This window comes from Nocardiopsis sp. M1B1, from assembly GCF_052466615.1.
Map to the genome: position 1 here is coordinate 1431820 of NZ_CP196194.1, position 115343 is coordinate 1547162.

91 protein-coding genes (2 of these 91 only partly in view) are annotated in these 115343 nt (G+C 71.9%); 43 read left to right on the forward strand and 48 right to left on the reverse strand.

The features are described from left to right. The 5 genes from ACSTA4_RS06385 to ACSTA4_RS06405 all read left to right on the forward strand — a co-directional run. A protein-coding gene (locus tag ACSTA4_RS06385) for a type I polyketide synthase (RefSeq protein WP_444962753.1) crosses the window boundary here: on the forward strand, positions 1 to 5028 show its 3' portion. 1209 nt of this gene lie to the left of the window's left edge; 5028 of the gene's 6237 nt are visible here — the last part of the coding sequence; its start codon lies beyond the left edge, outside the window; its stop codon occupies positions 5026 to 5028. A 67-nt stretch (positions 5029 to 5095) separates the two neighbouring features. Continuing rightward, positions 5096 to 5983 (forward strand): 3-hydroxyacyl-CoA dehydrogenase family protein, encoded by an 888-nt coding sequence (locus ACSTA4_RS06390; RefSeq protein ID WP_444962754.1) that lies wholly within the window; start codon positions 5096 to 5098, stop codon positions 5981 to 5983. Beyond that, on the forward strand, positions 5980 to 6261 hold the full coding sequence (locus ACSTA4_RS06395) for an acyl carrier protein (protein WP_248773858.1): 282 nt from the start codon (positions 5980 to 5982) through the stop codon (positions 6259 to 6261). The genes ACSTA4_RS06390 and ACSTA4_RS06395 overlap by 4 nt, the downstream gene beginning before the upstream one ends. After that, a complete protein-coding gene (locus ACSTA4_RS06400) occupies positions 6254 to 7363 on the forward strand; it encodes an acyl-CoA dehydrogenase family protein (protein WP_444962755.1) in 1110 nt (369 codons plus the stop codon). Before ACSTA4_RS06395 ends, ACSTA4_RS06400 begins: the two co-directional genes overlap by 8 nt. Positions 7364 to 7394: 31 nt before the next feature. Continuing rightward, positions 7395 to 8480: an HAD-IIIC family phosphatase gene (locus tag ACSTA4_RS06405; RefSeq protein WP_444962756.1), complete on the forward strand. Its 1086-nt coding sequence runs from the start codon at positions 7395 to 7397 to the stop codon at positions 8478 to 8480. Between the two features lie 37 nt (positions 8481 to 8517). Here ACSTA4_RS06405 and ACSTA4_RS06410 read toward each other — a convergent pair whose 3' ends face one another. Continuing rightward, positions 8518 to 9180, reverse strand: coding sequence for an O-methyltransferase (locus ACSTA4_RS06410; RefSeq protein ID WP_444962757.1), 663 nt, complete (start codon positions 9178 to 9180; stop codon positions 8518 to 8520). Positions 9181 to 9450: 270 nt separating this feature from the next. Here ACSTA4_RS06410 and hrpA point away from each other — a divergent pair, with 270 nt between their 5' ends. Further along, on the forward strand, positions 9451 to 13401 hold the full coding sequence (gene hrpA, locus ACSTA4_RS06415) for an ATP-dependent RNA helicase HrpA (RefSeq protein ID WP_444962758.1): 3951 nt from the start codon (positions 9451 to 9453) through the stop codon (positions 13399 to 13401). A 52-nt stretch (positions 13402 to 13453) separates the two neighbouring features. Here the strand turns inward: hrpA and ACSTA4_RS06420 are convergent, their stop codons facing one another. From ACSTA4_RS06420 to ACSTA4_RS06430, 3 genes are read right to left on the reverse strand one after another with little or no spacing between them, the layout of a single operon-like run. Then, positions 13454 to 13645 carry a hypothetical protein gene (locus ACSTA4_RS06420; protein WP_444962759.1) on the reverse strand — a complete coding sequence of 64 codons (192 nt, stop codon included), beginning with the start codon at positions 13643 to 13645 and terminating at the stop codon, positions 13454 to 13456. Beyond that, positions 13635 to 13895: a type II toxin-antitoxin system RelE family toxin gene (locus ACSTA4_RS06425; protein ID WP_444962760.1), complete on the reverse strand. Its 261-nt coding sequence runs from the start codon at positions 13893 to 13895 to the stop codon at positions 13635 to 13637. The genes ACSTA4_RS06420 and ACSTA4_RS06425 overlap by 11 nt, the downstream gene beginning before the upstream one ends. Further along, complete coding sequence (locus tag ACSTA4_RS06430) at positions 13892 to 14077, reverse strand: hypothetical protein (RefSeq protein WP_248773865.1); 186 nt, start codon at positions 14075 to 14077, stop codon at positions 13892 to 13894. The genes ACSTA4_RS06425 and ACSTA4_RS06430 overlap by 4 nt, the downstream gene beginning before the upstream one ends. 231 nt (positions 14078 to 14308) lie before the next feature. Here ACSTA4_RS06430 and ACSTA4_RS06435 point away from each other — a divergent pair, with 231 nt between their 5' ends. Beyond that, the gene (locus ACSTA4_RS06435; protein WP_444962761.1) at positions 14309 to 15424 is read left to right on the forward strand and encodes a lactonase family protein; all 1116 of its coding nucleotides are present in this window, start codon (positions 14309 to 14311) and stop codon (positions 15422 to 15424) included. A 173-nt stretch (positions 15425 to 15597) separates the two neighbouring features. Here the strand turns inward: ACSTA4_RS06435 and ACSTA4_RS06440 are convergent, their stop codons facing one another. Both ACSTA4_RS06440 and ACSTA4_RS06445 read right to left on the reverse strand, forming a co-directional pair. Then, on the reverse strand, positions 15598 to 15951 hold the full coding sequence (locus tag ACSTA4_RS06440; RefSeq protein ID WP_444962762.1) for a hypothetical protein: 354 nt from the start codon (positions 15949 to 15951) through the stop codon (positions 15598 to 15600). 97 nt (positions 15952 to 16048) lie between these two features. Continuing rightward, the gene (locus tag ACSTA4_RS06445; RefSeq protein ID WP_444962763.1) at positions 16049 to 16510 is read right to left on the reverse strand and encodes a Panacea domain-containing protein; all 462 of its coding nucleotides are present in this window, start codon (positions 16508 to 16510) and stop codon (positions 16049 to 16051) included. Between the two features lie 431 nt (positions 16511 to 16941). On the opposite strand from ACSTA4_RS06445, the gene ACSTA4_RS06450 reads away from it, so the two are divergent. The 3 genes from ACSTA4_RS06450 (at position 16942) to ACSTA4_RS06460 (ending at position 21984) form a co-directional block, all read left to right on the forward strand. Beyond that, positions 16942 to 18168, forward strand: coding sequence for a Gfo/Idh/MocA family protein (locus ACSTA4_RS06450; RefSeq protein ID WP_444962764.1), 1227 nt, complete (start codon positions 16942 to 16944; stop codon positions 18166 to 18168). Between the two features lie 134 nt (positions 18169 to 18302). After that, complete coding sequence (locus tag ACSTA4_RS06455; RefSeq protein ID WP_444962765.1) at positions 18303 to 20768, forward strand: N-6 DNA methylase; 2466 nt, start codon at positions 18303 to 18305, stop codon at positions 20766 to 20768. Further along, entirely contained in the window at positions 20761 to 21984 is a 1224-nt protein-coding gene (locus ACSTA4_RS06460; protein ID WP_444962766.1) for a restriction endonuclease subunit S, read from the forward strand. The genes ACSTA4_RS06455 and ACSTA4_RS06460 overlap by 8 nt, the downstream gene beginning before the upstream one ends. Before the next feature lie 55 nt (positions 21985 to 22039). Here ACSTA4_RS06460 and ACSTA4_RS06465 read toward each other — a convergent pair whose 3' ends face one another. From ACSTA4_RS06465 to ACSTA4_RS06475, 3 genes are read right to left on the reverse strand one after another with little or no spacing between them, the layout of a single operon-like run. Beyond that, the gene (locus tag ACSTA4_RS06465; protein WP_444962767.1) at positions 22040 to 22333 is read right to left on the reverse strand and encodes a hypothetical protein; all 294 of its coding nucleotides are present in this window, start codon (positions 22331 to 22333) and stop codon (positions 22040 to 22042) included. After that, positions 22330 to 22557, reverse strand: a complete 228-nt coding sequence (locus ACSTA4_RS06470; RefSeq protein ID WP_444962768.1) for a hypothetical protein — start codon at positions 22555 to 22557, stop codon at positions 22330 to 22332. The genes ACSTA4_RS06465 and ACSTA4_RS06470 overlap by 4 nt, the downstream gene beginning before the upstream one ends. Beyond that, entirely contained in the window at positions 22554 to 23051 is a 498-nt protein-coding gene (locus ACSTA4_RS06475) for an ATP-binding protein (protein WP_444962769.1), read from the reverse strand. The genes ACSTA4_RS06470 and ACSTA4_RS06475 overlap by 4 nt, the downstream gene beginning before the upstream one ends. Before the next feature lie 251 nt (positions 23052 to 23302). Here ACSTA4_RS06475 and ACSTA4_RS06480 point away from each other — a divergent pair, with 251 nt between their 5' ends. The 3 genes from ACSTA4_RS06480 to ACSTA4_RS06490 all read left to right on the forward strand — a co-directional run bounded on the left by ACSTA4_RS06480 (position 23303) and on the right by ACSTA4_RS06490 (position 27948). Beyond that, positions 23303 to 24100, forward strand: a complete 798-nt coding sequence (locus tag ACSTA4_RS06480; RefSeq protein ID WP_444962770.1) for a helix-turn-helix domain-containing protein — start codon at positions 23303 to 23305, stop codon at positions 24098 to 24100. Further along, entirely contained in the window at positions 24081 to 24278 is a 198-nt protein-coding gene (locus ACSTA4_RS06485) for a DUF397 domain-containing protein (protein WP_444962771.1), read from the forward strand. Before ACSTA4_RS06480 ends, ACSTA4_RS06485 begins: the two co-directional genes overlap by 20 nt. Before the next feature lie 163 nt (positions 24279 to 24441). Next, on the forward strand, positions 24442 to 27948 hold the full coding sequence (locus ACSTA4_RS06490) for a type I restriction endonuclease subunit R (protein ID WP_444962772.1): 3507 nt from the start codon (positions 24442 to 24444) through the stop codon (positions 27946 to 27948). A gap of 3 nt (positions 27949 to 27951) precedes the next feature. Here the strand turns inward: ACSTA4_RS06490 and ACSTA4_RS06495 are convergent, their stop codons facing one another. After that, positions 27952 to 28677, reverse strand: a complete 726-nt coding sequence (locus tag ACSTA4_RS06495; RefSeq protein WP_444962773.1) for a M48 family metallopeptidase — start codon at positions 28675 to 28677, stop codon at positions 27952 to 27954. 202 nt (positions 28678 to 28879) lie between these two features. Here ACSTA4_RS06495 and ACSTA4_RS06500 point away from each other — a divergent pair, with 202 nt between their 5' ends. The 5 genes from ACSTA4_RS06500 to ACSTA4_RS06520 all read left to right on the forward strand — a co-directional run bounded on the left by ACSTA4_RS06500 (position 28880) and on the right by ACSTA4_RS06520 (position 33571). After that, on the forward strand, positions 28880 to 30310 hold the full coding sequence (locus tag ACSTA4_RS06500) for a collagen-binding domain-containing protein (RefSeq protein ID WP_444962774.1): 1431 nt from the start codon (positions 28880 to 28882) through the stop codon (positions 30308 to 30310). A gap of 223 nt (positions 30311 to 30533) precedes the next feature. Beyond that, complete coding sequence (locus ACSTA4_RS06505) at positions 30534 to 31166, forward strand: biotin transporter BioY (protein ID WP_444962775.1); 633 nt, start codon at positions 30534 to 30536, stop codon at positions 31164 to 31166. Further along, positions 31166 to 31846: an energy-coupling factor ABC transporter ATP-binding protein gene (locus ACSTA4_RS06510; protein WP_444962776.1), complete on the forward strand. Its 681-nt coding sequence runs from the start codon at positions 31166 to 31168 to the stop codon at positions 31844 to 31846. The genes ACSTA4_RS06505 and ACSTA4_RS06510 overlap by 1 nt, the downstream gene beginning before the upstream one ends. Next, complete coding sequence (locus tag ACSTA4_RS06515; RefSeq protein WP_444962777.1) at positions 31843 to 32457, forward strand: CbiQ family ECF transporter T component; 615 nt, start codon at positions 31843 to 31845, stop codon at positions 32455 to 32457. The genes ACSTA4_RS06510 and ACSTA4_RS06515 overlap by 4 nt, the downstream gene beginning before the upstream one ends. A gap of 133 nt (positions 32458 to 32590) precedes the next feature. Then, positions 32591 to 33571 carry a serine hydrolase gene (locus tag ACSTA4_RS06520; protein ID WP_444962778.1) on the forward strand — a complete coding sequence of 327 codons (981 nt, stop codon included), beginning with the start codon at positions 32591 to 32593 and terminating at the stop codon, positions 33569 to 33571. A 74-nt stretch (positions 33572 to 33645) separates the two neighbouring features. Here ACSTA4_RS06520 and fabG read toward each other — a convergent pair whose 3' ends face one another. Then, on the reverse strand, positions 33646 to 34386 hold the full coding sequence (gene fabG / locus ACSTA4_RS06525) for a 3-oxoacyl-ACP reductase FabG (RefSeq protein ID WP_444962779.1): 741 nt from the start codon (positions 34384 to 34386) through the stop codon (positions 33646 to 33648). A gap of 340 nt (positions 34387 to 34726) precedes the next feature. On the opposite strand from fabG, the gene ACSTA4_RS06530 reads away from it, so the two are divergent. Both ACSTA4_RS06530 and ACSTA4_RS06535 read left to right on the forward strand, forming a co-directional pair. Continuing rightward, positions 34727 to 35224 carry an ATP-binding protein gene (locus ACSTA4_RS06530; protein ID WP_013151573.1) on the forward strand — a complete coding sequence of 166 codons (498 nt, stop codon included), beginning with the start codon at positions 34727 to 34729 and terminating at the stop codon, positions 35222 to 35224. 249 nt (positions 35225 to 35473) lie between these two features. Further along, positions 35474 to 36322: a helix-turn-helix domain-containing protein gene (locus ACSTA4_RS06535; protein ID WP_444962780.1), complete on the forward strand. Its 849-nt coding sequence runs from the start codon at positions 35474 to 35476 to the stop codon at positions 36320 to 36322. A 233-nt stretch (positions 36323 to 36555) separates the two neighbouring features. On the opposite strand, the gene ACSTA4_RS06540 is transcribed toward ACSTA4_RS06535, so the two are convergent. From ACSTA4_RS06540 to ACSTA4_RS06560, 5 genes are all read right to left on the reverse strand, one after another. Further along, on the reverse strand, positions 36556 to 36789 hold the full coding sequence (locus tag ACSTA4_RS06540) for a DUF397 domain-containing protein (RefSeq protein WP_013151575.1): 234 nt from the start codon (positions 36787 to 36789) through the stop codon (positions 36556 to 36558). Positions 36790 to 37232: 443 nt separating this feature from the next. Beyond that, a complete protein-coding gene (locus ACSTA4_RS06545) occupies positions 37233 to 38321 on the reverse strand; it encodes a metal ABC transporter substrate-binding protein (RefSeq protein WP_444962781.1) in 1089 nt (362 codons plus the stop codon). Between the two features lie 209 nt (positions 38322 to 38530). Further along, a complete protein-coding gene (locus ACSTA4_RS06550; RefSeq protein ID WP_013151577.1) occupies positions 38531 to 39202 on the reverse strand; it encodes a potassium channel family protein in 672 nt (223 codons plus the stop codon). A gap of 28 nt (positions 39203 to 39230) precedes the next feature. Further along, a complete protein-coding gene (locus tag ACSTA4_RS06555) occupies positions 39231 to 40682 on the reverse strand; it encodes a TrkH family potassium uptake protein (protein ID WP_444962782.1) in 1452 nt (483 codons plus the stop codon). Between the two features lie 237 nt (positions 40683 to 40919). Then, entirely contained in the window at positions 40920 to 41840 is a 921-nt protein-coding gene (locus ACSTA4_RS06560) for a cation diffusion facilitator family transporter (RefSeq protein ID WP_444962783.1), read from the reverse strand. A gap of 117 nt (positions 41841 to 41957) precedes the next feature. Between ACSTA4_RS06560 and cmtR the strand changes: the two genes are divergently transcribed. From cmtR to ACSTA4_RS06590, 6 genes are all read left to right on the forward strand, one after another. Continuing rightward, a complete protein-coding gene (cmtR, locus tag ACSTA4_RS06565; protein WP_248773878.1) occupies positions 41958 to 42287 on the forward strand; it encodes a Cd(II)/Pb(II)-sensing metalloregulatory transcriptional regulator CmtR in 330 nt (109 codons plus the stop codon). Positions 42288 to 42949: 662 nt separating this feature from the next. Further along, the gene (locus ACSTA4_RS06570; protein ID WP_444962784.1) at positions 42950 to 46153 is read left to right on the forward strand and encodes an efflux RND transporter permease subunit; all 3204 of its coding nucleotides are present in this window, start codon (positions 42950 to 42952) and stop codon (positions 46151 to 46153) included. Positions 46154 to 46647: 494 nt separating this feature from the next. Beyond that, complete coding sequence (locus ACSTA4_RS06575; protein WP_444962785.1) at positions 46648 to 47505, forward strand: SigB/SigF/SigG family RNA polymerase sigma factor; 858 nt, start codon at positions 46648 to 46650, stop codon at positions 47503 to 47505. A 592-nt stretch (positions 47506 to 48097) separates the two neighbouring features. After that, positions 48098 to 48478: a hypothetical protein gene (locus ACSTA4_RS06580; RefSeq protein WP_444962786.1), complete on the forward strand. Its 381-nt coding sequence runs from the start codon at positions 48098 to 48100 to the stop codon at positions 48476 to 48478. A 222-nt stretch (positions 48479 to 48700) separates the two neighbouring features. Further along, complete coding sequence (locus tag ACSTA4_RS06585; protein ID WP_444962787.1) at positions 48701 to 49759, forward strand: serine/threonine-protein kinase; 1059 nt, start codon at positions 48701 to 48703, stop codon at positions 49757 to 49759. A 322-nt stretch (positions 49760 to 50081) separates the two neighbouring features. Then, complete coding sequence (locus tag ACSTA4_RS06590; protein ID WP_013151584.1) at positions 50082 to 50252, forward strand: hypothetical protein; 171 nt, start codon at positions 50082 to 50084, stop codon at positions 50250 to 50252. 132 nt (positions 50253 to 50384) lie between these two features. Here the strand turns inward: ACSTA4_RS06590 and ACSTA4_RS06595 are convergent, their stop codons facing one another. Then, complete coding sequence (locus tag ACSTA4_RS06595; RefSeq protein ID WP_444962788.1) at positions 50385 to 50867, reverse strand: ATP-binding protein; 483 nt, start codon at positions 50865 to 50867, stop codon at positions 50385 to 50387. A gap of 681 nt (positions 50868 to 51548) precedes the next feature. On the opposite strand from ACSTA4_RS06595, the gene ACSTA4_RS06600 reads away from it, so the two are divergent. The 6 genes from ACSTA4_RS06600 to ACSTA4_RS06625 all read left to right on the forward strand — a co-directional run bounded on the left by ACSTA4_RS06600 (position 51549) and on the right by ACSTA4_RS06625 (position 61157). After that, the gene (locus ACSTA4_RS06600; protein ID WP_444962789.1) at positions 51549 to 53195 is read left to right on the forward strand and encodes a family 2 glycosyl transferase; all 1647 of its coding nucleotides are present in this window, start codon (positions 51549 to 51551) and stop codon (positions 53193 to 53195) included. Between the two features lie 596 nt (positions 53196 to 53791). Then, positions 53792 to 54772 (forward strand): ABC transporter permease, encoded by a 981-nt coding sequence (locus ACSTA4_RS06605; protein ID WP_274976593.1) that lies wholly within the window; start codon positions 53792 to 53794, stop codon positions 54770 to 54772. Between the two features lie 70 nt (positions 54773 to 54842). Next, a complete protein-coding gene (locus tag ACSTA4_RS06610) occupies positions 54843 to 55754 on the forward strand; it encodes an ABC transporter permease (RefSeq protein WP_248773885.1) in 912 nt (303 codons plus the stop codon). Between the two features lie 13 nt (positions 55755 to 55767). Further along, positions 55768 to 57951, forward strand: a complete 2184-nt coding sequence (locus ACSTA4_RS06615; protein ID WP_444962790.1) for a dipeptide ABC transporter ATP-binding protein — start codon at positions 55768 to 55770, stop codon at positions 57949 to 57951. 85 nt (positions 57952 to 58036) lie between these two features. Next, a complete protein-coding gene (locus ACSTA4_RS06620; RefSeq protein ID WP_444962791.1) occupies positions 58037 to 59737 on the forward strand; it encodes an ABC transporter family substrate-binding protein in 1701 nt (566 codons plus the stop codon). 358 nt (positions 59738 to 60095) lie between these two features. Further along, positions 60096 to 61157 (forward strand): pectate lyase family protein, encoded by a 1062-nt coding sequence (locus ACSTA4_RS06625; protein ID WP_444962792.1) that lies wholly within the window; start codon positions 60096 to 60098, stop codon positions 61155 to 61157. On the opposite strand, the gene ACSTA4_RS06630 is transcribed toward ACSTA4_RS06625, so the two are convergent. The 3 genes from ACSTA4_RS06630 to ACSTA4_RS06640 form a co-directional block, all read right to left on the reverse strand. Then, complete coding sequence (locus tag ACSTA4_RS06630; protein ID WP_444962793.1) at positions 61150 to 62046, reverse strand: hypothetical protein; 897 nt, start codon at positions 62044 to 62046, stop codon at positions 61150 to 61152. The genes ACSTA4_RS06625 and ACSTA4_RS06630 overlap by 8 nt on opposite strands. A gap of 1045 nt (positions 62047 to 63091) precedes the next feature. Then, positions 63092 to 63967, reverse strand: coding sequence for a hypothetical protein (locus tag ACSTA4_RS06635; RefSeq protein WP_444962794.1), 876 nt, complete (start codon positions 63965 to 63967; stop codon positions 63092 to 63094). An 87-nt stretch (positions 63968 to 64054) separates the two neighbouring features. Next, positions 64055 to 65149, reverse strand: a complete 1095-nt coding sequence (locus ACSTA4_RS06640) for a pilus assembly protein TadG-related protein (RefSeq protein ID WP_444962795.1) — start codon at positions 65147 to 65149, stop codon at positions 64055 to 64057. Positions 65150 to 65569: 420 nt separating this feature from the next. Here ACSTA4_RS06640 and ACSTA4_RS06645 point away from each other — a divergent pair, with 420 nt between their 5' ends. Next, positions 65570 to 66541 carry a hypothetical protein gene (locus ACSTA4_RS06645; RefSeq protein ID WP_248773892.1) on the forward strand — a complete coding sequence of 324 codons (972 nt, stop codon included), beginning with the start codon at positions 65570 to 65572 and terminating at the stop codon, positions 66539 to 66541. Between the two features lie 13 nt (positions 66542 to 66554). Here the strand turns inward: ACSTA4_RS06645 and ACSTA4_RS06650 are convergent, their stop codons facing one another. The 5 genes from ACSTA4_RS06650 to ACSTA4_RS06670 all read right to left on the reverse strand — a co-directional run bounded on the left by ACSTA4_RS06650 (position 66555) and on the right by ACSTA4_RS06670 (position 71871). Beyond that, the gene (locus ACSTA4_RS06650) at positions 66555 to 68981 is read right to left on the reverse strand and encodes a glycosyltransferase family 4 protein (RefSeq protein ID WP_444962796.1); all 2427 of its coding nucleotides are present in this window, start codon (positions 68979 to 68981) and stop codon (positions 66555 to 66557) included. Between the two features lie 298 nt (positions 68982 to 69279). Beyond that, positions 69280 to 69951 (reverse strand): hypothetical protein, encoded by a 672-nt coding sequence (locus ACSTA4_RS06655; protein ID WP_444962797.1) that lies wholly within the window; start codon positions 69949 to 69951, stop codon positions 69280 to 69282. Between the two features lie 35 nt (positions 69952 to 69986). Further along, on the reverse strand, positions 69987 to 70565 hold the full coding sequence (locus ACSTA4_RS06660; RefSeq protein WP_444964316.1) for a hypothetical protein: 579 nt from the start codon (positions 70563 to 70565) through the stop codon (positions 69987 to 69989). Beyond that, positions 70525 to 71580, reverse strand: coding sequence for an OmpA family protein (locus ACSTA4_RS06665; RefSeq protein WP_444962798.1), 1056 nt, complete (start codon positions 71578 to 71580; stop codon positions 70525 to 70527). Before ACSTA4_RS06665 ends, ACSTA4_RS06660 begins: the two co-directional genes overlap by 41 nt. Positions 71581 to 71643: 63 nt before the next feature. Further along, a complete protein-coding gene (locus tag ACSTA4_RS06670; RefSeq protein ID WP_071621459.1) occupies positions 71644 to 71871 on the reverse strand; it encodes a hypothetical protein in 228 nt (75 codons plus the stop codon). A 734-nt stretch (positions 71872 to 72605) separates the two neighbouring features. Here ACSTA4_RS06670 and ACSTA4_RS06675 point away from each other — a divergent pair. Beyond that, positions 72606 to 73847: a TIGR04222 domain-containing membrane protein gene (locus tag ACSTA4_RS06675; RefSeq protein ID WP_444962799.1), complete on the forward strand. Its 1242-nt coding sequence runs from the start codon at positions 72606 to 72608 to the stop codon at positions 73845 to 73847. A 179-nt stretch (positions 73848 to 74026) separates the two neighbouring features. On the opposite strand, the gene ACSTA4_RS06680 is transcribed toward ACSTA4_RS06675, so the two are convergent. Continuing rightward, positions 74027 to 75034, reverse strand: coding sequence for an LLM class flavin-dependent oxidoreductase (locus ACSTA4_RS06680; protein ID WP_444962800.1), 1008 nt, complete (start codon positions 75032 to 75034; stop codon positions 74027 to 74029). Positions 75035 to 75220: 186 nt separating this feature from the next. Here ACSTA4_RS06680 and ACSTA4_RS06685 point away from each other — a divergent pair, with 186 nt between their 5' ends. From ACSTA4_RS06685 to ACSTA4_RS06695, 3 genes are all read left to right on the forward strand, one after another. Further along, the gene (locus tag ACSTA4_RS06685; protein ID WP_444962801.1) at positions 75221 to 75574 is read left to right on the forward strand and encodes an ArsR/SmtB family transcription factor; all 354 of its coding nucleotides are present in this window, start codon (positions 75221 to 75223) and stop codon (positions 75572 to 75574) included. A gap of 233 nt (positions 75575 to 75807) precedes the next feature. Next, a complete protein-coding gene (locus tag ACSTA4_RS06690; RefSeq protein ID WP_444962802.1) occupies positions 75808 to 77919 on the forward strand; it encodes a protein kinase domain-containing protein in 2112 nt (703 codons plus the stop codon). Positions 77920 to 78295: 376 nt separating this feature from the next. Continuing rightward, on the forward strand, positions 78296 to 79231 hold the full coding sequence (locus ACSTA4_RS06695; protein ID WP_444962803.1) for a nitroreductase/quinone reductase family protein: 936 nt from the start codon (positions 78296 to 78298) through the stop codon (positions 79229 to 79231). A 265-nt stretch (positions 79232 to 79496) separates the two neighbouring features. Here the strand turns inward: ACSTA4_RS06695 and ACSTA4_RS06700 are convergent, their stop codons facing one another. The 8 genes from ACSTA4_RS06700 to ACSTA4_RS06735 form a co-directional block, all read right to left on the reverse strand. Then, positions 79497 to 80411: a type II secretion system F family protein gene (locus ACSTA4_RS06700; protein ID WP_444962804.1), complete on the reverse strand. Its 915-nt coding sequence runs from the start codon at positions 80409 to 80411 to the stop codon at positions 79497 to 79499. A 13-nt stretch (positions 80412 to 80424) separates the two neighbouring features. Continuing rightward, positions 80425 to 81357, reverse strand: a complete 933-nt coding sequence (locus tag ACSTA4_RS06705) for a type II secretion system F family protein (RefSeq protein ID WP_212641132.1) — start codon at positions 81355 to 81357, stop codon at positions 80425 to 80427. A 52-nt stretch (positions 81358 to 81409) separates the two neighbouring features. Further along, positions 81410 to 82735, reverse strand: a complete 1326-nt coding sequence (locus ACSTA4_RS06710) for a CpaF family protein (protein WP_130396771.1) — start codon at positions 82733 to 82735, stop codon at positions 81410 to 81412. 135 nt (positions 82736 to 82870) lie between these two features. Next, entirely contained in the window at positions 82871 to 83329 is a 459-nt protein-coding gene (locus ACSTA4_RS06715; RefSeq protein WP_444964109.1) for a TadE/TadG family type IV pilus assembly protein, read from the reverse strand. 47 nt (positions 83330 to 83376) lie between these two features. Further along, positions 83377 to 83733 carry a pilus assembly protein gene (locus ACSTA4_RS06720; RefSeq protein ID WP_444962805.1) on the reverse strand — a complete coding sequence of 119 codons (357 nt, stop codon included), beginning with the start codon at positions 83731 to 83733 and terminating at the stop codon, positions 83377 to 83379. Between the two features lie 175 nt (positions 83734 to 83908). Next, complete coding sequence (locus ACSTA4_RS06725; RefSeq protein WP_444962806.1) at positions 83909 to 85324, reverse strand: AAA family ATPase; 1416 nt, start codon at positions 85322 to 85324, stop codon at positions 83909 to 83911. A gap of 3 nt (positions 85325 to 85327) precedes the next feature. Then, complete coding sequence (gene cpaB, locus ACSTA4_RS06730; RefSeq protein ID WP_248774868.1) at positions 85328 to 86119, reverse strand: Flp pilus assembly protein CpaB; 792 nt, start codon at positions 86117 to 86119, stop codon at positions 85328 to 85330. 69 nt (positions 86120 to 86188) lie between these two features. Beyond that, positions 86189 to 87325: a hypothetical protein gene (locus tag ACSTA4_RS06735; protein ID WP_444962807.1), complete on the reverse strand. Its 1137-nt coding sequence runs from the start codon at positions 87323 to 87325 to the stop codon at positions 86189 to 86191. Positions 87326 to 87975: 650 nt separating this feature from the next. Here ACSTA4_RS06735 and ACSTA4_RS06740 point away from each other — a divergent pair. Further along, the gene (locus ACSTA4_RS06740) at positions 87976 to 88443 is read left to right on the forward strand and encodes a YkvA family protein (RefSeq protein WP_444962808.1); all 468 of its coding nucleotides are present in this window, start codon (positions 87976 to 87978) and stop codon (positions 88441 to 88443) included. Positions 88444 to 88591: 148 nt separating this feature from the next. On the opposite strand, the gene rpsN is transcribed toward ACSTA4_RS06740, so the two are convergent. The 3 genes from rpsN to ACSTA4_RS06755 all read right to left on the reverse strand — a co-directional run bounded on the left by rpsN (position 88592) and on the right by ACSTA4_RS06755 (position 90319). Continuing rightward, positions 88592 to 88897 carry a 30S ribosomal protein S14 gene (gene rpsN / locus ACSTA4_RS06745; protein ID WP_444962809.1) on the reverse strand — a complete coding sequence of 102 codons (306 nt, stop codon included), beginning with the start codon at positions 88895 to 88897 and terminating at the stop codon, positions 88592 to 88594. Next, a complete protein-coding gene (gene rpmB / locus ACSTA4_RS06750) occupies positions 88897 to 89133 on the reverse strand; it encodes a 50S ribosomal protein L28 (protein ID WP_026337879.1) in 237 nt (78 codons plus the stop codon). Before rpmB ends, rpsN begins: the two co-directional genes overlap by 1 nt. A gap of 91 nt (positions 89134 to 89224) precedes the next feature. Then, positions 89225 to 90319, reverse strand: a complete 1095-nt coding sequence (locus ACSTA4_RS06755; protein WP_444964110.1) for a GTP-binding protein — start codon at positions 90317 to 90319, stop codon at positions 89225 to 89227. A gap of 162 nt (positions 90320 to 90481) precedes the next feature. Between ACSTA4_RS06755 and ACSTA4_RS06760 the strand changes: the two genes are divergently transcribed. Further along, a complete protein-coding gene (locus ACSTA4_RS06760; RefSeq protein ID WP_444962810.1) occupies positions 90482 to 90901 on the forward strand; it encodes a VOC family protein in 420 nt (139 codons plus the stop codon). Between the two features lie 66 nt (positions 90902 to 90967). On the opposite strand, the gene ACSTA4_RS06765 is transcribed toward ACSTA4_RS06760, so the two are convergent. The 8 genes from ACSTA4_RS06765 to ACSTA4_RS06800 form a co-directional block, all read right to left on the reverse strand. Next, complete coding sequence (locus ACSTA4_RS06765) at positions 90968 to 91255, reverse strand: YciI family protein (RefSeq protein ID WP_444962811.1); 288 nt, start codon at positions 91253 to 91255, stop codon at positions 90968 to 90970. A gap of 157 nt (positions 91256 to 91412) precedes the next feature. Then, positions 91413 to 91586 carry a hypothetical protein gene (locus ACSTA4_RS06770; RefSeq protein ID WP_444962812.1) on the reverse strand — a complete coding sequence of 58 codons (174 nt, stop codon included), beginning with the start codon at positions 91584 to 91586 and terminating at the stop codon, positions 91413 to 91415. Further along, positions 91583 to 93442, reverse strand: a complete 1860-nt coding sequence (locus ACSTA4_RS06775) for a TRAFAC clade GTPase domain-containing protein (protein ID WP_444962813.1) — start codon at positions 93440 to 93442, stop codon at positions 91583 to 91585. The genes ACSTA4_RS06770 and ACSTA4_RS06775 overlap by 4 nt, the downstream gene beginning before the upstream one ends. A 47-nt stretch (positions 93443 to 93489) precedes the next feature. Further along, the gene (locus ACSTA4_RS06780) at positions 93490 to 96264 is read right to left on the reverse strand and encodes a GTPase-associated protein 1-related protein (protein ID WP_444962814.1); all 2775 of its coding nucleotides are present in this window, start codon (positions 96262 to 96264) and stop codon (positions 93490 to 93492) included. Between the two features lie 104 nt (positions 96265 to 96368). Beyond that, on the reverse strand, positions 96369 to 97589 hold the full coding sequence (locus tag ACSTA4_RS06785) for a TRAFAC clade GTPase domain-containing protein (protein WP_444962815.1): 1221 nt from the start codon (positions 97587 to 97589) through the stop codon (positions 96369 to 96371). Next, complete coding sequence (locus ACSTA4_RS06790; RefSeq protein ID WP_444962816.1) at positions 97583 to 101908, reverse strand: hypothetical protein; 4326 nt, start codon at positions 101906 to 101908, stop codon at positions 97583 to 97585. The genes ACSTA4_RS06785 and ACSTA4_RS06790 overlap by 7 nt, the downstream gene beginning before the upstream one ends. Before the next feature lie 517 nt (positions 101909 to 102425). Further along, positions 102426 to 103433, reverse strand: coding sequence for a hypothetical protein (locus tag ACSTA4_RS06795; protein ID WP_444962817.1), 1008 nt, complete (start codon positions 103431 to 103433; stop codon positions 102426 to 102428). Positions 103434 to 103520: 87 nt separating this feature from the next. Then, complete coding sequence (locus ACSTA4_RS06800; protein ID WP_444962818.1) at positions 103521 to 105548, reverse strand: acyltransferase family protein; 2028 nt, start codon at positions 105546 to 105548, stop codon at positions 103521 to 103523. Between the two features lie 521 nt (positions 105549 to 106069). Here ACSTA4_RS06800 and ACSTA4_RS06805 point away from each other — a divergent pair. Next, positions 106070 to 107209: a hypothetical protein gene (locus ACSTA4_RS06805; RefSeq protein ID WP_444962819.1), complete on the forward strand. Its 1140-nt coding sequence runs from the start codon at positions 106070 to 106072 to the stop codon at positions 107207 to 107209. Between the two features lie 159 nt (positions 107210 to 107368). On the opposite strand, the gene ACSTA4_RS06810 is transcribed toward ACSTA4_RS06805, so the two are convergent. Then, complete coding sequence (locus tag ACSTA4_RS06810; RefSeq protein WP_444962820.1) at positions 107369 to 108745, reverse strand: collagen-binding domain-containing protein; 1377 nt, start codon at positions 108743 to 108745, stop codon at positions 107369 to 107371. Positions 108746 to 109088: 343 nt separating this feature from the next. Further along, complete coding sequence (locus ACSTA4_RS06815) at positions 109089 to 109850, reverse strand: TetR/AcrR family transcriptional regulator (protein WP_444962821.1); 762 nt, start codon at positions 109848 to 109850, stop codon at positions 109089 to 109091. 112 nt (positions 109851 to 109962) lie between these two features. On the opposite strand from ACSTA4_RS06815, the gene ACSTA4_RS06820 reads away from it, so the two are divergent. After that, complete coding sequence (locus ACSTA4_RS06820) at positions 109963 to 110700, forward strand: SDR family oxidoreductase (RefSeq protein ID WP_444962822.1); 738 nt, start codon at positions 109963 to 109965, stop codon at positions 110698 to 110700. A 98-nt stretch (positions 110701 to 110798) separates the two neighbouring features. After that, positions 110799 to 111464: a DUF6518 family protein gene (locus ACSTA4_RS06825; protein WP_444962823.1), complete on the forward strand. Its 666-nt coding sequence runs from the start codon at positions 110799 to 110801 to the stop codon at positions 111462 to 111464. A 154-nt stretch (positions 111465 to 111618) separates the two neighbouring features. Here the strand turns inward: ACSTA4_RS06825 and ACSTA4_RS06830 are convergent, their stop codons facing one another. Beyond that, on the reverse strand, positions 111619 to 114849 hold the full coding sequence (locus tag ACSTA4_RS06830) for a tetratricopeptide repeat protein (RefSeq protein WP_444962824.1): 3231 nt from the start codon (positions 114847 to 114849) through the stop codon (positions 111619 to 111621). Positions 114850 to 115323: 474 nt separating this feature from the next. On the opposite strand from ACSTA4_RS06830, the gene ACSTA4_RS06835 reads away from it, so the two are divergent. After that, positions 115324 to 115343, forward strand: the 5' portion of a protein-coding gene (locus ACSTA4_RS06835; protein WP_444962825.1) for a hypothetical protein. The gene runs 826 nt beyond the window's last position; the window shows 20 of its 846 coding nt (coding positions 1-20); it begins with the start codon at positions 115324 to 115326; its stop codon lies off the right edge, out of view.

Below are 115343 nucleotides of genomic sequence, written 5' to 3' on the forward strand. Positions count from 1 at the left end.
CCCCGCACCCTGCACGTGGACGAGCCCAGCGCCCACGTGGACTGGGGGTCCGGGGCGCTGGCGCTGCTGACCGAGGCCGCGCCGTGGCCGCGGACCGGCCGTCCGCGTCGCGCAGCCGTGTCCTCGTTCGGCGTGAGCGGGACCAACGCCCACGTGGTCCTCGAAGAGGCCCCGGAGGACTCCGAGCCCGGACCCGCGACCGGGAGCGGCCCGGCCTCCCTGGAAACGGACACGGTTCCTTGGCTGGTCAGCGCCCGGTCGGAGGCAGCGCTGCGCGCCCAGGCCGCCCGCCTGCACGACCACCTCGCGAGGCGTCCCGAACTCGACCCCGCCGACGTCGGATGGTCCCTGGCCGCCACCCGCTCGGAGTTCGAGCACAGGGCGGTGGTGACGGCGCGGGACCGGGAGGGCCTCCTCCGGGGCCTGGACGCCATCGGCAGGGCCGCCCCGGACGCCGCCGTCCACCGGGGCACCGCCGCCCGGGAGCGCGCCGTGTTCGTCTTCCCCGGCCAGGGCTCCCAGTGGAAGGGCATGGCCGTCGACCTGATGGCCGCCTCCCCCGTCTTCGCCCGGACGATGGCCGACTGCGAGCGCGCGCTGTCCCCGTTCGTGGACTGGTCGCTCGCGGCCGTGCTCAGACAGGAGGAGGGAGCCGCGCCCCTGGACCGCGACGACGTCGCGCAACCGGCGCTGTGGGCGGTGATGGTCTCGCTCGCCGCTCTGTGGCGATCCCTCGGCGTCGAGCCCTCCGCCGTGGTCGGCCACTCCCAGGGGGAGATCGCGGCGGCGTGCGTGGCCGGGGCGCTCTCGCTCGACGACGCGGCCAGGGTCGTGGCGCTGCGGAGCCAGGCGGTCCTGGAGCTCGCCGGCACCGGGGCGATGGCCTCGGTCGCGCTCGGCTCCGAGGAGTTGGGCGAGCGCGTGGCCGAGTTCGACGGCCGGGTGCACGTCGCCGTCGTCAACGGTCCCGCCTCCACCGTGGTCGCGGGAGAGCCGGAGGCGGTGCGGAGCCTGGTGAAGGAGTACGAGGCCCGGGGCGTGCACGCCCGTCTCGTCCCGGTCGAGTACGCCTCCCACACACCGCACGTGGAGCGGCTCCGGGACAGGGTCCTCACCTCCCTGGCCAGTGTCGTCCCCCGGCGGCCGGACGTCCCGGTCTACTCCTCCCTGACGGGCGGCCCCCTTGGCGACACGCCCATGGACGCCGACTACTGGTACCGGGGCCTGCGCCATCAGGTCCGCTTCGAGGAGACCGTCGGCGCGCTGCTCCGCGACGGACACGGCACGTTCCTGGAGGTGTCCCCGCACCCGGTGCTCGGCACGGCCGTCCAGGAGACCTGCCAGGAGGCGGGCGCCGACGGCGCCGTGGCCCTGGGCACTCTGCGCCGCGACGAGGGAGGGTCCGAGCGCTTCCTCGCCTCGCTGGCGCAGGCGCACGCGCACGGCGTCGCGGTGGACTGGTCCCGGCTGTTCGGCGGAGGCCGGAAGGTGGACCTGCCGACCTACGCCTTCCAGCACCGCCACCACTGGGCCGTCGACGGGGCCGAGGGCGCGGACGTTACCCGTGCGGGCCTCAGCGGCGCCGACCACCCCATGCTCGGCGCCGCGGTCTCCCTCGCGTCCGGCGACGAGTACCTGTTCACGGGCCGGATCGGCCTGGAAAGCCACCCCTGGCTGGCCGACCACGTCGTGCTGGACATGGTCCTGGTTCCCGGGACCGCCTTCCTCGAACTCGCCCTGCACGTCGGCGAACGCGTCGGGTGCCCGCGCGTGGAGGAACTGGTCCTGCACACCCCGCTGCGGCTCCCGACCCGAGGGGGCGTACAGCTCCAGCTCAGGGTCGGCCCACCTGACGCCAACGGCGCCAGACCGCTCACCGTGCACTCCCGGCCCGGAGGCGGCGACGACGGCCCCTGGACCCAGCACGCGAGCGGCCAGGTCACCCGGCCCCGGCCGGAGCACGGGGCGCCGAAGCAGGACGCGTCCTGGCCGCCGAAGGGCGCCGTCCCGGTACCGGTGGACGACTTCTACCCCCGCATCGCCGAGATGGGCAACGCCTTCGGGCCGGTCTTCAGCAGTATGCGGGCGGTGTGGCGGGACGGGGACGACCTGTACGCGGAGGTCCGGCTGCCGGAGGGGGCGCGGGCCGACGCCGCCCGGTTCGGCGTGCACCCGGCGCTGATGGACTCCTCGCAGCACCCCCTCGCCCTTCCGCACACCTCCGCCCCCTCCGGCGGCCCGAGCCTCGCCGAGGCGGCCGGCCTCCCCTTCGCCTGGTCCGACGTCACCCTCCACGCCACCGGGGCCGCACACGTCAGGGTCCGTCTGTCCCAGACGGAACAGGACTCGGTCTCCCTGGAGCTCACCGACCCCTCGGGCCGTCCCGTCGCCTCCGTCGGCTCCCTGGTCATACGTCCCATCAGCCCTCAGCAGCTGGCGGCGGCCACCCGCGGGGGAGGGGACGACCTGTTCCGCGTCACGTGGTCCGAACCCACCGGTGCGCCCGCGTCCGCCGACGGCCCCCGACCCCTCGCGGTCGTGGGGCCCGACCCCTTGGGCGTCGCGGACGTCCTCGCGGCGGCGGGCCACCCGGTCCGCTCCCACCAGGACGCCGAAGCGCTCCACGCGGCCCTGGCGGCCGGGGACCCCGTTCCGTCCGCCGTGGTCGTGCCGTGCGCGGCCACCGATCCCGAGGACACCGCCGAGGCCGCCTACACCGCCACCTACCGGGCGCTGGACCAGCTCCAGGGCTGGCTGCTCGACGAACGCTGCGAGGACCTCCCCCTGGTCCTGCTCACGCGGGGCGCCGTCAGCGCGGCGGAGGGCGACCACGTCCCGGACCTGGACCACGCGCCCCTGTGGGGGCTGGCCCGCACCGTGCAGATGGAGTTCCCCGGCAGATGCTCCATCGTCGACGTGGACGACACGGGGTCCGCGCCGACGGCCCTGGCGGCGGTACTGGACGGAGGGGAACCCCAGGCCGCCGTCCGCGGCGGTACGGTGCTCGTCCCGAGGCTGGACCGCGCCGCGCCGCGGGAGGGGCGGTCGCTGGACCTGGGATCGGACGGGACCGTGCTCGTCACCGGCGCCAACGGAACGGTCGGCAGCGTGATCGTCCGCCACCTGGCCGCCGAGTGCGGAGCACGCCACCTGCTCCTGGTCAGCCGCAGCGGGCGGGAGGGCACCAGCCCCGAACTCCAGGCCGACCTGGCCGGGCTCGGGGCCACCCTGTCCTTCGCCGCCTGCGACACCGCCGACCGCGACGCCCTGCGCGAGGTCATCGCCTCGGTCCCCCGGGACCGGCCGCTGAGGTCGGTCGTCCACATCGCCGGCACCGTCGGCGGAGCCGTCTTCACCGCGCTCACCAGGGAGCACGTCGACCACGTGATGCGGCCCAAGGTCGACGCCTCCTTGAACCTGCACGAGCTTACGCGCGACCTGGACCTGCGGGAGTTCGTCCTGTTCTCCTCGGCGGCCAGCACGCTGGGCAACCCCGGCCAGGCCAACTACGCCGCGGCCAACGTCTACCTCGACGCCCTGGCGCACCGGCGCCGCGCCCAGGGCCTGCCCGCCACCACCATCGGATGGGGCATGTGGGCCGAGCGCAGCCAGCTCACGGTGCGGTTGGACGACACCGACCTGCACAGGTACGCGCGGATGGGTATGAGCGAACAGATCGCCACCGAGCGGGGGAAGGCGCTCTTCGAGGAGGCCCTGGCCGCGGACGCGGCCCACCTCCTGGCGGTGCCGCTGGACGTCGCGGGGATGTCCCAGCGGAGCATGAGGGGCGCCGACGTCCCGACGATGCTGCGCGCGCTGGTGCGCCGGCCGCGCCGCAGGGCGGCGGGGCTGACGGCCGACTCCGGGGACCTTCGCCGCCGTCTGGCCGGGGCGGACACCGAACAGCGCGGACAGCTGGTCCTCGACCTCGTACGGGAGGCCACGGCCGAGGTGCTCGGACACTCCGCCCCGCAGGACGTGCCGGTCGACCGGGACTTCCTGGAGATCGGCTTCGACTCGCTCACCGCGGTCGAGCTCCGCAACCAGCTCCGCTCCCTGACCGGACTGCGCCTTCCCGCCGGGCTGGCGTTCAAGTATCCCACGCCCACGGCCGTGGCGGGTTTCCTCCTGGAGAGCCTGCCCGCCCCGGACGAGTCGTCCCCTCGGCCGCGCGAGGCGGCGGGGGCTCCCGAGGCGGACGGGCGGGGGACGCCGGACAGCCTGGTCGCGCTCTTCGAGGAGTTCTGCCGCCAGGGCAGGACCGCGGAGGGCATGCGGCTGCTGGACACGGCGGGGCTGGTGCGTCCCGCCTTCTCCGAGGCGGAGGGCTACGTCAGCGCCCGCGGTCCGGTCGTGCTGTCGAGCAAGGAGGCCGACTCCTCCGTCCTGGTGTGCCTGCCGTCCATCGTCCTGGCCTCCGGGCCCCAGGAGTTCGCCAGGTTCGCCGGCGGCGTGCGCGGGCTGCGGGAGGTCAAGGTCGTCCCCCACCCGGGTTTCCGGGACGGGGAACCGCTGCCGGACACGCTGGCGGCGGCCCTGTCGGCGCAGGCCGACGCCGTCGCCCGCTGCGCCGACGGGCGCCCCTTCGTCCTCGTCTCCCGCTCCTCCGGGGGGCCGGTCGCGCACGCCGTGGCCGAACTCCTGGAGGAGCGCGGTGTGCGCCCGGCGGCCCTGGCGCTGCTGGACCCGCCGCACCCGGACGATGAGGCGGTCCTGCCGACCACGGAGGCCCAGATGCTCCAGCGCGGCGGCGCACTGGGCATCGTCGACAGCGCCCGCCTCACCGCGATGGGACGTTACATGCGGCTGTTCGCCGACGTACACCTCGGGGCCGTCGCGGCGCCCTCGGTGATCCTGCGGCCGGAGGATCCCATCACCGATCGGGACGGAGCCCCCATCCCCCCGTTCAGCTGGGCGCCCCTGCACGAGCGGATCACCGTTCCCGGCGACCACTTCACGATGTTGGAGGACCACGCCGACATCGTCGCCCGGGTGCTGCACGACTGGTTGTCGGAGCGCGGTCTGTGAACGGCCCTCCCCGCACCCGCGTACCGTCTCCCCCGGCGGTATCCCGCACAGAAGACAGGAGGCCCTGATGCCCACGCAGGAGGCACCGCCGAGCCCGGGCGGGCACCGGATCACGGTGATCGGAGCCGGCACCATGGGCGCCGGGATCACCTCCCTCGCGCTCGGCCACGGCGTGCCCGTGACGCTGGTCGACGTCGACCCGGCCGCCCTCGACGGGGCGCGCGACAGGATCGCGTACCACGGGCGCATCGCCCAGCTGATGGGGGCCGCGCCGGAGGGGGTGCGGCCCGGCGCGCTCGACACCACCACCTCACTGGAGTCCGCGGCCGAGGCCACGGTCGTCATCGAGGCCGTCACCGAGGACGAGGACACCAAGGCCGCGCTCCTCACGGAGGTGGGCGCCAGGACCAAGCCGGGCACGGTCCTGATCACCAACACCTCGTCCATCCCCGTGGACCACCTCGCCGGACACCACCCCCGCCCCGACGAGGTGGTGGGCACCCACTTCATGAACCCGCCCTACCTGATCCGCACGGTGGAGGTCATCAGGGGCCCGCGGACCTCGCGGCACACGCTGGACGCCCTCGACGGCCTGCTGCGCACGCTGCGCCGGGAGTCCGTCACCGTGTCCGACGCGCCGGGGTTCGTCACCAGCCGCCTGCTGCACCCGATGATCAACGACGCCGCCCGGGTGGTCCAGGAGGGCACCGCCAGCGCGGAGGACGTCGACGCGCTCATGGTCGGCTGCCTCGGCCACCGGACGGGGCCGCTGCGGACCGCGGACATGATCGGCCTGGACAACCTCGTCGACTCCCTGCGGGTCCTGCACGAACGCACCGGCGACGAGCGCTGCCGCCCCTGCGACCTCCTCCTGGAGAAGGTCGGGGCGGGAGACCACGGCCGTAAGAGCGGCCGCGGTTTCTTCACCTACGAACGGACGGAGCAACTGTCATGACCACGCCCGCACAGACACCCCGGAGCCACGGGGAGATCGAGGCCGACCTCATCACCTTTCTGGAGGGCCGGACCCGGGCGTCGTGGGACGAGGACGTCGACCTGTTCGCCACCGGCGGCCTGTCGTCGATGTTCGCCATGGAACTCGTCGTGCACCTGGAGCAGGCCCACGGGGTCTCCATCCGCGGCGGCGACCTGAAACTCGACAACTTCCGCACGGTCCGGACCATGGCCGCCCTGGTCCGGCGCCTGAAGGCCGACGAGGACACCGATGGCTGACGACGTGACGGCCCTCGCGGCGCGGGTCAGCGAGGTCGTCGGGGACCGTGCCGACGCGTGGGACCGCTCCGGGGAGCTGCCCGGACCGGTGCTGCGCGAACTCGCCTCCGGCGGTCTGCTGTGCCCGCAGGTCCCCTCCCGGTACGGCGGCCTGGGGCTGGACAGCCGTGAGGGCGGGGAGCTCACCGCGCACGTGGGCAGCCTGTGCAGCTCCGTGCGCAGCGTCATGACCTCGCAGCAGATGGTGGCGGGCAGCGTCGAGCGGCTCGGGAACGAGGACCAGCGCGACCGCTACCTGCCGCTTCTGACGGGCGGGCGGATCGCCGCGGCCGCCTTCAGCGAGCCCGGCGCGGGCAGCGATCTCTCGGCCATGGCGACCACCATCCGGGCCGAGGGGGACACGGTGGTGGTCGACGGGCGCAAGTCGTGGATCACCACGTCCGCCTACGCCGACATGCTCCTGGTGTTCGGCCGGTTCGGGGACGCGGCGGCCGCGGTCGTCGTTCCCGCCGACGCCCCCGGCGTCACCGTCGAGAGGATCTCCGACCCCCTGGGCTGCCGGGCCGCCGGGCACGCCGACATCACCTTCGACGGTGTGCGCGTGTCGGCCGACGCCGTGCTCGGCGGCGGCGGGCTCCCCCTGCCGTTCCTGGTCACGGCCGCCCTAGCGCACGGCCGCATGTCGGTGGCCTGGGGGTGCGTGGGCATCCTGCGCGCCTGCCTGTCCGAGGCGACCCGGCACGCCCGTACCCGCGAACAGTTCGGCGTCCCGATCGCCCGGCACCAGCTGGTCGCGCGCCACCTGGCCGAGATCTACACCGCCGAACAGATCGCCACCCGCGCGTGCGAGCACGCCAGCGGCCGCTGGGAGGTCGGTTCGCCGGACATGGTCACCGCCACCGTGCTGGCCAAGCACGTCAGCGCCACCCACGCCGTCTCCGGCGCGAGTGCGGCGCTACAGGTCCTGGCGTCCGCGGGGGCCCGCGACGGCCACACCGTGGCGCGCGCCCACCGGGACGCCCGGATGATGGAGATTATCGAGGGCAGCAGCGAGATGTGCACACTCCTCCTGGCCGACCACGCCCTTGCCACCGCCGACTGAACCATTCCCGAAGCGAAGAGGAGGAGCAACGGTGAGCGCAGACACGGAGAGCCGCGATCCGGCGCTGGTGAAGTGCCTGGTGTGGGACCTCGACAACACGTTGTGGCGGGGGACCCTCCTGGAGGGGGACGAGCCGGTCCTGGCCGAGGAGCTCCGTGACGTGGTGGTCGAGCTGGACTCCCGCGGCATCCTCCAGGCGGTCGCGAGCAAGAACGACCACGACATGGCCTGGGCCTGGCTGGAGAAGCTGGGAGTGGCCGAGTACCTCGTGCTGCCCCGCATCGGCTGGGGCCCCAAGTCGCAGTCGGTACGGGCCATCGCGGACCGGCTGAACTTCGCCCACGGAGCGGTCGCCTTCGTCGACGACCAGCCCGCCGAACGCGCCGAGGTCGAGTTCTCCCTCCCCGAGGTCCGCTGCTACACGGCGGAGCAGGCCGCGTCCCTGCCGGAGCTGCCGGAGTTCAGCCCGCCCGTGGTCACCGTGGACGCGCGGCGCAGGCGCACGATGTACCAGGCGGGGTTCGCGCGCGAGGAGGCGCGGACGGACTTCACCGGACCCGACGAGGAGTTCCTGCGCTCCCTGGACCTGGTGATGGGCATCGGAAGGGCCGGCGGGGAGGACCTGTCCCGGGTCGAGGAACTGACCGTGCGGACCAGCCAGATGAACGCCACCGGCGTGCACTACTCCGACGCCGTCCTGCGCGGGCTGCTGGCGGACCCCGGGCACGAGGTGCTGGTCGTCACCCTCACGGACCGCTTCGGTCCCCACGGGGCCGTCGGAGTGGTGCTCCTGGAGAGGCACCCGGCGGTGTGGCACCTGAAACTGCTGGCGACCTCCTGCCGGGTGGTCTCCTTCGGTGCGGGCGCCGCGATCCTGAACTGGCTGGTCGACCAGGCCGCGCGCGGGGGGAGGCACCTCGTCGCGGACTTTCGGCCCACGGAGCGCAACCGGATGATGGAGATCGCCTACCGGTTCGCCGGCTTCACCGACGACCCCTGCCCGTGCTCTGAGGTGGTGGCCGGGGCCGCCGAGGAGGGCGTCCAGAGGCTGCACCTGGCGGCCGAGCGCCGCGAACCCCCCGCCACGCTCAGGATCGAGGCCGCGGACCTGGGGTGAGGACCCGCCGGGTGGAGGCCGCCCGGCGGCGCCCTCCCTACCGTTTGCGGGCCAGGGTGATCCCGTCGGCCATGGGGACGAGGGACAGGTCCACCCGCTCGTCGCGGTGCAGGGCCTCGTTCAGCTCACGGATCGCCTCCGTGTCCGGGTCCCGCGCGTCCCCGTCGGCCACGCGGCCGGAGAAGAGGGTGTTGTCCACGACGATGAGCCCGCCGGTGCGCACCAGCGGGAACGAGCGCTCGTAGTAGACCGGGTAGTTCTTCTTGTCGGCGTCGATGAAAACCATGTCGAAACTGCCCGGGCCCTGTTTCTCGGCCAAATCCGAGAGCGTTTCCGCGGCGTCCCCCACGCGCAGTTCGATGCGGTCCTCGACCCCGGCGCGTTTCCAGTGGGGGGCGCCTATTTCCGCCCAGCGGTCCGTGATGTCACAGGTGGTGACCTTTCCCCCGGGAGGGAGTGCGCGAGCCATGCACAGGGTGCTGTAGCCGGTGAAGGTGCCGATCTCCAGCACCGAACGGGCGCCGACGAGCCGGACGAGGAGGGCCAGCAGCTGTCCCTCCTCCGCCATAACCTGAAGCGACTCCCCTCCGGGAAGCCCGAACGTTTCCTCGCGCAGTTCGGACAGGACGTCGTCCTCGCGCAGGGAGGTGCCGCGCACGTAGTCCAGAAGGGCGGGGGTCATTTCGGTCTGATGAGCCATGCGGTGGATACTAGACGGAATGACCAGGCGGGACAAAGCTTGAGGAATGGCGGTTTATCCGCCCCGCGTGGAAACGGAGTCGTCCGGGTCCGGCCCCACCGGGCCGCCGTCCAGCGCGCGGCGCGGGCCGCACGCCCCGGAACAGAACGGACCCGCCGGGCGTTGGCCGGTACGTGCCCGCGGCGCCCCTTCGCCCGCCCGCGACCGCGCGCCCATCGCGCGGACCCGGCGGCGAAAACCGGTTGCCGTCCCTCCTACCCTTGACTACTGATGAGCACCACCACGCCCGCGCCCGCCGCGGACACGCTGCGCTCCCGGCTGCGCGACCTCATGCCCTCGGACCGCCACCGGCTCCGTCGGCGTATCGACGGCCTGGCCAAGATCGGCGACGAGCGCCGCCGCGCCTCCGTCGCCGCCCAGATCTCCGGGGACGTCGACGAGGCGCTCCTGCGCGTGAACCTGCGCCGCGAGTCCGTGCCCGAGCTGAGCTACCCCGAGTCCCTGCCGGTCAGCTCCCGGCGCGACGACATCGCCGAGGCCATCCGCGACCACCAGGTCGTCATCGTCGCCGGTGAGACCGGCTCGGGCAAGACCACCCAGCTGCCCAAGATCTGCCTGGAGCTGGGGCGCGGCGTCATGGGCACCATCGGCCACACCCAGCCCCGGCGGCTGGCCGCCCGCACCGTCGCCGAGCGCATCGCCGAGGAGATCGGCACCCCGCTGGGCGAGACGGTCGGCTACAAGGTCCGCTTCACCGACTCCTCCAGCGACAGCACCCTGGTCAAGCTGATGACCGACGGCATCCTGCTCGCCGAGATCCAGCACGACCGCATGCTGCGCCAGTACGACACGCTCATCATCGACGAGGCCCACGAGCGCAGCCTCAACGTCGACTTCCTGCTGGGCTACCTCAAGCAGCTGCTGCCCCGGCGCCCCGACCTCAAGGTCGTCATCACCTCGGCCACCATCGACCCCGAGCGCTTCTCCCGCCACTTCGACGACGCCCCCATCGTCGAGGTCTCCGGGCGCACCTACCCGGTCGAGGTCCGCTACCGGCCCATCTCCGAGGAGATCCTCGACCCCGAGGAGAGGAATCCCGGCGGCGGCACCGACCGCGACCAGACCCAGGCCATCCTGGACGCCGTGGACGAGCTCGGCCGCGAGGCCCCCGGCGACGTGCTGGTCTTCCTCAGCGGCGAGCGCGAGATCCGCGACACCGCCGAGGCCCTGGAGAAGAGGAAGCTCCCGGGCACCGAGGTCCTGCCGCTCTACGCGCGCCTGTCCACGAACGAGCAGAGACGCGTGTGGTCCTCGCACAGCGGACGGCGCATCGTCCTGGCCACCAACGTCGCCGAGACCTCCCTGACCGTCCCCGGCATCAAGTACGTCATCGACCCCGGCACCGCGCGCATCTCCCGGTACTCCCACCGCACCAAGGTGCAGCGCCTGCCCATCGAGGCGGTCTCCCAGGCCTCCGCCAACCAGCGCAAGGGCCGCTGCGGCCGCGTCTCGGAGGGCATCTGCATCCGGCTGTACTCGGAGGAGGACTTCCTCTCCCGTCCCGAGTACACCGACCCCGAGATCCTGCGCACCAACCTGGCCTCGGTCATCCTCCAGATGGCCGCCCTGGGGCTGGGCGACGTCGCGGCCTTCCCGTTCGTGGACGGCCCCGACCACCGCCAGATCAAGGACGGCGTCAACCTCCTCAACGAGCTGGGCGCCCTGCACCCCGACGAGTCCGGGGGCAAACGCAGGCTCACCCCGACGGGCCGCCGCCTGGCCCAGCTGCCCATCGACCCCCGCCTGGGCCGGATGGTCCTGGAGGCCGAGGAGCGCGACGTCCTGGGCGAGGTCCTGGTCATCACCGCGGCCCTGTCCATCCAGGACCCGCGCGAGCGGCCCACGGACAAGCAGCAGCAGGCCCAGCAGGCGCACGCCAGGTTCACCGACAAGGAGTCGGACTTCCTGGCCTACCTCAACCTGTGGAACCACCTGCGCGAGAAGCAGCGGGAGCTGTCGGGCAACCAGTTCCGCAAGCTGTGCCGCGAGGAGTACCTCAACTACCTGCGCGTACGCGAGTGGCAGGACATCCACGGCCAGCTCAGGCAGGTCCTGCGCTCCATGGGCGTGGAGGTGCCGCACCCGCGCGAGGAGGCCGCCGACCCCCGCGGCGTGCACATGTCCCTGCTGGCCGGACTCCTGTCGCACGTGGGCCTCAAGGACCCCGAGAAGCACGAGTACCTGGGGGGACGGGGCGCCCGCTTCGCCGTCTTCCCCGGTTCGGCGCTGTTCAAGAAGCAGCCCCGCTACGTGATGGTCGCCGAGCTGGTGGAGACCTCCAAGCTCTGGGGCCGCATGGTGGCCCGGATCGAACCCGAGTGGGCCGAGGAGCTGGCCGGGGACATCGTCAAGCGCAGCTACAGCGAGCCGCACTGGGAGCGCAAGCGCGGCGCCGTCATGGCCTTCGAGCGCGTCACCCTCTACGGCGTGCCCATCGTCGTGCAGCGCAAGGTCTCCTACGGGCGGATCGACCCCGAGCTGTCCCGGGAGCTGTTCATCCGCCGCGCCCTGGTCGAGGGCGACTGGGAGACCCGCCACCACTTCTTCCACGACAACCGCAAGCTCCTGGACGAGGTGGAGGACCTCGAACACCGCGTCCGGCGCCGCGACATCGTCGTGGACGACGAGACGCTGTTCCAGTTCTACGACGCCCGCCTGCCGGACTCGGTGGTCTCGGCCGCGCACTTCGACTCCTGGTGGAAGAAGGCCCGCCGCACCGAGCCCGAGCTGCTGGACTTCACCCGCGACGAGCTCATCAACGAGGGCGCGGGGGCGATCAGCGAGGACGACTACCCGGACGTGTGGCGCCAGGGCGAGTTCACCTTCCCGCTCAGCTACCAGTTCGAGCCGGGCAGCGACTCCGACGGCGTCACCGCGCGAGTCCCGGTGAAGTTCCTCAACCAGGTGGAGGACACCGGGTTCGACTGGCAGATCCCGGGTCTGCGCGACGAACTGGTGACCGCGCTCATCCGGTCGCTGCCCAAGCCGCTGCGCCGCAACTTCGTCCCCGTCCCGGACAACGCCGCCCGCGCCCTGGCCGGGCTGGTCCCCTACGAGGGGCCGCTCACCGCGGCGCTGGCCGCCGAGCTCACCCGGATGGCGGGGGAGCGGATCGCCCCCGGCGACTTCCAGCTGGACCGGGTACCCGACCACCTGCGCATCACCTTCCGGGCCGTGGACGACCGGGGCCGGACCCTGGCCGAGTCCAAGGACCTGGAGAAGCTGCGCGCCAAGCTCAAACCGCGCCTGCGCGAGGCGATCTCTGCCGAGGCCAAGGGCGTGGAGAAGAAGGGCCTGACCTCCTGGGACTTCGGTCCGTTGGAGCAGACCCTGGAGCGCAAGGCCCTGGGGCCCAAGGTCAAGGGCTACCCGGCGCTGGTGGACGAGGGCGACAGCGTCGCGATCCGCATCTTCGACACCCGCCCCGAGCAGCGCGCCGCGATGTGGGCGGGCACCCGCCGACTGCTGCTGCTCACCGTGCCGTCCGTGGCGAACGTGGTGAGCAAGGGGCTCAACAACCCCGACAAGCTGGCCCTGGCCGACAACCCGCACGGTTCGATCCGCAGGATGCTCGACGACGCCGAGGCGGCCGCCGTCGACCACCTGCTCGCCCGCGAGGGCGGACCGGTGTGGAACGGCGAGGACTTCGCCAAGCTCGCCGACCGGGTGCGCGCCGACCTCGGCGACACCCTGGCCGAGATCCTGGACAGGTCGGCGCGGGTCCTGGTGCTGTGGCGCAAGGTGTCCAAGAAGGTCAAGGGGACCACCTCCCTGGCCGTGCTGCCCTCGCTCAACGACGTGCAGGGCCAGCTCGGCGACCTGGTGGGCGAGGGGTTCGTGACCCGCACCGGCCTGGCCCGCCTGGACGACCTGCACCGCTACCTGCGCGGGGTGGAGTACCGGCTGAACAAGCTGCCGGAGAACCCGCGCCGCGACCAGGTGAACATGTCCAAGGTGGAGCAGATGCGCCAGGCCGTGGCCAAGCTGCGCGGGAGCCTGCCGCCCGGCCGCGCGGCCGACCCGGACGTGGCGGAGCTGCGCTGGATGCTGGAGGAGTACCGGGTGAGCCTGTTCGCGCAGGAGCTGCGCACGGCCTACCCGGTCTCGGACAAGCGCATCCTCAAGGCGGTCGAGGCCGTCAAGGCCGCCGATCGGAAGTAAGGAGGGGTCGCGCCCGCCGGGGCGCCGCCAGGGCCGAGCTCTGGCGGCGCCGTCAAACCGTTCTCACCACGGAGCGGTGCTCGCGTACCGCTGAAGCCAGTTCCCTGATCGGCCGGGCGGGCTCGCTGAGGGATGCCACCACGGCGTCGAAGCATGGGTTGGAGACCGTCACGGTCTGCCCGCGTTCCACGAGCTTCCCGATGGCTCCGAGGACGGCTCGGTGGTACGAACACTCATCGGTCATAGACATCACCTCGGGCATCGACTTTGACGACAACCACGGTGATCTGACCGTCATCGATGGTATAGACCACCCGGTAGCCGCCGACACGGATGCGGTAGCCGTCCCTGGCCTTGAGCTTCTTGCAGCCGTCTGGGCGCGGATCGTCAGCAAGGTCCGCTACGGCTTCGACGATGCGTTTACGCACCGATCCGTCGAGCTTGCGCAGCTCCTTGCGGGCCGAGGCCTTGATCTCGATCGCGTAGCGGCTCACGCGTAGTCCTCGACCCGGAAGGGGACGGTCTCTTCATCGGCGCGGGCATTGATCACCGCGCTGTCAGCGGTGTCCTCCAACTCTTCCAGATACGCGGCGCTCACCAGGACCAGGCCGCGGTCGGCCAACGCCTCGGCCAACTCAGCCGCCATCTGGCCCGGGTCGACCGGTTCAGCTGTCATTCGCTTCTCCTCGGGGCGCCCGACCGCCCGGCCACGAACGGTCGTGGACCGTGCGCTTGCACGCGGTCCATGAACTCAGGTCCTGACAAGCCTAGCCTCGGGTGCGGAAGGAAGGAGAGTTCGACAATCCGAGCCGGTACCAGGGCACCAGGGCACCAGGGCCAAGGCGGAACAGACACGCCGGGCGATAGCATGCCGCTGGTGGTGTAGACCACCTTCGGTACATGCGCGATGAGAACGGGGTTCCCGGTGGGCGAATCGGCGGACAGCTCGGTGGACGGCAAGCGGCTCCTGCTGGTGGGCACCTACACCCCCGACTCCGACCCTCCCGGGGAGGGCGAGGGGATCTACCGCGTCTGGTTCGACCCCATGACCGGCGAGATGACCGACGGCGGCACCGCCGCCCGCACCCCGGGCCCCTCCTTCCTCGCCTTCCGCGAGGACCCGCCCACGGTGTACGCGGTCAACGAGCGGGAGAAGGGCACCGTCACCGCCTTCCGGATCGACGGCGGCGCCGGGCTCAGCGAACTGGGCCAGTCCCCGACCGGCGGCGGGTCGCCCTGCCACGTGCTCGCGCGCGGCTCCGAACTGGCGGTGACCAACTACGCCAACGGAGTGGCCACGCTGTACGCCCTGGCTGAGGACGGCTCCCTCGACGGAACGGTGGCGGAGTTCGCGCACTCCGGAAGCGGCCCGGTCACCGACCGCCAGGAGGGGCCGCACGCGCACAGCACCGCCGCCCCCGACGACCGCCACCTGCTGGTGGCCGACCTGGGCACCGACGAGCTGCGCATCCTGCGCGGCGGCGAGGAGGTCGGCGCCGTCGCCCTGCCGCCGGGCACCGGTCCCCGGCACACGGCCGTCCGCGGCGAGTACCTCTACGTGGCGGGCGAGCTGGACTCGCGCGTGCACGTCCTGCGCTGGAACCCGGGCACCGGTACCGCCGAGCACCTGGGCTCCGTCGAGGCCACCGGCGAGGAGGCCGCGGGCGCGAACTTCCCCGCGGAGATCCTCACCAACGGCGACCACGTGTACGTGTCCAACCGGGGCGCGGACACGATCGCCACCTTCGCCGTCCGCGACGGCGGCGCCCGCCTGGAGCACGTCGCCGACACCCCGGCCGGAGGGCCGTGGCCGCGCAACTTCACCGTCGTGCGCGGACACCGCGACGAGCCCGACCACCTGGTCGTGGCCGCCCAGAACGGCGACTCGCTGGCCGCGCTGCTCCTGGACCCCGACACGGGCATCCCCGCCGACACCGGCCACCGGCTGCGCCTGCCCGTCCCCGTGTGCGTGCTCCCGGTCCCGATCACCCGGATCCGCCGTTCCGGGGCCGTGACTGCCTGACGGCTCACACGTAGTCCTCGAACCGGAAGGGGACGGTCTCCTCGTCGGCGCGGGCGTCGATGGCCGCGCTGTCAGCGGTGTCCTCCAGCCCTACCGGGCACACCGCCTCCGGCTCCGGGGCTCGGCCCCGGAGCCGCCGCTGGTCGCACCGGGGCCGAGGGCGTTCGCTCCGTTCAGGTGTGCTTCTTCGCGCTCGGCCAGATGGCGTGTTCGGGGTCCCAGAACACGACGTGGAAGACGTTCTCGTCGACGAATCCGTACAGTCTGCCGGGCCCGTTCATCCTCAACCGGGAGATCCTGGTCTGATCCGCCAGCCGCAGGTGCTCCAGGCGTTCCTTGGCCTGCTTGTTCGGCAGTCCTTCCAGGTCGTAGCTCTTCGCGAGACCGCCGCTCTGGTGGAAGAGCTCGCGGACACTCATCCGTTCGAAGTCCCACAGTTTCCTCAGTAGGTCGCAGAGGTCCTCACCCGCGACCTCCGAGAACCCCCACGGTCCCTCGTGGTCGACGTGCTCGAACCGCCAGCACATGCGCTCATGGGAGCTGTCGGCCTGGGGAAGCCGGTCGGGGTTGGGCGGGCTCTTGCCCGGAGGCGGGGCAGGCGCGGGGGCCTTCTTCCTCCCGCCCCTACCCTTGGGCGCTGTCGGCCGCCGTGAGCGCGTCGAAGTACTCGTGGAGGTCGTTCTCCGCCAGAGGCTCGGTGCTCCGTTCGAGTCCTTCGGCACCAGCCCGCTGGCGTGCGCGCAGCCAGGGCGGCTCGCGGTGGGTCATCGCGGACAGCTGGTGTGCACTGAAGCTCTGGAGCGAGCCCAGGACCAGGTCGACGGACTCCCGCTCACCGGGGTCCAGGGCTTCGGGATCGCCCTCGATGTCCTCGGGCGCCACGGAGAACAGGCCGCGGTGACGCGCGTACAGGGCGGGGGCGACCGGGCCGTTGGCCCAGGCCTCGAAGCGCTCGGGGAACAGCGGGCGCTCCTCCCAGGCCAGGTGGTAGCCGTAGGAGTAGTAGCACAGCTTCTGGAGCTTCATCGCGCTCATGGCGCCCAGGCGGTCGAGGATGTACCGGGCGACGTCGGTCACGTTGGCCATGCCACTCCCTCCCAGTCCTCGTGTGGGCCGGGAACGCGGTCTTCTCGCACGTCAACGGCTCTTTTCGATCATACGTGTGGTGTTTCGCGGGGGTCTATGAACCCGAGGTGCGATCAGCCTAACCTTTCGGTCCGACCCTGATCCGGGAAAGGCACCTACCGCCCGTGTTCCGTCCGGTGGCGGGGCGGCGGCCGCGCTCCTCAGCTCGCCTCCACCTGATGGAACACGGCCGCAGTCTGACAGGTCCGGTGTTCGGGGTCCGGGGTCCGGAGTCCGGGCGGAGGTTTTCGGCCGGAGCGGATCGGCGAACGCGGACGAACCGGAGCACAGGGGTCGCCGGAAGCGGCAGGGCCCCGATGCGGTTCCCTTGCTGGCAGGGCCCTGGGTGGAAAGCCGGGGGCCGGAGCGCCCGTCGCGAAGGAGGACGAACAGTGGACCAACGGGAGCAACGGGAGCAGGGGACCCGGCGCGGTGCCAGGACCGGGTACACGGTCGGGATCATCGGGTGCGGCAGCATGGGGGAGCGCCACGCCAGGGCGTTCATCGCGACCGGCCGCCTGGAACCGTGTCTACGCGTCACCTACCTCTGCGACCGGGACAGCGCGCGAGCGCACCGGGTCGCCGACCTGTTCACCCGGGCCGGTCTCCCGCGTCCCTTCGTCACCGGGCGGGTCGAGGACCTGCTGGCCGACGAGGGTCTCGACTCCGTCGACGTCGTACTGCCGACATCGGCGCACCACGACGTCTGCGTCCGGGCGTCGCGGGCCGGAAAGCACGTCCTGGTGGAGAAGCCCCTGGCGCTCGACGTGGAGCAGGCCGCGTCGATGGTCGGCGCGGCCGAGCGAGGCGGCCGCGTGCTGTCCGTGGCGGAGAACTACCGGCGCGTGGGCGCCAACCGCGCCCTGCGCGCCCTGCTGGACCGGTCGGACGGCGTCGTCTCCATGACCACCGACATCGTCTGCTCGCCGCTCCACGACGCCCGGCACAACGCCGCGGACTGGTACGCCGACCCCGACACCGCCGGGTCCTACCTCGCCCACGAGATGGGCGCGCACGAGATGAACCTCGTCCGCTTCCTCCTGGGGGAGGTCGAGTCCGTCCACTGCGTTGCCCGCTTCTCGTCGAGCGAGCCCTCGCGTGATCCGCGACGGGCCACGGGACTGTTCGCGACGCTGACGTGCGCGTCCGGCGCGGTCGCGCAGCTGAGCCTGCGCTCCTGCGACCACGAGCCGCCGGGCGGGTCCAGGCGGATCGTCCTGGCCGACGGCGGCCACGTCCTCAGCCGGGCGTGGGAGGTCTGGGACGGCTGGTACCGGGGCCGCGACGGTACGCGCACCACGACGGACGAGGTCCTCGCCGACCTCACTGCCCTCACCGCTCGCACGGGCGAAGCGGGAAACGGTAGGGGGTCGTCCGACCCCGCGCTCAGGCACGAACCGGTCCGGCCGCTCTTCGCCAGGGACGACGTGTCGCGCAGCGGGGTCGCGTCCGCCGTCCACGAGTTCGCGCGCGCCGTCGCGGGTGTACGCGAACCCGAGATCGACGGCGCGGACGGGATGCGCACCCTCGCCCTGTGCGAGTCCCTGATCCTCTCGGCGCGCACCGGAGTCCCGGTGGCGCCGATGGACCTCCTCGCGTCCGTGTCCCGCAGGGTGTGACCGCCGAGCCGCGAGGCGGAATGAGCCTGTGACCAGGGGCTCGGCAGGACCTGTTCGAGCCTCGCCAGTGCGCCTCTAGTCTGGTGTTCCGTGCCCGTACGTCTTGGGGGCGGAACACGTCAAGAGGGGACCCGGTGGCAACGCACTCCAAACTCACCCTGCCGCAGCTGGAGCGGCACCTGTTCTCGGCGGCCGATATCCTGCGCGGTCGGATGGACGCCTCCGAGTACAAGGAGTACATCTTCGGGATGCTGTTCCTGAAGCGTGCCTCCGACGAGTTCGCCGACCACCAGGCCCAGGTGGTGGCGGAGCTGGTGGAGGCGGGCCACGGCCGGGAGGAGGCCGAGGAGCTCGCCGAGGACTCCATGTTCTACACCGACGTGTTCTTCGTCCCCGCCGAGGCGCGCTGGGAGCGCCTGCGCGACGAGGTGCACACCAACGTCGGCAGTGAGCTCAACAAGGCCCTGTCCGCGTTGGAGGAGGAGAACCACGACCTTGAGGGCGTGGTCCAGCACATCGACTTCAACGCCACCATCGGCAAGACCCGCCTGTCGGACCGCTCGCTGCGAGACCTGATCAAGCACTTCAACCGCTACAGCCTGCGCGACGCCGACTTCGAGTTCCCCGACCTTCTCGGGGCGGCTTACGAGTACCTCATCGGCCGGTTCGCCGACTCGGCGGGCAAGCGCGGCGGCGAGTTCTACACCCCGCGCGCGGTGGTGCGGATGATGACCCGTCTCACCGATCCCCAGGAGAGGGAGAGCGTCTACGACCCCTGCGCGGGGTCGGGCGGAATGCTCATCATGGCCAAGCGGCACATGGAGGAGCGGGGACGCGACCCCCGCAATCTGCGCCTGGCCGGGCAGGAACTCAACGGCGGCTCCTGGTCGATCTCCAAGATGAACCTGCTGCTGCACGGCATCCCCGACGCCGAGCTGCACAACCAGGACACTCTCCTGCTTCCCCTACACCGCACCGAGGGCAGGCTGGACCGCTTCGACGTGGTGCTGTCCAACCCGCCCTTCTCCCAGGTCTTCCAGGGGGCCGAGGCCGAGTTCCCCGAGCGCTACCAGTGGGGGAGGGTCAAGGACGGCGCCAAGAAGGCCGACCTGATGTTCCTCCAGCACATGGTGTCGGTGCTGCGCAGCGGCAGCGGTCGCGGCGCCACCGTGATGCCGCACGGTGTGCTGTTCCGCGGTGGCGAGGAGCGGGTCATCCGCAGTGCCCTGTTGGAGGACGACTGCATCGAAGCCGTCATCGGTCTGGCGCCCAACCTGTTCTACGGCACCGGTATCCCCGCGTGCGTGATCGTCTTCCGGGCTCCCCACAGCAAGCCCGCCGAGCGTCGGGGCAAGGTGCTGTTCGTCAACGCCGACCGGGAGTTCAAGGCCGGGAAGGCGCAGAACCACCTGCTTCCCGAGCACACCGAGAAGATCCTCTACGCCTACACCAACTTCGCGGAGATCCCCGGTTACTCGCGTGTGGTCACCCGTGAGGAGCTGGGCGAGAACGACGACAACTTCAACATCCGCCGGTATGTGGACAACGCCCCGCCGCCGGAACCGCACGACGTGTACGCCCACCTGCACGGGGGTGTTCCGGAAGCCGAGATCACCGACCGGGCCGAGGTCTTCCAGCGGATCGGGTTCAGTTCCGACGCGGTACTCGTGTCGCGTGAGCCTGGTGCGGATGGTGACCACGGTCCCTACCGCGATTTCGCCGAAGGGCTGACGCGGGCTGATCTGGCCGACCGCGTCGCCGACGATCCCGGTGTGCACGCCCGGCGCGACGAGCTGTTCAAGGCGATGAGGAAGTGGTGGGAGGACCACGGGCATCTCCTTGTCGCTCTGCCGGAGACCAAGGGGCTCATGTCGGTGCGTCGGGAGCTGATCAACAGCTTCGTCGAGGCGCTGGAACCGGTGGGTTCGCTCGATCGGTTCGAGACCACAGGTGTCATCGTGCGCTGGTGGGAGGCCGTGCAGTACGACCTGCGGACTCTCTCGGAGAATGGTTTCGGTGGGGTTCTCGATGGGTGGATCACCACGATTGAGGACGGCCTAGAGGCCACGCCGCCGAAGGATCCGGCAGAGCATCCGTTGACAGTGGAGCTGATCCCTGAGCACCTGGAGAAGCTAGCCGATGCTGAGCAGAGGTTTTCGGAACTGGACGCCCGGGTGAAGGCCGCGACCCCTGAGTCACTTGAAGCCGAAAGTGAGGACGGCGACGAGGCGGACAGTGCCGGTGATGACGCGGAGCCGGACGCGAATGCGTTGAGCGAAGCCGAGCTCAAGAAGCTGAAGAAGGAACGCACCGACGCCAAGAAGAAGGTCAAGGGTCTTCGCGGAGATCTGATCGCGGCTTTGCAGATGGCTAGGCAGACGCTTGATGAGGATGCGGAAAAGCGGTATGTCATGCAGCTCGCGGAACGCCGGTTGAAGGGCGAACTGGAGGAGTACACGCTCCAGCAGCGGCGTGAGACCGTGGCCGCGCTGGAGAACTGGTGGGACAAGTACCAGACGTCGCTCGCACAGATTGAGACGCGCAGAGAAGAGGCAGAGCTGAAGCTGGATGGATTCCTGAAGGAGCTGGGCTATGCATGACGAATTGGAACTTGTTCCTTTCTCTGACCTGGTAGAGGTCAATCCCCATACGAAGCTTCCGTCAAGCGGGTCGTGCTCATTTCTAGGAATGTCGGATGTGACGGATGATGGTCGGATTGCTTCGTTGCATGTGAGGGATGTCAAGGGAGCTTCAGGGTACACTGCATTCCAGGATGGTGACGTCCTTTTTGCGAAGATCACTCCTTGCATGGAAAACGGCAAGGGTGCTCGTGTTGACGAGTTGGTATCTGGCTTCGGGTTTGGAAGTACGGAATTCCATGTCCTTCGTCCTAGAGGTTCAGTTGATGGGCGGTTTGTGGAGTACTGGACTCAGTCTCGAAAGCTCCGCGGGGCAGCGGAAGCTTTTATGATTGGGTCAGCTGGTCAGCGGCGAGTTCTGGGAGATTTCTTCTTCAGGTACAAAATTCCTCATCTTCCATTGGCTGAACAGTGCATGATTGCCGATGTGATAGATGGCATTGGTGATGCTATTTCTGTGAGCGAATCGACTGTTGGTAAGATAAAGGTAGCTAGATCTTCCATGGTTGGCTGGGAGCTGGATAAGGTTCGACAAGAGGGAGTCATTGGGGAAGGGTTGGCTAACCTGTCTTCGGAGGGTGGGATTTACCTGAAAACCGGCCCTTTTGGTTCTGCCTTGAAGGAAAGCGACTGGGTTGACCACGGTGTTCCAGTAATTACGATTGGCTCCCTTGGTGACGGGTGTTTCCTGAAGGATGACCTGCTATTTGTGAGTAGCAAGAAAGCTCACAAGCTTTCTGGGTATGCTGTCGATGTGGGGGATATTGTTTTCTCCAGAGTTGCTGATGTTGGTCGATCTGTCGTTGTTTCTAGCCAAGAGGCAGGATGGATTATTTCATCAAACCTCATGAGGATATCCTTGGATCCGAAGAAAGTCTTCCCGGGTTACTTCCACCTCCTTATCTCTAGAGATGACGAAGTTCGTAGTTCTCTTCGAAGGGAAGTAAACTCTGCGGGGCGGGATATTGTAAATGGACTTGCTTTGAAATCTGTTCTATTTCCCATTCCTCCTATGGGGAGACAGAAGGAGATTTTGTCGCTTGTCGCGTGCTATGACGAGCGGATTGCTGCGGAGCAGGCGCAGCTGGAGAAGTTGCGCAAGCTGAAGTCCGGGCTCATGGATGACCTGCTCACCGGGCGAGTCCGGGTGAACCAGCTCAAGGACCTTCCCGTCTGACTCCACCCCAGACACACGTGTGGCCCGGGAACACCAGCCCCCGGGCCACGGTCAGTTACCAGGTACTGCGCGGGCGCGGCCTGGGAGGCAGCAGCCACAGCGAGTGCCGCCGGGGCGGAGGAACCTTCGCCACCGGCCTGCTCGGCTGTACCTTCTCGATCTCCGCCGCCAATTCTCGGGCGCTGTCACCGCTCAGCATCACCATGCGGCCGGTGTGCGCCGCCCAGTACTGGCCGGTCGAGTTGCCGTGCCACACCGTCCACCCGCGCTTGCGGTAGGTGGCACGGAGACGGTTCAACTCCTGGGGGATGAGGGACCCCGGAAACTTCCGGGTCAGGACCGCGCTCATGCCGCACCGCCTTCCATGACCCTCAGGGCCTTCCGAAGCTCCTTGGCGCCTCCGCACACGACCAGTTCGGGCTGGCCGCTGGAGGTGGTTCGGGTACTCGTTGCCACGAGGCAGGGTCGGCCCTGACCTCCGCGCAGTTCGCAGATGAGGAAGTCGGGGAACTCCTCGCGCAACATCAGCACGACCGCGCTCGGCCTCACGTGGTAGCCCTCCACGGTGCTCACCGGCCCTTCCGGGGGAGGGGAACCACCGGGGCCAGCGGCTCAGGCACGTGCCATCGCAGTTCGAAGAACATCCCGGGTCCACGCAGGGACTGGAAGCGCCCCCAGCGCGAGGCGACGGCGTTCACCAGCAGCAGGCCGCGCCCGCTCTCGGCGTAGGCGTCGGGAGTGACGGCGCGGAGGCGTGGGGTCCGCCGGTAGGCGTCAAGGACTTCCACGCGCAGCCACCCATGGAAGAGGAACGCCCGGATGTAGAAGTCGCCGCGTCCCACGCTGTCGGTCGGGGCGTGCTGGACGTTGTTGGTGGCCAGCTCCGAGAGCAGGAGCAGAGCGTTCTCGGCGGTCTGCCCCGGGGCGTCTGAGAAGGCCAGCTTGCGCGCCAGCCAGTCCCGGGACTCCTTCACGCTCTCCGGACGCCCGACGAAGCGGAAGGAACAGCGCCGCAGCGGCAGGCGCCGTCGCGGTTCGGGGGTGTTGGGGGCGATACGGTTGGACATGGGTCCTCACCTGTCTGTCTCAGGTTGTGGGCCAAGGCCCTGGTTCGGTGTTTGCGCACCGTCCAGGGCCGCTTGTGTGAGTGCTGGGTTGTGTCCCGGCTTCACCTGGCCACAGTGACACGTCAGGTGCTCGAAAGTCCTGCATCGCCATCAGAAGTAGCTATTTGTAGAAAAGTGCAGCACGATGTGTCTTTCTGTGGTCAGCTGTAGTCATGCCTAGTGGTCGGAAGACAGTCGCGAAAGCGGCATTGGTGCAGTTTGGTAATGAGCTTCGGCGTCTACGGGGAGCGGCGGACCTGTCCCAGCGAGAGCTGGCCAAGGCAACGCTGGTCTCCTACCAGATGCTGGGCGCGATGGAGCGGGCGGAGCGTGCGCCGCGCAAGAGCTTCGCGGAGAAGGCGGATGAGGTGCTTGGTGCGCGTGGTGCTCTCATGCGTCTCTGGCCTGGTGGCCAGGAGGGATACCCGCAAGGGTTCAAGGAGTACGTGGAGCTGGAACAAGAGGCCAGGGCCATCCACGACTTTCAGACACAGGCCGTTCCTGGGTTCTTCCAGACTCGGGACTACGCGAGGGCCGTCCTGAGTGCAGGTTGGCCGCCTACTGATGGCGAGGAGGTTGAGCGCTTGCTCGACACTCGTGTCGCTCGCCAGCAGATGTTGGAGCGGGAACAGCCGCCATTGATGTGGTCGGTGCTCGATGAGAGTGTCCTGCGGCGCCCTGTGGGAACCCGTGATGTGATGATCGCTCAGCTTGGGCATCTGCTTGAGCTGGCAGCAAGGCCTCGTATCCGCCTTCAGGTCCTGCCCTTCGCCAAGGGGGCGCACTCGGCGATGGACGGCTCCTTTGCTGTTCTGGACATGAGCGGTGGCGAGCACCTGGCCTACGCCGAGATCCCTGGCAGCGGCCGTGTAACCGCTGATACCGACGAGGTGGAACAATACACGTTGCGCTTCGGGGTGCTGCGTTCGATGTCCCTCTCTCCGGACGAGTCCGTTGACTTCATCTCCCGCTACAAGGAGGCACACAGCCATGGAATCGACCCCTTCTAACTGGCACAAGTCCAGCTACAGCGGCAACCAGGGAGGTCACTGTGTTGAGGTGGCCGACACGAACAGGGCAGTCCACGTCCGCGACACCCAGAACCGCGCCCTCGGGCACTTGTCCTTCCCCAACTCCGACTGGGGCGCGCTCCTCTCCTCCCTGCGCGGAGGCGGCACAGGCGAGTAGCCACCGGGTTCCCGGTGACCCTGGCCGGTTGGCCGGTTCCGGTCGTGAGATGGTGGCCTTCGGGAGTGCCGAAAACACCGGCGTCTGACACTGGCTGATGGCAGAATCGGGACGACACAGACAAGTCGCCCGCTCTGACTGACACCAGCCATGAAAGGTGCCCATGAGCGCTCCCGAGGGCCGTTCCCCCCACCCCTCCGGTTCCCCCGCCGATGCCACCCCCCACGGCGCGAGTCCCGCGGCCCCCACCGGGCCCGAGTGGGAGCTGACCGAGAAGCCCCTTCTCGACCAGCTCACCGCCATGGGTTGGACCCCGCGCCAACTGGCGGACGGAGAGGAACGCACCTCACGCCGGGACGTGATCCTGGAGGACACCCTCAAGGCCGCTCTACGCCGCATCAATACCGACGACCAGGGCCGCGAGTGGCTCGACGAAAGCCGCCTTGACCAGGCCGTCAGCGCCCTCACCCGCCCCCGCAGCCGCACCCTCATCGAGATCAACGAGGAACTCACCGCCCTCCTGCTCACCGGCACCGAGGTGGACGGCGTCGAGGGCTGGCAGGGCGGGCGCCGCCAGAGCGTGCGCTACATCGACTTCGACAACCCCGAGCGCAACGACTTCCACGCCGTGCGCCAGTTCGTTGTCGACGGGCCCGGCGCCGACCGGCGCGGCCGGATCGTTCCCGACCTCGTCCTGTTCGTCAACGGCATCCCCCTCGTGGTCATCGAGGCCAAGAGCCCCGACGTCCACGAACCCATGGCCCAGGCCATCGACCAGCTGCGCCGCTACGCGGGCCAGCGCTCGGAAGTGAGCATCCCCGAGGGCAACGCGCGCCTGTTCCACACCAACCAGTTCGTCGTGGCCGCCTGCGGCACCAACGCCCGCGCCGCCGGGTTCACCGCCGGACCCGAGCACTTCGCCGAGTGGAAGACCACCGAGCCCCGCACCCCCGAGGAGGTCGCCGCCGAGCTGGGGTTGTCCGACCCCGACCAGGTCAACGGCCAGCAGCGGCTCGCCGCCGGGATGCTGCGCCCGTCGATCCTGCTGGACCTGGTCCGCCACTTCACCCTGTTCATGGACACCGGCGGCCGGATGGTCAAGGTCGTCGCCCGCTACCAGCAGTACCGGGCGGTGCGCCGCTCCGTCCACCGCATGCTCACCGAGCCCACCCGGCTCCAGGACGGCGAGTTCGACCGCCGGGGCGGCATCGTCTGGCACACGCAGGGGTCGGGCAAGAGCCTGACGATGGTCTTCCTGGTGCGCGCGATGCGCTCCGAGCCCGGCCTGGTCGGCTTCAAGGTCGTGGTCGTCACCGACCGCACCCAGCTCCAGACCCAGCTGTCCAGAACCATGGCCCTGACCGGCGAGAGCGGCGAGACCATCGCGAAGGTGGAGGAGCTCGCGCCCACCCTCGCCATCCGGGGTAAGGGCCTGTACTTCGCCATGATCCACAAGTACCGGGGTGAGTCGGACGCTCCCACCGGTTCTGCGGGTTCCACCAGCAAGGCCACCGAGCCTCCTGAGTCCACTGGGCCTACCGAGTCCATCGCGTCCGCTGAGACGGAGAAGACCGGCGAGACCAGTGATGCCGACCAGGCCGACCCGTGGGAGACCGAAGAGACCGAGGAGGCGGAGACCGGGAAGCGCAAGGAGGCACACGTGCCCACCCTCGGCGTCCTGGACGACTCCCCGGAGATCCTCATCCTCGTGGACGAGGCCCACCGCTCCCACACCTCGAAGCTGCACGCCAACCTCATGGCCGCGCTGCCCAACGCGGTGAGGGTCGGCTTCACCGGCACGCCCATCATCATGGGCGACAAGGAGCGCTTCACCGGCCGCATCTTCGGTCAGTTCATCGACTCCTACACCATCAGGCAGTCCGAGGAGGACGGCGCCACCGTCCCGATCGTCTACGAGGGCCGCACCGCGCGCGCCCACGTGCGCGACGGCGAGGGCCTGGACGGCCTGTTCACCGACATGGTCGACCTCACCCCCGAACAGCGCGAGGAGCTCAAGAAGCGCTACGGCACCAAGAACGCCGTCCTGGAGGCCGAGGAGCTGATCAGCGCCAAGGCCGCCGACATGTTCGCCCACTACGTGGACACCATCCTGCCCAACGGGTTCAAGGCCCAGGTCGTGGCCGTGTCCCGCCGGGCCGCCGTCCGCTACCAGGCCGCCCTGCTCAGCGCCCGCGACGCCTTCGTCGCCGAGCTCGACCGGCTCCCCGGGGACCTGCGCACGCCCGAGGCCGTCGAGGCCGCGCAGACCGACCTGGTCCGGGGCACGCGCGCCCCCCGCACCGCCCGCCTCGTGCGCGCCCGGCCCCACCGCGACCTCGTCGCCCGTCTGGACGCCGCCGCCGTCATCTCCGCCAGCCACAACGACAGCGCCGACTGGCGCGGGTGGACTCGCCCGTCCGCGCAGGACCAGCGCATCGAGGAGTTCAAGAAGCCCCTGCCCGTGGCGGAGGGCGCACCGGCCGACGAGACCAGCACGCTCGCCTTCCTCACGGTCAACGCGATGCTGCTCACCGGCTTCGACGCTCCCAACGAGCAGATCCTGTACCTGGACCGGCACCTGAAGCAGGCCGAGCTCCTCCAGGCCATCGCCCGCGTCAACCGCACCGCCTCCGGCAAGGGCGTGGGCTACGTCATCGACTACTACGGCGTCTCCCGACACCTGTCCGAGGCCCTCAAGGCCTACGCCGCCGAGGACATCGAGGGCGCCCTGTCCAGCATCCGCGACGAGGTGCCGCTGCTGCGCGACCGTCGCGAACGGGTCCGCCGGGTGTTCACCGGCCGGGGCCTGGACCGGTTCGACACCGACGAGGCCCGGGAGGAGTGCGTCCAGCTCCTGGCCGACGACGGCGTGCGCCACGAGTTCCGCACCGCGCTCAAGGCCTTCAACCGCAGCATGGAGACGGTGCTGCCCCGGCCCGAGGCACTGGAGTTCGTCCCCGACGCCAGGGACTTCGGCACCGTCGACGCCCTGGCCCGCGCCCGCTACCGGGAGGGCGGGGGCTTCGACCCCTCTCTCTACGGCGGCAAGGTCCGCGAGCTCATCGACCAGCACGTGCACGTCCACGACGTGCGCGGCCGGATCGCGCCCGTGGCCATCACCGACGTGGACTTCGACGCCAGGGTGGACGCCCTGACCAGCGACCGGGCCAGGGCCTCGGAGATGGAACACGCGCTGCGCCACCACATCAGCGAGAACCTCGACCTGGACCCCGAGCTCTACGGCGGCTTCGCCGAGCGCCTGGAGCACATCATCTCCGCCATGGACGGAAACTGGGACGAGATGGTGCGCGGCCTGAGCCAACTCAGGGCGGAGGTCCTCACCGGACGTCGGGGAGACGACGACACCGGGCTGACCCCCGACCAGAGGCCCTTCTACGAGCTGATCAAGGGACAGCTGGAAGGCGAGTCGGAGCTGGAGGAGGAGCTGCGCGTAATGCTGTGCGAGCTCACCGTCGAGATCATCGACCTGATGCGGACCGAGCTGCACCGGGAGGGCTACAACGCCTCGCGCTCCGAGAAGCTCGGCAAGGAGGTCGCGATGCGCCTCTTCCGCGCCAGGGGAGACGGTGGCCCGGTCTTCGGCCTGTCCGGGGCCAAGACACTGGCGCCGCAACTGGTCAGACTCGCCGAGTTCCGTATGGGGAGGTGACCCTCAGCCCAGCCACACCTGCCCGCCCAGGAACGCGAGCCGCTCCCGACGGCGTTCGTGGTCGGGCACGGCGGTACGCACCAGGTCCCAGAACCCGGGGGAGTGGTCCCGCACCGCCACGTGGGCGAGTTCGTGTGCCAGGACGTAGTCGACGACGGGGGGCGGCAGCTGCATGATCGCCCAGTGCAGGTTCAGTCTGCCGCCCGCACCGAGCGAACCCCAGCGGTGGCCGAGGTCGCGCACGTGTACTCCGGCCGGGTGCAGCGCCATCCGCGCCCGCCAGGGACGCAACCGGGACGGCAGCCACAGCTTCGCCCGCTCCCGGTACCAGGCGGCCATGGCCGCCGCCGGGTCCGGGCCGTAGGCCACGGCCGGGTGCATGCGGATGCGGCCGCCGTTGAAGTGGACGCGCTCGACCTCGTCGGTGACCTTGAGGCGATAACGCCGCCCCAGGTAGTCGAACCCCTCGCCGGAAACGAACTCGCGCGGCGGCTGGCGGGAGAGCAGCACGTCCTTGTCGGCGAGCTTGTCGCGCACCCAGCCGCGCTTGCGCCGAGCCCAGCTCTCGACCCGCTCCCAGGCGATGTCCTCAGGGACGTGCAGCAGCAGCGTTCCGTCCCGGTCCACGGTGATACCCACGGTCCTGCGCCGCGACGACGGGCGGACCCGGAAGGTCAGTTCGTCGAGGACGAGCTGGTCGGGGACTCGGTCGGTCAGGGTCGCGGGCACGCCCACCAGGCTAGACCCTTGCGTCGACTTCTCCGGGACGGCGAGCCGCACACCGCGCCGAGCCGAGCGGCTGCGGTTCTGCGTGGGTACGACTCTCGGAACGGACCGGCCCTGTACCCGCTGATGGGGAACCGCTGACGTTTTCCCCTCGCCCCCGTCGTGCCTTCCCATTTCCGGGTCATGGCATAGTCACAATGTGTGCATGATTGATAACGCACAGCATGCACGTCGGTCGGCCGTCAGGGGAGCGGGCCGGACCTTCCTGGTCACGGCCGCCACCCTGGCCCTGGCCGCGGGCACGATGTCGGCCGCGCCGGGGTTCCGGGGCTGGTGGGGCCCGGCCCCCGCCGCCGCGGCGGTCACGGTCAACCCCGTCGCCCCCGCGCTCGGCTTCAACGCCATCTCCGAGGGCGACACCTACCTGGCCGGAACCGAGTCCGAGGGCCCGATCGCGGTCGGCGGCGACCTGTCCTTCGGCCGCGACTACCGGGTGCGCATCCACAACGACGGCACCTTCACCGACACGGGGGAGAGCAACCCCGTGGCGCTGCTGGTCCAGGGTGAGGTGGACTTCGACGACAGCGATCCGCAGGGCGTGCTCAGCATCCCCACGGGCGCCTACGTCAAGATCGGCGACCTCGACGACGCCGAAGTCTTCACCACCGACCTCAACAACGCCTCGGCCAACACCCGGATCGTCCCCCAGGGCGCCGGTTACGAGGGCTATCCGCGGGTCCAGCTCAGCACCATGCAGCCCGCCGACTCGGTGGGACCGCACCCGGACCTGATCGACTTCGAGGAGGCCTTCTCCGCCTTCCGCTCCTACTCGTCCGGGTTCGCGCTCTGCTCCACCACGGCCACGCTGACCACCCCCAACGGCGACCCGATCGACCCGGACGCCATCCCCGAGGGGGCGGACCTGCACGTCAGCCTCACGCCCGGAGAGCAGAACGTCCTCAACATCACCGCCGAGGAACTGAACTCGCTCTCCCAGCTGACCTTCGACGACCAGCCCAGCCAGGACACCCCGCTGATCATCAACGTCGACACCTCGGGCGTCGGCGGCGACTTCACGTGGGAGGGCCCCACCGGTGCCGGGTTGAGCTCCTCCACGGCCCCCTACACCCTGTGGAACTTCTCCGACGCCCGGACGGTCACCATCCCCGTGGGCACCGACACCATCGAGGGCACCGTCTACGCCCCGAACGCCGCGGTCAACCACTACTCCTCGGCCAACATCGAGGGAACGGTGGTCGCCCGCGAGTTCACCCAGGACGTGGGCGGCCCGCGTGAGAGCCAGCGCGACACACGCGTCATCCGGCCCTTCGAACTGCACTACCACCCGTTCGACGCCGAGCTGACCACGTGTGACGCCGGTCCGTCGCCGGACCCCGATCCCACGCCCGACCCGGACCCGACGCCGGACCCGGACCCCACGCCTGACCCCGACCCGACGCCCGACCCGGATCCCACGCCTGGCCCCGACCCGGACCCGACGCCCGGTCCCGATCCCGACCCCGGTCCGGACCCCACGCCCGGTCCCGACCCCGACCCGGAGCCCGGACCTGACCCGGACCCGACGCCTGGCCCCGACCCGGAGCCCGGTCCCGACCCGGCCCCGGGCTACCGGTAGGGGACACCGGACGACCGGGGACACCGGTCGCCCGGGCCCGACCCCTCCGGGGAGGCCGCGCGGGTCCGCGGGGCGGGGGAGCCCCGCCCTGTGACACGCGTCTCAGGCGACCCCCTACAAGGCCGGGGCCCGCAGAACTGTGCGCCCCGGCCTTCGTCCTGGTCACCGCCATAACGGACAATGGGCAAAGATCCGCCTCCACGACCTCCCGAGGGAAACGCCCATGCCCACGACCAGGACCGACATCCGTCACAGGGGTCTGACCGCCCGCGACCTCGCGCTCATCGCCGTGTTCGCCGGGCTCATCGCCGCCCTCAGCGTCACGGTCGCCATCCCGCTGCCGTTCTCGCCGGTGCCCATCACCCTCCAGACCCTGGGCGTCATGCTCGCCCCCAGCCTCCTGGGCTGGAAGCGCGGCCCCCTCGCCGTGGCGGCCTTCATCGTGCTCGGTCTGGCCGGACTCCCGCTCTTCGCGGGCGGCATGGGCGGCGTCGGGGTCCTGGCCCGGCCCTCGGCCGGGTTCATCGTCAGCTGGGTCTTCGCCGCACTGGTCATCGGCCTGCTCACCGACCTCATGGTCCGCGGCACCCGGGGACGCTACCGGTTCTGGGCGGGCCTGGGGATCAACGTCGTCGGCGGCATCCTCGTCATCTACGCCATCGGCGTCCCCTGGATGGCCGTCGTCATGGGCGACGGGGTCCTGGCCGCCGCCTACTCCATGGTGGCCTTCCTGCCGGGTGACCTGGTCAAGGCCGTGGTCACCGCGCTCATCGCCAGCGCCGTCTACCGCGCCTACCCGATCCCGCCCGCCGGCCGCCCCGTCCTGGAGACCGCCACCGGCCGCGGGGAATCCTGATGCTGCGCCTGGAGGGCGTCTCCCACTCCTACGACGACCGCGCCGTGCTGCGCGACGTCACCCTCGACCTCGCCGAACACCGCATCGGCGTGATCGGGGCGAACGGATCGGGCAAGTCCACGCTCGCCCGCACCCTCAACGGCCTCGTCGTTCCCGACGAGGGCCGTGTGACGCTGGGGGAGTGGGACACCCGGCGCCACGCCAAGCGGATCCGGCGCCGGGTCGGCTTCGTCTTCTCCGACGCCGCCAACCAGATCATCATGCCCACCGTGGCCGAGGACGTGGAGATCGGCCTGCGCTCCCTGAAGCTGGGCCGCGAGGAGACCGCCCGCCGGGTGGAGTCGGCTCTGGTCCGCTACGGCCTCGACGGTCACCGCGACCACCCCGGCCACCTGCTCTCGGGAGGGCAGAAGCAGCTCCTGGCCCTGGCCTCGGTACTGGTCACCGAGCCCGAGGTGCTGGTCTGCGACGAGCCCACCACCCTGCTCGACCTGCGCAACACCCGCGCGGTGCACAGGACCCTGGACGGCCTGGAGCAGCAGGTCGTCCTGTTCACCCACGACCTCGACCTGCTCGACGGCTTCGACCGGGTGCTGGTCATGGACGCGGGGCGGGTGGTCTTCGACGGCGTTCCCGGCGACGCCGTGCGCCACTACACCAAGCTCATGGACGAGCGGTGAGCACGGTCGGCCTCTACGTCCCCGGTACCGGGTTCCTGTACCGGATCCCGGCCGGGGCCAAGCTCCTCGCACTGCTGCTGGCCGGTGTCGGCCTCGTCGTCTGGGCCGACCCCCGGGTCGCCGTCGGCGCCCTGGCCGCCGCGCTCGCGCTGCACCCGCTGGCCGGTCTCCCGCTGGGGCGGGCCTGGTCCGCGCTGCGCGCGCTGTCGCCGTTCCTGCTGGCCATCGGCCTGTTCCAGGTCCTGTTCGCGGACTGGCAGACGGCCCTGCGCCTGTGCGCGCAGCTGGCCGCGCTCGTCCTGCTCGCCAACCTCGTCACGCTCACCACCCGCGTGCGCGCGATGCTCGACCTCTTCGAGCGCATGGCCCGCCCGCTCAGGCACGTCGGCGCCAACCCCGACCGCGTCGCCCTCGTCCTGGCGCTCACCGTCCGCTCCATCCCGATGGCCGCCTCCGCCTGGCAGGCCGCGCGCGAGGCCTACCGCGCGCGGGGCCTGTCTGGCCGTCCCCACCTGCTCGTGGTCCCGGTCATCGTCCAGCTGCTGCGGATGGCCGACGCGACGGGGGAGGCCCTGGTGGCCCGCGGTATCGACGAGGACACCCGCCGCTGAGGATTCGCCCGCCGGGACGGACGAAAAGAGGGGACCGGGTACCGATTCGGTATCGAGATGTTCGTATTCGCGACATTTCACTGGATAATGGCGGTATCCCAGCCCACCCGCGTGTCAGCGAACCGGTGATAGCGTGCCCCGGCATCCCCCCGCCGACACCCGAGCCCGGTCCGTCGTCGTCGTGGCGGCCGTCCTCGCGGTGATCATGGCCTTCACCCTGCCCGGCGCCACCTCGGCCTCCGGGGCCGCGCCGCCCCGCCCGGACCCCGCGCTGTTCCGGTCCCCGGTCTCCGAGGACGCGTTCCCCCTGGTGCCCTTCGCGCCCGTCGGCGCGCCCGCCACCGGAGGGCAGGGGCTCACCCCCGCCCAGCGCGGGGAACTCACCGCGCGCGTTGAGGCGATCGGGGAGGAGCACCCGGCCGACTTCGCGGTCGCCGTGCAGGACCTGCGCACCGGGGCCACCTTCAGCCACGGCGCCAACCGGCAATTCCCCACCGCGAGCGTGGCCAAGCTGACCATCCTCACCATGCTGCTGCTGCGCGCCGAGGAGGAGGGCCGCGACCTCACCGGGGCCGAGCGCTCGCAGGTCTCGGCCATGATCCGCCACAGCGACAACGAGGTCACCGACGGCCTGTACTCGCGGATCGGGTTCACCGACGGCTTCGCCGAGGGCGCCGAGACCCTGGGCTTCACCAACACCGACCCCCACCCCGGCGGCAGGTGGGGCGCCACCATGACCACCGCCGCCGACCAGGTGCGGCTGCTGCGGGCCCTGTACTGCGACGGGAGCCCGCTGGCGGAGGAGGACCGGGCCTACGCGCGCGGGCTGATGGAGTCCGTCGCCGCCGAGCAGTCCTGGGGGGTCTCGGCCAGCGCCGGCCCCGACGACACCGTCGGCCTCAAGAACGGGTGGACCCCGCGCGAGGCCAACGGCGGCCTGTGGAACGTCAACAGCGTCGGCTACGTTGCCGGACCCGGCCGCGAGTACCTGATCGCGGTCCTGACCGACGGCAGCCCCGACTACACCACCGGCGTCGCCCTGGTGGAGGAACTGGCGACCACGGTCACGGCGGCGATGGAGGAGGCCCGCGCGGCCGGGGACCCGGACGGGTGACCGCCCCGGACCCTGGCCCGCGCACACGCGCGCCCCGCCCGGAGGGCTCCGGACGGGGCGCACGGGGTCGCGGGCTAGTCCAGCGGGCCGCCGGCGACGTAGAGGACCTGGCCCGACACGAACCCGGCCTCCTCACCGGTGAGGAAGGCGACGGCGTTGGCGATGTCCTCGGGCACGCCCACCCGGCGCACCGGGATCTCGGCCTCCTTGAAGGCCTTCATGTCCTCGTACTTGACGCCGATGCGCTCCGCGGTCGCCCTGGTCATGGCGGTCTCGATGAAGCCAGGCGCGACCGCGTTGCAGGTCACGCCGAACTTGCCCAGCTCGATCGCCAGGGTCTTGGTGAACCCCTGGAGTCCGGCCTTGGCCGCCGAGTAGTTGGCCTGGCCCCGGTTGCCCAGCGCGGAGGAGCTGGACAGGTTGACGATCCGGCCCCAGCCGCCGGAGGTCATGTGGGCCTGGGCGGCCCTGCTCATCAGGAACGAGCCCCGCAGGTGCACGTTCATCACGGTGTCCCAGTCCTCCACGGACATCTTGAACAGCAGGTTGTCGCGCAGGACGCCCGCGTTGTTCACCAGGATCGCGGGCGGACCCAGGCGCTCGGCCACGGTGTCGACGGCGGCGGTCACCTGGTCGGGGTCGGACACGTCGCAGCCCACGGCGAGGGCGGTGCCGCCCGCGGCGGTGACGCGGTCGACGACCTCCTGGGCGTCGGACTCCCTCAGGTCCAGCACGGCGACGGACCGGCCCTCGCGCGCCAGGCGCTCAGCGACGGCGGCACCGATCCCACGGGCCGCACCAGTCACGATGGCCACACGGGGCGTTGGTGACATGGGATTACCTCCAAGAGTTCGCGTGGTGGGCGCGAGGAGATCCTATCCACATGCCAACCGGTCGGTAGGTGGACGGGGTGCGTCCGGGACCGGTCCGCCCGCGGGTGGGCGGATTCGCGACGACCCGCGTCACGGGTCGGCCGAAGTCGTCTCCCCGTTTGCCTGCACATCGTCGGGGCTTGGCCTACGATTGCCTGCAAGACGAAGATGCACGTGCATTCGAGTCGTGCAGCAGCACGCGCCCGACCTGCACGCCGACACGGCCCGCCCCGGCCGTGTCACCGACGCCCACACAGCGGTGCGTCAGGGAGGAGTGGAAGGCATGGAGTGCGCTGAGGCGGTGGCCGACCCGGCCGGTGGCTGGTGGCTCAGGGTCCTGACGCACGGTTCCCGCCGCTGGAACACCCCCGTCTGCGGAGACCGGCACGACGCCGTCACGTGGAGCTTCGAGCCGCGCCCCCACTCGGTGGGGGCCGCGCGCGAGATTTCCGAGGCGCTTCTCCACGAATGGGAGATGCACTACTTGTCCAGCGATGTCGCGGTGGTCGTTTCGGAATTGGTCACCAATGCGCTCCGGCACGGTGGCCCTCTGCCCTTGACAGGGCAGAGCGAGGGCGGTATTCAGCTCTCGCTCATGCGCAGCGGCAGTGAATTCATCTGTGCGGTTCGTGACGGCGGAGACCGGCTGCCGGAGAGAAGGGAAACCGATCTCGACCTGGAGGGCGGTCGGGGGCTTGCCCTGGTGAGTGCTTTCGCGCGAGAGTGGGGTGTGATTCCCACGCCGCCCGGTGGAAAGTTCGTTTGGGCGCAATTCGTGTGAGTCCCGGGGTTCCCGCCGGGCGCCGCGCCGGATCACTCCCGGCGGCGGGGCCCTCCCCGGAGGTGCCGGGGGATCCGCCAGCGAGGCGAAGGCACCACTGCTCTATCGTTCTATCGTGTACCTGTAGTGTCTTGTCCGCACGGCAAAGGTGTCCCTTCACACGGATACCCTTGTGCGAGGAATGAGGGAGAGGCGGCGAACGTGGATATCGCTCGATTGCGCCAGGGGAGCGGCCCCACTGTGCGCCGCATGCTGATCGGGCACGAGCTGCGCCAGCTTCGCGAAGCGCGTGGTATCAGCCGAGAGGACGCCGGGAACAAGATTCGGGCATCGGCGTCGAAGATCAGCCGTATGGAACTCGGCCGGGTCGGTTTCAAGCTGCGCGATATCGAGGACCTCCTCAAGATGTACGGGGTCTCCGACCGCAAGAGGATCAAGGAAATCCTCGAAGTCGCGCGCGAATCCAACAAGCCCGGTTGGTGGAAGGAGTACGGGGAGTCACTGCACAAGTGGTTCATCCGCTACGTCGGCTTCGAGGAGGCCGCCGACCACATCCGCATCTACGAGTCCCAGTTCGTCCCTGGGCTGCTCCAGACCGAGGAGTACGCGCGGGCGGTCATCTCCGGCGGCGTGGAGACCGACGAGGTCACCGAGCAGCGCGTCGACGCCAGACTCAAGAGACAGCGGCGCCTGCGCACCGACACGAGCATGCGCATGTGGGTGATCCTCGACGAGGCGGCGGTCCGCAGACCCATCGGCGGCCCGGAGGCCGGGCCCGAGATCATGCGCGGTCAGCTGGAGTGGCTCATCCAGCTCAGCAAGGAGTACGACAACATCACGCTCCAGATCGTCCCCTTCGCGGTGGGCGCGCACGCGGCCGAGGCGGGGTCGTTCACGCTCCTGCGCTACTCGGAGTTCGAGCTCGCGGACATGGTCTACCTGGAGCAGCTCACCGACGGCGAGATCATCGACCGCAGGCCGGTGGTGGAGGCCTACACCAAGGCCATGACCCGGCTCAGCGTCGCCGCGGCCACGCCGGACGAGACGCTGGAACTGCTGGAGCAGATGTTGGAGGACCTGGACAAGGAAACCGGCTGAGCAGCGGCGTGGGACGGGAGGAGGGGACCCCGAACACGCTCCCAGGGATACGAGAGGCTCGCCGAGGCGGGCCTTTCCGGGTTTCGGGGCACGTGCGCGCACGCGGACGGCCCCGCGGTCGCGGAGCGGCCGGGGCACGGCGATCGGGCCGGTGCCCGAGGAAGGGGTCACCGCCGAGCGGTAACCCCTCCTGTGTGCGTCGGGGCGGAACGCGCCCGACGGGACGAAAGGCCCTAGCTGAGCAGGTTGTCGAAGTCCCCGTCCTTGGCGCCCAGGATGAGGCAGTCGATCTCCTCCTGGGTGTAGACCAGTGCCGGTCCGGATGGGAACCGCGAATTGCGTACGGCGATGGAGCCGTCGCCGAGGCGGGCCATCTCGACGCAGGCACCCTGCGAGTTGCTGCGCCGGGCCTTCTGCCAGGCCGCCTCGGTGAGCTGGGTCGCGGGGATGCCGTTGTGTGCGGTCATGCTGCTCCTTTTTTCCGTCGAGGGGAACGTCCGTGCTTATGCACTGCCACATGCACGTGCATTGGCACCGACACGTTCACAAGCATAGCGTGACCCCCGCCACTTGTCCGAGGGTTTGGTGGTATGTAAGCGCCATGTAACCCATGGCCTGCCCGTGTGTTGCGCCCACGTGTCCCGGGGGCTGTTTCGGTCGGGAGGCAAAGGCGGTCAGGACGCGCGGCTTCCTCTGACAGGGGAACAGGGGATCGAGAACACGCGGACATTCCGGGCCGCGGGGCGTGGGTGCGCGGGAGGCGCGGACACTCCTGTGCGCGGGTTCGCGAAGGCGCGGACACCCCGCCCGGTGGGAGAGCGGTGCGGGGAGGGAGCGGACACGCGTCGGCCCCGTCGGCCGGGGCGGGTGCCCGGGCCGACGGGGCCGGTGCGGTGGGACGCTGCGAGGGTCAGGAGCAGGACAGCGCGGTGGTCAGCGCCTCCAGGTTGCCCCGCATGATCGACGGGTAGTCGTCGCCGGGGGAGTCCTCGGTGACGCCCTCCAGCGGGTCGAGCACCTCCACCTGGGCGCCGGTCTCGGCGGCGATGGTCTCGGCGGTCGCCGCGGGCATCAGCGGCTCGGTGAAGATCGTCTCGATGCCGCGCTCGTTGACGACGTCGGTGATGGCCGCGATCTGCGAGGGGGAGGGCTCGGTCTCGGGGTCCACCCCGCTGACCCCGATCTGCTCCAGGCCGTAGGCCTCGGTCAGGTAGGTGAAGGCGGTGTGCCCCACGACCACCTCGTCGTGCTCGCAGGAGGACAGCCCCTCCTCGTACTCCTGGCCGATCGCCTCCAGTTCGGCGGTCACGGCCTCCACGCCCTGGGCGTAGCCGTCGGCGCCCTCGGGGTTGACCTCGGCCATCCGGTCGCCGAGCGCCTGGGCGGTCTGGGCCATCAGGTCCACGTCCAGCCAGAAGTGGGGGTCGTACTCGCCGTGGTCGTGCCCCTCCTCGGCGGCGGCCTCCTCCTCCGCGTGCGCTTCGTCCTCGCCGTGGCCGTGCTCGTCCTCGGCGTGGTCGTGGCCCTCCTCGCCGTGGCCGTGCCCCTCCTCGCCGTGCTCGTGCCCCTCCTCGGCGTGCCCGTCGCCTTCGGCGTGGTCGTGGCCGCCCTCCCCCGCCGGGTGCAGCTCCACGACGTCGGCGACGTTGAACGCGCTCTCGGCGGCCTCCTGCGTGATCGCCTCGTCCACGGCGGGCTGGAGGCCCTCCACGTAGAAGGCGATGTCGGACTCGCTGACCTCGGCGACCTGTCGGCCCGTCAGCTCCAGGTCGTGGGGCTCGGTGCCGGGCTCGGTGAGCTGGACGACCGCCACCCGGTCACCGCCGATCCGCTCGGCCAGCCACTCCAGGGGGTAGACGCCGGTGACCACGGTCAGGTCCGCGTCGGCGGGTGAGACACCCGAGTCGTCCGCCCCCTCGCCGCCGCTTCCGCAGGCGGTGATCGTCAGAAGTGTCGCGGCGCCGAGGGCGGCGGCCCGCACGGTTGTCCCAGTTCGCATGGGTCAATTGTCGGAAGAATGAAAACGGTTGTCAATTTGTCTGTTCGGAGCGGACCGCTCACGCGCCCCCGGAACCGCCGTCCGCGGGCACGGGGAGGGGGCGGTCGGACGCGGAACCCGGGGCGCAGCGCGGCGTCCCCGGTTCCGCGTCCGGCCGGTCTCCACCGCGCCCCGACGGCCGCGGCCGCCCGCCGCCGTGCGGGTCCGGCTCAGGTGGACTCGGAGAAGCGCTCCACGTCGTCGGTGCGCCCCGCGACCACGATCACGTCGCCCTTGTTCAGCACCGTCTCCTGGGTGGCATAGGTGAACTCCTCACCCATCCGCTTCACCGACACCACCGTGATCCCGTAGTGCTGGCGCACCCGCGTCTCGCGCAGCGTCTTGCCGATGAGCTCCTTGGGCGCCTTGGTCTTGCCCAGCGAGAAGCCCTCCTCCAGCTCCACGTAGTCGAGCATCCTGCCCGACAGCAGGTGCGCCACCCGCTCACCCATGTCGTGCTCGGGCAGCACCACGTGGGTGGCGCCGACCTGTTCCAGGATGCGGCCGTGGCGACGGCTCGTCGCCTTCGCCCAGATGTTGGACACTCCCATGTCCACCAGCAGGGAGGTGGCCAGGATGCTCTCCTCCAGGTGGGTGCCGATGGCCACCACCGCGCTGTGGAACTGGCCCGCGCCCACTTGGCGCAGCGCCTCCTCGTCGGTGGCGTCGGCGATCACCGTGTGCGTGAGCGCGTCGGCGAAGGACTGCACCAGCCGCGGGCTGGAGTCCACGCCCAGGACCTCCCACCCCCGGCTGACCAGCTCCAGGCCGAGCGAACTGCCGAACCGGCCCAGGCCGATGACCAGGACCCGCTTGTCGGTGAGTCTCCTGTGCTGCTGCACGGTGTCCCTTCCTTCCCTCGGAGTGCTCTCAGCCGATGATCGGCCGCGCCTCGGCGAGATCGTAGCGCCGGCGGTGGTCGCGGAAGGCCAACGCCGTCACGAAGGTGATGGGGCCGATCCGGCCCGCCACCATCAGCAGGGCCAGCAGGAACTGGGCCCACGGCGCCAGTTCCGCGGTGATGCCCGTGGACAGGCCGACCACGCCGACGGCCGAGACCACCTCGAACATCACCGGGAGCAGGTCGAACGGGGTGGTGCGCACCAGCACGACGGTGGTGAAGGCCACGACCGTCGCGGACAGGAACACCAGGCTCAGCGACTGCCGGATGGCCTCGGGCGACAGTTGGCGTCCGTAGACGTGCACCTTGTCGTTGCCGCGGACCTCGGCCGTCACCACCAGGAAGACCACCGCCAGGGTGGCCACCTTGATGCCCCCGGCCGTTCCGGCGCTGCCGTTGCCGACGAACATCAGCATGATCGTCACCAGCAGCGTGGCGTCTTCCATCTCCCCGGTGTCCACGGAGTTGAGGCCGCCGCTGCGCGGCATCACGCCGTGGAAGAAGCCGTCGACCAGCCGGGACCACCAGTGCATCTGCCCGAGGGTCTGGGGGTTGTTCCACTCCATCAGGGTGACCAGCAGGGCCCCGCCCACGAAGAGGATCGAGGTGGTGGTGACGGTGAGCTTGGTGTGCAGACTCCACAGGCGCGGGGTGCGCAGTTCGCGCCGCAGCTCCAGCAGGACGGGGAAGCCGATGCCGCCGAGGATCACCGCCAGGGCGATCGGCACCAGGATGAACGCGTCGCCGGAGAACCGCATCATGCTGTCCCCGTACAGGGAGAGCCCGGCGTTGTTGAAGGCCGAGATCGAGTGGAAGAAGCCCGAGTAGGCGGCCTCCCCGAGCGTCATGTCGTAGCCCAGCCACAACCTCGGCGTGATCAGCAGGAACGTCAGGCCCTGGCAGATGAGGAAGATCAGGGCCACCCGGCTGACCAGGCCGCGCACGTCTCCCACCCACATGCTCCGGGTCTCGGTCTGCACGGTCAGCTGCATGCGCAGTCCGAACCGGCGGATCATCGCGGTGCCCAGCAGGGAGGCCAGGGTCATGATGCCCATGCCGCCCACCTGCATGAGCGCCAGGACCACCCCCTGGCCGAATGCGTTGAGGTCGTTGCCGATGCTGACCACGCTCAGCCCGCACACCGAGAGCGCCGAGGTCGCGGTGAAGAAGGCCTCGACGAACCCCAGCCCCCGGTGGTCGGGCGTGGTCAGCGGGGTCATCAGCAGCGCCGTGCCCATCAGGTCCACGACCACGTAGGCCATGAGGAACACGCGCGCGGGCTGGCGCCACGTGCTGGCCTCGCGGGTGGTGCTCAGTTCCCGGCGCAGTTTGTACGACAGCCTCGCCGCCCTGAGCGGCAGGAGTGAGCCGCGCAGTCTGCGCAGGGAGCGCAGTCCCGCTCTCAGCCGGTTCTCGCTCATCGCTGACCGCGGGTCGGGAAGGGTGCCACGGTGTCTCCTTAGACGTTCCTGGGCGCGGGGAAGTGTGCCGGAGGGTTGCGATCGTGGCACGCCGACGGCCCGTCCTGCATCGTAACCGCGCGGGGGGTGTGCCGGTGGCGCCCGCGGTGGTCTCCACCAGCGGGGACGCGGCCCCGGGGACGGGCCCGCGGCGGCGCCCCGACGCGGCCGGGCCGGCCGGGTGCGCGCCGCCCCAGGTCAGGCGTGGCGGGCGCCCTCGTGGTCGGCGTGGCCGGGCGGCTCCAGTTGCAGTGTGGAGTGCTCGACGTCGAAGTGACCGGTCAGGCACTCGTGGAGTTCGTCCAGCATGCGGCCGCTGTCGCGCAGGTGCTCCTCGGCGACCACCACGTGCGCCGACATCACGGGCACCCCGGAGGTGATGGTCCAGGCGTGCAGGTCGTGGACGTCCAGGACGGCGGGGTGGCCGAGCAGGTGGTCGCGGACCTCGCTCAGGTCCATGCCCTGCGGTGTGGCCTCCAGGAGGATGTGCACGGCCTCGCGCAGGAGGGACCACGCGCGGGGCACGATGATCGCCGCGATGCCCAGTGAGACGAGGGTGTCCACCCGGTCCCACCCGGTCAGCCAGACGACGACGCCGCCCGCGATCACCCCGACCGAGGCCAGGGCGTCGCTCAGGACCTCCAGGTAGGCGCCCTTGACGTTGAGGCTCGCGCGGGCGCCCGAGCGCAGGACGAGCAGCGCGCCGATGTTCATGACCAGGCCGAAGGCGGCCACGGCGATCATGCCCGGCCCGGACACGTCGGCGGGCGCGCGGAGCCGTTCGACCGCCTCCACCACGATGAACCCGCACAGGACGAACAGCACCAGCGCGTTGACGGCGGCGGCGAGGATCTCCGCGCGCTGGTAGCCGAAGGTGCGCCTGCTGGTGGCGGGCCGGGCGGCGATCCACACGGCCACCAGGGCCAGGGCCACCCCGAAGGAGTCGGTGACGGTGTGCCCGGCGTCGGCGAGCAGGGCCAGGCTGTCGCTGAACGCGGCGCCGACCACCTGGACCACGGCGACGGCGAGCATCATCCCCAGGACCACCGCCAGCCGTCTGCTGTTGGCGGCCCCGGCGGTGACGCCGTGCCCGTGCCCGTGGTCGTGTCCCAGGCCCATCAGCCCTCCCGTTCCGACGTCCTCTCCCGGGGCCGCCGTCCGCGGCGCCCATGGTTCAGCCTCCACTGTTTATACAGCCTGCGCTGTCTATACAGCAAGCCATGTACAATGGTTTTCATGTTGACCTCCGAGCAGCGCCTGTCCGCCATCCACCGGCTCGGCCGCGCCCTGTCCGACCCCACCCGCTGCCGCCTCCTGCTGGCGCTCCTCGACGGTCCCCACTACCCCGCCCAACTCGCCGACCAACTGGGGCTCACCCGCCAGAACGTCTCCAACCACCTCGCCTGCCTGCGCGACTGCGGCCTCGTGAGCACCTCCGCGCGCGGGCGCCAGGTCAGCTACGCGCTCGTGGACGACTCCCTGGCCCACGCACTGGAGGACCTCCTGCGCGTGGTGTGGGGGACCGCGCAGCCGCACGAGGCCCCCGGCGAGCCCCGGTCCGCCTGAGCGCCGCCGCCGCGGGGGCGTCCGGCGGCGGCCGTCCGGGGCCCACGGCTCCCCGCCGCCGCCACGGGTCCGGGCGCCCGGCTCCCCGCCGCGCCCGTCCCGTCACCCCCGGTGTCCCCGTGTTCCGCGTGTCCGGGGCCGTTTTCCGGTTGGCCGGAAGTTGCCACCGTGATGTCCGTTACAGGGAGCACCCTTCGCGCGGGGGCAGGAAGCCGCATTTCATCCCATCCGGCTCCGACTTACGGATGAGGACACCTACTTTGGTCAGAAACCGACCCTGCCAGAAGGCTGATGCGTCCCTGAGACTTCCCTGAATCGCGCGGGGTGAGCCCCAAGTCCCGATATAACGCGACGTATGGTGAGTAGTGCGCCCGGCAGGTGCACGAGGCCCGGGAGAGGCGGCCGACACGGCCGCCCCGCACCCGGCAGCCGGACACCGGCACCCCTGTCACCACACCTTCGATCCCGGTCCCAGAACCGGCGGACGACCGTGTGCTGCCCCGGCGCGTACACGCGCTCGACGACCCACACATCACGGCCCGCCCCGTGTCCGCAGTGAACTAGGAGCGAGAACCTCTCATGTCCAGATCGGCCGCAAGGGCCCGCGCCGCGGGTCTCCCCCGGACGGGGACCGCTGCCACCAGCGTGGAAGGGACCCAGGTATGAACCGCGCCGCGGTCATGTCGCTCGGCAACCGGGCACTGGTCCTGCTCATCACCCTGGCAGTCCTCTTCTTCGGAGTCCTCGCAGCGGCGTCGGCCAAACGCGAGCTCTTCCCCGACATGTCCCTGCCGATGGTGATGGTCTCCGGCACCTACCAGGGGGCCGCCCCCCAGGTGGTGGAGAGCCAGGTCACCGAGCCGCTGGAACAGGCCGTCCAGAGCGTCCCGGGCGTCACCACGGTCACCTCGACCTCCAGCACCGGCTCCTCCCAGGTCACGGTCGAGTTCGACTACGGCCAGGACCAGGACGACCTCGTCCGCCAGACCCAGATCGCCGTCGACCAGGTCGCGGGCATGCTCCCCGATGGCGTCGACACCAGCGTCATGTCCTTCAGCACGGACATGATGCCGGTCGTGATGCTCGCGGCGGGCGCCGCGGACGGCGACGACCAGGCCATGGTCGACCCGCTGGAGACCCACCTCATCCCCGAGCTGGAGTCCGTCGAGGGCGTGCGCTCGGCGACGCTCACCGGCGCGGTGGAGTCCGACGTGGTCGTCACGCCGGACGAGGACGAACTCGCCGAGAACGGCCTGTCCCCGCAGAGCCTCGTGGACGCCCTGCAGTCCAGCGGTCTGCTCCAGCCGGGCGGGGACGTCGAGTCCGACGGCCGCAGCCTGAGCGTGACCACCGGTGACCAGTTCACCTCGATCGAGCAGGTCGAGGAGGTCTGGCTCCAGCCCGCCGCCGCGGGCGCGGACATGTCCGCCGCGGCGCCCGGCGCGCCCCCGGCCGCCCCGGCCGAGCCGGTCCGGCTCTCCGAGGTCGCCGACGTCGAACTCGTCCAGGACGAGGCCGCCAGCCTGGCGCGCGTCAACGGCGACCCGAGCATCGGCGTCATGGTCATGAAGACCCCCGACGGCAACACCGTCGAGGTCTCCGAGGGAGTCCAGACGGTCCTGAACGAGCAGGCCGACGTCCTGGGCGAGGACATCGACATCAGCGTGGTCTTCGACCAGGCCCCCTACATCAACGAGTCCATCGTCGCGATGCTCGAAGAGGGCGGCATGGGCCTGCTGGCCGCCGTGATCGTCATCCTGGTCTTCCTGTTCTCGATCCGCTCCACCCTGGTGATCGCGGTGTCGATCCCGGTCTCGGTGCTGATCGGGTTCCTGGGCATGCAGGCGTTCGACTTCTCGCTGAACATGCTCACCCTCGCCGCCATCACCATCTCCATCGGACGCGTGGTGGACGACTCCATCGTGGTCCTGGAGAACATCCGCAGGCACCTGGACTACGGCAAGGAGCGGATGGCCGCGGTCAAGCAGGGCGTGCGCGAGGTCGCCGCCGCCGTGGTCTCCTCCACGCTCGCGACCATCGCCGTGTTCCTGCCGCTGGCCTTCGTCGGCGGCCAGGTCGGCGAGATCTTCCTTCCGTTCGCGGTCACCGCCAGCCTGGCCCTGGCCGCCTCCCTGATCGTCTCCATCACGCTCATCCCGGTGCTGTGCTACTGGTTCATGAGCCCCAGGGACATCGGGGACGCCACCCAGGAGGAGATCGAGCGCGAGGAGTACGAGCGGGAGATGCGCAGCCCGCTCCAGCGCGCCTACCTGCCGGTCATCCGCTGGATCACCACCAAGCGCAGGACCGCCACGATCACCACGCTCCTCGCCAGCGTCCTCATCTTCGGTGGCACGGTCGTCATGGCCAACGGCATCGAGACCGACTGGATGGGCCAGTCCGAGGAGAACACCTACCAGGTCGTCCAGGAGCTGCCCCCGGGCACGTCCCTGGAGGTCGCCGACGAGGAGGCGGCCAAGGTCGAGGACCTCCTCGCCGGCTACGCCTGGGTGGAGTCCTACCAGACCAACGTCGGCGGCGGCGGTATGGCCGCCATGATGGGCGGCGGCGGTGCGGCCCAGGTGGACTACAGCATCACCGCGGACCCCGACACCGACCAGGCCCGCAACCGCGAGGTGCTGCGCACGGCCCTGGAGGACCTGGACACCGAGTACGAGCCGCGCCTGAGCGCCATGGTCGCCATGGGCGGTTCAAGCATCGAGGTGCGGGTCAGCGCCGACGACCAGGACACCCTTGCCGAGGCGGCCGGGATGGTCGAGGAGGAGCTGCGCGGCATCGACGGCGCCGACGACGTCGCCAACAGCATCTCCGAGTCCCAGCCCGCGCTGGAGGTCCGCGTCGACGGCGAGGAGGCCGCCGAGCGGGGCATGACCGAGGCCATGATCGGCCAGCAGGTCACCGCCGCCTTCAACGGGCAGAACGTCGGAACCGTCACCCTCGACGACACGCGCCGCGACATGGTGGTCCGCGTCGACGAGGCGCCCCGGACCGTGGCCGAGCTGGAGGACCTGCCCGTCACGGGGCCGACCGGTCAGGCGGTCCCGCTGTCCGACGTCGCCGAGGTGACCGAGGTGCGGCAGCCGCCGGAGCTCACCCGGATCGACGGCATCACCAGCGCCACCGTGTCGGCGAGCGCCACCGGTTCCGACCTGGGCGCGGTGAGCGCCGAGATCACGCAGGCCCTGGACACCATGGACCTGCCCGAGGGCGCCACCGCGACCCTGGGCGGCGTCAGCCAGGACCAGAGCGAGGGCTTCGCGCAGCTGATGCTGGCGATGGTCGCCGCGATCGTCATCTGCTACCTGATCATGGTGGCGACCTTCAAGAGCCTGCTCCAGCCGCTGATGCTGCTGATCTCGGTGCCGTTCGCGATCACCGGTTCGCTGGGGCTGCTGCTGGTCACCGGCACCCCGCTGGGTGTGGCGGGCATGGTCGGCATGCTGATGCTCATCGGCGTGGTGATCACCAACGCCATCGTCCTGATGGACCTGATCAACCAGAACCAGAACAACGGGATGCCGCTCAGGGAGGCGATCGTGGAGGGTGCCCGGCACCGTCTGCGTCCCATCCTCATGACGGCGCTCGCGACCGTCGCGGCGCTGACCCCGATGGCCCTGGGCATCACCGGCGGCGGGGCGTTCATCTCCGCGCCGCTGGCGATCGTGGTGATCGGCGGTCTGCTGTCCTCCACCGTGCTCACGCTGATCCTGGTCCCCGTCCTCTACCAGCTGGTGGAGTGGGGCAGGCAGCGCGGCGCGGCCCGCAGGCAGGCTCGCCGCGAGCTGCGCAGGGAGCGCAAGGCCGCGGCCGCCGGGACCGAGCGCACCAAGGAGCCGGTCGGCTGATCCCAGGCCGTTCCCGGTTCGGGGCGCCCCGCGCACTGCGCGGGGCGCCCCTCGCCGTTGTCCTGGCGGTCGGCTTCGCGTCTGCGGGGCGTCGACCGGCCGCGACGATGCGAACGTGAGTTCGGTAAGGAAAAATTCGGCAAAAGTGTTTTATGGAACGACTTGGCGGTAGTGGGCTGGTATCCGCGCCCGGCCCGCCGGGCGGGAAGGGTGCGGTCGCCGTGCCCCGTGGGCCTGCGGGGCTGGAAGTGCGGAGTGCAGCGCTCGCCTTCGTGTGCGCAGAGTGATCGCACGGGGATCGAAAGATATTTGTCGCGCGACAACTTTTTTCGCCCCGTCGCTTTTGAAGGCGTTTCTGAGGGAACGTACTCCCCGCACGGCGATCGTCCCCCGCCCGACCGGAGCTCCCGACAGCGCGTCAGGAGCGAGGGCCGAGCCGCAGGTGCTGACAGGCGACACAAGCACAGAAGGACAGAGCACCGGGGGGTCCTCTCTTGTCCGAGAACAGCGCGCAGAAGTCCCGAGCCGCCGCAGACCACACGACCGTCATCCCCAGGCCCCGCAGGCCGATGCCCGGCGAGGACGCCACGGCGGAGGAGCTGCTGTCCGTACTCGGAGGGCTGGGGGAGGGGGACCCGCGGGCCAACGGACTGCGCGAGCGGGTCATGGTCCTCTACCAGCCCCTGATCAACAAGATCGCGCGCCGCTACGGGGGGCGCGGCGAGCCGCTGGAGGACCTGAAGCAGACCGCGATGGTGGGATTGGCCAAGGCCGTGCGCGGCTACGATCCGGACCGCGGCAAGCCCTTCATCTCCTACCTGCTGCCCACGGTGACGGGGGAGATCAAGCGGCACTTCCGTGACCACACCTGGGCGGTGCGGGTGCCGCGCCGCCACCAGGAGAACCGGGTGAAGCTGCGCCGGGTCACGAGCGAGTTCCAGCAGGAGCACGCGCGCACGCCCACGATCGCGGAGCTGGCCCACGAGATGAAGCTCCCCGAGGCCGAGGTCAGCGAGCTGGCGCAGGTCTCGGAGTCCTACCGGTCGCTGTCGCTGGACGCGCCCGACTCCTCCGATTCCGAGGGGCAGGAGGGCACGCGCCTGGAAGACCACCTGGGCTGTGAGGACGCGGCGCTGGACCGGGTGGTGGAGCGCGAGTCGCTCAAGCCCGCGCTGGCGCGGCTGCCCGCGCGCGAGCGGGAGATCCTGCGGTTGCGGTTCTTCGGGGACCACACCCAGTCCGAGATCGCGGACCGGTTGGGCTACTCGCAGATGCACGTGTCGCGGTTGCTGTCGGGGGTGCTGGAACAGCTGCGCGAGGAGGTCGGCGGGCACGCGCCCGGCCGCTCCTGAGACCTTCCGGAGGGGGCCGCGGGGGCCCTCCTCCGGACAAGCGGGGGCACCCTCCCCGGGCCGCGGGTCCGGGGCGGTGCCCGCCGCGCGGACGCGGGTCCGGGGGGTACGAACAGCGCCTCGTCCCGCTACTCGTCATCGGGTGCGTCATCGGCGGTGGCACCACGCCCGTCCTGCTCGACGCTCCCCTCCCAACGCTGGCCCCCGCCGGGATGACGCTTGAGGCAGCGGCCGCCGGGAGCGTCTTCCCGGTGCCGAGCTGAGCAGGTCGCGACGTTCCCCCTCTCCCGCTGATGCCTGCTGTTGCTGTGAGCAGGGCCTTGGCCGCGCCGCGAGTGCTCACCGCCGGAGGGGGGACCCAGGGCGCCGGGACGACTCTGACGCGCGGTGCGGGCACGCGGCATCTCCGTGCAACGGTGTGCCGCGCAGAGTGGTCGTTATAATTTCGTGACCTAATGTGGCCATTCGGCACCGCAACCCCCAGCCGTCGTCGTACCGTGAGGTCCCCTGCTCCGGAGGTTCGATGAAAGGCTGCCTCACCCTGCTTGCCCTCGGCCTTGTGGGCGGCATCGGACAACCCCTTGTAGCGAGGATGTTGGACGGTGACCTGTCCGCCCTGCCCCCGCTCATCCTCCTGGCAGTGGTGACTGCGGCGGTGGCCGTGCTCGTCAGCCGGCGGTCGGCACAGGCAGCGGGTGACGACAGCGCTCCCGTCAGCGGTGACGCTGACGTCGGGGAAGCTGTCGGCGGCGGCTTCCAGAACCGCCTGGGCAAGTTCGGGTTCGTTCTCTTCGTCGGCATGTTCCCCGCCCTGTCCCTGCTCATGCCCTTCGAAGCGGCCTACTGGCTCACCCCCTACGTGATGGGCGCGGGCGGTGTCGGGTTCATGCTCTCGTTCTTCTGGGACAGCGCAACGACCAGCTCGGGCGGCGAGGGCGGCGAGGGCGGCGAAGGCGGGGACGGCGGTGAGTGACGGTCGCCCACCCTCCAGCCGCTGCTTCGCGGATCGCCGTGGCTTCGGGGAAGCGCGTCCGCGCCTCCGTGAGCCCGGACGCTTTCGGCCACCTCGCCCGGCCCGGCGGTCGTCGGCGGATCCCGCGACCGGGGGCACGTCCCCGGCCGGGGCGTAGGCGGACCCGGCCGTCGTCAGGTCGGTCGCTCAGAACAGGTACGACAGGAGGGAGACTCGGTGGGTGTGGGCCAGGAAGTGGGCGGGTTCCGGTTGGTGCGGGAACTCGGCTCGGGCGGCTTCGGTTCGGTGTACCTGGGTGAAGACCTCGCGGGACGGCGTGCGGCGGTCAAGCTGCTCCATCCCCAGTTGGCCCGAGACCCGCAGGTGCGCCGGTACTTCTCCCTGGAGTTGGTCAACGCCCGCAGAGTCCAGGGATTCTGTCTCGCTGAGGTCTTGGACGCCGACGCCGACGCGGAGCGGCCCTGGATCGCCACCGAGTTCATCCAGGGCCCCACTCTGGCCCAGGCGGTCCGTGAACACGGCCCCCGCACCGGAGGTGACCTGCTGCGCCTGGCCGTGCAGACCATCACCGCGCTCAGTGCGATCCACGCCGCGGGGGTGGTGCACCGCGACCTCAAACCCGCGAACATCCTGCTGGGCCCAGACGGTCCGCGGGTGATCGACTTCGGCATCGCCCGCGCCCTGGACGCCGACACCTCCTCGGCCACCCGGATCGGGACCCTGGGCTACATGGCTCCGGAGCAGATCGAGGGCACCGCGTTGGGACCGGCCGCGGACCTGTTCGCCTGGGGTGCGGTCATCGTTCAAGCCGCGACCGGCGCCGAGGCCTTCCCCGGCCCCACCCAGGCCGCGCGGATCAACCGTGTCCTGAACCATCCGCCCCGGACCGGGGACCTGTCCGGCCCGCTGCTGGATATCGTGCTGGCGTGCACGGCCAAGGACCCGGCCCAGCGCCCCAGCGCACGTCAGGTCCTGGACATGCTCCTCACCGGACGCACCACGCCTTCTCCGCCTGAACCGCCAGCCGCCATCCCCGAGGACGACGAGGAGGTCCTCCTGCGCCGCGCCGCCGAGAGGGGCCACAGCGGTGCCATGAACAACCTCGGGGTTCTGTTGGAGGAGCGGGGCGAGACCAGCGAGGCCGAGCAGTGGTACCGCAAAGCCATCGCCGAGGACGGCGACACCGACGCCGTGTACAACCTCGGCGCCCTGCTCCAGGACCGGGGCGAGGCAGAGGAAGCCGAGGTGTGGCGGAGTCGAGCGGCTGGGACGGGGGCATGAGGGTTTCCCCGCCCGCACCATCTCCTCCGGGCACCCACCGCTGCGCGGTCTGGTCCGGAACCAGACCAGCCGTACGACGCGCCGACCGGGCGGGGCCGGGAGCGAGGGCTGCTCTCGGGCGGGGGCGACCCTTCTCGTGCGCGGTGGACCGCGCCCGTGACGACTCCCTGTAGCGTCTCGCGGAGCCGAAGTCCGACACTCGATGCCCGGGGATTTTGGGATCACCCCGCAAACCCCCGCAGTTGGGGCGTTCGGGCCCTTGGCGCTGCGTCACCGGAGCGGCGATTTGTGCTATCCGCGCACTCCAGGCAGGCTGCGTCCCATGGACGAAACGAACAAGAGCCTCGACGACCTGGTCCGCGACGAGCTGGGCGAGGAACCGTCGCAGGAGGCCAAGGACTACGCGCGCGAACTCTACGAGCGCTACCGACTGCCCGCGCCCGGCCAGGACGGCGGTGCGGCGGCGCCCCCGAGGGCCGGCGCCGAGGAGTAGGCGCGCTCTCCCGGACGCGGCGGCGTACCGGCGCGGCCCCGAGCGGTCCGTGCTCCGGGGCTCCGCTCCGCTTCGCTCCGTGTCCGGGGGAGTGGGCCCGCCCACGGGGCGGGCGGCGACCCGCGTACCGGGTCAGTCGGAGAGGACGGCCTCGTCTGCGTCCTCCGCCGAGGTGTCGCATCCGCGGTCCCACACGAGCTCGAACCAGACCTTGCGACCCATCCCGTCACCGCGGGGCTCGGCGCCCCACTTGCTGGAGAGCGCCTCGACCAGATCCAGGCCCCGACCGTGCTCGGTGGTGTCGTAGGGGTCCCGGTGCTGGGGCTCGGGCGCCTCGGCCACGTTGCCCAGGTCCCGCACCTCCACCCGGGCCCACCCGGGCGCCAGGTGGACACAGACCTCGAACTTGCCGGTGGCCCGGCCCGAGGCGCTGTGCGTGATGGCGTTGGTGGCCAGCTCGCTGGTGAGCAGCGTCGCCGTGGTCAGCTCCGGCGAGGCGACCAGCTGCCGGGCGACGAACCTCCTCGCGTAGGCGATCTGGCTCGGCAGGCCGGGGAAGCGCCGCCGCGCCGGTCTGGAGGCGGTCTCTGTGCTGTACGGGGTGCGCTCTTCCATGGAACTCGCCGGACGTTGAAAGGGACGGGACGAAGACACCGGGACCTGGAGTGCGTCCGGCTGCGAGGAGGCGGACCCGCAGGTGGGGTCGTGTGTGTGGAGCACGACGGGGGGACTGTGGGGTGCTGCGGTGTCACACATTGGGTTCACTCCCCGAGGACGTGTGTTCGCGGCGGGCATGGCAACGGAAGTGCCGGGCCCTCGAAGGCGTCCGTGCCCGTGCAACGGGTCACGGCGCGGGGTGGCCGCACGGGCCCGGGCCCCCTGGGACAGGGAGGGGTGCGTCGGTGTGCCACGCGTCACGCGCAAGGGCGGCGACAGGAGGGAGGAGGGAAGCCGCGAGACTTCCTCCGAGGCGGTGGTGGGTCCTGGGAGCGGGCCGGGGTGGTGGGTCATGTCGGGTGGCGGATGTGCCCTACGACACTGAAGGGCGTATTCGCGCTTAGCATACGCTCCGTGCCTCCCCGGAAACCCAGCTGACCTGGCTTGGTCAGGATAACCCCGGCTGAGCTGGAAAAAGGGGCTGATCGGCCGGATCGCGGGGGTGGCCGGGCGCGGATATGGGCCGTGTTTCGGAACTGGTGGGGCCTGTGAGCATGGATAACGATTAGGTCAAGCTCTGCGAAATTTTGTGCCTCCCATGGTCTTGCGCGCTTGTGTTCGACCGGTCAGGGTGTGGACATGCCCTCCCGCGCGCCCCTGCCCCCCGGTCTCGGCATCGAGATCGACCGCGCGGCGCGCCTGGCCGACGAGGGGCACGTCCTCGTCGGCGGTAGCCCGCCGCGGGCGGTGCGCCTCACCCCGGAGCGGGTCAGCGCGCTGATCCGCTGGCTGAGCCGGGCGGTGCCGCGGGACGCGGAGGAGGGCCTGTTCGCCCGCGACCTCATCGGGGCGGGCCTCGCCCACCCCCGTCCCCTGCCCCTCGCGCCGGGGGACACGGTCGAGGTGGCCGTCGTCGGACGGGCCGGCTCCGCCGCGCTGCACGCCACCCTGGACCACCTCGACGAGCACCGCCACGGGACGCGGACCGTGGTCGTCGGGGCGACCGGGCCCGAAGCCCGTGCGGTCCGCGGCCGGGGCGCCCTCGTCGTCCCCGGTCCGGCCGGGGGAGCCGGGGCCCGGGCGGCGGCGCTGCGCGCGTGCTCCGCCGAGTTCGTGGCCCTGGTCGAGGCGGGCACCCGCCCCGGCCCCGGGTGGCTGGAGACCGCGCTCGGCCACTTCGCCGACCCGGACGTGGCGGCCGTGGTACCCCGGGTCCTGGCCGACCGCTCCGCCTGCCTGGGCCACACGCGGATGACCGTGGCCTCCATCGCCGCCCGCGGGACGGGCGCGGACCGGGGCGCCGACCCCGCCCCCGTCCTGCCCTGGGGGCACGCCCTGCCCTGGCAGGAGCGCCCGGGACCGGCCAACGGGCACACCGACCCGCTGCGGCCGGTCCCCGTCCTGGTGCTGCGCCGCCGCGCCGCCGACCTCGACCCCGGCCTCGGCGCCGCCGCCGGGCTCGACCTGCTGTGGCGGCTCGCCGAACAGGGCTGGACGGTGCGGTACGAGCCCCGCTCCAGGGTGTGGGCGCCGCCGACCACCGACCTGGGCGCGTACCTGCGCGCCTGCTTCACCTCCGGGGCGGTCGCCGGTCCCCTGGCCCGCCGCCGCGGCGCACGCGCGGCCGGACCCGCGCTGTCCTGGCCGGGCGCGGCCGGGCTCGCCCTGCTGTTCGCGGGACGTCCCGCCGCAGCCCTGGCCGCCGGTGCGCTGGGCGGCGCGGCGGTGACGGGCGCCCTCGTGGCCGGGGCGGGCACCCCGCTGCCCGAGGCGGTGCGGCTGGCCGGGCTGGACCTCGCGCACACCGTGCGCACGGGCACGCGCGCGGTCCGTACGGCCTGGTGGCCGCTGGCCGCGGCTGTGGTGGGCGCCGCGGTGCTCGGACGGCGCGGTCGCGGGGTCCCGGGCGTGCCCGGTCCGACCGCCCCGGACCCGCTCGCGGGCCGGGGCCGGTCGCCGCGGCGAGGCGGCGCCGCAGGGCGCGCGGGCCGCGCAGCCCTGGCCGCGGGAGCGGCCCTGGTCGTGCCGCACCTGGCGTCCTGGCACCGGGGCAGGGGCGCCGCCCTGGCCGGTCCGGTGACCTGGACGGCCCTGGGGATGGCGGGCGACGCGGCGCGTTCCCTGGGCACCTGGTGGGGGATCGCGCGGTCGGGTTCCCCCGCGCCCCTGGTGCCACGGCTCGTGCCCCTGGCCGCGACCGGCACGGCCGCGCCGGAGCGCTCCGGCCGCACGCGTGGCGCGCGGGGGCCCAAGGGCGGCTCAACGGCGGCCGTGAGCCGGGCTTAACACCTCCGGGGCGGGCGGAGGAGACCCTTCCGTGCGGACCACGGGTGTTCTCCGAGCACTTCCGCGCCTTTCGTGAAACCGTCCTGTGGTGGCACCTGGCCCGGGGGAGGGAGGTTCCGACCATGCTGCGTTAGATCACCGTTGAGCGGCATTTTTGTGGTCGTATGTCCGAATTCGGGGTCGCCGGAGGCGTGCCCACAGGGGGTGTGGAGTGTGTTTTCCCAGTTCATGCCAGTTGTCGGTTACTGTACAGAGTTATTTCATTGCAGAACGTGTGAAACTTGACAAATCGACTGCAATCGGGTGCTCAATTGGGCACTGTTGTCTTTTCTTGATGCAGTGTTTACCGTCGAGTGTCTAGCTCACCCCAGACTCTTGACATTCCGGTCACGGATCGTGAACTGGGCGCAAGCGTGTTTCGGCAGTCACCGGGAGCGACCCCCGCCGGTGGTCGCGGGATCGCGGAGGCTTAACGATGCCATCCACCGATGGCATCGTTCTCCTCGCTCTTCGGACCCCCGGCCACGGGCGCCCCCGGTGACGACCGCGCACAACAGGACGAGTGCCGGGCTCGGCCGTGAGGTTCGGAGATAGTTTTGGGCAAGTTCCTGGCCAGGCGGCTGCTGAACTACGTCGTGCTGATCTTTCTCGCGACGAGTTTCGCCTACCTGCTCGCCGCGACGAACCTCTATCCGCGCGGCTACTTCGAGCAGATGCAGCCGCCGCCGACGCCGGAGGCGGTCAACGCCCAACTGGACGCGCTCAACCTCAACGACCAGGCGCCGCTCGCCGAGCGGTACGTCACCTGGCTCGGCGGGGTGGTCCAGGGCGACTTCGGCAAGACCATCCAGGGCGGCGACGTCACCGACCAGATGTGGATGAAGGCGGGCGTGACCCTGCGCCTGATCACGGTCGCCACCATCCTCGGCAGCGTGATCGGCATCGCGGTGGGCGCCTACGCCGCCGTGCGCCAGTACCGGCGCTTCGACAAGGCGGCCACGGCGGCCTCCTTCTTCGTGCTGTCGGTGCCCACGGTGGTCATCGCGATCGTCGTCCAGGTGCTCGCCGTCACGATCAACGACGGCCTCGGCTTCCAGCTGTTGCGTTACTCCGGCGAGTACGCGGCGGGCTTCGACGGAACGTGGTGGGAGCTGCTGCTCAACCGCGTCCACCACGCGATCCTGCCCACGATCGTGCTGGCCGTCGCGCTCTTCGCCTCGTTCGCGCGCTACCAGCGCAACATGATGCTGGACGTGCTCAACGCCGACTTCGTCCGCACTGCCATGGCCAAGGGGCTCACGCGCCGAAAGGCCCTGTTCAAACACGCCCTGCGCACCGCGCTGATCCCCACCATCACCTACTTCACCTTCACGTTCGGCGCCCTCGTGTCGGGGGCCACGTTCACCGAGAAGATCTACGGCTGGCACGGCATGGGCGCGTGGCTGATCGACTCCATCTTCCGCCAGGACGTCCACGTGGTCGCAGCCGTCTCCTGGTTCATGGCGATCACGATCATGGCGGCGTCCTTCCTCTCGGACATCCTCTACGCCTGGCTGGACCCGAGAGTGCGGGTTTGACCGCGTCCCCCGCCACCGCCCGTAACGTTCCACCGCGCAGCACCGCGCCAGTTCGGCTGGAGAGCACGTCATGAGCACCATCGAGAAGAGCACGAGCCCAGGCAAGGCGCCGACCGTGCCTCCGGCGCCCAACCGGCTCAAGGACGTCATACGCCAGCTCATGGGCACCCGGCGGGTCATCGTCGGTGTCGTCATGCTCGTGCTGCTGGCTCTCCTCGCCTTCGTCGGCCCGCTCGTCAGCGGTTGGGAAGTGGGTGAGCGCGACTACGCCGCTCTGCTGGAAGCCCCCTCAGGCGAACACTGGATGGGCACCAACCGGACCGGCCAGGACGTTTTCACCCAGGCCACCGCCGGCCTGCAGAAGTCACTGCTCATCGGGCTGCTGGTCGCAGCGGCCTCCACGGGTGTGGCCGCTCTCGTCGGCGCGTTCGCCGGTTACTTCGGCGGTGTGACCGACCGCGCCCTGATGTGGATCGCCGACCTGGCCCTGGTCCTGCCCAACTTCGTCATCCTGGCCATCCTGTCCACGCACTTCGTCGGCCAGGGCGGCTGGTTCGTCCTGGTCATCCTGCTGGCGGCGTTCAGCTGGATGGTCACCTCCAAGATGGTCCGCGGCCTGAGCATCTCCCTGCGCGAACGCGAGTACATCCACGCGGCCCGGTTCATGGGGGTGCCTTCACACAGGATCATCCTGCGCCACATCCTGCCCAACATGTCGTCCCTGCTCATCGCGGACGCCACGATCATGGTCAGCACCGCCATCATCGGCGAGACCGCCCTGAGCTACTTCGGGCTGGGTGTGCAGTCGCCCGACATCAGCCTCGGCATGGTCATCGCCGAAGGGTCGTCGTTCGCCACCACCGCCCCGTGGATGTTCGCGTTCCCCACGGTCCTGCTGGTGCTGATGGTGCTCGCCGTCAACATGATCGGGGACGGGCTGCGCGACGCCCTCGACCCGCAGTCCAAGTCTCGCCGGTCCTAGGGGGCACAACACCATGAGCACTGACACCGTCGCGACCACCGGGGCCGACAGCGGAGCGCCCCTCGGCGTCACCCCGGTCCTGGAGGTCACCGACCTCACCGTCACCTTCGGCGGGCTCAACGGCAACCCCGACGTGCGCGCCGTGCGCGGGGTCAGCTACTCCGTCCGCCGCGGCGAGGTGCTGGGCATCGTGGGCGAGTCCGGCTCCGGCAAGTCCGTCTCCTCGATGGCCGCCATGGGGCTGCTGCCCGAACACGCACGGATCACCGGCTCCGTGCGCCTGCACGGCGAGGAGATCCTGGGCCTGGACGACCGCGCCATGGCCCGCAAGCGCGGCAAGGTCATCTCCATGGTCTTCCAGGACCCGCTGTCCGGGCTCACCCCCGTGTACACGGTCGGCGACCAGCTCGCCGAGGCCGTCCTGATCCACGACCCCTCCACTCCCAAGGCCAGAGCCCGCGCCCGCGCGCTGGAGCTGCTCGAACTGGTCGGCATCCCCAACGCCGAACAGCGCTACCGCTCCTTCCCGCACGAGTTCTCCGGCGGCATGCGCCAGCGCGTCATGATCGCCATGGCCATGGCCAACAACCCCGACGTCATCATCTGCGACGAGCCCACCACGGCCCTGGACGTCACCATCCAGGCACAGATCCTCGACCTGCTGCGCACTGCCCGCGAGGAGACCGGCGCGGCCATCGTGATGATCACCCACGACCTCGGCGTCGTCGCCGGGTTCGTCGACCGGGTCCTGGTGATGTACGCGGGCCGCCCGGTGGAGACCGGCCGCGTCGACGACATCTACTACCGCAGCAGGATGCCCTACACCATGGGCCTGCTCGGCGCCGTCCCCCGCATGGACCTGGAGAACCAGGGCGCTCTCGTCCCCATCAAGGGCACCCCGCCGTCGCTGTCGGACCTGCCGCCCGGATGCCCCTTCGCGCCCCGCTGCCCCCTGGCCCGGCCCGAGTGCGACGCGGCCGAGCCCGAACTCCTCACGATCGGCGCCCAGCCCCCGGGCGGGGAGATCCGTGCGGGCGGGGCCGCGGTGCTGCCCGACGCCGCGGAGGCCGACGCCGACGCCCAGCGGGTGGCGTGCGTGCGCTCCGGGGAGATCACCAGCCGGGGCTGGACCGCCCAGGACATCTACCCGGTGCCGGAGATCCCCGACTCCCCGGCCGCCGCGGCGGACCGCGCGGACCGGGCCGAGATGCTGCGGGTCCGGGACCTGGTCAAGCACCACCCGCTCACCAAGGGCGCGGTGTTCAAGCGCCGGGTGGGCTCGGTCTACGCGGTCGACGGCATCGACTTCGACATCCGCGAGGGGGAGACCCTCGCCCTGGTCGGCGAGTCCGGCTGCGGCAAGTCCTCCACCCTCATGGAGATCATGGACCTGGCCAAGCCGCAGCGCGGCTCCATCTCCGTCATGGGCCGCGACGTCGCCACCCTGGGCCGGGCCGACCGGTTCGCGCTGCGCCGCGACATGCAGATCGTCTTCCAGGACCCGATGAGCTCGCTCGACCCGCGCATGACGGTGTTCGACATCATCGCCGAGCCCCTGCGCACCCACGGCAGGAGCGTGGACGAGGTCACCCGCCGGGTGTACGAGTTGATCGACCTGGTGGGCCTGAACACCGAGCACGTCACCCGCTTCCCCGCCGAGTTCTCCGGCGGCCAGCGCCAGCGCATCGGCATCGCCCGGGCCCTGGCGCTGGAGCCCAGGTTGTTGGTGCTGGACGAGCCGGTCTCGGCCCTGGACGTGTCCATCCAGGCGGGCGTGGTCAACCTCCTCCAGGAGCTCCAGGCCCGTCTGGGCCTGTCCTACCTGTTCGTGGCCCACGACCTGTCCGTGGTCCGGCACATCGCCGACCGCGTCGCGGTCATGTACCTGGGCCGGATCGTGGAGATCGGCGACACCCGCTCGGTCTACTCCCGGCCCTCCCACCCCTACACCCAGGCGCTGCTGTCCGCCATCCCGATCCCCGATCCGGAGAAGGAGCGCGCGCGCACGCACATCGTCCTGGACGGCGACCTGCCCAGCCCCGCCAACCCGCCCTCGGGATGCCGGTTCCGGACCAGGTGCCAGAAGTTCGCCCTGCTCCCCGAGGCCGACCGGGAGCAGTGCAGGACCGTCGAGCCCCAGGTTCTCGCCGTGAACGACGGTGACCAGGCGTCAGCCTGCCACTTCGCGGAGCGCTAGGAGGTCGTCCGACCCCCGACGACCGGCTCGTCACGGCCAGCGCCGTCCCGCGCGCTGGCTGCATCACCCCAGAGAGGAAATCCCCATGCGAATCGGGAAGGTGCGCTACCTCGCCCCGGCCGTGGCACTGGTCCTCGTGGCCAGCGCCTGCGGCGGAGGCGGAGACGATCAGGAAGACGCCCAGGAGCAGGTGGCCTCCCTCGCTGCCGAGGACCTGAACTCCGCGCCCCGCGAGGACCTGCGGGAGGGCGGCAGCTTCGTGTGGGCCATCAGCGCCTATGACCAGCAGCACAACATGTGGCACACCCAAGGAAACATGGCCAACGTGCGCCGCGTGGCCGCCGCGGTGCTGCCCAACCCGACCCGGTACGACACCGAGGGAACACCCTCTCCCAACGAGGACTTCGTTCTCGATTTCGGGGTCAGCGATGACGGTCTCGAAGTCTTCTACGAGCTCAATCCCGATGCGGTGTGGTCCGACGGTGAACCCGTCACCTCCGAGGACTACGAGGCCCAGGTCAAGACCGTCAGCGGTTCGCGCGAGGGTGACTGGCAGCTCGGTGGCACCGACGGGTACGACCAGGTCACCGAGTTCGTCCCCGGAGACGACGAGTACTCCTTCACCCTGAGGTTCGACGAGCCCTTCGCCGAGTGGCCGTCCCTGTTCTCCCCGCTGTACCCCAAGGAGTACATGGAGGACGAGGAGCTCTTCAAGGAGGGCTACGTCAAGGACTACCCCGTCACCGCGGGGCCCTTCGGGAACGTGGAGTTCGACGACGTCACCGAGCGCATCACGATCACGAGGAACGAGGACTGGTGGGGCACTGAGCCGCTGCTGGACGAGATCGTCTTCGACGCCATGGGTACCGACGCCATGGCGGGTGCTTTCAACAACGGTGAGATCGACGGCTTCTACCTCGGTTACGACGCGGCCGGCTACGAGCTGCTCAGAGACCGCGAAGGCACCTACTTCACGCGGGCCGTCAACCACGCCTACCGGTTCGCCTCGCTCAACGGCGCAAGCCCGAACCTGGAGGACGTTCGCGTCCGCCACGCGATCTCCTTGGGCCTGGACACCAGCGCTCTCGCGGAGATCGCCTTGGGCGCGGTCGACTGGCCGATCACCGGTGAGACCAACCGCCTGCTCCGGTCCAGCCAGCACGGCTACCAGGACAACAGCGAGGGGTACGGGGAGTACGACCCCGAGCGTGCGGGGGAGCTGCTCGACGAGGCGGGGTGGACCCTGGAGGAGGGCGCCGAGTTCCGCACGAACGCCGAGGGCGAGACGCTGTCCCTGGACTGGGTGGCCTCGGACGACATGGCCATCGCCCAGGACGAGGCCGAGATCGGCCGCGACATGCTCGCTGAGATCGGCATCGAGGTCAAGGTCCAGCAGGTGCCGAACAACGCTCTGTTCTCCGAGTACGTCATCCCCGGCAACTACGAGGTCGCCACGTACGTCCTCGCCGGTTCCAACCCCTACGCGGGTGACGCCCAGGAGAACTACGGCATGCCGGACGAGGACGGGGAATGGGGCAACAACCTCACCCGTACCTCGACCGAGGAGATCGACCAGAAGTTCGACGAGATGCGTGCCGAGACCAACCCGGACCGCTACGCCGAACTCGCCAACGAGATCGACCGCCTCCTGTGGGAGGAGGTCGCGACCATCCCCTTCTTCGAGCGTCCCGGTCTCTACGTCATGAACGAGGACCTGCACAACTGGGGAGAGTTCGGCCTGGCCTCCGACTACGTCTACGAGGACATCGGCTGGGCTGCTGAGTAGTCCCGTGACGTCACCGTCCGCCGTCTGAGCGGACGTGCCAGGGCGCCGGTCTCCGCACGGGGACCGGCGCCCTTCGCCGTTCCCCGTGCGGTGTGTCATCCCCCACACACGGCGCGTGCGCTGCTCCGGGGCGGGGGCTGGGGTTGGGGCCGCGGACCCGGCTGTGGCAAGGTCTAGGCATCGTTTCCGGCCCGCCCCGCCCGTCTGCCCGGGCGGGCGGACGACCGGGAACACCGGGGCCGTCCGCCGGGAGGCCCGAGCTCCCCCGTGGCCGTGCTGTACCGCCACGGGTCCACGTCTCCTCCTGGCAGCGCCCCAGCCCCCACACCCCCTGTCCCGCTGCGTTGGAAAGCCCCTGATGAGACCTCACCCGATCGCCGCCGCGGCCGCGGCGGCGGCGGCGCTGCTGTGCGCTGCCCTCACCTCGTGTTCCCCGGAAGCGGAGGAGACCTCGACGCAGCCGCAGACCGGTGCCGCCGCCGAACCGGACGCGGAGGCCGACGAGTCCGGGTCCCCGGCGGAACAGACCCCGGACGAGACTCCGTCGCAGACGCCGGAGGGGGAGCGGGGCGGGCCGGTCGGCTGGGCGGGCGAGCCGCTGGAGCGCGACGGCGAGGAGCACCCGGGCGCGGTCGGCGGGGCCGAGGGGGAGACCGTCACGGCCTCCGACGCCGGGGAGCTGGCCGACCACCTGGCGGCCGAGGAGCCGCTCACCGTCGAGGTCACCGGATCGATCGACCTGGACGGGACGGTGGAGGTCGGCTCGGACAAGACCCTCGTGGGCGTCGAGGGCGGCGCCGAGCTCACCGGCGGGCGCTTGGTGGTCGACGGGGCCAGCAACGTCATCCTGTCCAACCTGCGGGTGGAGGCCGACGGGACCGCGGTGTCCGTGCGCGGCGGAGCCCACCACGTGTGGGTGGACGGCTCCACCTTCTCCGGCGGCGGGGACGACCCCCTCGTCTCGGTGACCGGCGGCGCCGACCACGTCACCCTGTCCTGGAACCACTTCGCCGACGCCGAGTCGGCGCTCGCCGTCGGCGGCGGGGAGGAGGAACCGGGCGCGCTGCGGGTCACCGTGCACCACAACTACTTCGACGGGACGGCGGGACGCCACCCCAGGGCGCGGTTCGCCGAGCACGTGCACGTGTTCAACAACTACTTCCGGGCCAACGAGGAGTACGGGGTGGAGTCGGCAGACGACTCCAACGTCCTGGTGGAGGGCAACTACTTCGAGGGCACCCGGCTCTCGGTGGCCACCCCGGAGGAGGAGCCCGGCAACGTGGTCACCCGCGACAACCTGCTCGTGGACTCCGCGCAGCCCGACCTGCTCGGCGAGGTCGCCGATCCGCCCTACGCCTACGAGATGGACGACACCGCCCGCGTCCCCGACGTGGTCTCGGCGGAGGCCGGGGTCAGCTGAACGAGTGGTACTCGTAGCTCTCCCCGACACCGCTCCCGGTGCGGTAGTCCAGCCTGCGGGGGTACCCCTGTTCGTCGATCCACAGCTCGAACTCGGCGTCCCTGACGGCGGTGAGGGTGTTGCGTCCGCTCTCGGGGTCGTAGCCGCCCAGCATCGCCGTGAACGTGCCCGTGTAGTGGTAGGCGCTGTGCGTGCTGTGCAGCTCCGGCCACTCCAGGCTCACCTCCTCCCGCCCCTCCAGCGCGAGGTCGGTGGAGGTGGCGAGCACCTCGCGCAGCTTGGCCGACCCGTACGCGCGTGAGCACAGGTACCGGTCGGCTGGGCTGGGCGGGTCCAGCAGTTCCAGGCCCCGGTCGGCGGTCATCATGAGCTGGCCGCCGCCCACGTCGTAGCGGTACACGCTCAACCCGTCCGTGCTGGAGAAGTAGTGGTCGAACTCCGGTTCGGCCCCGGCGTCGTACATGGCCTGCCCGCGGCCCGAGGCGATCGGGTCGGCGGCGGCCGTGGGGCGGGGAGCGGGCGGTTCGGGGAGGGCGTCGGCCGATCCGGCGCCGGGGTCCGGCGCGTCCCGCGGGTCGGTCACCCCGTCGTGCACGGTGAAGGTGAGGTGGAAGGCCGAGGAGTCCTCCACGAGTTCGACGGCGGCCTCCAGGTAGGCCTCGGCGTCCTCGGGGTCGGCCGCGGTACGGGCGGACCCGCTCCGCGGCGGACGGGACTCCGGGCCCTCCGCGACGTCCAGCGGGGGCAGGGGGCCGCCCACGACGAGCCGGGCCACAGCCCATCCGCTGGCGACCACGGCCAGGCAGACCAGCACCATGAGGAGGGAGACGAACCAGTTGGGCCGCCCTCCCGAGGAGGGCTGCTCGTCGGGGTCGGAGGGGTGCGGCATCGACGGAATCGACACGGCCTGGGCCTCGTTTCTGCGGATCTTCGCGCGACCGCCGGGGGACACGGGACGCGGGGGGTTTGCTGATCGTTCTCGCCCGGCACCGGAGTGTGACGGGTGCTACGACGCGGTGACGCAGTGTTCCGTTCGATGGTCCCACGCATGTGATCGCTTCCGACATCCACGAAAGTGAGCACCCAGTCGCTGTGAGGTGACTCCAGGAACGGTGCGAGGAAGCCGAAGGTGCGGGTCCGCGACAGCCGTCGCAGGGTCTCCTGGGCGGCGTGCTCCCACAGCAGCCGGACCGCGGTCCGGGCCGCGGCGGAGGCGGCGAAGGTCGGACTGCGGAAGAGTTCGTGCAGATCCCGGCCCTCCAACCGCAGGACGGTGGCCTCCAGCACCCGCGCGTCCAGCAGACCCAGGAGGGACAGCGCGCAGTCCGTCCGGGCCACCGGGTCGGGGAGGGCTCCGGCCCGCGCGCAGCGCAGGACCGCCTCCGCGGCGGCGGCGGGATCCAGTCTCCAGTCCCCGTCCGGCGCGGGTTCGTGGCCGGTTGTGGCCGTGCCGTCACCGGCCTCGTCCGAGGGGCGGGAGGGCGCGTCGCCCAGCGCACGGTGCACGGCTCCCCGTAGCTCCGCGGGGAGCCGTTCCAGCGCCCCGTGCGCGGCGGCCACGACGACCAGGGACAGCACGACCAGCAGCAGTGCGGCGTACTCCAGCAGCGTGTTGCCCCGGTCCACGCGTCCACCTCCTGTCGCTGTCCTGTCGCGTCGTGCCCGCCTCCGGCCCGGGCCCGTTTCGAGGGTGCTCCGGGCTGGTGCCCGCTCCGTGCCGTGCCCGATTCGGGACGTGCGTGCGCTGGGTCGTGTCCGTTCCGGGCCGTACGTGTTCTGGGCTGTGCGCCCCGCGCGGCCCGGGAACCGGGCCGGGTGAGCCCGGCACGGCGGCCCCGGCGCTCGGCCGCCCTTCGGACGGGGGCGCGGGTCCGCAGGCCCTCTTTGTGTGTGTCAGGCGGGGCGGGTGTTACCGACCTCTGCGGTCAGTACACCTAGGGCCGCCGGGGGGCGAAGAGCTGGGGCGGCTCCCTCTCGTAGGCGCGCACACGGCCGCGGATGAGCTCCAGGTGCTCGGGAGGGCACGACCAGCCCTGGCGGGCGAGCGAACGCAGGATGCGGCGCAGCAGCCGTCCCGGCCGCAGTTGGAGGTCGTACACGCTCGCCGAGACCACCTCCCAGCCCTGCGCCCGCATCGCCGCGTACCGGACCCGGTCGCTCGCCCTGGCCACCGTCGAGGAGTGGAACCCCACGCTGTCGTACTCCAGCGCCACCCGTTGGTCGGGCCAGCCGAGGTCGGCGTGGAACACGCCCTCGTCGGTGGGGACCGGGCACTGCGGGACGGGGGGAGGCAGGAGCGCCTCCAGGACCAGCACACGCGTCCACGACTCGGCGGGCGACTGGCTCAGCGCGGAGGAGTAGCGCAGAGCGGTGCGCAGCTGCCTCAGCTGCCGCTGGGAGCGGGCCCGCTGGGCGGTGCGGACCAGGTCCCCCTTGGCGACCAGTCCCCGGGAGAGGAAGGCGTCGAGGCGGGCCGTGGCCACGAAGACCGAGGGCGCGCGGGCGGCGACGTCGACGGCCGCGCGCACCGCCGTGGTGACGCGCACGCCCTCCACCACGTCGCGGTCCGCGGCGGGCACGTGCTCCCGGTGGGCGACCACCGGCATGCCGCTGGTGCGTACGCCCCGGGGGACCGCGACGTGCGGGCGGGTGCGTGTGGCGCGGGTGCCCGCCGGGTGCAGGTCCACGCCCCACACGTAGGAGGCGGTCACGTCGCAGACCACCGCGTCGGGGGAGATCGGGCCGACGATCGGCGCGAGCGTGCGCAGGAGGAGGGAACGGTCGGGAAGGGTGTGCTCACGGACTGTCATACCCTCCAGGTTCGAGGGCTCGCGCAGCCCCGGCAAGGCCCTTCCGCCGCCTGTGGACAACCCCCCGGGCCCCCGTGCCGGGCGCGGTCACTGCATGGGGCCGTCGCCCGCCGCCAGGTGGATGTGGTCGATGTGGTTCTGGGTGTTGCTGCCCCTGTCGCCCATGGGGCGGCTCACGCTCGTCCAGGGGCCCACCGGGTTCCCGGCGGTCGCGTTCCAGATGCGCTGCTCGTAGATGATGCCCTTGACCCCGAGCTGGTGGGAGTTCTGGATCACCCAGTCGATCACCGTGACGGCGGTGGCGTGCATCTGCGGGGTGGGGACCCCGCCCAGCTCCGCCATCATGTAGTCCACCGCCTCGCCGGTGTGGTGGTCGCTGCCCGGTTCGGTGCGCCGGCCGCCCGCGGAGAGGTAGAAGCCCGGGAACTCCTGCTGGAGGCGCTGGTGCACCGCGCACATGACGGGGTGCAGTGATCCCAGCGCGGCGCAGTCCACGACGGGCCCGCCCCCTCCGACGAAGTCGGGGTTGAAGCTGTAGCGGCCCTCCTGGTCGACCAGGTGCACGTCGATCAGCCGTTTGGCGGACGCGAGGTCGTCGACGGTGCCGCCGTCGCAGACCAGTTCGCCCCCGTCGCGCCCGCACTGGTGGGGGATGCGGACGATGGCGATGGCCGAGGCGTTGCCGACGACGGTGTTGGTCTCCTCCTCGCTGCCGTCGCAGACCACGTCGTTCCAGTGCCGGGACCCGTCCTCCTCCAGTTCGCGCTGGCACACGGCGCCGCGCACCTCCACCCGCACGATGTTCCCGCTGCGTCCCATGACGTTGTCACTGGCGCGGATGTCGGTGAGGACCGCCCCGTTGCTCCGCGCGTACTCCTCGGCGCGCGCCTCGGCGGCCTCCTCGTCGAACCAGGGCATGGGGTAGGCGCCGTCCACGATGTCCTGCGCGGCCCGATCCTGGAGGGCGCCCACCGCGGCCAGCGCGGCGGCGTCGGCCGCGGTCTGGGTCTGCGAGCGCTGGTCGTTGGCGGCGCCCACCCGTACGAACAGCAGGGTGAGCGAGAGCAGGGCCAGGGTGAGCCCGAACAGGAGCAGGACGTTGGCCTGTCCGTCGTCGCCTCCGCCCGGCGCGCGCCGCCGGGACGGAGGGGCGGTGTGGGGGAGGATCCGTCGCAGTCCCATGCCTTTTCCATCAGGGGAGGGGGTGCTCCCGGGAGGAGGGGAGCGCGGGAGGGGAAGGACCGGAGCGCGTCGCACGTGGTGAGCACGCGAACACGCCCGGACAGCGTCCCGACCAGCGCAGCTTATCCGGGCATGTCGGGAAGCGGTAGGGCCTGTGGACGACCGCGTCCGCTTGTGGGGCCGGTATGAAAGGTGTTCGCCCTGTTGGGAGGCGACGCGGCGGTGCGGCGGACGTGGGTCCGCGCGCGCCGGGCCACGGAACCGTACGTCTTCGCCGGAATTGTCCGACGGGTTTCTGGCGAGTGTGGGGCCCATGACGGGTTCCGCACAGGGAGGATGGACCCTGTCCGACGCGTGCCGAGTCGTGGTGCGTGGTCGGATTCGCACCCATTCCACCGCAGAAGAAGCGAAGGCGAGGACATGAGCGCCCGTAAAGCGATGACCCCCGTCGAACAGGACGAGCTCCTCCGCAGGATCGGGACGGACCTGCTCCGGGCGGCCCCCGACGACTGGGTCAAGCTCCGGCTCGTGTACTCCGGACTGGGCGCCTGCGAGACGGCCCTCTTCGAGGTGATGTTCGAGGGAGGCCGCAGCAGCGGCTGGGTTCCGCCGCTGTCCACCCTGGAGCGGCTGCGGGAGATCCGCGCGGGGATGTACGCCGAGAGGACGGGCACCTGGTACACGGCCTACTACGAGATCGACCGGCCCGCGAGCTACCGCGTCCGCTACGACTACGAGAACGAGCCGCACTTCGACGAACCGCGGGACGACGCCAGCTACCTGCTCGACCTGGAGCACTTCCCCCGCGACGACGAGCACGTCCCCGCCTGGCTGCGGGACCGGCTGGAGGGCGACCGTGTGCCCGAGACACAGGACGGCGGATCCCCCTGGAGCCTGCTCATCGCCTCGCGTCCCGAGCCGCGGACGCGGATGTCCCCGGGGGACATGACCCCCGAGGAGATGATGGACACCGTCCAGGAGATCGTGGACCGCACCCTGGACGCGGTCCACGGCCCCTGGACGGAGGTCGTCGTGGACTACCGGGGCCTGTTCGGGGTCTCCTCGTCACGGGTGAGTGTGCGCAGACCCGACGGCGGCACGGAGTGGGACCTGCTCCTCCCCGAGGTCGGACGGCTGCTGGACCGGTTGCGCACCGGCATGTACCAGCCGGGCAAGGGCACGTGGTTCACCGCCCGGTTCACGGTGCAGGAGTCGCGGGAGATCGGGGCGCACTTCGACCACGACGCCCCGCCCGAGTTCGACGTCGAACCCGACCCCCGCAACTTCCACCAGGACATCCAGCACTTCCCCCGCGGCGCCGACCACCTGCCCGACTGGCTGCTGGACCGGCTCAGCCTGGCCCAGCGCATGATCCGCACCGGGCAGGCCTGAGGACGCGCCCCGGTCAGGGCATCCGTCGCCGGACGGCCTCCCACACGTGGACGTCGGCGACGGTGACCTGGAGGTCACCGGACCCCAGCGGCGTCACGGTCGCCGAGCGCACATACGGGCCGTGGCTCCAGCGGCGCGAGGTGCTGTCCGGGACCGCGGTGGCGCCCAGACGCCCCAGAGCCCCCGGCGGCCCCGCCAGCAGCCGCAGCCGCCACGTGGCCCGGACCGCGCCGGGCCCGTCGTACCCCCTCCCCGTCAGCAGCGGCAGGGAGCCCACCAGACGGCCGCCGGAGGCGTAGCCGCCCTCGGCGCGCAGCGGGAAGCGCCGACCCATGTCGGTGCCGCGCACCACCTCCACGGCGTACTCCGTGCCCTCCGGGAGCGGAGAGGCCAGGCGCACCTCGAAACGCAGGCGGCCCGCGCGGCGCCCCGCAGGGCTCGCCCGCACGACGTCCACCTCCAGGGTGGGCGCCAGCGGCGACGTCACGAGCCCCAGCCGGTCGTTGACCGTGTAGTAGGGGCGCACCCGTGTGCCGCCCCCCTCGCCCCGCTCCACCTTCTGGTCCGGGTACCGGATGATCTTCTGGTAGCCCGCCACACCGGACAGGTGACGTCCCACGGTGCACTCGGTCCCGTCGGAGAGCACCAGGCGCAGCTCCCACTTCTCCGATTCGCCGTACCGGCCGTGCACCATGACCTCGGGGTCCACCACCGCCGTGAAACGGCCGTCACCGGCCACCGGCGCGGAGAACTCCCGCAGGGCCCCGGGAGACGTGCGCAGCCGCACCGCCAGGCGCGCGTGTGCGTCCGGGGCGTCGCGGCCCAGCACCCGGCCCTGCACGGTGATCAGCCCGTCGGCCGACTCCACGTGCTCCACCTCGGCGTGGTGCGCCGAGCGCCGCACGTGCAGCACCAGACGGCCCTTCGCCGAACGGGAGGGCAGCACCAGGGACAGGCGCCCGACCCGTTCGGGGTCCAACGGGAACCCGTGCTGGCGGATCTCCACGTCGTGGACCGGGGTCTCCCGGTCGCCGTCGAGCCGCAGCACCTCCCACGTGCGCGCGGCCAGCCGACCGCGCGCGGCGTCCACGACCACGTCGCCGCCGTCCGGCTCCAGTTCCACCCGCCTGCCCTCCAGGGTCAGCACCACCCGGTCGGGCGGGTCGGTGAAGGACAGCACCGCGGCCCCGTCCCCGTCCACGCGCACCCGGCAGGCGGCGGCCGGTTCGGGGCGCGGCGCGGGCACCGACACCGACGGCGGAGGCGTTGCGTGACCGGAGAGGTCGGAGAACAGCTCCTCGTGCATCAGCATGACGTTGGCCGGGTCGAAGCGCTCGGAGCCGGTCAGCGCGGCGGACGACATCCGCCGGCGCAGCTCGTCGTCGGCCATCAGCCGGGCCAGCCCCTCGGCGATCCCCGGGGCGGACCGGTTGGGCACCAGCAGCCCGTCCTCGCGGTCGCGGATGATCGACGCCGGACCGTGCGGGCAGTCGGTGCTCACCACCGGCAGCCCCGAGCGCATGGCCTCCACGATCGTCATCCCGAACGGCTCCTCGCTGGATGTCACCGCCGCGAACGAGCCCTGGGCCCAGGCCTCCTCCACCCGCGGGTGCGCGCCCATCAGCCACACGCGGTCCTGGAGCCCGAGCGAGTTGACCAGTCGGGCCAGCGCCGCACGCCGGTTGCCGCGCCCGTAGATCCGCAGCGTCCACTCGGGGAACTCCTCGCTGACCATGGAGAAGGCCTGCACCAGGAGGTCGTGCCGTTTGCTGGGGGCCAGCCGCCCGGCGGACACGATGGTGCGGCTGTTGTGCCCGTTGGCGGTGAACGCGGGCGCGGGCACCGAGTTCGGGATGGACAGCACGCGCACCCGCGGCAACGGCATCCGCTCCCGGTACGTGCGCGCGTCCGCCTCGGTCACCGTCACGAAGGCGTCCAGGTGGGGGTAGGCCTCCTCCATCACCCGGCGCAGCGACTCGGAGTGCTGGTCGTAGGTCAGGTGCTCCTGGCCGATCTTGACCACCCGGCTCGGAGCGGCCCGGGCGATCACCACGTTCAGCCCCGGCCGGGTGCCCACCACCACGTCGGCGTCGGTGGTGGCCAGGTACTCCTCCAGCCGGTCGTCGGTCAGGCGGCTGTGTGTGGGACCGCGTGCGTCCTCCGGCGGGAAGAGCAGCGGCGGTACACCGGCCCGTTCCGATCCCTCGTACAGCGGGCGGCCGTCGGTCCCCGTGCCCTGGTCGCCGTCGTACCCGCGGACGTCCACGAGCGGACGCAGGCGCACCTGCGCGGGTACGGGCAGAATGGGCTCGGCGCGGTGCCGGAACACCGAGACGATCTCGACCTCGTGCCGGGCGGACAGCGCCGCCGCCTGGTTGGCGACGGTGCGCACGGTTCCGCCGATGCCGTACATGTCGTTGATCAGATAGGCGATCTTCACCGAACCCCCGTGTGGTCAGTGCCGACCCGTGCCCCCACGAGACGGCAGCGATGCACGTCTTCCACACCAGAGCCCCCGCAGAGGCGGCGTGGGAACGTCCAGGGTACGAACGCTCCGCAGAGAGAAATGCCCCTTATGTCTGGTAAGACCCTGGTATTTACTAATTTCTGTGGGTGTTTTGCGGAACCTTAACAAGCCGCGAAGAAGCCGCACCCGGCCCTGTGGGCGGCGCTCGTGTAAGGAGGCACGGGCGCGAGTCGGCGGGGGAAGGCGGCTTGGGAAGGGGCGGACGGCACCCTCAGTAGGTGCCGGTGTCCTCCCAGTAGGCCCAGGCGGCGCAGGGCGAACCGTAGGCGTCGCCGATGTGGCCGATCCCCCAGGAGATCTGCGTGGACGGGCTCTCCCGGAAACCCTCGGGCATGGAGCCGTGCCTGGCCGGGTTGAACCCGGAGATGCCGTGGTCACCGGTCTCGGTGTTGACGAACGTGTGGTCCCAGTGGGAGACGACGCTCCACAGGTTGCTCAGGCACTCCCACTCGTTCTCGGTCCAGCCGCGGTCCGCGGCCATGCCCATCGCGAGCGCCTCGTTCTCCAGGGCGTTGGAGTTGCCCTGGCCCCACTCGTACTCCTCGGGTTCCTCCGGCCGGTCGGCGTCCACCCAGGTCTCGTCGCCGCAGCCGGGGCCCTCGACCAGGCACACCATCTGCCGGACGCCGCTGTTGAAGGTCTGGCTGAGTTCGAGCTGGTAGACCGCGACCATGATCGCCGCGGCCAGCACGGTGACCGCCGCCAGCTCGACGAACGCCGCGCCCCGGTCGTCCCCGGTCCTCCGAGCGGGACGGAACCGTTGCAGGAACCGGCCGCCCCGGTGCCGCCTCGGCGGCCCGTTGCGCTCACCGGACCGCCCGGGCGGCCCGGTGGGGGAGGGCCGTCGGGTGTCCCCGAGCTCGGGGCGGTGGGGAGTGGGCAACGCCGCCTCCTAGGCGATCTGGCTGGTGGGGGACTTCAGGAGATGGGGATGTCCTCGATGGGATCGAAGTTCGGTATTTCGACCGTCACGGAGTCGATGTCGTCAGGCACCGAGAAGAGGGACCAGTAAGCGATTTTCTCTCCGGGGTTGAGTACGTCGATGAGTTCGTTGGATTCTTCGCCGGAGCAGAGGCAGTAGCCTTCTTCGTCCATGATGGGCCGGTACCGAGTTCCTTCCTCGGGGCTCATGGCTGTCACGCCCGCGAAGTTCTGTCCGGAATAAGTGTAGGATCCGTCCCTTAGCCAAGCAAGCGGAGCCTGGGATTCGCCGGTGTTCTCGATGCTCCATGTCACGGAGAGAAAGACGTCGGCCTCATCCCTTTGTGCCTGATGGACTTCTGCCACAAGATTGGATGAGAGTGCGTTGCTTCCCTCTTCCGTTCCAAGGGTTTCCAGGTTCCCTGTCTGGGAGGTTGGTGCTGCTGTGCTGACGCCTGTGGACATGAGTAAAGCGATGGCAGAAGCAACTATGAATATCTTGGGGAACAGAGTTTTTTTCTGCATCATGTATCCGTTACTTTTCGAACGTGACACTGACTCTTCTGTTGCGTTCACGCCCTTCTTCGGTTTCGTTGTCGCCGATCGGGTCAGCTGAACCATGGCCTTCGTCCTCGAAGGAGACGCCCTCGCGTGTGACCAGTTCACTGAGGACGGATTTTACCGATTCTGCGCGGTTCTGAGAGAGGGGAATGTTCACTGAGTCGCTGCCGGTGTTGTCGGCGTAGCCGTCGACATTGACTACCGAGGAGCTTGCGTCGTTGATTTCCGTGGCGACCTGTTCGAGAATCTCTTGTGCGTTTGAACTGAGTTCTGCACTGTTGGTTTCGAAGAGAACGTCCGAGGAAAGTATGATACTGACCTCGTCCTCGCTTTCCGTGCGTCCGGTGTTGTCATCGGTGTCGTCGGAGATCATGGTGAGTGGGGTTATTTTTGGATCCGACAGTCCCGAGTTCTCAACCGTCTCTGGTGATTCAGTGACAGGTATGTCAAGAAGCGGGGGAGTGATAGGTGTGGTGACGGACATCGATGCGACGCCTGAGGGTGGTTCGGGAAAAATTACCCACATGTCAGCAGTGCCGCCAGCGGGAATGTTTTCGTTAAGGACTGAGCAGAAGCATGTTCCATCACTCTGGTCGATGCTGATATGCCGAGTCCTGTTCTCTGGGTCTAGGAGGGTTATCCTGTCTGCGCTGTAGGGATTTTCGGGACCGCCTAGACTGTCATCAAAGAAATAACTCTCTCCTGATTTATTGGTGACGCCGAAGCGAAGTCTGATTAGCTCGTTTCCCACGCGTTCCAGGGCGTAGACGTCAATCTGGTAGTCACTGCCGATGGCGGTTGATGAAGTCGCGCTGCTCGCGATAATTTCTTGGCCGTTGCTCTCGGGCTCGTTCGAAGATGTGGTAGCGGGGCCCGAGGGGAAGTTCGGGCTACTTCGGTCCTCGGGTGGATTTTCTTCAGGGGAGACTACGCAACCAGAGGCAAGGAAAACCGGGGCTATAATTGACGAGCCAATGAGAAGTAGTTTCGCTCTGTTCTTGTTTTCGGGGGGTCTGTGCTCTCTTCTCAATTGCTTTTAGTTCTCCTTGCGTTTTCTTTTTCTTCGATGTCCCCAGTGGGATTTTTGCTTTTTCTAGGGAGTCTCATTGCTGCTGGGGCCGCGAAGAACCTGGTCGACGGCTCCTCGGATTCCGTTGCCTATGCTCTGGTCGAGGTTGAGGCTGTAGACCGCGATGGCAATGGCGGCGACAAGCAGGATCACTGCGGCGTACTCGACGATCCCGGCGCCCTTGTCCTTCTCCTTGGAGGTCGGCACGAGGAAGGTGCTCAGCGTCACCCAGAGTTTGGTCAGGCTGTTCACGGGGCTTAACTCCTTGAGGAGGGGGTCTTACGGCACCACATCTTCGCGGTCCTCGAACAGGTGGGTCCCTGCCCGCGGTCCACCGGGGGAGTACGTGGGCGACGCGTGCTCACGGAGTCCCACTATCCGGCATGAACACCGCCGCCATCCCGCCTTCTGACCGGATGTGGCCATCTTCCTTCAGGATGCCCCATGGATCCCGGAACCACACGTTGTCCACAGGGCTGGATGAACGCCCAGACGGAAGCCGGTGGTCGGGTCGATGCGCGGTCACAGTTCCTCGCCGAGACGGGGTCACGTTTGGTGGTCGGCGGGTCACCATGATGGCACGTGTGCTACGGGGGCGCCATGGCCGGACGGCGAATACCAGATCACTGTTGGGCTCTCCGGAGCACCACCCGGTGTCGGATTCGGAGCGCCCGCTCTCGGACGGGGCCCGGCTTCCGCGCGAAGGCGCCACGGTGACCGGACGGGGCGCGGCGAACGGGGGCGCCCTCGGGACACACCGCTTCGTCACCGCTTTCCCTCTTCCCGGCGCGACGGCCCGGCCCGCCGGGGCTTCCTCCCGTTTCCGGCGGCTCGGGCCAGAACCAGCTGCCTTCGGTCGGCATCCCCACAGTCAGGACTCCGATCCCCGAGTACCTCGTCTCCTCCACGACCCCTCATCCCCGTCCCCGCGAACCCCACTACCCCGACCCCCACGACCCCCGAGACCGAAGACAAGAGGTGGCGGTTTGGACCCCAGCCTGACCCTTCCCCTGGCGGCAGCCCTGACCGTGGGACTGGTGATCGGAGGCGTTCCGCTCTCCGCGGTCCTGAGGGGCGGATCCGCCCTCAGATCGGCGCTCCGCCGTCCCGTACCCACCGACCAGTCCCCGCCCGACCCGGACGGACTCGAACCGAACGAACTGGCCCTGCTCGCGGGAGGTCCGGTCCGCGTCGGGGAGACCGCGGTCATGGACGCCTTCCTGAGCGGTCGCATCCGCCAGCAGCCCGCCGGAGGGCTCTTCACCCTCGTGGGCCCCTCCCGTCCCTACACACACGAGAAGGACGGCGTCCGCCGCGAACTGGTGAAGGTCTTCCGCAAACGCGTCGGCGTCAGCGCCCTGGAGATGCTGCGACGGATCGTCGCGGGCCGGGGTGTGGAGAAGCTGCGCGCCGGCCTGGCCGAGTCCGACCTGATCGTCGACTCCCCGCGGCTGCGCCGGGCGCTGCGCCGCCGCGAGAGGGCCCCGAGGACGATCCGGCGGATGCGGTCCGTCGCGATCCTGGCCGCCGCCGCGGGCGCGGCCGTGCTCTTCCTGGCGGAGCCGGGCGCCGTCGCGCTCGGCCTCCTGGTCGCGGGGCTCGGCGCACTGGCCGCCCTGGTCGCAGCCCAGGTGGTCATGGCGGCGACCGGAGGCCCCACGCTCAGCCCCAACACCCCCGCGGGGAACGCGGTGCTGGAGCTGGCCCGCCGGAGGTACGGCGTCCCGGAGGCCGGGTCCACCGGGTCGGGCCCCGCCGGCGCGATGGCCCGTGACCACGCGGTCCGGCACACGGCTGTCACGGGCTTTCGTTCGCTGCGCGCGTCCGCGTCCCGCCAGCGGGTCAGGAGGGCCGAGTCGGACCACGAGCCCGCGCAGGTCCATCAGGACCCGGTTCCCGTCGCCGCCCACACGGGCGGCGGCGAAGGCCCGGCCGATGCCGGAGGCGCGGGCGGCGCGGACTCCGAATCCGTCACTCTGGAGAGCCTGTGCCTGTTCGCCGAGCTGTGCCAGGGGCCGGGTGGTTCCGACGACCGCTCGGTCGGCACCGAGGGCTGGGGCGGTGACTTCGGTCACTACGGTGACGGTGGTGGCTGGGGAGGCGGTGACGCCGGGTCCGGCGGCAGCGGTTCCGGTGGCGGCTGGGGAGGCGGCGACGGCGGCGGTGGCGGCGGGGGAGACGGCGGCGGTGGCGGAGGGGGAGACGGCGGCGGTGGCGGAGGCGGCTGAACCCCTCCACCCGAACGCTCCCATCCGACCCGGAGCCTCACCGTGCTCCGGAGCCAGGCACCGGGCGGGGTTCTACGCGAACCCCGCCCGGCACTCCCGCACCGGGAAGGCGGCGCCGCTGCCTGCCCACAGATTCGGCGCCGCCACCCTTGACCGTCTCCCTGTGCGGGGAGGTGGGGTCAGCCCTGGTCCGGACGCTTGAGGTCGGCCAGTTCCGCCAGCAGCTCGAACGAGCGCAGGCGAGCCTTCTGGTCGTAGATCATCGACGACACCATCAGCTCGTCCACGCCCGTGTCAGCGACGAACAGATCGAGCTTGCGACGGACTGTTTCCGGGGAACCCACGAACGAGTAACGAAGCATGTGGTCCAGTCGTTCCTTCTCCCCCGGGCGCCATGCGGTGTCCAGGTTCTCCACCGGCGGGCGCAGCCGTCCCCGCGCACCGCGCAGGGTGCCGAGGAAGGCCTGCTGCATCGTCGTGAACAGGTGCTGGGCCTCCTCGTCCGTGTCGGCGACGAAGGCGTTCACCCCCGCCATGGCGTACGGCTGCTCCGACTGCGGTGAGGGGCGGAAGGTCTCCCGGTAGGCCTTCAACGCCTCGTACAGCGCGTCCGGGGCGAAGTGCGAGGCGAACGCGTAGGGCAGGCCGAGCTGCGCGGCCAGCTGGGCGCCGAAGAGGCTGGACCCCAGGATCCACAGCGGCACCCGCAGCCCCTCACCGGGGATGGCGCGGACGGGCTGGCCGGGCTCGGCGGGCTCGAAGTAGGCCTGGAGTTCCTGCACGTCGTTGGGGAAGGTCGCCGAGGCGCTGTGGTCGCGGCGCAGCGCCATCATCGTGCGGGGGTCGGTGCCCGGCGCGCGGCCCAGGCCGAGGTCCACCCGTCCCGGGTAGAGCGACTCCAGCGTGCCGAACTGCTCGGCGATCACCAGGGGCGAGTGGTTGGGCAGCATGACACCGCCCGCGCCGATCCGGATGGTGGAGGTCCCCTCGGCGATGAAGCCCAGGGAGACGGATGTGGCGGCGCTCGCGATGGCCTGCATGTTGTGGTGCTCGGAGAGCCAGAAACGCTTGTAGCCCAGCCGCTCCGCGTGCTGGGCGAGTTCTCTGGCGGAACGCAGCGCGTCACCGGGCGTGGACCCCTCGGCGATGCTGGCGTGGTCGAGCACCGACAGCGCGACGTCGGACATGGTGGCTCTTCCCCCTGTTGCGTGGCGGGTCCGGCTGCGAGGCCGTGACGGGAGGATCGATCCGTGTCCCCGGTCGGCCTGCGCGTTCGATATTCGACGAACATCGAATTACGAAGGTACACTTCCGACTGTCCATGAGCCAAATCTCGCCTGGTCCCGGCCGGGCGCCGCATGAGGAGGACCGCCTTGGCTCCCAGGGAGCACGCGCACCCCGCCCTCCACGAGGTGGAACTGGTCACGGTTCTCGCCGCGCTGGCCGAGCCGACCCGGCTGCGGATCGTGCGGATGCTCGCCGACATGGACGGGGAGCACGCCTGGAAGGACATCGACCTGCCCATCGCCCAGTCGACCCTGAGCCACCACCTGAAGATCCTGCGCAACGCCGGTCTGGTGCAGAACCGTACCGAGGGGACGCGGTGCTTCATCTCATTGCGCGACGAGGAGCTGGAGGGGCGCTTCCCCGGTCTGCTGGAGTCGGTGCTGGCGTGCCGCGACGCCACGGCCCCGCGTTCCGACGAGGAGAGCGCCTCCGCCCGGTAGCCGTGGGCGCGCGGAGTCCGCGCCGTCGCCGACCACGGAGCGGTGCCCGGTTCCCGGGCGCTTGGCGCCGGTACCGGTGCCGGGCGCGTGACTCGCGTCCAGGAAGGCTCGTGGACCGACCCGACACGGGGTATGCCCGGGAATGTACGGTCGGTACAGGTCTACGCAACCATGGGTCGGCGGTCCAGGCAGCGCGCGTTCCCCCGGCCCAGGAGAGTGGAAGGCGCCCCCCCATGGCTCCGAACCCGCCAGCCTCCCTTCCGGCGCACGTGCGCCCGCTCACCGCGGGCGATCCCGCCGAGATCGGCGGCCACCGGTTGATCGGCCGCCTCGGCGGCAGCACCATGGGCGTGGTCTACGCCGCCGTGTCCCCGGACGGCGAGGCGGTCGCCCTCAGGGTCGCCCACGCCGAGTGGGTTCCGGCCGCTGACCCCGACCGCACGATCACGCTCCTGCGCCGGTCCGTCGGGGTGTGCGCCGTGGGCGTCAACGCCAGCGGAACCTTCCACGGACGGCCGTGGGCCTCGGTCCAGTACCTTCCCGGCCCCGACCTGGCCCGCCGCGTGCGCGAGGACGGACCTCTTCCCGAGCCCGCCCTCCTGGTCCTGGCCGCCGGAACCGCCGAGGCGCTGACCTCGGTCCACGCCGCGGGCGTGCCGCACGGGGACGTCAAACCCGGAAACGTCGTCCTGACCCCGGAGGGCCCCCGGCTCGTGGACCACGGGATCGCCCGCCGGGTGGACGACGCGGACTCCCTGACCACCGCGGGCAGCGTCGGCTGGCTGGCCCCGGAGCGCTACGCGGGCGCGCTGCCCGACACCGCCTCCGACGTCTTCTCCTGGGCCTGCCTGGTGGTGTTCGCCGCGACCGGGCACGCCCCGTTCGGTACGGACGCCGCACCGCCGGAGGCGGCCCGCCGGGCCGGGGAGGACACCGTCGACCTCGCCGACGTCCCCGAGGGGCTGCGCCCCCTGCTGGCCCGGGCGCTGTCGGCGGACCCCGGTCGGCGCCCCGCCGCGGAGGAGGCCTACCTGGAGTGCCTGGTGCTGGCGGGCGTGGAGGACAGCGCCACCCCCGACGTGTGGGCGGACCGGCTGCGCGCGCTCGTCCGCGCCCACTGGCCGCGCGTGGACGCGGACCGCGGCCAGCCCGCGGCGTGGATCAGCTCCGCCCTGCACATGGCGGAGCGGGAGGCCGAGGCCGCGGGTTCCGAGGCCTCCCCCCGGTGGAGCCTGCGCGCCCGCGGCCGCGGAACCCGGGGCCGGGCGTCCGGGGCCGTCCGCGACGGTGGGACCGGTGAGCGCGAGCCCGGTCGGCGCGCGACCAGCGGGCAGGCGGCCGACGGGCAGGTGACCGGCGGACGGGCGACCGGCGGGCGTTCGCGCGGGCGACGCCGCGCGCGAGCCGGGCGCCGGCTTCCCGTCCTGGCGGTCGCCGCGGCCGTGTTCCTGGCCGTGTCCGTCGGTGGCGGCTCCCTGCTCCTGAACGCCCTGTCCGGTGGGTCCGGCACCACCACGGCCGACTCCGGCTCCGGGACGGACCGGGCCGCCGCGGGGAACCGGCCGACCGGCCCCCTCGGCGGAACGGAACTGGTGGCGGCCTCACTCGACACCCTCCTGGCCGCGGACTCCTTCGAGCTCACCCTGCTCACCCACGCCGGGAACGGAGAGGGCCACGGCCAGCCGCTTCCCACCGGCACCGACCCCACCCTCTTCGACCGGGTGCTCTACCAGGCGGGACCGCCGGAGGCGCTGCGCTGGACCAGTACCGTCAGCGGCGCACGCACCAGCGACCTGCTGATGGTCGACGGCGACCTGCTGCGCGCGGAGAACTCCGCCTGGAACGCGACGCCGACCTGGTACGCGGCCGAGCCGGGGCTGACGGAGGAGGTGTTCTCGCCCGCGGAGGTGGTCGCACCGCTCGTCCGCGCGGCGGAGGAGGGGACCGTCACCGGGGAGGAGGAGGTGGTCCTCGCCGCGCCCCCGCCCGCCCAGGACGCCTTCGGCCACCTGGGCGGCGAGGCCCCCGACGGCGTGCCCGCGATCCGGGTGGAGGGCACGTTCCCCGCCGGGGGAGGACCGGGGGAGACGGCCACGGCGTTCGTCCTGGTAGCGACAGAGGACGGGGTCCCGCTGAGCTTCGCCACGGAGGGCGCCGGGGGAGGGTCGCTCAACGGACGCCCGGTGTCGGAGGGGGTTCCGGTCTCGTTCCTGGGCCCCGCCGCCCCCGAACCGGAGCGGTGGTACACGCGGTACACGTTCGTGGAACTCGACGGAGCCCCCGACCTGGGCGTCCCCGATCCCGGACAGGTCCTGCCCGCCGCTCCCGCGCCCGTCGGCGACTGAGCGCGGGAGCCGGGCGGGCGGCCTCCCCGCTCACCTGTGGCGCTTCCCCGACCGATGGTGTAGGTTCGCCTCCGTGTCGCGTGCCACCGACCACAGAGCAGTGGGCCGGTCGGTAGGTATGGAGGCACCTCGACATCCGGGGAGCGCACTGTGAGCACACACACCGCGGACCGCGTCTAGCCGTTCCGACGGCGCCGGCCCCAGCCGCGCCCGAACGCGCCCAGACCCCTCGCGACCTCCCCGGAGTCCTCTTCCGGCCCGGCCACGCCCGGGCTCCCTGTCACGTCCACCCGCCGCCCGTGCGCCCACGCGCCCGGGCCGCCGCGGGTGCCTTCGGGGACGGTCGCGCCCATGACCACCATCCCGAAGGAGACCTGTGACCGAAAACCCGCACGTCCGGACCGCCGAACCCCACGTCAGCGACTTCAACGTCCCCGTCGTGGAGGAGTTCCGCGCCAACGGGGGCCGCGTCGGCGGCATGTTCGAGGGCGGCGACCTCCTGCTGCTCACCACCGTCGGGGCCCGCTCCGGCCGCGAGCACACCACCCCGCTCGGCTTCGTCCGCGTCGACGGCCGCGTACTCGTCGTCGGTTCCGCGGGCGGCTCGGACCGCCACCCCGACTGGTACCGCAACGTCCTCGCCCACCCCATGGTGCGCGTGGAACTGGGCACCGAGACGTTCGACGCCGTCGCCGTCCCCGCCGAGGGCGCCGAACGCGACCGCCTGTTCGCCGAGTTCGTCCGCGCGGACTCCGGATACGCCGACTACCAGGCCGGAACCGAGCGGGTTCTGCCGGTGGTCGCCCTGGACCGCGTCCACACGGACGGACCCGCCGAGGTCGCCAACCTCGCCGACAAGCTCGTGGAGATCCACACCTGGCTGCGCGGCCAGCTCGCGCACGTGCGCACCGAGGCCGAGGCCCACCTCGCCGAGCGCGCCGCCGTGGCGGACGGGGACGGCCCGCCGCCGCTGGGGCTCAGCCTCCAGCTGCGCCAGCACTGCCTGGCCTTCTGCGAGTCCCTGCACTTCCACCACACCAGTGAGGAGTCCGGTGTCTTCCCGGCGCTGGGCCGACAGGCCCCTCACCTGGAGGAGGCGCTGCGGCGGTTGTCGGAGGAGCACCGCACCGTGGACCGCGTCCGCGGTGAGCTGGAGGCGCTCATCTCCGACCTGTCCACGGCCGACCCCGAGCGCTTCCGCGCGGAACTGGACCGGATGTCCCGGGAACTGGAGGCCCACCTGGACTACGAGGAGGCCCAGCTGATCCCGACCCTGGCCGAGATCCCGTTCCCACCCACCGGTCCGGCCTAGAGCCCGGCGGGAGGGCCCGGTTCCGCCGCTCGCGCACCTCGGGGAGCGGCGGAACCGGCGGTCTCCAGGGCCCGCGGGGAACCTCCGCCGCGCCCCGCGGCCACCGGCCGCCTCCGGGAGGGCGGCCTGCGTACCCCTTCCCTGCCCCCGGAGAGGGGGCCGCCCTGGGGCCGGTTTCCTGAACCGGGCTCAGCTCGCGGGGGGTTGGTCCGGGCGCCCGAACACGGGCCGAAGCGAAGCGGAGGTCCAAAAAACCACTGCCTCGTCAGCCGCCCAGGATGAGGCCGAGGTTGACCTCGGTGCCCAGGAACATCGATCCCACGATGAGGATGAGCAGGCCCGGAAGCAGGGTCACCGCGGTCACCATCGTCACCCGGGGGTTCATCCGCTGGGCCTTGCGGCGCATGTACTGGGCGTCGGCGCGCCGCATGTCCTGGCTGATGGCGACCAGGGTGTCGCTGAGCGGGGCGCCCAGCTCCTCCGCCTGCTGGATCGCGGTCACGAACTTGCTCAACGACTCGTTGCGGTTGCGCCGGCGCAGCATCTCGAACGCCTCCCGCCGCGAGGTGCCCAGCTCCATCTGCTGGAGGGCCAACGCGAACTCGTCGGCGAGCACGCCCGGCATCGACTCCGCCACCCGGGCCACCGCCGCCCGGAACGACATCCCGGCGCTCACCGTCACCGCCAGCACGTCCAGGAAGTCCGGCAGCTGCGACTGCACCTTGTCGCCGCGCTCCTGGCCCTGCACGTACAGGCTCAGGTCGGTCAGACCCATGAAGGCCAGCACCACCAGCCCGACCAGCGGGTTTCCCGAGGCGAACATCAGCAGGCCCAGGGTGCCGTACAGCGCCACCTCGCCGACCTTGCGCCGCAGGTAGCGCTCCAGGGTCAGCCCCTCCGGCCTCCCCGCCGCCTCGATGCGCTCGGAGACGGAGATCAGGCGGCGCTGGCTCAGCGACGCGTGCAGCGAGCGGGCGAACGGCCGTCCGATCGCCTCGGTGATCCGGTGCAGCACGAACGTGTCGTCGGACCGGACCCGCGTCGGGCGCACGGCCGGGTCGTCCACCCGCACCCGGGTCTGCGACATCATCAGGTACAGGCCGTAGCACGCGACCAGCACGACCAGCGCGCTGGTCAGAGCGGCGGCGAGCGGAACCAGCAGGGAGAGGGGGGCGTTCATCGGGGAGCGGTCCTCACAGGTCGAACTTGGTGATGCGGGACACCAGCACGAAGCCGATGGCGAACAGCGCGGCCACCACCAGCAGCACCGCCACCCCCGCCACGGACGTGGTCATCACGCGCATGATGCCCGGCTCGATGGCGTTGATCAGGAACAGGGCGCCCACCGACATGAACCCCAGCGCCCACACGGTGCTCGTGGTCTCGCTGAGGATGGTCTGCACCTCGCGCCGGGTCTCCTTGCGGTTCTCCAGGGTGGTGGAGATGTTGCGCAGCGCCGTGACCAGGGAGCCGCCCGAGCGCGAGGCCACCACCAGCGTGGACAGCAGGACCCCCAGCTCACGGGAGGGCATGCGCTCGCGCAGCTCCGCGACGGCCTCCTCGAAGCTGGCCCCCAGCTTCATGGACTCGGCCATGCGGCTCAGCTCCTCGCCCGCGGGCCCGTCCAGCTCGTCGGCGGCCATCGCCACGGCCGTGGGCAGGGCCAGGCCCGCCGAGGTCGCGTTGCCCAGCACTCGGGCCAGGTCCGGCAGCTGGGAGGTGAACTCCTCGCGCCGCTTGGCCTCGGCGCGGTTGAGGTAGGAGAAGAACAGGAACGCCACCCCGGCCGCCGCCAGCAGGCCGAAGAAGGGCGCCAGCACCTGCCAGACCACGACCACCGCCAGCAGCGAACCGCCCAGCAGCGCGAGCACGAACGTGGACAGGCGCACGTCCGCGCCCGACCGGGCGATCCTGCGGTACAGCCGCCCGCCCCACTGGGTGCGGTAGATCGCCGCGTCCAGCCGCGCCATGGGCGTGGACGCCTCGTACTCGGCCTGGTCCAGGGCGCTGCGTGCGGCGATCAACCGCCGGTGTTGTGCGCTGGACACGAACTCCCACAGCGCCCACAGCGCCAGGGCCAGCACCACGGCCAGGCCGCTGAGGATCGCCACGAACTGCCAGGTCACCGGAGCTCCATTCCGATCGGGGGACGCGCCCGCCGGGGCGCGGGGGAGGGCCTCACCAGCCGCTGCGGGGGCGCTCGTCGGTGACCACCCCGAAGGCCGCGGGGATGGCCTCGCCCACGTGGTAGATCCGCCCGGCGATGTGCCGGGGCAGCGGGAAGTGCCGGAACTCGCCCTCCACGGCCCGGTTGGGGCCCATGGGCAGGGCTGAGAACTGCATCACCGGGTCCAGCCGGAACTCCTCGCGCCGCCGTGAGGAGACCACCGCGATCTCGTTGACCCGTCGGGACCCGTCCGGCCACCGGCCCAGGTGCACGATGGCGTCCACCGCGTTGTTGATCTGGTCGCGGATCGCCTCATAGGGCACGTTGACGTCGCTCAGGGTGGCCAGGGTCTGCAAGCGGTGGATGGCGTCGTCGGCCGAGTTGGCGTGCACGGTCACCAGCGACCCGTCGTGGCCGGTGTTCATGGCCTGGAGCATGTCGATGGTCTCCGAGCCGCGCACCTCGCCGACGATGATGCGGTCCGGGCGCATCCGCAGCGCGTTGCGCACCAGGTCGCGGATGGCGATCTCGCCCCGGCCCTCGATGTTGGGCGGTCTGGACTCCAGGCGTACCACGTGGTCCTGCATCAGCTGGAGCTCGGCCGAGTCCTCGATGGTGACGATGCGCTCGTCGGAGGGCACGAACGCCGACATCGCGTTGAGGAAGGTCGTCTTTCCGGTACCGGTGCCGCCGGACACCACGATGTTGAAGCGGGCCCGCACCATCGCCGCCAGCAGGATGCCGGTGGGCGAGTCCAGGCTCCCCATCCGCACCAGCTCGTCGATGGGGTAGGGCTTGGGGAAGCGCCGGATGGTCAGCACCGGGCCCGACAGCGACAGGGGCGGGATGATCACGTTGACGCGCTCGCCGGTGGGCAGCCGCGCGTCCACCATCGGTGAGGACTCGTCCACGCGGCGGTTGACCAGCGACACGATGCGGTCGATGGTCTGGTAGAGCTGCTCCTCGCCGTTGAAGGTGGCGTCCACCCGCTGCATCCGGCCGCCGCGCTCGATGAACACGTTGTCGGGGCCGTTCACCATGATCTCGGTGACGGTCTCGTCGGCCAGCAGCGGCTCCAGGACGCCCAGGCCCAGGGCCTCGTCCACGACCCGGCGGATGAGCGCCGAACGCTCCCGGTCGGAGAGCACCGGGCCCTCGCGGGTGAGGATGTGACCCACGACCTTCTCCAGGCGGACCCGGCGCTGGGCCAGGGTCAGCCTGGTGAGGTCCTCCAGGTTGATCTCCTCCAGCAGGCGCCTGCGCCAGTGCGTGACGCTGCTGCGCTCGGAGCGCCCCTCGACGGCGCGGTCCTCCTCCAGACGGTCCTTCAGACCCATGGCCCTGCTCTCCTTCCCCCTGGGGCCGGCGCGGCGGGCACACGTCCCGCCGCGCGGCGCCCCGACACGACTTCCGCTGCGTTCTCCCCGGTCGCCGGGGCGGCGCCCCGGCGCGCACGGCGCACCGCATCGACCTCACACATCGGGCATCTCCACGCGCCGGGTCAGCGTCAGGTCCAGGCCCGCCGCGGAGAACACGATCGGCAGCGGGTGCGAGACCTCCACGTAGAAGCCCTCGTGCTCGTTGACGCCGCTGGTGACGGTCGCCTCGTCCAGCCACGACGGCAGCGCCGCGCGGGCGGCGGCCTCCGCGCCCTCCAACTGCTCGGCCCCGGCCACCCGCGCCCCGGCGCGGGCCGCGGACTCCAGCCGCTCGACCGCGACGAAGGCCAGGAATGCCTCGATGGCGATGACCGCGACCAGGAGCAGGATCGGGAAGATCGCGGCGAACTCCAGCAGCGGGCCGCCCCGGTCGCCGTCCCGGCGCGGTCGGCCTCCGGGCAGGAGGCGCCGCCCTCCGCGGTCTCCGGCGCTCCGCCGTTCCCGGCCTTGGGCATCCCGCCGACCCCCGGGCGGGGGGACGCGGTCCTCCATGTTTCGGCGGGCGCGGCCCGCAGCGGTCCGCCCGACCGGTCGCGCGCTCACGGTGTCGCCCCCCGCGGCTCGACCTCGGTGACCACGCGGGCCTCGCCGGTGACGTCCCAGGGCCCCGAGGCCCCGGGCAGGAAGATGGGCATGGCCATGGTCACCCGGGCGTAGCGCGCGCCGTCGTGCTCCACGACCTCCACGGACATCACGTCCGCGCCGTCCCACGGCGGCCGGACGCGCTTGCGGGCCTCCTCGTCCACGCGCGCCATGTCGTCGGGGGTCACGGCGGCCTGGCGGGCGGCCTCGGCGGCGCCGTGCGAGGCGTACATGGCGGTGATGCCGAGCAGCAGCACCTGCCAGACCAGGGCCAGCGCCAGCATCATGAACGGCACCGCCGCGGCGAACTCCACGATGACCCCGCCGCGGTCGCCGCGCCGTCGCGGACCACCGCGCCGCGGACCCGGCCGAGCCCCGCGACCCCGCGGACCGAGGTGGCCCCGCGGCCCTCGGAAGTCCCCTGGGCCGCGCCGGGGCGCACGGCCCGCCGGGCCCCGGCTCCGGCCCGACTCCCGGCGGAGGCCGGACTCAGCTCCCGAAGCCACCGCGGCCTCCTCCGCCCCCGTGCGGCCCCGAACCCGGGCGCCCGCCGAAGGGCTGGCCCAGCGGCGGCACGGAGGCCTGCCCGTTGACCGCCGCGCGCGACGGGTTGGACCCCGACGCGTTGAGGAAACCGGACACGTCACGGGTGGACGGCCCGCCGCCGCGCCGCTCGGACAGGGAGGCGAACCCGCCCAGCCCCGCGGGCGGGGTGGCCGAACCCCCGCCGCCCCCGGGCTGCTCGGGCGGGTTCAGCAGGTCCAGTTCCGCGGCCAGCCGCGAGAAGGCCCTGCGCAGCCCCTCGTCGGTCACCTTGGTCGGGTCTCCGTTGTTCTCCCCGGGCTCCAGCGCGCGGTAGGCGGCGGGGACCGGCGTGCGCAGCACCCGGGTGCCCAGCAGCTGCTGGAGGAAGTCCGGCTGGATCTCGTTCTTGCGGCTGTGCCGGGTGACCAGCGAGTACACGTCCGTGTGCGAACGCACCTGCAACCGCTCCCACATGCTCATCAGCCGCTGGGCGCCGCGCATCGCGGGCACGTCCGGGGTGACGGTGACGACCGCGCTGTCGGCCAGCTCGACCGCCATCGCGGTGGCCTCGTTCATGGTGGACCCGCAGTCCACCACCACCAGTTCGTACCGGGACCGGAGCGCGCTCAGCACCCGCCGGGCGGCGCTGGCGCCGACGTCCTCACCGCGTTCGCCGTGTTCGGGGGCGAGCAGCACGTGCGGGCCCCGCGGATCCACGTACAGGGTCTCCGCGAGCATGCCGGGGGTGATGTTGTCCCCGGCCTCGACCAGGTCGCTGATGGAGCGGCGGTGGCGCAGGTTGAGGAACGCGGGCAGGTCGCCGGTCTGCAGGTCCAGGTCGACCAGGCACACCACCCGCTCGGCGGCGGCCGCGGCCATCGCCAGGTGCACGGCGCACGTGGTGGTGCCCACACCGCCCTTGGCGCCGCTGATCGCCACGACCCGGCCCCGCACGCCCGACGCGGGCAGGTCCATCGACGCCGACTCCAGGTGGCGGCGCAGCGTTCGCGACCACTCGGCGGCCTTGGTGACCCGGCTCTCCAGCTCGGCGATCCCGCAGTCGTCGGGCATCACCCCGCGCGCCCCGGCCTCCATGGCCCCGGTGAACGTGTCGGGGTCCATCGTGGGCGACACCAGCAGGATCGCCACCTGCGGATGGCGGTGGGACAGGTCGCGTATGGCCTCGAACACCGGCGCCGGGCCCAGATCCTGGTGGATGAGGACCACGTCGATCTCCGGGAACTCCCCGGCGGCGTCGATCAACGCCGTCGTGGTGGCTCTGGAGGCCACCAGGGAGGCGCTGCCCAGCTCCTCGAAACGCGCGGCGAGCACCATCTCCGACTCCGAGGTCGGCATACCCGCCAGGACACGGAAGTTCAACGCTTACCCCCCATGCGGCACGCGCCGCTCGTCGGCCGTCCCGCCCTCGTCCGGTGTCGTGCTCTCGTCGGCCGTTCCCCCGGCGACGAGGTCGTCGAAGTCCCCGCTGCAGAACTCGGACTCCTCCGGGGTGCCGCCGCCGTCGGCGCTCACCAGGGCCAGCCTGAGCCCGCTGGAGAAGTCCTCGGCGTAGGCGAGTCGGAGCGCCGCCTGCGGGTCCAGGCGGAAGGTCACCGGGACCACCCCGGCCACGCCGCCGCCCTCCTCCTCCTGGGTGCGCAGCTCACCGATGTCGAGGACCTCCACCTCGGTGATGACCCGCACCGCGCACGCCTCGCCGTGGTCGCGCGCCGGGAAGGTGCCGTAGATGTCCACGAACGACCCGCGCCGCACCTTGCCCGCCACGCCGGTCTCGGCGTTGACCATGATGGCGATCTCCCGCTCCCCGGCGGTGAGGGTGGGCTGGGGCTGCACCATGCCCCGCTGGAGGTAGACGCCCGCCTCCAGGTGGGAGGCGGCGACGAGCTGCTGGTCGGCCGGGGTCTCCACCTGGGCCAGGTCGGTGAGGAAGACCTCCGGGTCGAAGTACATGCTGGGCACCTCGACCCGCTCCACGGACTCCTCGCCGATGGGCTGGTAGGCGTCCACGGCCTCGGTCAGCCGCAGGACGGTCGCGAACTCGCCGAGGCGCTCCTGTTGGCTGTTGAGGTAGGTGAACACGGAGGCGAACACGGCGACGGCGCCGATAGCGGCAACGACCATGAGCAGGACGCCGCGTCGCTGACGGGGGTTCATAGGGGTTGCTTTTCCGTTTCCAGTGTCGTCGCGGGCCGTCCGCTCGCTCCGGGGGCGCGGCGCCGGTCCCTAACGGGAGTAGCTCCGGGGCGCGTCGGGGCGCGGGGCGCGGCCCGCGAACGGCGGACCCTGCGGTCGGTCGGTGGACGGTGGGGGAGGAGGACCCGGCACACGCCCCCCTTCCACGGGGGGAGGGGCCTGGACGGGCCCGGCGGTGCCGCCGGGGGAGGAGGTGTCGGTTCGGCCCGAGGCGCCGGGCGAACCCGCGGCGCCGTGTGCGCCGGGAGGGCGGTCGGCGCCGCCGCGAAGGGGCTCGGCGGCGCCTCCGGAGGAACCCGGAGCCGCCGGGGGGCCCTGCCCGCCGGAAGGCCGGGGGCCGGACTGCCGCGCGGGGGTCCGCGCGGCGGTGGCCGAGCAGAAGGGACAGGTGCGTGCCGACATGGGCTCGCCGCACCAGGAGCAGGAGGCGGCGCGGATGGAACTGGCGGCGTAGGCCAGGGCCTGCGGGTGGGCGCTCAGCGCCACGAACTCCACGTACTTGGCGGTTCCCCAGTACAGGGGGCCGAGCGGCTGGGCGGGCAGTGTGCGGGTCGCCACGGGCTGGATGGCCTGCGGGAGGTGGTCGTCGAAGACCCCGGTGATCCCGGGGTCGGGGGTGGAGCACAGCAGCTGGACCGGCTGCACGGGCCGGAAGGGCAGTGTGCGGGAGACGTCGGACGCGCGCATGCGTCCCACCTGGTGGGTGGGCGCGCAGTAGGCGAGGAAGGACACGGACGGGGCGTAGGAGCCCATGTGCTGGCGCATCGAGGTCGGGATGGTGGTCAGGCCGGAGACGGTCCTGAGCCAGGCGCCCGCCAGCAGGTGCCTGGGCAGTTCGTCGCACAGCGCGGCGACCATCCCCGGCGGCAGGTAGGGGGCGAGGTAGGCGAGCTGGTCGGCGACCAGGGACAGGGCCAGGGGCGACAGGTCGACGCCGATCCCGGCGATGTGGTCGGTGCGCATCGCGCCGCGGGCGAAGTTGACCGCGCGCTCGGCGTCCGCGGAGTGCCACGCGGGGTAGAGCGCCACGACCTTGCGGCCCGCCTCGACCTGATCCCTGGCGAAGGCGACGAACGCTGCGCTGCGCTCGCCGATGCCCTCACCGCGCATCGCGAACCGGTGGGCCCCGGCCTCACCCACATGACCCGTGCTGGGGATGTCCGCCAACAGGGTGACGGTCGTCGCCGACCGAGGTAGGGCTCTGGACACTGGGCAAGCTCCATCGGTTCTGCGCGCTGGGGCGAGATGGCTGAGCGGCCTTGTGAAGGGAGGCACTCGGACGCATCGTAACGAATGTGTGGCGGAGCGCGGGAGGCCTCGCATTCGTCGCCCCGGAACGCGGGGTGGACGGTGGTGGAGTGGACGGGGCGCGGGGGGTCGGCGGGGGTGACACGGGTGGCGCCGACTCCGCGCTGGCCGAAGGGGATCGGATCGTGTCCGTGTGCACCGCCTCCTTCCTGGGCAGACGTGTTCCGTGTTGGCCGCATGTGGCCAACGCGTGGACAGATCGGTACGCGACCGTTTTCGGGTCGTATGGGTTCTGTGTTGGTCTGTGGGGTTTGGGGTGCCTCCCGGTGACGTTTGGCGCCTCTCATCCTTTCTTCTCCAAGGATGCCCTTCCTCTCCCTGCCCCACCAGTCCCCTTCGCGGCCTGTGGACAACCCTCCCGGCTTCCGGACCCTCCTTCGGGGTCGGGGAAGGCGGGCGGCATGTCGCGCCGGTCACGTACGGGATTGGACCCGCGCCATGCGGGAACGAAACAGGAAGGCTTCGCGTCATATCTTGAGAAGCCACGTCCTCACCGAGGAGACCGAACGATGCGCAAGGCAAACCGCGCCGCGGCGGGAGCCGCCGCCTGGCAGATCGTCCGCAACACCGACAGCGACATGTCCGTCTGGCAGAGGGCCGGAGCCGTCCCGCGGATGATCGGCGCCAAGGTGCGTGGACGCTACCCCGAGCTGAGCAGCGGCAAACTGCTCGGAATGCTCGCGCTGGCGGCCTACATCCTCTCCCCAGTCGACTTCGTCCCCGAACTGTTCGTCCCGTTGCTCGGCCTGGCCGACGACGTCGCCGTCGCCGTGTGGCTGACCACCATGGCGCTCGGCGAGAGCGAGCGCTTCGTGCTCTGGGAGCGCCAGAACCAGGCGCAGCAGGCCTTCCACGAGGCCAACCAGCCGGACGGACACGACAACGGCATGCGCGGCGGCCAGGCCGGACCGGAGCGGGGACACGGCGTCTCCGGCCACGACGGCCACCGCTCCTCCACCGACGGCGCACGCCGCTGACCGTGGACGACCCCGGGCCGCACCCGGACCACACCCGAACCGCACACGGGCCCCGCGCGCACAGCGCGGGGCCCGTGGCATCGGATCCGGTCCAGCCGCAGGGCGTCGGGGGTCACACCGCCGAGCGCGCGACCGGATCCCGCTCGCGTCACCAGCTGGACTTGGTCACCCCGGGCAGCTCTCCCCGGTGGGCCATCTCCCGGAAGCGGATCCGCGAGAGCCCGAACTTGCGCAGGTGCCCTCGCGGCCGCCCGTCCACGGCGTCGCGGTTGCGCAGCCGGGTGGCGCTGGCGTCCCGGGGCTGCCGGTTCAGCTCGGCCACCGCCGCCGCGCGCTCCCGCTCACCGGTGTGCGGACTGCGGATGATCCGCTTGAGTTCGGCCCTGCGCTCGGCGTAGCGGGCCACCACGAGCCTGCGCTGCTGGTCGCGGGCGATCTTGCTCTTCTTGGCCATCAGACCCTCCCGCCGCGGGCGCGGATCTGGGCGACCACCCGCTCGATGCCGCGGGCGTCGATCACCTTCATGCCCTTGGTGCTCACGCGCAGCTTCACGTAACGCCCTTCACTGGGCAGCCAGTACTTCTTCGTCTGGATGTTCGGGTCGAACCGGCGCCTGGTGCGCCGGTGGGAGTGCGAGACCGAGTTTCCGAAGGCCGGAGCCTTTCCGGTCACCTGACAGACACGGGACACGGCGGTCCCTCCTCTCGTTCGCGGTCCGCGGCCTCGCGGACCGTTCGGGCTTTCCGAAGGCCGGGGGCCTTCCCGTCGTGGCGCCGTCCCCCTACAGGGCGTCGGCGAAGGGGTCGGACCGCAGCGGCTGCCCCGCCTCGTCCTCGGTCATCAGGCACGAGTCCAGCAGGGCCACCAGGCGCCGGGCGTCCAGGTCCACACCCGTGAACGCCAGGTGCTGGCCGCGGTCGCCCAGCACCGGGTCCCAGTCCAGGAGCGCGGAGACACGGCGGGTCTCGGAGACCATCTCCACCGCGGCCTCGGGCAGCGCGTCCAGCCAGGGGCCGCCGCTCTCCAGCAGCAGGGCGTCGTTGTAGGCGTCCCACACCAGCAGGGTGTCCGGGCGGCTGGCCAGCCAGATCCGGCCCCGGCCGCGCAGGCCCGCGGACACGATCCGCTCCAGCGCCTCGTGCAGCCGCACGGGGTGCAGGGGGCGCCTGCGGCTCCAGGTCACCGTGCTCACCCGCCCGTCCGCGCGGTCGGCGTAGTGCGCCCAGGCCGGGTTGAGCCGGTGCGCGGCCGCCTCGGGGTCGAACCGGCCGTGCGTCAGGTCCGCCAGACCGCCGCCCGGGGGGACGACCACGGCGGCCGGGTTGAGGTGCTCGACCAGGGCACGGGCCTCGTCGAAGTGGCGGGTTCCGTGCACGGCGACCGCCGTCGGGTACTCGACCTGGTGGGCGAGCACCTCGGCGACCGTGCGCTCGTCCTCCACGGCGATGTCCAGGTCCCGGTCGCTCAGGTCGTCGTGCCCGGACAGGTCCGGCAGCAGGCGGTCGGCGTCCACCGCCGCGATGACCGCGGCCAGCCGCAGCTCCTCCCGTGCCGCGACGACCTCGGCGACCTGCCGGGGCTCGACCCCGTCCCAGGTCTCGACCACGCACAGGGTGTGCTCACCCCGCTCGGCCAGCCGCAGCAGCGTGGGCACGAGGTCCTCGCGCAGCGTGCAGGACGCGCACAGGTGGTCCAGGTGGACACGGCTGTGGTCCACGGGACCCCAGCGGTCACGGGTGACGCGGTGGACGATCCCCTCGGCGATCCCGTCGAGGTCGTGGTGCACGGCCACGGACCCCGGGACCTGCGCCAGCAGGTCGTCCACGCTGCGTCCGCGCGCGTGGCGGTGCAGGCCGCAGACCACGGCCACGCGCATGGGGGTTGTCGGTTCCATAGGGGGACACCCTCCTTCCTGAGAAAACGATAATCATTATCGTATAGCACCCGCGTGGCATCCGGGGAGAAAAGTCGGTTGCCATAAACACGATGGGCGTAGTACTTTGCTTGAAGTGGTGAGAAGCGACCCCCTGGAGGCACCGTGAACATCGATCTCGTCGGACTGGCCGTGCTCTGCGACGACCCGCGCGCCAGCGCCGCGTGGTTCGCCGAACACTTCGGCTTCGACGTCAACATCGACCTCGGCTGGTACCTGAGTACCCAGCACGAGGACCACCCCAAGCTGTCGATCGACTTCGTGCTGCGCGACCATCCGTCCACGCACGAGGTCCTGCGCTCGGGAAGGGCGGAGTCGCTGGTCGCCTTCCTGGTGCCGGACGTGGACGCCGAGGAGAAGAGGCTGCGGGAGGCGGGCGTGGAGGTGATCATGCCGCTGGTCAGCGAGCCCTGGGGGCAGCGCCGCTTCCAGGTCTCGGGTCCGGAGGGCCTCTACGTCGAGATCCTCCAGATGGTGGCCCCCGACCCGCAGTGGATGAGGGACAACGGCCTCGCCGAGCAGTGACGCCGGGGGCCGCACACGCCGCGGGCCGGGACGGAACCGACTTCCGTCCCGGCCCGCGGCGTTCGCTCAGAAGTGCTCGGAGAGCGGGCCCAGCACCGGGGACCACTCCTTGACGTCCACCTCGGAGACCAGGCCCTGGACGCGGAAGGGGTCCTTCTCGGTCAGGGCGACGGCCTCGTCGCGGGAGCCGACGCGCAGGAGCAGGAGGGCGCCGGGAGCGTCCTCCGGGCCGAAGGGGCCGGAGCACAGGTTGGCGTCCTGCGCGGCCAGGTACTCGCGGTGCGCGGGGCGGTGCTCGTCGCGCGCGGCGGCGCTGTCGGGGGCGTAGGTGTAGGTGACGGCGAAGATCGCCATGGTTTCCCTCCCGGGGTGTGTGGCGGCCGACTGGTGCCGCGATCGCCGTCACTGTGCCACAGGCGCAGGTGGGAGGGTGTAGTCGGGTCGGGCGCCCCCGCCGTCGCGGGATGTCCTCGGGGCTGTCCGGGAGTGCCCGCCGCGGTTCGGGAAGGGCTCATCGGCCCTGGGTGATGCGGGACAGGGCGTGGGCCCACACGCCCTGGACGGTGACCACTCCCAGCCAGACGGCCGCTGCGAGAACGGCCACGGTCACCGCGCCCGCGAGCGCGTACGTCACCACGGCCACGGTCCGGCGCGTGCTCCGGTGCCCGGCTCCCCGGTAGGTCATCGGCTCTCCTCCGCGTACTCGGGATGTTCCGGCTCCGCCCGTCCCGGCCGCGCGTGCCGGGGGGCGTGGCCCGCTGGCCGCAGCTCCCGCGACGCCCCGAGATCCCCCCACGGCTCCGGTGCACCCGGCGGCCCCGCCGCCTCCCGCGCACCCGTTCCACCCGGAGCCCCGGCTTCTTCCTGCGACGCGGCGAGCATCGCGGTGAACGCGTCGTGCTCCCCGGCCAGCGTCCACCGCAGCAGGGCGTTCAGGCTGGGGTCGGCCCGCCCCTTCCGGTCGGTGACGGCCGAGGTCAGGAACACCCGCGCCTCCCCGAAGTCGGCCTCGGCGTCCCGCAGCAGGTTCCCCAGCCCCAGGGTGCGCTCCGCCCACACGCGCGGGTCGGACTCCCCGGGCGCGATGGCCGTGCCCCGCACCAGGTCGCCGCGCGTGACCACCACCGCGAGGCGGGCCTGGCGCAGCCCCCGCCCGCCCCGGCGCCGGGCCAGCATCCGGTACTGGCGCCGGATCTCGTCGCGCACCGCCCCGTAGGCCAGTTCCGGATCGCGGGTGTGCGACCGGTCCCCGGCCAGCCGGGCCCTCTCCCGCGTGGTCAGGGAACGCCACACCGACTCGATCCCCAACGGGTCCACCGCCAGCACGAACGTCGTCGCCCGGCCCAGGTAGGCCAGCTCCTCGACGGTCGCCGACCGGTTGAACCGCTCGCCCGCCGCGTCGAACAGCTGCATGAGCAGGGTCCTGCCGCTCGCGCCCACCCGCACCGTCAGCCCCCGCACCTCGCGGCCCGGGGGAGTGGGCGCTGTCCGGGACCCGGCCGCGAGCACCCGCTCGCCCTCCCTCAGCCGCCGCACCGTCTCCTCGCCCACCGGCTCCACGTACGCCTCCGGCGCCCGGCGCGCGGCCTGCGCCAGCGCCAGGTTCATGCCGGTCACCAGTCGCGTCTTGCCCGCGCCCGTGCCCCCGAACAGCGGCAGCACGAACTCCCTGGCCTCGCCCGGACGGTGTTCCAGCCCCCGGTCGCAGTGCGGACAACGCGCCTCCAGGTCGGCCGAACCCAGCAGGAGCAGCGTGGGCAGGCGCGCTCCGCACAGGCACTCCCGGCGCCACAGCCCCCGCCCGCCGGGGCGGATGGCGCCGTGCCGCCGACCGCAGCGCGCGCACAGGTAGGCCGGGTAACCCAGCCGCAGGAAGCATCCCGGGCACACCATGCGGATCCGGCGCACCAGCAGCAGTCCCGAGTCGGCGAGCCGCAGCGCCCCGACGGCGGTCCACGCCGCGGCCAGGTAGAGGCCCACCACCAGGGCGTGCACCAGGAACTGCGGCAGCAGGAACACGCTCCAGGGCGCCGCGGCGCCCCAGCTGTGCCCCACCACCGCGCGCAAATCCCACCAGGCAGGACCGCCGTGGTAGGCCAGGTGCGCGGGGTCGTCGCGGGTGCCGGGCAGCGGCTCGTCCGGGTGGCCGCCCGCCCACATCACCTCGCGCACGCGGCGCAGGTAGGAGACCACCAGCACGCACCATCCGACGAGGAGGGCGGTGCCTCCCCCGAGCACCACGGCGCTCACCAGTCCCGCGAGCAGCCACCACCGCAGCAGGTAGACGACCAGCAGGCCCAGGCCCGCGCCGACGGCGATCAGGAGCGCCGCTCCGACCTGCGCGCCGCCGTCGTCGCGCCGCGTCCGCGCCGCGCGCCCGGGCGCGGAACGCCCCGTGACCGCGCACCGTTCCTCGAAGACCGAACGCCTGAACGCCGTCCGCGCCGCGCGCCTCGTGGCCGCCGCACGCCTGAACGCCGTCCGCGCCGCGCGCCTCGTGGCCGCCGCACGCCTGGACGCCGTCCGCGCCGCGCGCCTCATGACCGCTACACGCCTGGACGCCGACCGCTCCGCGGACGCCGCCCCCCTCATGACCGCCGCTCGCCCGACCGCGAACCCAGCCCCAGGAACCCGCGCCCGCGCGGTTCGCGCGAGCGCTGCGCCCACTCGTCGAAACCGGCCGCCGACTCGCGCGGCAGCTGCCTGCGCATCCTCGCCAGGTGGCGCCGCCGCCACCCGCCCACGGCCGGTGCGAGCACCGACGCGTCCAGGCGCCCGGCACGCCCGTGCCCGGCCAGGAACTGGTGCCTCGCCGCCTGGTACACCAGGGCGGCCGTGGCCGTGTCCGGCCGGTCGTCGGCCAGCCGGGCCGACACCGCCTCCCCGTAGGCCTCGAACACCCGCGCCGGGCAGTCCCGCAGGGCCTCGGCCAGCAGCGAGCACTGACACCACCCCAGCAACACGCGCACCACCAGCCGCCAGGCCACCTCCTCCACCGCCGGATGGGTTCCCCGCACCGCCGCGTACACGGCGGCGAGGCGCTCGTGCGCCCGGTCCTCACCGGCCGCGCGCAGCGCGACCAGGGACGGGCGGACCTCCGACCACTCCATGACGACCCGTCGGCCGGAATCGGGAAGCCGGGTCCGCAGCCAGTGCCGGGACACCTCGTCCACCAGCTCCCGCCACGTCCGCTCCTGGCCCGCCCCGGGGGGCACCGCCATCGCCTCGGCCACCCAGCCGCCCACCCCCGGCGCCACCAGGACCCCGGGGCGCAGCACCCGCAGGGCGAGCAGGGCGGCCCGCGGCCCGTGCCCGGGGCCCCACACGTCGGTGAGCAACTCCTCGTCCAGGTCGTGCGCGGCGAGCCCGGCGGCGCCCGCCGCCCGGCCCTCCCGGCGCACGGACACCAGGTACGACAGCAGCCCCGGAAGGTCGCTTCGGGGATCGGTGGCCAGCAGCCGCAGTTCGCGCAGCGGGGCGCTGGACCCGTCGCGGTCGTTGGCGAACAGGGCGCCCACCGGCCCGGCGGCCAGGGCCGACAACCTCTCGCGGGGCAGCGAGGCCAGGTGCGCGGCCGCGCCCCGGCGCACCCCGGGGTGGGCGGCGACCAGGGCGCGCGCCTCCGGGGAGGGCAGGTGCGAGGCGGCCAGCAGCGGGGCGAGCACCACGCCGCCGTAGCGCTCCATGCTCTCCTCGCAGGGCGGCAGGCCGCTGGCCCGGGCCCAGCGCAGCAGCACCACCGCCCGGTCGGGGGCGAGTTCGCCGCACTCGCCGTCCAGCAGGGCGGCGACCCGCTCCCGCGCCGCGCCGCGCACCGACTCCGTGCGCATCGGCGTCACCGCGGGGGCGCCCCCTCCCGCGGCGATGTCGTCCAGGGAACGGCGGACCATCACGTGTTCGAGCCGCTCGGTGGTCCCGTCCGCGCCGCCCAGCCGGTGCGCCACCCGCTGCAACCCGGCCAGGTCAGCGGTGTCGAGGACTCCCGACGACGGCCCGGTGAGCAGAGCGGCGGCCCCGGGCGCTCCGTCCCGGTTCCCTCCGGGCGTCCCGACCCGCTCCCCGGCGGACGGCACGACCGCACCGGAGCCCAGCGCCGTGACCGTCGCGCGGCCTCCCCCCTCGCGGGCCCCGCCCGCTCCGCCGGGTACGGTGACCGCCGCGCGCGTCTCGGCGCCGGACGGACCGCCCGCGCCTCCGGTGAACGCCCGGTCCAGCACGCCGCCGACCGGCCCGCCTGCGGACCCGCCCGAGGAGTGGCCGGACACCGCGCCCACCAGCTTCCGGTCCGTCCTCCGGTCGCTGACCTCCATCCCGACGCGGGCCTCTCCCGACGCCGCGGCGTCGGCGTCCAGGATTCGGTGGACCAGCGCCGCCGCGTCCCCGGGGGCGAGCCACTCCACGGCCTCGGGAAGCCACGCGCGCACCTCCCGCAGGTCCTCGCGCGCGGGAGCGTCCGCGTCGAGCAGGGACGCCGCGGCCAGCACCGGGAGCCAGTCCGCCAGCGCGCCCTCGCGGCCCGAGGCGTACGGCCGCGCCCTGTGCCACAGCGCCGCCGCCCGGCGCGTGCCCAGCCGGACCAGGCGGTCGGCCACGGCCCGCGCACGGGGATCGGGTTCGGGGAGCGCGTCCGGCGGGTCCTGCTCCGGGTCGTACACCGTGAACCTGGTGCGCCACAGCGCGGTGTCGGAGTCGGGCGCGACGCCGACGACCTGCACGAGCGCCTCGTCGGGGTCGCCGCAGTAGGTCGCGAACGACAGAAGCCGTGCCCGCCGCGGCGGAAGCAGGTGGCTCAGGGCCGCCACCCAGTGCGCCACGGACGCGCTGTCGGCCACCAGCACCAGCGGACGGGAGTCGTCCACGGCGTCGTCGGCGGCGAGCAGCAGCCGCGTCACCACCTCCGCCGGGCGGCTCCGCACCCACGCGTCGGTGCGCGGGCGGTCCAGCGGTCCGGGGCCGACCTGCGGCGCCGACAGCTCCGCCAGCTCGGACAGGCCGGGGTCGTCGACCGGCGCCTCCGCCCAGAAGTCGGCCTCCCACAGCTCCGCGGGCAGCGGGCCGGACTCCTCGGGCCCCGGGGCCACCAGACTGTGCGCGAAGTAGTTGCCCGGCCTCCCGGACGGGTCGTCGCCGCTGGAGACCACGCGGCTCACCACCGGCACCCCGCCCACGTCGGGGGAGTAGCACAGGTTGACCGGATGCTCGTCGACGCGCTCGCGGGACCGGGGCGGCTCGTACACGGTGAACCGCTCGACCTCCCTGAGCACCCGGGGGTCCACCCCCGGTGTCGCCGCGTTGAACTGGTACCCGGCGTAACCGGACAGGCCGTGCTCGCACGAGGTGTAGTACAGCTGCGCGAAGCCCATCGGCGCACCCCTTCGGTCTGGTCGTCGCGGGGGGTCTGGTTCTGGAGCGGTGGTGGTTCACAGGGGCCCGGACACCACGGCCCGACGGGTCCGCCGGGCCGGGTTCAGGACCAGGACGCCTCGCGCGAGGGGATGACCCCGAACTCGCTGAGCATCCACAGGAACGGGTCGGCGACCCGGTAGGGGCGCACCCCGCCGCGCACACGGTTGCCCGGGTCGGGGACGCCGCCCAGGGCCGACACCCCGAAGTAGCGGGCGTTGCGGTAGTGGTTGCGCACGTGGCCGTCCACCCCGCCGCCGTCCCACCGGTGCAGCAGCTGCTGGATCTGGGCGTGCACGTCCTGGCTGTCGGACTCGTCGAAGAACGGCGCGGTGGGCTGCGGCCGGTGCAGCGGCGAGCCCTCGTCCAGCTCGCCGTGCAGCGCGTCGATCTTGGTCAGGCACACCGCCATGGGTACCTGGATCAGCCTGTTGACGGCTCCGGGGCGGCTCATCAGCAGGTCGGTGACGCGCCCCAGCATGTCCAGCGGCCGTGTCCGCGCCGTGTCCGCGGCGGGCGGCCGCCCGCCCGCCGCGGCCAGCTGGCGGGTGCCCTCCATCCGGAGCGGGTCCAGCAGGAGGATGATCCCGTCGGCGCTGTTGAGGTAGCGCAGGTTCGCCTCCACGCTCTCCCCGGAGGTCAGGTCCTCCCCGGCGGTGTCGAAGAACGACAGCAGCGTGTGCTGCGGCCGCCTGCCGCCCAGCCCCCGGCGCTGGGTGGTGAACCGGAACACCAGCGGTTCGCGGGTGACCCCGGTGCGCCGGGTGGCGCCGAGCAGCCGCGCCTCCTCGTAGAGCGGGGTCTCGTAGTCGGCGTGGAACCGGTGCCGGGTCTGGTCGTCCGAACCCCCCACCGACGCGTCGAACCGGGAGCCCACGCGGTTCATCAGCTCGTGGATGAGCACCGTCATGAACACCGTCTTGCCCGCGTCGCGCGCCCCGACCAGGGCGATCATCCGGCTGCGGATCCGTCCGAAGTTCACGGGGAGCTGGGCGTGGCAGGTGGCGCACACCTGTCTGCCGGTGGTCGACGCGCACTCCGGGCACACCGCCCGGGCGCTGCGCCCGTCGGCCTCGAAGACCGGCGGCAGCCGTTCGCGCCGCCCCAGCTGGGCGCGGATCGCGGCGTCCTCCACCGGCGCGCACACCCGCCCGTCCGGCCCCGGGCGCCCCGTGCACCGGAAGCGGATGCGGCGCTCGGCGAACCGCGAGTAGCAGTAGGGGCACACCAGGAGGCGGCCCTCGACGGGGATCAGCGAGCGCACGGCGTCCAGGCTCCTCAGCACCTCAGCTCCCTCACCGGGGGCTGGCGCAGCCGCACCCCCCGCCCGTCGTCGTCAGCCGGGAAGCACATCAGCCAGCCCTGGCCCGTGCCCCGCGGAGGCCGTACGCGCACCGACACCCACTCGCCCGCCGAAAGGTGCTGGGCGGGCAGGATCGCCAGCACCGTCCCCTGGTCGGCGGCGTGCGGCTGCACCGGGCCGTCGGCGTACACCACGACCACCTCGGGCATGGTGCAGTCCTCCTCCGCGACCAGGTGGACCACCCGGTCCCGGCGCAGCAGGCCCGCCGACTCCACGCGGTAGTCGAGCACCGCCCGGCCGGGAACGGTGACGCTCGCGGCGGAGCTCACCGCCTCCCCGCCCTCGAAGGGGACGACGGCGCGCACGTCCACCCGCACCGACTCGGGGCCCATGAGCGTCTCGAAGCCCCCGTCGGAGGAGTACTGGCGGCGGGTGCAGCGCAGCTGGCCGCCGGTCCAGGTCTCGGTGCCGCGCTCCTCGGGGCGCCAGGAGATGATCGCCGCGCAGGCGTCCTCGGGCCAGGTCCACCCGAGCCGGACCGAGGTGTCGAACCGCTCCGCGCGCAGCCCCTCCACGGGCGGGGCCGCGGTCACCCGCACGGAGACGCCCACGACCGCCTGGTCGCCCGCCACCGTCACCGCCAGGACGTGGTTGGTGCCCGAATCCAGGGTGAACGCCACCCGCTCCCGCTCCTCCCGAGGGGCCTGGGCCTGGTGCGCGCCCTGCTCCTCGGCCGCGGTCATGCGGTTCCCGGGTACCGCCGTGGCGGTCGCCCCGCGGTTCCACGGGGCCGCACCGGCCGCTGGCGCCCCGGGGACCCCCTGAGTACCAGCGTGCGCGGCTGACCCACGGTTCCCGGTTGTTCCGGGAGTCCCCGGCACACCGGTGGGCGCTGCCGTCCCGGGAACGTTGTGCGTGACGCCGGTGGTCTCCGTCGGCCCGGGGTTTCCGGTCGTTCCTGTTCTGAGGTTCCCCGGCGCACTGGTGTCCGTTTCCGCGTCAGGAGCCCCGTAAATACCGGGAGTCGCTGACGCCCCGCGGTTCCCGACCGCCTCGGGAGCCCCGGCCTTCGCATGTCCTCCGTGCGTGCCGCCGGGCGCGTCCGGTCCTTCCGCCACCCGGTCCCCGGGCGCCCCCGGACTTTCGGGTCTCTCGGGTCCGGAACGCGTGGCCGTACCGACCTGCCCGGCCCCGCGGGACGCCGCGTCCGTGAGCAGACCCGTGGCGGAGCGGCCCTCGGCGCGGTCGTCGAGGGCGACGCCCTGCGGGGGCACCACCGGTCCGTTGCCCGCGGCCGCGCGGTGCGACGGCGGGTTCGCCGTGCGGGTCTCACCGTCATGGGGGTCGGCGCCGGTCCGCTCCGCGGAGCCGAACACGCGGGCGCCCTCGCCCTCCCCGCCCGCGGGCGGGGAGGGCAGCACCACGCGCGGCAGGTCGGCCCCTTCGGCCGCGGGGGCCGCCTGGGCGTTCACCGGGCGCTCGCGCCCGTCGCGGGCGTTGGCCCCGGTGCGCGCGGGAGCGCCGAGGGCGCCGTCCCCCGTCCCGGTGGCCGCCGGTGCCGTGGACTCCGCGGCGGGGGAGAGCCTGGCGTGCCTTCCGACACTGCGAACGCGGTTGCCGGGCCTCTCGGCCGGGTCGGAAGCACGGTCGCCCACGGAACCTCCGGGCGCCGCGGAGCCGCCGGAGGACGCGTGCGGAGCACGGTTGTCCTGGCCGGGAGTGGTACGTGTCTGCCCCGAGGGCCGCTCACCGGGGGCCAGGATCCGGAACCCCTCCCCCTCCTCGTCCGCGAAGCCTCCGCGCCGGGGGTCCGTGCCGTGGTCGGCGCCCCGGTTCCGGGCAGGGCTCCTCTCGCCCGGCCCCAGAACGCGGACGCCCTCGCTCTCCCCGTGCCCGCCCTCCTCGGAAGGAGCGGTGCGCGGCTGGCCCGCGGCGTGGAACGCCCCCTCACGGGAGCGGCTCCCGCCCTCCTCGGAGGGCACTGTGCGCGGCTGGCCCGCTGCGTGGAACGCGCCCGGGTGGGGACGCGCCCCGGCCTCCTCGGAATGCATGGTGCGCGGGTGACCCGTGTCGCGGAACGCGTCCTCGCGGGTGCGGTTCCTGCCCTCCTCGGGCACCGCGGCGCCGGTGCGCGGCGCGTGCGGGGTACGGGCCTTCTGGACAGGGGAGGTGCGGGTGTGGCCCGTGCTCCTCTCCCCGGGCCCGAGCACGCGCACGCCCTCCCTCTCCTCGCCGGGCGCCCCTCCACGCGCGGGGTCCGCGTGGCCGTTCACCGGTCCCGGGGGCGGCCCCGAGGGCCGACCCGCACCGGCGCGAACACCCGTTCCGCCGCTCCTGCCGACCCCTCCGCCCTCGGGGGACCCCTCGTCCTCGGCCACCGGGGTCTGGGCCACCTCACGGCCGTAGGACTCCAGGTCGTCGGGGCCGACCACCGTGCCGAGGGGCCACTCGGGCGGCTCCTCCCCGACCCGCAGCACGACCCTCCCCCGGGAGGGCCGCGTCCACGAGGCCCGGAAGTCCGCGCCGCCGTCCGGCACCACGGACAGATCCCGCACCGCTTCCGGGCACGGGCCCGGGCTGGCCCGGCGCACGAGCCCCGCCGACCCCCGCGCGTGCCCGTTCGAGGTCACGTAGACCGCGCGGACCCGGTAGTGGTAATCCACGTCCATCTCGACGTCGGTGTCGCAGAACCCCGACCCGTCCGTCTCCACGCGCACGCCGTCGCCCGCCCCGCGCGGCGGCGCCCCCACACCGCGCAGCACCTCCACGCGCACCGCCTCCGCCGGGGCCTGCCAGGAGCCGGACACCGACCGCTCCCCGGCGCGCACCCGCAGCGAGGAGACCTCCGGCGCGATCATCACCGGCGCGGACGACGCCTCCTCCGACACCCCGAGGCCCTCGCGCACCGCCACCACCGCGTAGCGCGCCTCCGCTCCCACGGGCGCCCCGGCGTCGGTGACCTCGTTTCCCGACGACTCGCCCACCAAGGCCTCGCGGGCGCTCCCGTCCCGCCCGGTGCGCCGCGTCACCCGGTAGGTGACCGGCCCGCCCGGCCCGGGGACGGGCTGCCAGGAGACCACCACGCTCCGGCCGTCGACCCGGGCCTCCACACCGCGCGGCGGCGGCGTCGCCACCTCGCCGAGCCGGGCGGCGAGCGCCTCGTCGTCGGCGGCCGCGTCCGCCGCCGCGGCCAGGGCCCGGGCGGCCTCCTCCCGGTCGCCCGCGCGCAGCGCCCGCTCCGCCTGCGCGGTCAACTCCTCCACCTGCTGCATCCGTGCGCGCAGGCGCTCGTGCAGGTCGTGGTCCTCGGGCAGGTCCTCGGCGGCCTCCTGCGCCTGGCGCAACCGGTTGTCCGCGAGCATGTCGTGCACGTCGCGCTCCGCCCGGGCGGGCGCTTCGGTGCCGGAGGCGGACCGCCGCACGGCCGCGGCCAGCAGCAGCGCCTCCTCCTCGGCCAGCCCCCGGCCGACCCAGTGCCGGGCCAGCCCGGACTCGTTCAGGGTCTCCGGGCGCTCCCGCAGGTCGTCGACGATCTCCCCCAGCACGAGGGCGTCGGCCCGGTCTCCCTCGGCGTGCAGGATCTCCAGCACGTTCTCGGCCGCCGCCCTGCCCTCGGACTCCGGTTCCAGCCGTACGCGCTGGACCGCCTCGTCGAGGGCGGCCTTGTCCAGGGCGGTGCCGTCGTGGAGCCGGAAGCCGTCCAGCACGCTGAACCCCTCGGCCAGGCGCCGCTCGCCGAAGACCTCCATGGGGGAGAAGGGCACGCCCCGGGTGCGCAGGTGCCCGCGCAGGGCGCGCAGGGTGTCCTCGGGAGGGGAGTCGTCCAGTTCGGGAAGCCGGTCCACGACGCGCACGCCGTGTTCGAGCAGGACGCGTTCGGCGTCGGCCTCGGTGACGCCCACCGGTGCGATCATCGACCGGAGGGTGTCGCGGTCCAGGAGCGCTGTGGTCAGACCCCCGGCGATCTCGGACCACGCGCTCAGGACCCGCTGGGCCTCGTCGGCGCGGACCTGACGGAAGTGGGCGTGCGTGAGCGCGCCCTCGCCCTCCAGCCGCTCGTGCTCGGCGATGAGGTCGTCCAGCACCTCCCTCAGGGAGCGGCGGCTGCTCCGGAGCGCGCGCCAGTGGGCGCACACCTCGTCCACGTGCTCGGTGAAAGCGGCCGGGTCGGCGCACAACCGCAACTCCAGGCGGGGTTCGACACCGTAGCGCGTGAACAGGTCCGCGGGCAGCCCGTGGGCGCGCGCGGCCACCAGCACCTCGTCCTCGTAGCGTGTGCGTTCCTGTGCGTCCCAGGGCATCGTGCGATCCCGCTCCCCTCGTGTGGTCGTGGTCGTACGGTCCGGTGAGGGGGGTGGGCGGCGGGCCCCGGAGGCGGTGCCGGTCAGTTCACGCGGCTCCTCTGGGGCCGGAGGCGGTGATCGCTCCCGCCCCGCCGGTCCCGGTCGCTTCGTGTCCCTGCATCGGCTCCGCCTTTCACGGCCGGGGATTTCCCGTGTTCTCCCTGTGCGGCCGTTTCGGGTCACGAGCATACCCCTCATGCGTGCGTTGACGGGGAGAACACGGGCCTTTTGGGTTCGCGCGTGTCCGCAGGCTTTTTGCGTGTGCGCAGAACCGGTTTGAACTGCGCATACTGCTACATTAGCCAAGAAAAACATCCCTTTTCTCTTTTTGTGAGAAAAGGGGTGTCGCGTGCGGGGAAAGGCGTCATGGCGCGATATCCTGCGCCGCTTGGCGATTCGCCGTGCTCTTCGGGCCCTCGTCTTTCCCGGATCCCGTCCTCGCGGGGTTCCCGTGTCCTCCGTTCCGGGCGAACCGCTACCAGCCGAGGACGTCCAGCGAGGTCTCCAGGTTCTTCCGCAGTTGGTCGCGGCGCGCGGTCAGAGCCTCCTCGTGCTCGGCGATCAGGCCCTCAAGGGCGGCGCGCTCGGCCGCGACGAAGGCGTCCAGATAGCCGGAGGAGTCCCTGCACTCCAGCGCGGGAACCGCGGCCTCGGGGTCCGAACCCTCACCGGAGAGCGGTGTTCCGTGGAACCCGTCCACGGCACCGGCCATGCACGCCTCCCAGGCCGCGGTGGCCCCGGCGACGGCGGGGTCCTCCACGGCGACGATGTAGGACTCGCCCAGAAGCTCCTCCACGAGGAGGTGGGAGCCCGGGGTGTCAGGACTGTTGCCCTCCTCGTCGGTCTCGTGTGCCGGTGCGCCGTCGGGGTCGATCCGCTGACGCGCCTGGCCTATGCACCCGCCCTCGGGCACGGTGTCACCCGAAGGGGTCTTGAGACCCTCTCCGCTGCTGAGGACCGCGCTGTGCGCCTGCTCGCGCAGGTCCGCGTCGCCCCCGAGGAGGTAGGGGTCGGCAACGTCGTCGAGAGGAAGGGAGAAACCGTGCTCCCCGGCGATGTCGGCGCGCGTGTTCCCGTACCTCCGGTACTCGTGCTGGGGGCCGAAGGCGCGCATGGTCAGGGGGTCCAACTCCAGCGCGGAGTTGACCTCGGCCTCGTAACCGAGGTCCACCAGGCACTCCACGGTCAGCGTGTCCTCGGCCCTGCGCACGACGTACCCCTCGTACTCGTCGAGCCGGTAGTCGTACACCGGCAGGTGCAGGCGCTCGCTCAGCTCGGCGTCCATGCCCGCGTAGGGGTCCTCCGGACGGACGAAGGCCGCCACCTCCTCCGAACCACCGTTCCCCTCGCCGTCTCCAGGGGAAGGAGAGGGGGAGGACTCGGCATCGGACGCGCCGTCGGCGCACCCCGTCAAGGCGAGGGCGAGGGCGCCCGAGAGCAGGGCGGGGAGGGCTGCGGTGAACAGACGGAGGGGGATGTCCACTGGGGCTCCAGGGGGAGGAGTCGTCCGGGCGGGGGGAGTGGGAAGCCCGGTGCGACGAGCCTAATCCCCTCCCCCCGGCCTCCTTCGTCAGACCCCCAGCGCCTCGTCCATCCTCGCGGCCAGGTCATCGGTGAGCAGGTCGATGTAGGTGCTGGTGATGTGCCCGGAGTCGCGGTAGACCATCACGTTGCCGATCACCGCCGGGCACCCGCCGTCCACGCAGAACCGGTCGGTGAGGTCGACCCAGTGCACCTCGCCCCCGGACTCGCGGGCCGCGATCTCCTGCGGGTCGGCGTCCTGGAGCGCGTCCCGCTCGGACCGCTCGCACGGTGACGGGTCCTCCAGGTTGGCCGCAACGCACTCCACCACGTCCCGGCGGGCGCGCGGGGTGTCGCGCAGCGCCACGATCTCGCCGCTGACCCGGGCCACCTCCTCCCACAGCCGGTTCATGCCCTCGGCCACCACGACCAGGTCCTCCTCCGGGGTGGTCTCCTCGGCCGGGTCGCTGGCGGTGGAGGAGCTGGTGAACACCAGGTCCGGCCGCAGCTCCTCCAGTTCGCCGATCACCGCGCGGTTCCAGTCGCCGCACGCCGTGTACGGGCCCCCGTCGGGGCCCTTCATCACGGTGTCGGTGAAGGCGCACGAGGACTTGGTGTACAGGTGCAGCCGCCAGCCGCGCTCCTCGGCCATCCCCTCCAGCGCGGTGACCCACTGGGCGCTGTGCGAGTCCCCGAGCACGGCCACGTCCTGGGTGGCGTCCTCGGGGCCGTACACGCACGGGTCCGAGGGGTCGGTCTCGGAGTGCGAGGCCTGGCAGTCGTCGTCGTACAGCGTGGGCACGTCGTCCTCCGCGTTGACGGGGGAGGGGTAGAGCGGCCCCGCGTCGGCGGTCTGCCCGAGGGCGGCGGGACCGGTGTGCACCGCCGGGTCGAAGGTCACCGACCGCTCCTGGTCGGCCCGCACGTACACCGCGCCGCTCACCGCGGCCACCGTCACCACGCCCGCCGTGGCCACGGCCAGGGCGGAGCGGCCGCGGCGGACCAGGCCGCGGTCGCGCACCGGGTCCTCCACCCACACCTTGGTCGCCCACGCCAGCAGCACGGACGCGGCCGCGACCGCCAGGGCCTCCACCGCGCCCAGGCTCTCCTGTCCGAGCAGCACCAGCGCGAAGACGATCAGCGGCCAGTGCCACAGGTACAGCGAGTAGGACACGTCGCCGATCCACCGGGCGGGCGCGGTGCTCAGCAGCCGGGACGCCGACAGCCTCACGGGGGAGTCCTCGGCGGCGATCACCGCCGCGCTGCCCAGGACCGGCAGGATCGCCGCCCAGCCGGGGAAGGGCGTGGCGTCGTCGTAGGCCACCGCGGAAGCGACGATGGCGACCAGACCGAGCCAGCCCAGGGGCGCGCGCCAGCGCTCGGGCAGGCTGCCGTGCGCCAGCCCGATCGCGAGCAGGCCGCCGACGGCCAGCTCCCAGGCGCGGGTCGTCGGCAGGAAGTACGCCGAGGCCGCCTCCCGCGAGGTCAGCAGCACCGAGCAGGCCAGGGACAGCACCAGCACCGCGCCCAGCAGGACGGTGAGGGTCCCGGCGGTGGCCCGCCAGCGACGCCGGGCCAGGGTCCACACCACGAACAGGAGCGGCCACACCAGGTAGAACTGCTCCTCCACCGACAGCGACCAGAAGTGCTGGACGGGGCTGGGCGGGTCGTCCGCGGCCAGGTAGTCCACCGCCTGCTGGGCCAGGTAGAGGTTCTCCACGTAGGCGGCCGACGCCACCAGCTGCCAGGCGGTGTCGACCAGGCGGGTGACGGGCAGCAGGAAGAGCGCGACCGCGCCGGTGACCAGGAGCACCGTCGTCGCGGCGGGCAGGAGGCGCCGGATGCGGCGCACGTAGAAGCCGCCGATCGACACCTTGCCGTGCTCGGTGGCCTCGCGGTACAGCAGCGACGTGATGAGGAAGCCGGAGATCACGAAGAACACGTCGACGCCGACGTAACCGCCCGGCAGCAGGGCGGGGTTGAGGTGGTAGACGAGGACCAGGAGGACGGCGACGGCGCGCAGACCCTGGACCTCGGGCCGGAAACGGCGTCCGGTCCGGGCGGGTGCTGAGAACATGGGCTGGCTCCGAGAGCGGGCTCGGCGACGAGGAGTGGACGAGGGTGTGTCCGGGGGTGAGTCGCGGGGGATGATCGCATTCTGTGCCGTTTCGAAGACCCGAGGCGACCCCGGAGCCGACACGGCGGCAGGTGTTCGCCCAACAGGGGTGCGGGGGACACGTTCCCTTGGTCGGGTGTTCGCCTGGCGGGCTCGGGAACCGTCGGCGGGGCGGTGGTCCTCCGGGGGGACTCGCGGGGCCGCGGTTTCCGGTGGTGTGAGGGCCTCGCCGGTGCGCCGGAGGATGCGCATGAGGGCGGGGCTCAGGGGGCGCTTGGGGCGTGTGGGAAAGCGCCGTTCGGGGTCCGCGTCACGAGGCCCGTCCGGTGGATGTGACGTGCCCGGAAGGCGTGTGCGCCCGTTCGTGACGCGTCCGCTCCGGATCTGGGGCAGACTGTCGGATGTCGCCGGAAGGGATCGCGCCGGTTCGCCCAGGACCGTGCCGCGCCGCGGAGCCCCGTTCGCCCGAACGGGTCCGGCCGGTGCGACCGCGCCGCGAGAGGAGGCACACCGTCACCCCCGTCACCCCCCTGACCCGCGCGCACCTCGTGGCGGCCGCCACGGTCGTGGTCGTCGTGCCCTGTGTCCTGTACCCCCTGATCGGTCTGTGGACCCTGCTGTGGGTCCCGGTCGTGCTGGTTCTGGGCGCCCTCGTCGTGCACTTCGGTGACGCCGCGTCCGCCGCGGCGGCTCCGAACGCCGCCGACGCGACCGCCGACCCCTCTTCCGGGCAGGCCCACGGCGGGCCGGACGGAACGCTCCGCGCCTTCGGTGAACACGGCGGTGCGCGCGGCACCCGGATCCGCCCGGTCGCGCTGCCCAGCGCCGCGGACGACTACGACCTGGTGTTCTCCGCCGTGGTCCACTGGCGGTGGGAGGGCCACGTGGACCTGAGCCTGCGCAACCCGGTCGCCCCCGCCGTCCTGGCGGTGGTCACCCGCGCGTCCGCGCTGGCCCGCGGTGTCGAACCCGGCGACCACGGGACGGCCGAGTGCGAACTGGCCGCCCGGCTCGCCGTGGAGACGGCGGTCACCGGCGCCGGGGTCGTGGTGTGGGCGGAGGAGGTGAGCCTGCGCCTGCCGGAGGAGGACGCCGAACGGCTGCGCCGCATGGCCGCCCTGCGCAAGGACCGCGAGCTGCGCGAGGCCGTCCGCGACGCCGAGGAGGAGCTGGAGGACATTCCGCCCGCCCGTGTCGGCCGGGCGCCCGCCCCGCGTCCGACCGCCCCGCCTTCCCCGCGCCCGGAGGTCCCTCCGCGGTCGGCCGTGGACGCGGGCCTGGACGCCTTCGGCGGTCTCGACCCGCTGGACGACCCGCTCGGCCTCGGCGGGGAGGACGGGCCCGACCCCTCCCCGGGTCCGGGCAGCGACGTCGACGAGGAGGGGTACGAGAGCTACTGGTGGCCCGCCGACGAAGGCCCCGAGTCGGCCGAACGCGACGTGCAGGTGGCCATCCTGCGCGGGCTGGTCGACTCCTTCGAGGACGTCGAGGAGCGCGCGAAGTTCGTCCACGAACAGGTGGTCGTTCTGGAGCGGGGCGGCTTCACCGAGCTGGCGCTGCGCATCCGCGAGGAGTACCCCGAGCCGGACGGGCGGGGGCCGGACACCGGGGAGCCCCGGTGAACGCCGGGGGCCCCGATCACCCGGATCGGAGCCCCCGTACGCTACTCCGGCGGCCGGTGCGGGCGCCGGTCCCGGTCGCCGCCGAGGCTCCGGCCGCCGTCCCGGCCACCCGTCACCGGAGCGGCGCGCGTCCCGTGCCGCCGCTCACGCGGACCCTCCTCAGACGGAGGATCCGGACTTCCTGCGCCTGGTGAACACGAAGGCCGCCACACCGGCCCCGATCGCCACCACCGCCGCGCCGACCAGCCCCCACAGGCTCGCGCCGGTCACGGCCAGACCGCCGTCCGACCCGGCCGCCTGCTCGGGTGACGGGGAGGCGGAGGGCTCCTCGCCGGGCGTCTCCTCCGTGACGGGACCCTCGGTCGGCTGCTCCTCCTCGGGGGCCTCGGGCTCCTCACCGCCGGGGGTCGGCTCGGGCTCCCCCGGCTCCTCGGGGGTCTCGCCCCCGCCTGGCCCGCACGGGGTCAGCTCCGCGGAGAAGTCGCCGTTGTGCAGCTCACCGTTGCCGACGACGCCCGCGGACAGGGAGCCGTGCTCGAAGGAGGCGGCGACGACGTTGCCCTCGATGTTGCTCGGCGACAGCCAGCTCACCTTCGCGTCGGGGGCGAAGACGGTGCCCTCCAGGGTCCGGCTGTCGGGGGTGAAGGTGACGGAGGCGGCGTCCCCGAAGTTGAACAGGACGTAGCGGGCCTCCTCCAGACCGATCCCGGCCATGTTGGGGGTGCGCCACTCGAACCGTCCGTCCACGCCCGAGGTGTCGACGTTGACGAGGAGCGGCGCGTCCGGACCGGGCTTGTCCTCGAAGGTGATGACCTCCAGGGCGGCCAGGTCCTCGGCGGCGACGTTCCACACGTTCTGGGCGCCCGGGGCCAGCGGCAGGGTGACGTTGGCGCCCTGGTCGAAGGGAGGCAGGGCCTCGGAACCGTCACCCGTCCGCAGCGGGACCACCCCGCCCTCGCACGCGGCGAGTCCGGCAGAGCGCTCGCGGTAGGCGGGGAACAGGCCCGCGACGTCCAGGGCCGCGCCGGTGACGGACTCCTGCGGCTGGCGGACGGTGAGCGAGATCCTCGGCGTGCTCTCACGGCCCTCGGGACCGGCGACCACGGTGTTGACCCGGGCGCCGTTGTGGTCCGTCGTGCTGATGTCGGCGTCCTCGGCGGCGCCGACCTTGACGTACCCGCTCTGGAGCACCTTGAGGTCGCCCTCGCTGGCGCCGAGGTCCACCCGGCCGTTCACCAGGAGGGCGGCGGGGTGCTCGTCGCCCTCGGCGGTGTACGAACCGGGTGTGTGGGCGGCGACGTTGTAGTCGCCGAACACGAGGTCGCCGCCGACCGCGACGGCTCCCTCGGACTCGTTGCCCGCCAGGACCGCGTCGCCTTCGGTGACCACCAGGAAGCCCTGGTTGCCGGACACGGGGTTGACGGCGGTCTCGGCCAGCGCGGGGGCGGCGGGCAGCAGCCCGAAGGCCAGGAGGGCGGAGGTGGAGGCGCAGGCCCCTCTCAGGAGCAGTGAGGGGGTCTGGGGACTTCTCGGCATCTCGGATGTTCCGTTCCGGAGTCTTCGTACTGGTGGGGAATGCGGACTGGTGCGAAGGGGCGGACGGGCGGGGCGCGGGAGAACGGGGAGCGTTCCTCCGGGGTGCGCCCGACGGGGACGACGGGGGTCGTTCCGGCCGCGGACCCGTCGTGCCCTCCGCTCCCGGTCGGGAGCCGTCAACGCGGCCCGTGATCACGGAGCGTGTTGGGAGCGCTCCCGGGCATGGCTCGCACGGTGTCCTCCCCTTCCACGCGCGACACGTGCCGCCGGTTGCCATGCCGTCGCCGTTGTTCCGCTTCCGTGTCCTGCGCCGTGCCGCCGCCGACTGAGGGGGCCGGGCGGGTCAGAGTTCGCGGGGCCCCGGTTCCGCGTCGGCCAGGCGGGTGAGGAGTTCGCCCAGCAGGACGCGCTCGCCGTGGCTGAACTCCGCCCGCGACCGGTCCAGGACCGAGCGCAGGGCGATCGCCCGCCGCGCGGGTTCGCGGTCCCGGTCGGTTCCGGGGGCGGCACCGGCCGTCCCGCCGCCGTCGGGGCCGGTGTCGGTGCCTGGGGCGGACGTGATCGCCGCGATGACCGCCTCGCGCGTCCTGGCGGACAGCGACGGGTCGGGCCGGTCGGAGTCCGGCCTGATCAGGCTGAGGGTGACGCCCATGCCCGCGGCGTGCACCATGTCCGCCGCCTGTTCCACGCCGACGACGAGCCGACCGGCCTCCGCGACCCGGTGCACCAGCGTGAGCAGTACGCGCCGGGCCTCCCGGGTGGTCTCGCCACTCCCGCCCGGCGCGGGGTCGCCGTACATCAGCAGGTAGTGGGCCGGGTTCTCCACACCGAAACCGACGTGCAGGTTCCAGCCGGCGCGCAGGTCCTCCACCGGGTCGGACGAGGCCGGCTGGGCCGTCTTGCGCGCCAGGTAGCGGGCGAAACCGTCCGCGGCCACGGCGTTGAGCAGGCCGTTCATGTCACCGAACAGGCGGTAGATCGTCGGCGGCTGCACCTCGGCCGCCGCGCTGACAGCTCGCGTGGTGACCGCGGTACGCCCGTGGTTCCTGAGAAGGTCCGCCGCGGCCTCGATGACCTTCTGCCGGTTGTCACTGCGAGGAGCCATGTATCGATGATAACGGGATAACGATAGCGCCGTTGTGTTATCGTCGATCAAGTAATAGCGTTATCAGCGTTATCAACCGTGGGCGCGGGGCCGCCCCGACAGGAGGACGATCATGAGCGGTACCGAACGGCGTGTGGCGCTGGTGACCGGCGGGTCGCGCGGCATCGGAAGGGCGGTGGCCGAGCGGCTCGCCGCCGACGGCCTGTACGTCGCGATCGTGTACGCGGGCGACACCGCCGCGGCGGAGGCCGCCGTCGCCGCGGTCACCGACGCGGGCGGCAGCGCCTTCGCGCTGCGGGCCGACGTCGCCGACGAGGACGCCGTGCGCACGGCCTTCGACGCGGTCGAGGAGCGGTTCGGCGGCGTGGACGTCGTCGTCAACTCCGCCGGGATCATGGTCCTGGACACCGTGGCCGACCTCGATCTGGCCGACCTGGACCGCATGCACCGGACCAACATCCGGGGCGCCTTCGTCGTCAACCAGCAGGCGGCCAGGAGGGTGCGCCGGGGCGGGGCGATCATCAACCTCTCCACCTCGGTCGGCAGGCTCGCCCTGCCGACCTACGCGGCCTACGCCGCCTCCAAAGGCGCCGTGGACGCGATCAGCCCGGTGCTGGCCAAGGAACTGCGGGGCCGGGACGTGACGGTGAACGCCGTCGCCCCCGGGCCCACCGCCACGGACCTGTTCCTGGCGGACAAGAGCGAGGAGCAGGTGGAGCGGCTGGCCGGGCTGAACCCCTTCGGACGCCTCGGCGCTCCCGAGGACATCGCCGAGGTGGTCTCCTTCCTCGCCGGACCCGGCCGCTGGGTCAACGGCCAGACCCTCTACGCCAACGGCGGCATGGTCTGAGCCCGACGAACCGGGGGAGCGGGGCGCGGCGTTAACCCCGGTGAGGACAGGCCGCCCTGTCCGTGGCGAGCACGCGACGACGGAACGGAACAGACCCCATGGCCGCAGACACGGAGAAGCCCGCGACCGAGCCCGTACCCGCTTCCCCGAGAGCCCTGCTTGCCCCTCTGGGCGCGGCCGTCGGCGCGGGGCTCCTCACGGGGTTCCTGACCTCCTACGCGCAGGGACTGCTTCCCCACGGCCTGGCCCCGCTGGCGAACTCGGCCGGGAGCTGGAGCCTGGTCGCCCTCCTGCTCGGCATGCTCTCCCCGCGCCCGTGGGTCTCGGCGATCGTGGGCGCGCTGTCGCTGGCGGCGATGGTCCTCGGCTACGACATCGCTTCCGTCCTGCGCGGATTCGCCGCCTCGTCGGGGGCGACGGCCTTCTGGCTGACCGCCGCCGCCCTGGCGGGGCCGGTCCTCGGCTGGGGCGGTAACGCGCTGCGCCTGCGGTCCCGCCTCGCCCCGCTGGCTGCGGGCGCCATGAGCGGCGTGCTCGTCGGCGAGGGGGCGTACGGTCTCCTCTACATCGCGGACACCACGTCCCCGGTCTACTGGTCCTGCTCCGTCGCCGCGGGCGCCGCGTTCCTCGGATGGGCCGCGGTCCGGCGGTGCCCCGCCCCGCGCCGGCGCTCCCTCGTGCTCGCCGCGGGGACCGCGGCCGTGGTGGCCACGGCCTTCGTCCTGGTCTACTCCGGCCAGCTCATCCTGTTGTTCACCGGCTGACGTCCTCGCGCCCTGCCCGCGGTCCCCAAGCCTTCCGCGCCTCTTCCAGGCCTCCACGGCCCGGCGCTCGGGCCGGTGCCCGACCGGCCGCCGGTACGGCGGAGACGCCTTCCGCCCCGGCACACGCGACGCACCGGTCCCGGCCGCCCGTGTCCTACCCCGGCTCCGCGGTCCGCGACCCCGCACCCCCGGCCGGACCCCCGGGCCGACGTACCGGGTCGGTTCCGGGGGCCGAGCCCGAACCGTGCTCGATGACGCGCAGCATGTCCCGGATCTCCCGGAGCAGCGACACCGGCACCGTCCCGAGCCGGACACCCTGTTCCGCGAGCCCCTCGGCCTCGTTGAGCGTGCGCCGGGCCTCCAGGAGGTCGCGGCGGGTCATGATTCCGGCCAGCAGCTTCATCGCCCGCAGCTGCCCCGAACGGTGCTGGAGGCCCCGGTAGCCGTCCACCGCGACCCTGGCCAGCTCCTCGGCCTCGGGCAGCCGCTCGGCCTGTTGCAGCGACTCCGCCGCCATACGGTGCGCGCGGGCGTGCCACCACTTGTCCCCCAGTTCCCGGAAGCCCTCGGCGGCCCGCAGCATCTCCTCCTTGCCCCGCTCCCGGTCCGCGGCCATCCGGGCCTGTCCCAGGACCAGGCACGTGCGCCAGCGCCCCCAGTCGTCACCGATCTCGACGAAGGCCCGTTCGGCGTCGCGCAGCCGGGCGATCTGGTCCGCGACCTGCCAGGTGTCGCGCAGCCTCTCCCGTCGGCGCAGCAGTCCGCGCGCGGGCAGCACCTCGGCGCAGCGTTCGGCGTACTCCATCCCCCCGTCGGCGAACAGACCGGCCACCCTGGCCCGCTGCCTGCCCGGCCACCCGGGGTCGCGCGCGGTCAGGCGGCGGCGGTCGCGCTCCCGCGCGGGGCTGAGCAGCAGCTCGCACTCCCAGGCCTCCCGGTTGAGCTCGTTGGTCGACAACCGGCCCAGCGAGCGCAGGTAGCGGGCGTGGTACCAGTCCCCGTTCGGCGCCCGGGAGAGCCGTTCCCTCTCGTCCTCCAGCAGGAACCAGGCGTTGAGCGTGAAACCGCGCAGCCGCAGCACCTCCCCCTTCTGCAACCGGACCCTGGCCCACTGCTCCTGGGAGTCCTGGGAGCCCACGAGCAGGTCCTGCGCGCGGGTGAGCGCCTCGTAGGCCCGCTCCTGGTAGCCCTGGAAGCGGTCCACCTCGGCCAGGTTGCACAGGGCGCGCACCTGCCACCAGCGGTCACCATGATCGGAGAAGATCCGCACGGCCTCCTCGATCTCGGCCCGGCCGTCGTCCAGGTCGCCCCGGCGGTACAGGTTCACCCCGACCGCCCGGTGCGCCCGCGCCTTCCAGCGCGGATCGGCGGCCGGACCCAACTGCTCCAGGATGTAGAGCGCGGTCAGGGCGCGCTCGTAGCCGGTGTCGTGGTCGCCGTGGCCGCTGGCCACCTCAGCGCGGTCGAGCAGGGCGACCCCGTAGGCGAGCGGTTCGCCCATCTCCAGGGCCAGCGCGGTCGCCTGCTGGGTGGCCTCGCGCACCGCCTCCCACTGCGTGCGCCCGGTCCGGCACAACACGGCGAAGGCCCGGCGCAGCCGCCACCCGTACCCGATGGCCCGCTCGCGCTGCCGCTCCCGCTCGGTGGTCCGTCCGCGCGGCGGGTCGTCCTCGGAGGTCGCGCGCGGCTGCGTCCAGTGGAAGCAGACCTCGAAGCCCCGCAGTTCGGTCTCCAGCCACGCCATGGGGTCGGCCGGGCCCCTCGGCCCGGCCGGAACCGGCCTCCCACCGCCGTGCCGTGCGGCGTCGCCGCCGGGCAGGGACGCGCCGAAGCTCCACTCGTGCGGCGCGGCCCGGCTCGCGGCAGCCTCCGCGATCCGATCGAAGGCGCGCAGCAGCCGTTCCACCGCGAGCCCCAGCTCCTCCCGCGACCAGTCCGGCAGCTCCTCCTCCGGCACGCCCAGGATCCGGGGACCCGCCGTCAACAAGGTCTCGCGGACGTGGTCGTGCAGCTGGAACCGGTCGAACCCTCCCGCCTCGTACAGGTACGTCACCAGGTACCGGTGGCTCATCCGCAGCAGCAGCGGCTTGGCCTCGTCCTCGGAGACGTCCAGCAGGGCGGCGGCCGCCCACGCGGTGAAGGTGGTCAGACCGGCCCCGGCCAGACGGCTCAGCAGCAGCCGCTCCCGCGGCTCGCACTGCTGGAGGCTGAACGCGAGGGACTGAGCGATGGCCTGCGGCCCGGGCACGGTCAGCCGCAGGGCAGGGTCGCTCATGTGGCGCATCAGGTCGGCGGCGCCCGGCCCCCGCTCCTGGGTGACCTGTGTGCTCACCAGGCAGAGCGCCAGCGGGAACCCGTGGCACGCGGAGACGAGGCCGGGCAGCGCGGCGCGGTCGGCCTCGGACAGGGGCCGGGGCGAGTCGCGCACCAGCCGGTCGAGCAGCTCCATGCCCTCCTCGGGCGGAAGGGGGTCCAGGTGCCTGCGCAGCATGGGCTGCGCCGCGTCGGGGAAGTCGTTGCGGCTGGTGACCAGTACCGCGCACCCCCGGCCGCCGGGCAGCAGCGGCTCCACCTGGGCGTAGTCCTTGGCGTTGTCGAGGACGACCAGCAGTCTGCGCTGCTCGGTCGCGGTCCGCCACAGCACGCACAGCTCCTCCAGGGAGGCCCCGTCGGGCGGGCGGCCCCCGACCTCGGTGATCATCTGGGTGAGGACGTCCTCGGGCCGCCGGGGTTCACGGCGCGCCGGGGCGATCGGGTCGGGGCCCTCGGACCCGCCCTTGCGGGAGCGGTGGCCCGGAACGGAGCGGCCGAGCGCCGAGGAGCGCGTATCGGGCGAGGCCTCGTGCGCCGCGCTGCCGTAGAGCTCGAACTCCAGCTTGCCGTCGGGGAAGCGGTCGGCCACCCTGTCGACGACCTGCGCGGCGAGTTGGCTCTTGCCGGTGCCTCCCTCGCCGGTGATCGCGATGGCCAGCGGGCTCCGGGAGTCGCGTCTTCCGGCCCTCCAGGCGGGTCGGCTGACCAGGCGGCGCGCGCCCCGGCGGGGGAAGCGGGCGAACTCGTCCAGCAGTTCGGCCATGAGGGCCGTGTGGCCGGTGAAGTGGTCCACCGGTGGAGGCAGCCGTCGGCGCAGCGCGGGTTTCTCCTCGGGCCGCTGGGACTGGTCGAGCCGGTCGAGCAGCGCCTGCGCGGAGGCGGCCACCCCCATGCCCAGGAGGGCGAGCACCACGACCAGCAGGCCGCCGTTCTCCGGCACGAGGTCCGGGAGCCCTTGGAGCGCCGTGCCCAGGCCGACGAAGATCACCAGCCCCGTGGCCAGCCCGCTCTGGATCGGGCGCCGCCTGCGTGAGGGCGCGGTGACGACCTCCTTGCGGGAACCCTCGTCCACGCTGCCCCTGCCCTTCCCGGAGACGCCGAATGTCCGTGTGTGCCGGGCTCGTGGGTTCTACCGCCCGGCAGGGGACCGATCCTCGCGGTGTCCGGAGTCCGGTGTCCAGACGGGTACGGGCGTCCCCCGCCCGCGTTCACCCGTCCGTTGCCGTCCCGCCATGCGCGGTGCACCCGTCGCCGTCGCGTCCGGGAGCCGCTCCGGAAGGGACGTGCGCGCCCGGTCCGTGTGCGTGGCCGGTTCCGCCAGCGGTGCAGGTGTTCGTGCGGGACGGTACGGAGGCGCCCTGAGCAGGGGGAACCGTTTCGGGGCGGTGGCCGGGGGTACATGGGGCGAACATGTACGCATAATTCTCAAACGGCAATAAATCGGACAGGCGGTCGGGGTGTCCGCGACACGGCCGACGGCGCGGGCCGTCGCCGGGCAGCAGGGGCCCCGGGGCGTGTCCGGACCGTTCAGAAGGGTGCGCAGAAGGTGAAACGGAGTACTCAGGA

Excerpts from the sequence above, each read along its gene's own strand:
- ACSTA4_RS06390 (WP_444962754.1), top strand. The coding sequence starts at position 5,096 with ATGCCCACGCAGGAGGCACCGCCGAGCCCGGGCGGGCACCGGATCACG.
- ACSTA4_RS06395 (WP_248773858.1), top strand. The coding sequence starts at position 5,980 with ATGACCACGCCCGCACAGACACCCCGGAGCCACGGGGAGATCGAGGCC.
- ACSTA4_RS06400 (WP_444962755.1), top strand. The coding sequence starts at position 6,254 with ATGGCTGACGACGTGACGGCCCTCGCGGCGCGGGTCAGCGAGGTCGTC.
- ACSTA4_RS06410 (WP_444962757.1), bottom strand. The coding sequence starts at position 9,180 with ATGGCTCATCAGACCGAAATGACCCCCGCCCTTCTGGACTACGTGCGC.
- hrpA (WP_444962758.1), top strand. The coding sequence starts at position 9,451 with ATGAGCACCACCACGCCCGCGCCCGCCGCGGACACGCTGCGCTCCCGG.
- ACSTA4_RS06420 (WP_444962759.1), bottom strand. The coding sequence starts at position 13,645 with ATGACCGATGAGTGTTCGTACCACCGAGCCGTCCTCGGAGCCATCGGG.
- ACSTA4_RS06430 (WP_248773865.1), bottom strand. The coding sequence starts at position 14,077 with ATGACAGCTGAACCGGTCGACCCGGGCCAGATGGCGGCTGAGTTGGCC.
- ACSTA4_RS06435 (WP_444962761.1), top strand. The coding sequence starts at position 14,309 with ATGAGAACGGGGTTCCCGGTGGGCGAATCGGCGGACAGCTCGGTGGAC.
- ACSTA4_RS06440 (WP_444962762.1), bottom strand. The coding sequence starts at position 15,951 with ATGTGCTGGCGGTTCGAGCACGTCGACCACGAGGGACCGTGGGGGTTC.
- ACSTA4_RS06445 (WP_444962763.1), bottom strand. The coding sequence starts at position 16,510 with ATGGCCAACGTGACCGACGTCGCCCGGTACATCCTCGACCGCCTGGGC.
- ACSTA4_RS06460 (WP_444962766.1), top strand. The coding sequence starts at position 20,761 with ATGCATGACGAATTGGAACTTGTTCCTTTCTCTGACCTGGTAGAGGTC.
- ACSTA4_RS06465 (WP_444962767.1), bottom strand. The coding sequence starts at position 22,333 with ATGAGCGCGGTCCTGACCCGGAAGTTTCCGGGGTCCCTCATCCCCCAG.
- ACSTA4_RS06475 (WP_444962769.1), bottom strand. The coding sequence starts at position 23,051 with ATGTCCAACCGTATCGCCCCCAACACCCCCGAACCGCGACGGCGCCTG.
- ACSTA4_RS06485 (WP_444962771.1), top strand. The coding sequence starts at position 24,081 with ATGGAATCGACCCCTTCTAACTGGCACAAGTCCAGCTACAGCGGCAAC.
- ACSTA4_RS06490 (WP_444962772.1), top strand. The coding sequence starts at position 24,442 with ATGAGCGCTCCCGAGGGCCGTTCCCCCCACCCCTCCGGTTCCCCCGCC.
- ACSTA4_RS06500 (WP_444962774.1), top strand. The coding sequence starts at position 28,880 with ATGATTGATAACGCACAGCATGCACGTCGGTCGGCCGTCAGGGGAGCG.
- ACSTA4_RS06505 (WP_444962775.1), top strand. The coding sequence starts at position 30,534 with ATGCCCACGACCAGGACCGACATCCGTCACAGGGGTCTGACCGCCCGC.
- ACSTA4_RS06510 (WP_444962776.1), top strand. The coding sequence starts at position 31,166 with ATGCTGCGCCTGGAGGGCGTCTCCCACTCCTACGACGACCGCGCCGTG.
- ACSTA4_RS06530 (WP_013151573.1), top strand. The coding sequence starts at position 34,727 with ATGGAGTGCGCTGAGGCGGTGGCCGACCCGGCCGGTGGCTGGTGGCTC.
- ACSTA4_RS06535 (WP_444962780.1), top strand. The coding sequence starts at position 35,474 with ATGCTGATCGGGCACGAGCTGCGCCAGCTTCGCGAAGCGCGTGGTATC.
- ACSTA4_RS06540 (WP_013151575.1), bottom strand. The coding sequence starts at position 36,789 with ATGACCGCACACAACGGCATCCCCGCGACCCAGCTCACCGAGGCGGCC.
- ACSTA4_RS06545 (WP_444962781.1), bottom strand. The coding sequence starts at position 38,321 with ATGCGAACTGGGACAACCGTGCGGGCCGCCGCCCTCGGCGCCGCGACA.
- ACSTA4_RS06555 (WP_444962782.1), bottom strand. The coding sequence starts at position 40,682 with ATGAGCGAGAACCGGCTGAGAGCGGGACTGCGCTCCCTGCGCAGACTG.
- ACSTA4_RS06560 (WP_444962783.1), bottom strand. The coding sequence starts at position 41,840 with ATGGGCCTGGGACACGACCACGGGCACGGGCACGGCGTCACCGCCGGG.
- cmtR (WP_248773878.1), top strand. The coding sequence starts at position 41,958 with ATGTTGACCTCCGAGCAGCGCCTGTCCGCCATCCACCGGCTCGGCCGC.
- ACSTA4_RS06570 (WP_444962784.1), top strand. The coding sequence starts at position 42,950 with ATGAACCGCGCCGCGGTCATGTCGCTCGGCAACCGGGCACTGGTCCTG.
- ACSTA4_RS06580 (WP_444962786.1), top strand. The coding sequence starts at position 48,098 with ATGTTGGACGGTGACCTGTCCGCCCTGCCCCCGCTCATCCTCCTGGCA.
- ACSTA4_RS06590 (WP_013151584.1), top strand. The coding sequence starts at position 50,082 with ATGGACGAAACGAACAAGAGCCTCGACGACCTGGTCCGCGACGAGCTG.
- ACSTA4_RS06595 (WP_444962788.1), bottom strand. The coding sequence starts at position 50,867 with ATGGAAGAGCGCACCCCGTACAGCACAGAGACCGCCTCCAGACCGGCG.
- ACSTA4_RS06600 (WP_444962789.1), top strand. The coding sequence starts at position 51,549 with ATGCCCTCCCGCGCGCCCCTGCCCCCCGGTCTCGGCATCGAGATCGAC.
- ACSTA4_RS06610 (WP_248773885.1), top strand. The coding sequence starts at position 54,843 with ATGAGCACCATCGAGAAGAGCACGAGCCCAGGCAAGGCGCCGACCGTG.
- ACSTA4_RS06615 (WP_444962790.1), top strand. The coding sequence starts at position 55,768 with ATGAGCACTGACACCGTCGCGACCACCGGGGCCGACAGCGGAGCGCCC.
- ACSTA4_RS06620 (WP_444962791.1), top strand. The coding sequence starts at position 58,037 with ATGCGAATCGGGAAGGTGCGCTACCTCGCCCCGGCCGTGGCACTGGTC.
- ACSTA4_RS06625 (WP_444962792.1), top strand. The coding sequence starts at position 60,096 with ATGAGACCTCACCCGATCGCCGCCGCGGCCGCGGCGGCGGCGGCGCTG.
- ACSTA4_RS06630 (WP_444962793.1), bottom strand. The coding sequence starts at position 62,046 with ATGCCGCACCCCTCCGACCCCGACGAGCAGCCCTCCTCGGGAGGGCGG.
- ACSTA4_RS06635 (WP_444962794.1), bottom strand. The coding sequence starts at position 63,967 with ATGACAGTCCGTGAGCACACCCTTCCCGACCGTTCCCTCCTCCTGCGC.
- ACSTA4_RS06640 (WP_444962795.1), bottom strand. The coding sequence starts at position 65,149 with ATGGGACTGCGACGGATCCTCCCCCACACCGCCCCTCCGTCCCGGCGG.
- ACSTA4_RS06645 (WP_248773892.1), top strand. The coding sequence starts at position 65,570 with ATGAGCGCCCGTAAAGCGATGACCCCCGTCGAACAGGACGAGCTCCTC.
- ACSTA4_RS06680 (WP_444962800.1), bottom strand. The coding sequence starts at position 75,034 with ATGTCCGACGTCGCGCTGTCGGTGCTCGACCACGCCAGCATCGCCGAG.
- ACSTA4_RS06690 (WP_444962802.1), top strand. The coding sequence starts at position 75,808 with ATGGCTCCGAACCCGCCAGCCTCCCTTCCGGCGCACGTGCGCCCGCTC.
- ACSTA4_RS06700 (WP_444962804.1), bottom strand. The coding sequence starts at position 80,411 with ATGAACGCCCCCCTCTCCCTGCTGGTTCCGCTCGCCGCCGCTCTGACC.
- ACSTA4_RS06710 (WP_130396771.1), bottom strand. The coding sequence starts at position 82,735 with ATGGGTCTGAAGGACCGTCTGGAGGAGGACCGCGCCGTCGAGGGGCGC.
- ACSTA4_RS06715 (WP_444964109.1), bottom strand. The coding sequence starts at position 83,329 with ATGGAGGACCGCGTCCCCCCGCCCGGGGGTCGGCGGGATGCCCAAGGC.
- cpaB (WP_248774868.1), bottom strand. The coding sequence starts at position 86,119 with ATGAACCCCCGTCAGCGACGCGGCGTCCTGCTCATGGTCGTTGCCGCT.
- ACSTA4_RS06740 (WP_444962808.1), top strand. The coding sequence starts at position 87,976 with ATGCGCAAGGCAAACCGCGCCGCGGCGGGAGCCGCCGCCTGGCAGATC.
- rpsN (WP_444962809.1), bottom strand. The coding sequence starts at position 88,897 with ATGGCCAAGAAGAGCAAGATCGCCCGCGACCAGCAGCGCAGGCTCGTG.
- ACSTA4_RS06755 (WP_444964110.1), bottom strand. The coding sequence starts at position 90,319 with ATGCGCGTGGCCGTGGTCTGCGGCCTGCACCGCCACGCGCGCGGACGC.
- ACSTA4_RS06765 (WP_444962811.1), bottom strand. The coding sequence starts at position 91,255 with ATGGCGATCTTCGCCGTCACCTACACCTACGCCCCCGACAGCGCCGCC.
- ACSTA4_RS06770 (WP_444962812.1), bottom strand. The coding sequence starts at position 91,586 with ATGACCTACCGGGGAGCCGGGCACCGGAGCACGCGCCGGACCGTGGCC.
- ACSTA4_RS06775 (WP_444962813.1), bottom strand. The coding sequence starts at position 93,442 with ATGAGGCGCGCGGCGCGGACGGCGTCCAGGCGTGCGGCGGCCACGAGG.
- ACSTA4_RS06780 (WP_444962814.1), bottom strand. The coding sequence starts at position 96,264 with ATGGGCTTCGCGCAGCTGTACTACACCTCGTGCGAGCACGGCCTGTCC.
- ACSTA4_RS06790 (WP_444962816.1), bottom strand. The coding sequence starts at position 101,908 with ATGCCCTGGGACGCACAGGAACGCACACGCTACGAGGACGAGGTGCTG.
- ACSTA4_RS06800 (WP_444962818.1), bottom strand. The coding sequence starts at position 105,548 with ATGTTCTCAGCACCCGCCCGGACCGGACGCCGTTTCCGGCCCGAGGTC.
- ACSTA4_RS06810 (WP_444962820.1), bottom strand. The coding sequence starts at position 108,745 with ATGCCGAGAAGTCCCCAGACCCCCTCACTGCTCCTGAGAGGGGCCTGC.
- ACSTA4_RS06815 (WP_444962821.1), bottom strand. The coding sequence starts at position 109,850 with ATGGCTCCTCGCAGTGACAACCGGCAGAAGGTCATCGAGGCCGCGGCG.
- ACSTA4_RS06820 (WP_444962822.1), top strand. The coding sequence starts at position 109,963 with ATGAGCGGTACCGAACGGCGTGTGGCGCTGGTGACCGGCGGGTCGCGC.
- ACSTA4_RS06825 (WP_444962823.1), top strand. The coding sequence starts at position 110,799 with ATGGCCGCAGACACGGAGAAGCCCGCGACCGAGCCCGTACCCGCTTCC.